103 protein-coding genes, 3 rRNA genes and 1 pseudogene (2 of these 107 only partly in view) are annotated in these 114,202 nt (G+C 71.0%); 39 read left to right on the top strand and 68 right to left on the bottom strand.

Annotation, left to right across the window (positions count from 1 at the left end; genetic code table 11):
• Positions 1-1,313, top strand: the 3' portion of a protein-coding gene (locus OG904_RS17135) for a bifunctional FO biosynthesis protein CofGH (RefSeq protein ID WP_405491836.1). It extends 1,264 nt beyond the left edge of the window; only the last 1,313 of its 2,577 coding nucleotides appear in the window; the start codon falls outside the window, past its left edge; the stop codon is at positions 1,311-1,313.
• Positions 1,314-1,375: 62 nt separating this feature from the next.
• Here OG904_RS17135 and OG904_RS17130 read toward each other — a convergent pair whose 3' ends face one another.
• On the bottom strand, positions 1,376-2,458 hold the full coding sequence (locus tag OG904_RS17130; protein ID WP_405491834.1) for a tyrosine-protein phosphatase: 1,083 nt from the start codon (positions 2,456-2,458) through the stop codon (positions 1,376-1,378).
• 870 nt (positions 2,459-3,328) lie between these two features.
• Here OG904_RS17130 and OG904_RS17125 point away from each other — a divergent pair.
• The 4 genes from OG904_RS17125 to OG904_RS17110 all read left to right on the top strand — a co-directional run bounded on the left by OG904_RS17125 (position 3,329) and on the right by OG904_RS17110 (position 6,700).
• On the top strand, positions 3,329-4,597 hold the full coding sequence (locus OG904_RS17125; RefSeq protein WP_405491832.1) for an ADP-ribosylglycohydrolase family protein: 1,269 nt from the start codon (positions 3,329-3,331) through the stop codon (positions 4,595-4,597).
• A gap of 502 nt (positions 4,598-5,099) precedes the next feature.
• Complete coding sequence (locus OG904_RS17120; protein WP_405491830.1) at positions 5,100-5,960, top strand: TIGR03619 family F420-dependent LLM class oxidoreductase; 861 nt, start codon at positions 5,100-5,102, stop codon at positions 5,958-5,960.
• 45 nt (positions 5,961-6,005) lie between these two features.
• A complete protein-coding gene (locus OG904_RS17115; protein ID WP_405491828.1) occupies positions 6,006-6,254 on the top strand; it encodes a hypothetical protein in 249 nt (82 codons plus the stop codon).
• 164 nt (positions 6,255-6,418) lie between these two features.
• Positions 6,419-6,700: a hypothetical protein gene (locus tag OG904_RS17110; protein ID WP_405491826.1), complete on the top strand. Its 282-nt coding sequence runs from the start codon at positions 6,419-6,421 to the stop codon at positions 6,698-6,700.
• Positions 6,701-6,791: 91 nt separating this feature from the next.
• Here the strand turns inward: OG904_RS17110 and OG904_RS17105 are convergent, their stop codons facing one another.
• The 4 genes from OG904_RS17105 to OG904_RS17090 all read right to left on the bottom strand — a co-directional run bounded on the left by OG904_RS17105 (position 6,792) and on the right by OG904_RS17090 (position 11,236).
• Positions 6,792-7,643, bottom strand: coding sequence for a PRD domain-containing protein (locus OG904_RS17105; protein ID WP_405491824.1), 852 nt, complete (start codon positions 7,641-7,643; stop codon positions 6,792-6,794).
• A 180-nt stretch (positions 7,644-7,823) separates the two neighbouring features.
• A complete protein-coding gene (locus OG904_RS17100) occupies positions 7,824-9,959 on the bottom strand; it encodes a glucose PTS transporter subunit IIA (protein WP_405491822.1) in 2,136 nt (711 codons plus the stop codon).
• A gap of 292 nt (positions 9,960-10,251) precedes the next feature.
• A complete protein-coding gene (locus OG904_RS17095; RefSeq protein ID WP_405491820.1) occupies positions 10,252-10,740 on the bottom strand; it encodes a hypothetical protein in 489 nt (162 codons plus the stop codon).
• A gap of 88 nt (positions 10,741-10,828) precedes the next feature.
• Positions 10,829-11,236, bottom strand: coding sequence for an ATP-binding protein (locus OG904_RS17090; protein ID WP_405498074.1), 408 nt, complete (start codon positions 11,234-11,236; stop codon positions 10,829-10,831).
• 139 nt (positions 11,237-11,375) lie between these two features.
• Here OG904_RS17090 and OG904_RS17085 point away from each other — a divergent pair, with 139 nt between their 5' ends.
• Positions 11,376-12,248 carry a Scr1 family TA system antitoxin-like transcriptional regulator gene (locus OG904_RS17085; RefSeq protein ID WP_405491818.1) on the top strand — a complete coding sequence of 291 codons (873 nt, stop codon included), beginning with the start codon at positions 11,376-11,378 and terminating at the stop codon, positions 12,246-12,248.
• Positions 12,245-12,490: a DUF397 domain-containing protein gene (locus OG904_RS17080; RefSeq protein WP_405491816.1), complete on the top strand. Its 246-nt coding sequence runs from the start codon at positions 12,245-12,247 to the stop codon at positions 12,488-12,490. Before OG904_RS17085 ends, OG904_RS17080 begins: the two co-directional genes overlap by 4 nt.
• A 53-nt stretch (positions 12,491-12,543) precedes the next feature.
• Here OG904_RS17080 and OG904_RS17075 read toward each other — a convergent pair whose 3' ends face one another.
• From OG904_RS17075 to OG904_RS17065, 3 genes are all read right to left on the bottom strand, one after another.
• Positions 12,544-12,882 (bottom strand): hypothetical protein, encoded by a 339-nt coding sequence (locus tag OG904_RS17075; protein WP_405491814.1) that lies wholly within the window; start codon positions 12,880-12,882, stop codon positions 12,544-12,546.
• On the bottom strand, positions 12,879-13,403 hold the full coding sequence (locus tag OG904_RS17070) for a DUF6232 family protein (RefSeq protein ID WP_405491812.1): 525 nt from the start codon (positions 13,401-13,403) through the stop codon (positions 12,879-12,881). Before OG904_RS17070 ends, OG904_RS17075 begins: the two co-directional genes overlap by 4 nt.
• A gap of 1,343 nt (positions 13,404-14,746) precedes the next feature.
• Positions 14,747-16,654, bottom strand: a complete 1,908-nt coding sequence (locus tag OG904_RS17065; RefSeq protein ID WP_405491810.1) for an AMP-dependent synthetase/ligase — start codon at positions 16,652-16,654, stop codon at positions 14,747-14,749.
• A 119-nt stretch (positions 16,655-16,773) separates the two neighbouring features.
• Between OG904_RS17065 and OG904_RS17060 the strand changes: the two genes are divergently transcribed.
• Both OG904_RS17060 and OG904_RS17055 read left to right on the top strand, forming a co-directional pair.
• Positions 16,774-17,790: an AraC family transcriptional regulator gene (locus OG904_RS17060; RefSeq protein ID WP_405491808.1), complete on the top strand. Its 1,017-nt coding sequence runs from the start codon at positions 16,774-16,776 to the stop codon at positions 17,788-17,790.
• A 372-nt stretch (positions 17,791-18,162) separates the two neighbouring features.
• Positions 18,163-19,323, top strand: a complete 1,161-nt coding sequence (locus tag OG904_RS17055; RefSeq protein ID WP_405491806.1) for a lipase family protein — start codon at positions 18,163-18,165, stop codon at positions 19,321-19,323.
• A gap of 40 nt (positions 19,324-19,363) precedes the next feature.
• On the opposite strand, the gene OG904_RS17050 is transcribed toward OG904_RS17055, so the two are convergent.
• The 5 genes from OG904_RS17050 to OG904_RS17030 all read right to left on the bottom strand — a co-directional run bounded on the left by OG904_RS17050 (position 19,364) and on the right by OG904_RS17030 (position 25,663).
• A complete protein-coding gene (locus OG904_RS17050; protein ID WP_405491804.1) occupies positions 19,364-19,939 on the bottom strand; it encodes a hypothetical protein in 576 nt (191 codons plus the stop codon).
• 79 nt (positions 19,940-20,018) lie between these two features.
• The gene (locus tag OG904_RS17045) at positions 20,019-21,380 is read right to left on the bottom strand and encodes an alpha/beta hydrolase (RefSeq protein WP_405491802.1); all 1,362 of its coding nucleotides are present in this window, start codon (positions 21,378-21,380) and stop codon (positions 20,019-20,021) included.
• Positions 21,381-21,797: 417 nt separating this feature from the next.
• Positions 21,798-23,651 carry an AMP-dependent synthetase/ligase gene (locus tag OG904_RS17040; protein ID WP_405498072.1) on the bottom strand — a complete coding sequence of 618 codons (1,854 nt, stop codon included), beginning with the start codon at positions 23,649-23,651 and terminating at the stop codon, positions 21,798-21,800.
• A 268-nt stretch (positions 23,652-23,919) separates the two neighbouring features.
• Positions 23,920-24,975 (bottom strand): helix-turn-helix domain-containing protein, encoded by a 1,056-nt coding sequence (locus tag OG904_RS17035; RefSeq protein ID WP_405491800.1) that lies wholly within the window; start codon positions 24,973-24,975, stop codon positions 23,920-23,922.
• Positions 24,976-25,177: 202 nt separating this feature from the next.
• Complete coding sequence (locus OG904_RS17030) at positions 25,178-25,663, bottom strand: ATP-binding protein (protein ID WP_405491798.1); 486 nt, start codon at positions 25,661-25,663, stop codon at positions 25,178-25,180.
• Between the two features lie 155 nt (positions 25,664-25,818).
• Here OG904_RS17030 and OG904_RS17025 point away from each other — a divergent pair, with 155 nt between their 5' ends.
• From OG904_RS17025 to OG904_RS17015, 3 genes are read left to right on the top strand one after another with little or no spacing between them, the layout of a single operon-like run.
• A complete protein-coding gene (locus OG904_RS17025; protein ID WP_405491796.1) occupies positions 25,819-26,676 on the top strand; it encodes a helix-turn-helix domain-containing protein in 858 nt (285 codons plus the stop codon).
• Positions 26,673-26,864 (top strand): DUF397 domain-containing protein, encoded by a 192-nt coding sequence (locus OG904_RS17020; protein ID WP_405491794.1) that lies wholly within the window; start codon positions 26,673-26,675, stop codon positions 26,862-26,864. The genes OG904_RS17025 and OG904_RS17020 overlap by 4 nt, the downstream gene beginning before the upstream one ends.
• Positions 26,865-26,911: 47 nt before the next feature.
• Complete coding sequence (locus OG904_RS17015; protein WP_405491792.1) at positions 26,912-27,133, top strand: hypothetical protein; 222 nt, start codon at positions 26,912-26,914, stop codon at positions 27,131-27,133.
• Between the two features lie 24 nt (positions 27,134-27,157).
• Here OG904_RS17015 and OG904_RS17010 read toward each other — a convergent pair whose 3' ends face one another.
• The 5 genes from OG904_RS17010 to OG904_RS16990 all read right to left on the bottom strand — a co-directional run bounded on the left by OG904_RS17010 (position 27,158) and on the right by OG904_RS16990 (position 32,492).
• Positions 27,158-28,189, bottom strand: coding sequence for a hypothetical protein (locus OG904_RS17010; protein ID WP_405491790.1), 1,032 nt, complete (start codon positions 28,187-28,189; stop codon positions 27,158-27,160).
• A 245-nt stretch (positions 28,190-28,434) separates the two neighbouring features.
• Positions 28,435-29,811 (bottom strand): dicarboxylate/amino acid:cation symporter, encoded by a 1,377-nt coding sequence (locus tag OG904_RS17005; RefSeq protein WP_405491788.1) that lies wholly within the window; start codon positions 29,809-29,811, stop codon positions 28,435-28,437.
• 395 nt (positions 29,812-30,206) lie between these two features.
• Positions 30,207-30,515: a DUF4229 domain-containing protein gene (locus OG904_RS17000; RefSeq protein WP_405491786.1), complete on the bottom strand. Its 309-nt coding sequence runs from the start codon at positions 30,513-30,515 to the stop codon at positions 30,207-30,209.
• 238 nt (positions 30,516-30,753) lie between these two features.
• Positions 30,754-31,917: an aminofutalosine synthase MqnE gene (mqnE, locus tag OG904_RS16995; protein WP_405491784.1), complete on the bottom strand. Its 1,164-nt coding sequence runs from the start codon at positions 31,915-31,917 to the stop codon at positions 30,754-30,756.
• Between the two features lie 119 nt (positions 31,918-32,036).
• Entirely contained in the window at positions 32,037-32,492 is a 456-nt protein-coding gene (locus OG904_RS16990) for an Lrp/AsnC family transcriptional regulator (RefSeq protein ID WP_328300204.1), read from the bottom strand.
• 130 nt (positions 32,493-32,622) lie between these two features.
• Here OG904_RS16990 and OG904_RS16985 point away from each other — a divergent pair, with 130 nt between their 5' ends.
• Entirely contained in the window at positions 32,623-32,757 is a 135-nt protein-coding gene (locus OG904_RS16985) for a hypothetical protein (protein ID WP_405491781.1), read from the top strand.
• On the opposite strand, the gene OG904_RS16980 is transcribed toward OG904_RS16985, so the two are convergent.
• The gene (locus OG904_RS16980) at positions 32,754-33,458 is read right to left on the bottom strand and encodes a UbiX family flavin prenyltransferase (RefSeq protein WP_405491779.1); all 705 of its coding nucleotides are present in this window, start codon (positions 33,456-33,458) and stop codon (positions 32,754-32,756) included. The genes OG904_RS16985 and OG904_RS16980 overlap by 4 nt on opposite strands.
• A 94-nt stretch (positions 33,459-33,552) precedes the next feature.
• Between OG904_RS16980 and OG904_RS16975 the strand changes: the two genes are divergently transcribed.
• A complete protein-coding gene (locus OG904_RS16975; RefSeq protein WP_405491777.1) occupies positions 33,553-34,143 on the top strand; it encodes a rhomboid family intramembrane serine protease in 591 nt (196 codons plus the stop codon).
• On the opposite strand, the gene OG904_RS16970 is transcribed toward OG904_RS16975, so the two are convergent.
• The 4 genes from OG904_RS16970 to OG904_RS16955 all read right to left on the bottom strand — a co-directional run bounded on the left by OG904_RS16970 (position 34,140) and on the right by OG904_RS16955 (position 37,648).
• Complete coding sequence (locus OG904_RS16970; RefSeq protein WP_405491775.1) at positions 34,140-34,724, bottom strand: Uma2 family endonuclease; 585 nt, start codon at positions 34,722-34,724, stop codon at positions 34,140-34,142. The two genes, OG904_RS16975 and OG904_RS16970, sit on opposite strands and share 4 nt — an antisense overlap.
• A gap of 79 nt (positions 34,725-34,803) precedes the next feature.
• Positions 34,804-35,727, bottom strand: coding sequence for a menaquinone biosynthesis prenyltransferase MqnP (gene mqnP, locus OG904_RS16965; protein ID WP_405491773.1), 924 nt, complete (start codon positions 35,725-35,727; stop codon positions 34,804-34,806).
• Positions 35,724-36,194: a hypothetical protein gene (locus OG904_RS16960; RefSeq protein ID WP_405491771.1), complete on the bottom strand. Its 471-nt coding sequence runs from the start codon at positions 36,192-36,194 to the stop codon at positions 35,724-35,726. The genes mqnP and OG904_RS16960 overlap by 4 nt, the downstream gene beginning before the upstream one ends.
• The gene (locus tag OG904_RS16955; RefSeq protein ID WP_405491769.1) at positions 36,191-37,648 is read right to left on the bottom strand and encodes a menaquinone biosynthesis decarboxylase; all 1,458 of its coding nucleotides are present in this window, start codon (positions 37,646-37,648) and stop codon (positions 36,191-36,193) included. The genes OG904_RS16960 and OG904_RS16955 overlap by 4 nt, the downstream gene beginning before the upstream one ends.
• A gap of 117 nt (positions 37,649-37,765) precedes the next feature.
• Here OG904_RS16955 and OG904_RS16950 point away from each other — a divergent pair, with 117 nt between their 5' ends.
• Positions 37,766-38,101 (top strand): PLD nuclease N-terminal domain-containing protein, encoded by a 336-nt coding sequence (locus OG904_RS16950; RefSeq protein ID WP_405491767.1) that lies wholly within the window; start codon positions 37,766-37,768, stop codon positions 38,099-38,101.
• A 48-nt stretch (positions 38,102-38,149) separates the two neighbouring features.
• On the opposite strand, the gene OG904_RS16945 is transcribed toward OG904_RS16950, so the two are convergent.
• The gene (locus OG904_RS16945) at positions 38,150-38,515 is read right to left on the bottom strand and encodes a cupin domain-containing protein (protein WP_405491765.1); all 366 of its coding nucleotides are present in this window, start codon (positions 38,513-38,515) and stop codon (positions 38,150-38,152) included.
• A 112-nt stretch (positions 38,516-38,627) separates the two neighbouring features.
• Here OG904_RS16945 and OG904_RS16940 point away from each other — a divergent pair, with 112 nt between their 5' ends.
• Positions 38,628-39,107, top strand: coding sequence for a MarR family winged helix-turn-helix transcriptional regulator (locus OG904_RS16940; protein ID WP_405491763.1), 480 nt, complete (start codon positions 38,628-38,630; stop codon positions 39,105-39,107).
• Positions 39,108-39,210: 103 nt separating this feature from the next.
• Here the strand turns inward: OG904_RS16940 and ccsB are convergent, their stop codons facing one another.
• The 7 genes from ccsB to hemL form a co-directional block, all read right to left on the bottom strand.
• Positions 39,211-40,284: a c-type cytochrome biogenesis protein CcsB gene (ccsB, locus tag OG904_RS16935; protein WP_405498070.1), complete on the bottom strand. Its 1,074-nt coding sequence runs from the start codon at positions 40,282-40,284 to the stop codon at positions 39,211-39,213.
• Positions 40,284-42,044: a cytochrome c biogenesis protein ResB gene (locus OG904_RS16930; protein ID WP_405491761.1), complete on the bottom strand. Its 1,761-nt coding sequence runs from the start codon at positions 42,042-42,044 to the stop codon at positions 40,284-40,286. Before OG904_RS16930 ends, ccsB begins: the two co-directional genes overlap by 1 nt.
• Positions 42,045-42,057: 13 nt before the next feature.
• Complete coding sequence (locus OG904_RS16925; protein WP_405491759.1) at positions 42,058-42,843, bottom strand: cytochrome c biogenesis CcdA family protein; 786 nt, start codon at positions 42,841-42,843, stop codon at positions 42,058-42,060.
• A gap of 4 nt (positions 42,844-42,847) precedes the next feature.
• A complete protein-coding gene (locus OG904_RS16920) occupies positions 42,848-43,483 on the bottom strand; it encodes a TlpA family protein disulfide reductase (RefSeq protein ID WP_405491757.1) in 636 nt (211 codons plus the stop codon).
• An 89-nt stretch (positions 43,484-43,572) separates the two neighbouring features.
• Positions 43,573-44,805 (bottom strand): hypothetical protein, encoded by a 1,233-nt coding sequence (locus OG904_RS16915; RefSeq protein ID WP_405498068.1) that lies wholly within the window; start codon positions 44,803-44,805, stop codon positions 43,573-43,575.
• Positions 44,806-44,989: 184 nt separating this feature from the next.
• On the bottom strand, positions 44,990-45,688 hold the full coding sequence (locus OG904_RS16910) for a histidine phosphatase family protein (protein WP_405491755.1): 699 nt from the start codon (positions 45,686-45,688) through the stop codon (positions 44,990-44,992).
• Complete coding sequence (gene hemL, locus OG904_RS16905; protein WP_405491753.1) at positions 45,685-47,007, bottom strand: glutamate-1-semialdehyde 2,1-aminomutase; 1,323 nt, start codon at positions 47,005-47,007, stop codon at positions 45,685-45,687. Before hemL ends, OG904_RS16910 begins: the two co-directional genes overlap by 4 nt.
• A gap of 133 nt (positions 47,008-47,140) precedes the next feature.
• On the opposite strand from hemL, the gene OG904_RS16900 reads away from it, so the two are divergent.
• Positions 47,141-47,737, top strand: coding sequence for a hypothetical protein (locus tag OG904_RS16900; protein WP_405491751.1), 597 nt, complete (start codon positions 47,141-47,143; stop codon positions 47,735-47,737).
• A 154-nt stretch (positions 47,738-47,891) separates the two neighbouring features.
• A complete protein-coding gene (locus OG904_RS16895) occupies positions 47,892-49,247 on the top strand; it encodes a calcium-binding protein (protein WP_405491749.1) in 1,356 nt (451 codons plus the stop codon).
• Between the two features lie 156 nt (positions 49,248-49,403).
• Here OG904_RS16895 and OG904_RS16890 read toward each other — a convergent pair whose 3' ends face one another.
• Positions 49,404-50,303: an NADP-dependent oxidoreductase gene (locus OG904_RS16890; protein ID WP_405498066.1), complete on the bottom strand. Its 900-nt coding sequence runs from the start codon at positions 50,301-50,303 to the stop codon at positions 49,404-49,406.
• Between the two features lie 186 nt (positions 50,304-50,489).
• Here OG904_RS16890 and OG904_RS16885 point away from each other — a divergent pair, with 186 nt between their 5' ends.
• On the top strand, positions 50,490-50,918 hold the full coding sequence (locus OG904_RS16885; protein ID WP_405491747.1) for a winged helix-turn-helix transcriptional regulator: 429 nt from the start codon (positions 50,490-50,492) through the stop codon (positions 50,916-50,918).
• A gap of 41 nt (positions 50,919-50,959) precedes the next feature.
• Entirely contained in the window at positions 50,960-51,709 is a 750-nt protein-coding gene (locus tag OG904_RS16880) for a Mut7-C RNAse domain-containing protein (RefSeq protein WP_405491745.1), read from the top strand.
• 59 nt (positions 51,710-51,768) lie between these two features.
• On the opposite strand, the gene OG904_RS16875 is transcribed toward OG904_RS16880, so the two are convergent.
• Complete coding sequence (locus OG904_RS16875; RefSeq protein WP_405491743.1) at positions 51,769-52,308, bottom strand: hypothetical protein; 540 nt, start codon at positions 52,306-52,308, stop codon at positions 51,769-51,771.
• A gap of 95 nt (positions 52,309-52,403) precedes the next feature.
• Between OG904_RS16875 and OG904_RS16870 the strand changes: the two genes are divergently transcribed.
• Positions 52,404-52,739 carry a YnfA family protein gene (locus OG904_RS16870; protein ID WP_405491741.1) on the top strand — a complete coding sequence of 112 codons (336 nt, stop codon included), beginning with the start codon at positions 52,404-52,406 and terminating at the stop codon, positions 52,737-52,739.
• A gap of 62 nt (positions 52,740-52,801) precedes the next feature.
• Entirely contained in the window at positions 52,802-53,563 is a 762-nt protein-coding gene (locus OG904_RS16865) for an SDR family NAD(P)-dependent oxidoreductase (RefSeq protein ID WP_405491739.1), read from the top strand.
• A gap of 14 nt (positions 53,564-53,577) precedes the next feature.
• Here OG904_RS16865 and OG904_RS16860 read toward each other — a convergent pair whose 3' ends face one another.
• Positions 53,578-54,312 carry a polysaccharide deacetylase family protein gene (locus OG904_RS16860; protein WP_405491737.1) on the bottom strand — a complete coding sequence of 245 codons (735 nt, stop codon included), beginning with the start codon at positions 54,310-54,312 and terminating at the stop codon, positions 53,578-53,580.
• 290 nt (positions 54,313-54,602) lie between these two features.
• Here OG904_RS16860 and OG904_RS16855 point away from each other — a divergent pair, with 290 nt between their 5' ends.
• Entirely contained in the window at positions 54,603-55,436 is an 834-nt protein-coding gene (locus OG904_RS16855) for a hypothetical protein (protein WP_405491735.1), read from the top strand.
• 52 nt (positions 55,437-55,488) lie between these two features.
• On the opposite strand, the gene OG904_RS16850 is transcribed toward OG904_RS16855, so the two are convergent.
• Positions 55,489-56,682: an RtcB family protein gene (locus OG904_RS16850; RefSeq protein ID WP_405491733.1), complete on the bottom strand. Its 1,194-nt coding sequence runs from the start codon at positions 56,680-56,682 to the stop codon at positions 55,489-55,491.
• 171 nt (positions 56,683-56,853) lie between these two features.
• Here OG904_RS16850 and OG904_RS16845 point away from each other — a divergent pair, with 171 nt between their 5' ends.
• The 3 genes from OG904_RS16845 (at position 56,854) to OG904_RS16835 (ending at position 60,456) form a co-directional block, all read left to right on the top strand.
• A complete protein-coding gene (locus OG904_RS16845) occupies positions 56,854-57,735 on the top strand; it encodes a DUF3558 domain-containing protein (RefSeq protein WP_405491731.1) in 882 nt (293 codons plus the stop codon).
• 145 nt (positions 57,736-57,880) lie between these two features.
• Entirely contained in the window at positions 57,881-58,651 is a 771-nt protein-coding gene (locus OG904_RS16840) for a DUF3558 domain-containing protein (RefSeq protein ID WP_405491729.1), read from the top strand.
• A gap of 104 nt (positions 58,652-58,755) precedes the next feature.
• The gene (locus OG904_RS16835) at positions 58,756-60,456 is read left to right on the top strand and encodes a DUF2637 domain-containing protein (RefSeq protein ID WP_405491727.1); all 1,701 of its coding nucleotides are present in this window, start codon (positions 58,756-58,758) and stop codon (positions 60,454-60,456) included.
• Positions 60,457-60,537: 81 nt separating this feature from the next.
• Here OG904_RS16835 and lysS read toward each other — a convergent pair whose 3' ends face one another.
• Positions 60,538-62,277, bottom strand: coding sequence for a lysine--tRNA ligase (gene lysS, locus OG904_RS16830; RefSeq protein WP_405491725.1), 1,740 nt, complete (start codon positions 62,275-62,277; stop codon positions 60,538-60,540).
• Between the two features lie 210 nt (positions 62,278-62,487).
• Here lysS and argS point away from each other — a divergent pair, with 210 nt between their 5' ends.
• Positions 62,488-64,272 (top strand): arginine--tRNA ligase, encoded by a 1,785-nt coding sequence (gene argS, locus OG904_RS16825; RefSeq protein WP_405491723.1) that lies wholly within the window; start codon positions 62,488-62,490, stop codon positions 64,270-64,272.
• A gap of 69 nt (positions 64,273-64,341) precedes the next feature.
• Here argS and OG904_RS16820 read toward each other — a convergent pair whose 3' ends face one another.
• Entirely contained in the window at positions 64,342-65,463 is a 1,122-nt protein-coding gene (locus tag OG904_RS16820; RefSeq protein WP_405498064.1) for an IS30 family transposase, read from the bottom strand.
• Positions 65,464-65,580: 117 nt separating this feature from the next.
• Between OG904_RS16820 and OG904_RS16815 the strand changes: the two genes are divergently transcribed.
• The 4 genes from OG904_RS16815 to OG904_RS16800 all read left to right on the top strand — a co-directional run bounded on the left by OG904_RS16815 (position 65,581) and on the right by OG904_RS16800 (position 69,272).
• Positions 65,581-66,093, top strand: a complete 513-nt coding sequence (locus OG904_RS16815) for a hypothetical protein (RefSeq protein ID WP_405491721.1) — start codon at positions 65,581-65,583, stop codon at positions 66,091-66,093.
• Positions 66,094-66,286: 193 nt separating this feature from the next.
• Positions 66,287-67,081 (top strand): VOC family protein, encoded by a 795-nt coding sequence (locus tag OG904_RS16810; RefSeq protein ID WP_405498062.1) that lies wholly within the window; start codon positions 66,287-66,289, stop codon positions 67,079-67,081.
• Positions 67,082-67,179: 98 nt separating this feature from the next.
• The gene (locus OG904_RS16805) at positions 67,180-67,671 is read left to right on the top strand and encodes a DUF3995 domain-containing protein (RefSeq protein WP_405491719.1); all 492 of its coding nucleotides are present in this window, start codon (positions 67,180-67,182) and stop codon (positions 67,669-67,671) included.
• Positions 67,672-67,742: 71 nt separating this feature from the next.
• The gene (locus OG904_RS16800; protein WP_405491717.1) at positions 67,743-69,272 is read left to right on the top strand and encodes a hypothetical protein; all 1,530 of its coding nucleotides are present in this window, start codon (positions 67,743-67,745) and stop codon (positions 69,270-69,272) included.
• Between the two features lie 111 nt (positions 69,273-69,383).
• On the opposite strand, the gene OG904_RS16795 is transcribed toward OG904_RS16800, so the two are convergent.
• From OG904_RS16795 to OG904_RS16765, 7 genes are all read right to left on the bottom strand, one after another.
• A complete protein-coding gene (locus OG904_RS16795; protein ID WP_405491715.1) occupies positions 69,384-69,656 on the bottom strand; it encodes a DUF1876 domain-containing protein in 273 nt (90 codons plus the stop codon).
• A 1,320-nt stretch (positions 69,657-70,976) separates the two neighbouring features.
• A complete protein-coding gene (gene hemB, locus OG904_RS16790) occupies positions 70,977-71,978 on the bottom strand; it encodes a porphobilinogen synthase (RefSeq protein WP_405491713.1) in 1,002 nt (333 codons plus the stop codon).
• Positions 71,979-72,082: 104 nt separating this feature from the next.
• Complete coding sequence (locus OG904_RS16785) at positions 72,083-73,750, bottom strand: uroporphyrinogen-III synthase (RefSeq protein WP_405491711.1); 1,668 nt, start codon at positions 73,748-73,750, stop codon at positions 72,083-72,085.
• The gene (gene hemC, locus OG904_RS16780; RefSeq protein WP_405491709.1) at positions 73,747-74,715 is read right to left on the bottom strand and encodes a hydroxymethylbilane synthase; all 969 of its coding nucleotides are present in this window, start codon (positions 74,713-74,715) and stop codon (positions 73,747-73,749) included. Before hemC ends, OG904_RS16785 begins: the two co-directional genes overlap by 4 nt.
• On the bottom strand, positions 74,712-76,475 hold the full coding sequence (locus OG904_RS16775) for a glutamyl-tRNA reductase (protein WP_405491707.1): 1,764 nt from the start codon (positions 76,473-76,475) through the stop codon (positions 74,712-74,714). The genes hemC and OG904_RS16775 overlap by 4 nt, the downstream gene beginning before the upstream one ends.
• Entirely contained in the window at positions 76,472-77,290 is an 819-nt protein-coding gene (locus tag OG904_RS16770) for a redox-sensing transcriptional repressor Rex (RefSeq protein ID WP_328300166.1), read from the bottom strand. The genes OG904_RS16775 and OG904_RS16770 overlap by 4 nt, the downstream gene beginning before the upstream one ends.
• Before the next feature lie 273 nt (positions 77,291-77,563).
• Positions 77,564-77,842: a glutaredoxin family protein gene (locus tag OG904_RS16765; protein WP_405491705.1), complete on the bottom strand. Its 279-nt coding sequence runs from the start codon at positions 77,840-77,842 to the stop codon at positions 77,564-77,566.
• A 248-nt stretch (positions 77,843-78,090) separates the two neighbouring features.
• Between OG904_RS16765 and OG904_RS16760 the strand changes: the two genes are divergently transcribed.
• The 3 genes from OG904_RS16760 (at position 78,091) to OG904_RS16750 (ending at position 81,704) form a co-directional block, all read left to right on the top strand.
• Positions 78,091-79,056, top strand: a complete 966-nt coding sequence (locus OG904_RS16760) for an HAD family hydrolase (RefSeq protein ID WP_405491703.1) — start codon at positions 78,091-78,093, stop codon at positions 79,054-79,056.
• Positions 79,057-79,428: 372 nt separating this feature from the next.
• Positions 79,429-80,247, top strand: coding sequence for an ECF subfamily RNA polymerase sigma factor, BldN family (locus OG904_RS16755; protein WP_405491701.1), 819 nt, complete (start codon positions 79,429-79,431; stop codon positions 80,245-80,247).
• Between the two features lie 260 nt (positions 80,248-80,507).
• On the top strand, positions 80,508-81,704 hold the full coding sequence (locus OG904_RS16750; RefSeq protein WP_405491699.1) for a DUF5667 domain-containing protein: 1,197 nt from the start codon (positions 80,508-80,510) through the stop codon (positions 81,702-81,704).
• 80 nt (positions 81,705-81,784) lie between these two features.
• Here the strand turns inward: OG904_RS16750 and OG904_RS16745 are convergent, their stop codons facing one another.
• The 12 genes and pseudogenes from OG904_RS16745 to OG904_RS16690 all read right to left on the bottom strand — a co-directional run bounded on the left by OG904_RS16745 (position 81,785) and on the right by OG904_RS16690 (position 94,805).
• Positions 81,785-82,762: a lysophospholipid acyltransferase family protein gene (locus tag OG904_RS16745; protein ID WP_405491697.1), complete on the bottom strand. Its 978-nt coding sequence runs from the start codon at positions 82,760-82,762 to the stop codon at positions 81,785-81,787.
• Positions 82,762-83,820 (bottom strand): NAD-dependent epimerase/dehydratase family protein, encoded by a 1,059-nt coding sequence (locus OG904_RS16740; protein WP_405491695.1) that lies wholly within the window; start codon positions 83,818-83,820, stop codon positions 82,762-82,764. The genes OG904_RS16745 and OG904_RS16740 overlap by 1 nt, the downstream gene beginning before the upstream one ends.
• A 95-nt stretch (positions 83,821-83,915) precedes the next feature.
• Positions 83,916-84,014 (bottom strand): 30S ribosomal protein bS22, encoded by a 99-nt coding sequence (locus OG904_RS16735; RefSeq protein ID WP_003948845.1) that lies wholly within the window; start codon positions 84,012-84,014, stop codon positions 83,916-83,918.
• 161 nt (positions 84,015-84,175) lie between these two features.
• Positions 84,176-84,385 (bottom strand): helix-turn-helix domain-containing protein, encoded by a 210-nt coding sequence (locus OG904_RS16730; RefSeq protein WP_162688852.1) that lies wholly within the window; start codon positions 84,383-84,385, stop codon positions 84,176-84,178.
• A 114-nt stretch (positions 84,386-84,499) separates the two neighbouring features.
• Entirely contained in the window at positions 84,500-85,330 is an 831-nt protein-coding gene (locus tag OG904_RS16725) for a phosphatase (protein WP_405491693.1), read from the bottom strand.
• A 241-nt stretch (positions 85,331-85,571) separates the two neighbouring features.
• Complete coding sequence (locus OG904_RS16720) at positions 85,572-86,741, bottom strand: acetoin utilization protein AcuC (RefSeq protein WP_405491691.1); 1,170 nt, start codon at positions 86,739-86,741, stop codon at positions 85,572-85,574.
• Positions 86,692-87,909: an MFS transporter gene (locus OG904_RS16715; protein WP_405491689.1), complete on the bottom strand. Its 1,218-nt coding sequence runs from the start codon at positions 87,907-87,909 to the stop codon at positions 86,692-86,694. Before OG904_RS16715 ends, OG904_RS16720 begins: the two co-directional genes overlap by 50 nt.
• Before the next feature lie 176 nt (positions 87,910-88,085).
• Positions 88,086-88,724, bottom strand: a pseudogene (locus tag OG904_RS16710) (HAD family hydrolase); the annotation flags it as partial.
• Positions 88,725-88,832: 108 nt separating this feature from the next.
• A complete protein-coding gene (locus tag OG904_RS16705; RefSeq protein WP_405491687.1) occupies positions 88,833-89,567 on the bottom strand; it encodes a nucleotidyltransferase domain-containing protein in 735 nt (244 codons plus the stop codon).
• A 113-nt stretch (positions 89,568-89,680) separates the two neighbouring features.
• Positions 89,681-89,798: ribosomal RNA gene (gene rrf, locus OG904_RS16700) — 5S ribosomal RNA — on the bottom strand.
• 73 nt (positions 89,799-89,871) lie between these two features.
• Positions 89,872-92,995, bottom strand: a 23S ribosomal RNA gene (locus tag OG904_RS16695).
• Between the two features lie 285 nt (positions 92,996-93,280).
• A 16S ribosomal RNA gene (locus OG904_RS16690) occupies positions 93,281-94,805 on the bottom strand.
• Together the 16S, 23S and 5S rRNA genes form the textbook arrangement of a ribosomal RNA operon.
• A 939-nt stretch (positions 94,806-95,744) precedes the next feature.
• Here OG904_RS16690 and trpS point away from each other — a divergent pair.
• Complete coding sequence (gene trpS / locus OG904_RS16685; protein WP_405491685.1) at positions 95,745-96,743, top strand: tryptophan--tRNA ligase; 999 nt, start codon at positions 95,745-95,747, stop codon at positions 96,741-96,743.
• Positions 96,744-96,796: 53 nt separating this feature from the next.
• Here the strand turns inward: trpS and proC are convergent, their stop codons facing one another.
• The 5 genes from proC to OG904_RS16660 all read right to left on the bottom strand — a co-directional run bounded on the left by proC (position 96,797) and on the right by OG904_RS16660 (position 100,314).
• Positions 96,797-97,606 (bottom strand): pyrroline-5-carboxylate reductase, encoded by an 810-nt coding sequence (proC, locus tag OG904_RS16680; protein ID WP_405491683.1) that lies wholly within the window; start codon positions 97,604-97,606, stop codon positions 96,797-96,799.
• 100 nt (positions 97,607-97,706) lie between these two features.
• Positions 97,707-98,444 carry an ABC transporter permease gene (locus tag OG904_RS16675; protein ID WP_405491681.1) on the bottom strand — a complete coding sequence of 246 codons (738 nt, stop codon included), beginning with the start codon at positions 98,442-98,444 and terminating at the stop codon, positions 97,707-97,709.
• Positions 98,441-99,274, bottom strand: a complete 834-nt coding sequence (locus tag OG904_RS16670) for an ABC transporter ATP-binding protein (protein WP_405491679.1) — start codon at positions 99,272-99,274, stop codon at positions 98,441-98,443. Before OG904_RS16670 ends, OG904_RS16675 begins: the two co-directional genes overlap by 4 nt.
• A gap of 81 nt (positions 99,275-99,355) precedes the next feature.
• Positions 99,356-99,898, bottom strand: a complete 543-nt coding sequence (locus OG904_RS16665; RefSeq protein ID WP_405491677.1) for a hypothetical protein — start codon at positions 99,896-99,898, stop codon at positions 99,356-99,358.
• Positions 99,899-100,011: 113 nt separating this feature from the next.
• On the bottom strand, positions 100,012-100,314 hold the full coding sequence (locus OG904_RS16660) for a peptidase (RefSeq protein WP_405491675.1): 303 nt from the start codon (positions 100,312-100,314) through the stop codon (positions 100,012-100,014).
• A 106-nt stretch (positions 100,315-100,420) separates the two neighbouring features.
• Here OG904_RS16660 and OG904_RS16655 point away from each other — a divergent pair, with 106 nt between their 5' ends.
• On the top strand, positions 100,421-102,547 hold the full coding sequence (locus OG904_RS16655; protein WP_405491673.1) for a protein kinase domain-containing protein: 2,127 nt from the start codon (positions 100,421-100,423) through the stop codon (positions 102,545-102,547).
• Between the two features lie 118 nt (positions 102,548-102,665).
• On the opposite strand, the gene ilvD is transcribed toward OG904_RS16655, so the two are convergent.
• The 4 genes from ilvD to OG904_RS16635 form a co-directional block, all read right to left on the bottom strand.
• On the bottom strand, positions 102,666-104,519 hold the full coding sequence (ilvD, locus tag OG904_RS16650; protein ID WP_405491671.1) for a dihydroxy-acid dehydratase: 1,854 nt from the start codon (positions 104,517-104,519) through the stop codon (positions 102,666-102,668).
• Between the two features lie 138 nt (positions 104,520-104,657).
• Positions 104,658-105,368, bottom strand: coding sequence for a TetR family transcriptional regulator (locus tag OG904_RS16645; protein ID WP_405491669.1), 711 nt, complete (start codon positions 105,366-105,368; stop codon positions 104,658-104,660).
• Positions 105,365-106,198, bottom strand: coding sequence for a sugar phosphate isomerase/epimerase family protein (locus OG904_RS16640; RefSeq protein WP_405491667.1), 834 nt, complete (start codon positions 106,196-106,198; stop codon positions 105,365-105,367). The genes OG904_RS16645 and OG904_RS16640 overlap by 4 nt, the downstream gene beginning before the upstream one ends.
• Before the next feature lie 162 nt (positions 106,199-106,360).
• Positions 106,361-107,290: a Ppx/GppA family phosphatase gene (locus OG904_RS16635; protein WP_405491665.1), complete on the bottom strand. Its 930-nt coding sequence runs from the start codon at positions 107,288-107,290 to the stop codon at positions 106,361-106,363.
• A gap of 63 nt (positions 107,291-107,353) precedes the next feature.
• On the opposite strand from OG904_RS16635, the gene OG904_RS16630 reads away from it, so the two are divergent.
• Positions 107,354-108,229, top strand: coding sequence for a hypothetical protein (locus OG904_RS16630; protein ID WP_405491663.1), 876 nt, complete (start codon positions 107,354-107,356; stop codon positions 108,227-108,229).
• Between the two features lie 20 nt (positions 108,230-108,249).
• On the opposite strand, the gene OG904_RS16625 is transcribed toward OG904_RS16630, so the two are convergent.
• Entirely contained in the window at positions 108,250-110,142 is a 1,893-nt protein-coding gene (locus OG904_RS16625) for a BACON domain-containing protein (protein WP_405491662.1), read from the bottom strand.
• A 182-nt stretch (positions 110,143-110,324) separates the two neighbouring features.
• Here OG904_RS16625 and radA point away from each other — a divergent pair, with 182 nt between their 5' ends.
• Positions 110,325-111,749 carry a DNA repair protein RadA gene (gene radA, locus OG904_RS16620; protein ID WP_405491660.1) on the top strand — a complete coding sequence of 475 codons (1,425 nt, stop codon included), beginning with the start codon at positions 110,325-110,327 and terminating at the stop codon, positions 111,747-111,749.
• 142 nt (positions 111,750-111,891) lie between these two features.
• Positions 111,892-113,016 carry a DNA integrity scanning diadenylate cyclase DisA gene (gene disA, locus OG904_RS16615; RefSeq protein ID WP_281209182.1) on the top strand — a complete coding sequence of 375 codons (1,125 nt, stop codon included), beginning with the start codon at positions 111,892-111,894 and terminating at the stop codon, positions 113,014-113,016.
• Between the two features lie 21 nt (positions 113,017-113,037).
• Here the strand turns inward: disA and OG904_RS16610 are convergent.
• Together OG904_RS16610 and OG904_RS16605 are read right to left on the bottom strand one after the other, a co-directional pair.
• Positions 113,038-113,912 (bottom strand): IS5 family transposase gene (locus OG904_RS16610; protein WP_405491658.1). Its coding sequence is split into 2 segments (ribosomal slippage): positions 113,038-113,565 and positions 113,568-113,912, totalling 873 coding nucleotides; the frame shifts between segments, so codons are not numbered across the junction.
• 267 nt (positions 113,913-114,179) lie between these two features.
• A protein-coding gene (locus OG904_RS16605) for a hypothetical protein (RefSeq protein ID WP_405491656.1) crosses the window boundary here: on the bottom strand, positions 114,180-114,202 show its 3' portion. It continues 805 nt past the right edge of the window; the window shows 23 of its 828 coding nt (coding positions 806-828); its start codon lies off the right edge, out of view — the gene reads right to left on this strand; its stop codon occupies positions 114,180-114,182.

The following is a 114,202-nucleotide window of genomic DNA, read 5'->3' as shown; positions in this document are numbered from 1 at the left end:
AGGGCTTCACGGCGTACGGCCGCACCGATCTGCACACCGCCATCGACACGCAGGGCCGTACCGGCGACCGTCGTGAGGACTTCGACGAGGTCTACGGCGACTGGGAGGCCCTGCGCGAGGCGGCCGCCCCCGGGATGGTGCCCGAGCGCATCGACACGGACGTACGGGCGGCGCTCGCGCAGGCCGCCGACGATCCGACGAAGCTCACCGACGACCAGGCGCTGGCGCTGCTGCACGCGGACGGCCCGGCGCTGGACGCGCTGTGCCGGATCGCGGACGACCTGCGCAAGTCGGTGGTGGGCGACGAGGTCACGTACATCGTCACCCGCAACATCAACTTCACCAACGTCTGTTACACCGGCTGCCGCTTCTGCGCCTTCGCGCAGCGCCGCACGGACGCGGACGCGTACACCCTCTCGCTCGACCAGGTCGCCGACCGGGCCGCCCAGGCCTGGGACGTGGGCGCGGTCGAGGTGTGCATGCAGGGCGGCATCCACCCGGACCTGCCCGGGACGGCCTACTTCGACATCGCGCGGGCGGTGAAGGAGCGGGTGCCGGGCATGCACGTGCACGCCTTCTCCCCGATGGAGGTCGTCAACGGCGCGACGCGCACGGGCATGTCGGTACGGGACTGGCTGACGGCGGCCAAGGAGGCCGGGCTCGACTCCATCCCGGGCACGGCGGCGGAGATCCTGGACGACGAGGTCCGCTGGGTCCTCACCAAGGGCAAGCTCCCGACGGCGGACTGGATCGACGTGGTCACGACCGCGCACGAGCTGGGCATCCGGTCCTCCTCCACGATGATGTACGGGCACGTGGACCAGCCCCGCCACTGGCTGGGCCACTTCCGCACCCTGGCCTCCATCCAGCAGCGGACGGGCGGTTTCACGGAGTTCGTGACCCTGCCCTTCATCCACACCAACGCCCCGGTGTACCTGGCGGGCATCTCCCGCCCGGGTCCGACGGTGCGCGACAACCGGGCGGTGACGGCGATGGCCCGGATCCTCCTGCACCCGCACATCCCCAACATCCAGACCAGCTGGGTCAAGCTGGGAGCGGAGGGCGCGGCCGAGATGCTGCGCTCGGGCGCCAACGACCTCGGCGGGACCCTCATGGAGGAGACCATCTCCCGGATGGCGGGCAGCAGTTACGGCTCGTACAAGTCCGTACAGGACCTGATCGCCGTGGCGGAGGCGGCCGGCCGGCCCGCGAAGGCCCGTACGACGCTGTACGGGGAGGTCCCGACGGAGCGCCAGGAGGCGGCCCGCGCCTCGGACGGTCATCTGCCGGAGCTGCTGCCGGTCCTGGACTGACGGACGTGCGCGGGCCCGGCCGGGGGACAGCCCGGCCGGGCCCGCGCGTCCGTGTCCCGGGCTCAGCCCACCAGCAGGTCCTTCTTCAGCTGCTTCAGCTCGCGGGAGTCGATGCCGAGGCCGCTCTTGAGGTAGTTGTCGAAGGTGCCGTACTTGGCGGTGACCTCGTCGTACCCGGCGTTGAGGTACTCGGGGCGCACGTCGAGCATCGGCTTGTACACGGCGGCCTGGGCGGCCGGCAGGTGCGAGAGGATCGCGTCGTTGGCGGCCTTGCGGTAGTCGTTGCTGGCCAGGTAGTCGGCCATCACCGTCTCGCCGGGGACGCCGAGGGCGGTCAGCAGGGAGGCGTTCGCCCAGCCCGTGCGGTCCTTGCCCGCGGTGCAGTGGAAGAGGACGGCGCGGTTGCGGTCGCGCTCGATCCCCTCGAAGACCTGGGTGTAGGCCTTCTTGCCGCCGTCCCCGCTGACCATGGACTTCTCGGCGTCGACCATGGCCTTGACGGCGGCGTCGGGCGAGGTCGGCATGGCCTGGAAGGAGGGGGAGCCCGCGAAGACGTCGGCGACGACGTAGCTCGCGCCGGCCGGGACCTTGTCGGCGTCCTTGGTGCGCTCGCTCTCCATGCGGAGGTCGAAGACCGTCCTGACGCGCAGGCGCTGGAGCTTGGCGAGGTCGTTGTCGGTCAGCTTGTTGAGGGCGTCGGAGCGGTAGATCTCGCCCATCTTGACCCACTGGCCGGTGGTGGTGCGGTAGCCGCCCGCGTCACGGAAGTTCGAGGTGCCCTCCAGCTTGATCAGCCGGTCGGCCAGGCGCAGTCCCTCGCCACGGGCGGGCTCGAAGTCGAACCACTGCCGGTCGGCGGCGGGCAGCCCGCTGACCACGGCCTGACCCTGGGCGCCGCCCTTGGCCACGACCTTGCCGTTCGCCCTGATCTCGACGCGCGGGGTGCCCTTGGCATTCCACTTCAGGGTGTACGACCCGTCGGCGCCGGCGGTGACGGTGGCCTCGGTGAAGGGGATCGCGGACCGGCCGTGGTGCTGGCCGGCCCAGGGGAAGTCCCAGCCGGAGGCGGTGGCGGCGGGGGCCGCGACCAGGGTGAGGGTGAGCGTGGAGGCGACGACGGTCGCAGCGAGCAGTGCCTTCTTCATGCCTCTGAGGTTGTTGGGCTCCGGATAACTCCGCGTGAACTTGGCATGGCCTGAACTGGTGGGGTGCAAGGCGACTGACAAAACGTGCCACCCGCCTGGCCGGCGCAGAACCGGACCCCCCGGGCCCCAGCCCCTCCACCGGACCTCCACCCGGCCCCGTGCTCGGGCCTCCGCCCAGCCCCGCCCACGGACCTCCGCCCCGACCGGCCCACGGACCTCCACGCAGGCCCACCCACGGACCTCCGCCCGGACTCCCACCCAGACCCGCCCACGAGACTGCGCCCGGGGTCCGCCCGGTCCCGGCTGGCTCGGCTCCGGCCCGTCAAGTCCCCGCTCCGCTCGAGGCCCCCTGGGGCTCCGCCCCAGACCCCGCTCCTCAATCGCCGGAGGGGCTGGATTTTCCAGACCGCCGACGTGCACGCGCGGGCGACGCCGGCCAAAATCCAGCCCCGCCGGCGATTTTTGCGACCTTCCCAGCCCCACCAGCCTTCAAGGCCGCCCTCCCACCCCCACCAGCCTTTGAGGCGGTCCTTCCAGCCCCGCCGGCGATTGAGGCGGCCGCCGCTCGCCGGGGTTTGAGGCGGTCGCCCTTCGCCCGCCTTTGAGGCGGCCACCTCAGCCTCGCCGGCGTTTGAGGCGGTCTTTCAGCCCCGCCGGCGATTGAGGCGCGGGGCCGGGGCGGAGTTTCGGGGACGCGGGCCTGTGCGGCGGGCGGGGGTAGAACCGTCCCCGCACCCCGCAGGGGAACGGCGGAAACAAGCCGTTCCCTGCCCCCATACGGGCCGCATGACCGACTGGTTCCGGACCCGACCGATCCTGTCCACTACAGTGCCCGCCAGAGCACGCGCGCGGGCAGTCCGGGGGGATCGTATGGACACGGCGACGGAAACGTCCGGGGAGCATCGAAGCCAGGCCAGCACGCCCGAGCCCCCGCCGACCCCGGCCCCGGCACCCGCACCCGCACCCGCACCCACACCCACCCCCCTCGGCCCCGCCACCGGCCCCACCGCAGGTGACACCATCGGCGGTCGCGCCGCCGTAACCACCGGCCTCTGGGGCCGCGCCGAGCAGCAGGACTTCCGCAGCCGCGTCAGAGGAACCCTCCTCGGCTCCGCCATCGGCGACGCACTCGGCGCCCCCGTCGCCGCCCTCGCCCTCGCCGCCGTACTCGAAGCGCACGGCCCGGCCGGCCTGACCGAACCCGTCCCCCGCGGCACGGTGACCGCCGCCACCCAGCTCACCCTCTTCACGGTGGACGGCCTGATACGGGCCCACGTGCGCCGGGACACCGGCGCCTGGCACCCGCCGACCGACGTGCACCGCGCGTACCTCCGCTGGGCCGCCACCCAGCACGACTGGGGCCCCGACGAGCGCCGCGCGGACAACGGCTGGCTGGCGCGCGAGGAGTGGCTCTACGCCCGCCGCGACCCCGCCCGCGCCTGCATGACCGGGTTCGCCGACCCCCGGCTCGGCACCCTGGACCAGCCGAAGAACCCCACCGCCCTCGACCCGGCCGCCGCCACCCGCTCGGCGCCCTTCGGGCTGCTGGTCGGCTGGGAGCCGGCCCTGGTCCTCCAACTCGCCGTCGAGTGCGCCGCGCAGAGCCACGGCCACCCCACCGCGTACCTCGCGGCCGGCGCGCACGCCGTCATCGTCCACGGCCTGACCCGCGGCGAATCCCTCGACTCCGCCGTCCAGCGCGCCCTCGGGCTGCTCGGCGCCCGCCCCGGCCACCAGCCCGTCACGGACGCCCTGCAGCGCGCGCTCTCGGCCGTCACGCTCGGCGCCCCGTCGCCGCAGGCGGTCGAGGCCCTGTCCCCGGGCGACGGCCGCGACGCCGAGGAGGTGCTGGCCATCGCCGTGTACTGCGCCCTGGTCGCCGAGAACGTCGCGCACGGCCTGCGCCTGGCCGTGAACCACGGCGGTGACTCCGCCGCCACCGGCGTACTGTGCGGCTCCCTGCTCGGCGCGCAGCACGGCGAGACCGCCCTCCCGGCGGCCTGGCTGGCCGGCCTCGAGGGCCGCGCCGCCGTCCTGGAGATCGCCGACGACTTCGCCCTGGAGATGACCCAGGGCCCGGCCCTCCACGGCCCCGCCGCCGCCTCCACCACCTGGCTGACCCGCTACCCCCAGCTCTGACGCCCCGAACCCACCGGGCCCGCCGGGGGCGGCTCCACCCGGAGCAGCCCCTGTGCCCCTATCGGCGCACGGAGGCCGACGGGTCCCGGCGATGGCGTGCGCCGCGCGTCGGGCGCCGTACTTCCTGGGTCAGGCGCCGTGCGCCATGCGCCAGGCGTCATGGGCCGAGCGTCGGGCGCCGTGCGCTGTGGGTCGGGCACCGTGGGTCGGGCGCCGTGCGCCGTGGATCGGGGGTCGGGCACCGGGCGCCGGACACCTGGCACCTGGCGCCTGGCGCCTGGCGCCGGATTCCAGCGCTCCCGCACCACCCGGGGTGTTACGGCGCGGCCGAGCACACCACCGCCTCGGGGGGCCTTCCCGACGAGCCCGCGGCCGGCCACGGCACCACCGGCGCCGCCCCAACCCCCGCCCCCACCAACCGCGGTGGCCGACGCGTGCCCCTGCCGTCCGCGCGCGCGAAGCCGTACCTTGGCCGTCCCACGTCACGGAGGTGCCAGACCGCATGCGGATCGCCACGACCATCTTCCTCACCGACCGCACCATCTCTCCCGTACGCCTCGCACGCGCCCTGGAGGAACGGGGCTTCTCCGGCCTCTACCTCCCGGAGCACACCCACATCCCGGTCACCCGCGACACCGCCGCCCCCATGGGCGGCGAACTCCCCGAGATGTACGGGCGCACCCTCGACCCCTTCGTCGCCCTCGGCCAGGCCTCCGCCGTCACCGAGCGGCTCCACCTCGGCACCGGCATCACGCTCGTCGCCCAGCACGACCCGATCGACCTCGCGAAGCAGGTCGCCACGCTGGACCACCTGTCCGGCGGCCGCGTCACCCTCGGCATCGGCTACGGCTGGAACGTCGAGGAGGCCGCCGACCACGGAGTCGAGTGGCGCACCCGCCGCGAACTGGTGCGTGACCGCATGGCCTTGATGCGGGCCCTGTGGTCCCCGCAGCCCACGGCGTACGTCGGCCAGTTCTCCTCCGTCCAGGCCAGCTCCGCGTACCCCAAGCCGGTCCAGCCCCCGCGCGAACTCTCCCCGGGCGTCCCCCTGCACGGCCCGCGCACCCTGATCGGCGGGCAGGCCGGCCCCAAGCTCTTCGCAGCCATCGCCGACCACAGCGACGGCTGGCTCCCGATCGGCGGCGGCGGCCTGACGGAGTCCCTCCCGGCCCTGCGCCAGGTCTGGGAAACCGCGGGCCGTGACCCCAAGTCCCTCCAGGTGGTCCCGTACGCCGTCCAGCCCACCCCGGGGAAGATGTCCCACTACGCCGACCTCGGCATCGAGGAGGTCGTCCTCCAACTCCCCTCGGAGGGCGAGGCGGAGGTCCTCACCGTCCTGGACGGCTTCGCGCAGTACCTCTGACCACACCTCTGAACAAACCTCTGACCACACCGCGATACTCGACGGATGCCGGGACAGCGCAAACGCAAGCGGAGCAGGGAGCGGGCCCGCCAGCGGACGGAGGACACTCCCGGCCGCTGGGAGCCGCTGTTCTCGACGCAGGACCAGGCGGAGCTGAGGGAACACCTCCACCGCCTGGTCACCGACGGCACCGCCAAGGACCCGTCGCAGCTGCGCATCGACACCTACTGCGGCCGCCTCGCCCACCCGTCGACGTACCGCATCAGCATCTTCGTACCGGACACCTCCACCTGACCGCCGAATCGTGGGAGCGCCGCCCGGGGGCGATCTGTCAAGTCCCGAAAAACAGGGGCATGACGCGATGCGCCCACCCGGGCTTAATCGAGGCAGAGGCTCACGCAGAGCTGGTGGGCCTTTTCTCTTTTTCGCTTCTACATTCCCACTGGGGGTGAATTCCCGTGAAACACGAATCCCGCACACCGCGTCTCGCCGTCCTCACGGCCTCGGCCGCTCTGGCGGCAGCAGGCGTACTGCTGCCCTCCAACGCGTTCGCCGCCCAGGCGGCGCCGCAGGCCAACACCATCACCGCGATGGCGCCCAGTCACGACGGGCACGGCGACCACGGCTACGACTGGCGCTACTGCTACGACCGCCACCACGGCTGGAGCTGGGACTGGAACTGGGAGTGGGGCTGGGGCTACTGCTACAACCAGCACCACCACCAACACCACGGACGCTGAGGTACCCGGATCAAAAGGAGTCACGACAGACAACCATGTGAATTCACGGTCCGGACTGGATGACAAATCCATCCGGCCCGGACCATCGAATTCATACGGCGGTGCCGTCGGTCTCCATGGTCATGCGGGCCACGTGCAGCGCCAGGTAGGAGACCTCGTCCTCGCTCAGCTGCTGCCCCAGACGCAGCTCGACGATCGTCGCCAGCTGCTGCGCGGTGTGGGTCGCCTCCGGGTAGTGCTGGCGGATGCCCTTGCCGATCGTGGACTCGTGGCCCTTCAGCTGCCGGTGCTGCTGGACCCGCACGAAGAGGTAGCGCACGTGCGTGATGAACCGCGCCGCACTCATGGACTCCTGGGGGACCTCCAGCCCGTACCGCTCCCGTACGACCGCGAGCATCTGCTGGATGATCCCGGTCATCGTGTACGTGAAGGACAGGTCGCCCGAGGTGAAGCCGGCGTTGACCAGGTGCAGCGTGAGCGCGGTCGCCTCGGAAGGGTCCAGCTGCGGGTCCACGCGCGCGTTGATGGCCGCCAGCAGGCGCTGCGCCTGGGCGTACTCGGCTGCGTACAGGGTCTGCGCCTCGGCGCGCAGCGGGTACTCGATGACGATGCCCCGCGCGGCCCGGTCCAGCGCCCCGGCGACGTGGTCGGCGACGGCGATGGCGAGGGTGGGGCGGGTGGACTCGCGCCCCTCGATGCCGACCTCGCTGAGGGCGATCACGACGGCCCGCAGGACCTCCTCGCCGATGAGCGCGAGGACCTCGGCCAGATGGTCGGGGTCGCGGCCGTCGGCGGGGACGAAGACGCGCACGATGAGCTCGGGGTCGATGCGCTGGCCCTGGCGGCAGTTGAAGCCGATGCCGCGCCCGGTGAGGATGACCTCCTGGCCCTGCTCGTCACGCGCGAGGACCACGTTGTTGTTGAGGACACGCAGCGCCTTCACCGCCTGCCCTCCTTCCTGTCCGGGTCCGATTTCTTCCAATGATCGCGCATTGTCCGCGGCCCGGGCCCCATGCTCTCCCGATGCTCTCCGGGTGCTCTCCCGGTGCTCTCCCGGCCCGGTCCGGCGCGCGCCCACGTCCCCGTACGGGTCGCGGGCGCGCGCCGGATCAGTGGCGGGTCGTCACCGCCGTACGGTCACCACGGGGGCGCCGATGGCGACGTCCTGCCCGGTGTGCGGCTCGACCGAGGCGAGGTCCGCGGTGTTGGTGACGGTCATGAGGGTGACGGTCGGGTGCCCGGCGGCGCGCACGGCGTCGAGGTCGACCTCGACCAGGAGGTCCCCGGCGGAGACCTGCTGTCCGGACTTGACGCGCACGTCGAAGCCCTCGCCGTTCATCCGCACCGTGTCGATGCCGATGTGGATGAGCACCTCGACGCCGTCCGCGGTGCGGATGCCGAAGGCGTGCCCGGTGCTGACGACGGTGACCAGCTCTCCGTCGACCGGGGCGACGACGTGGCCGTCGGCGGGCTCGATGCCCACGCCCTCGCCGAGCGCGCGGGAGGCGAAGACCGGGTCCCCGACCTCGTCGAGGCCGACCACCCGGCCCGCGACCGGCGCGGCGAGCGTGAGACCCGCCCCGGCGGCCGCGGGAGCACCGGCCGGGGAGGCGGGAGCACCGGCGGTGGAAGCGGAGCCGGCGGAAGCGGAGGCGGAGCCGGCGGTGGCCGTGGCGGCGGCCGCAGTGGCTCCGACGCCGACGAGCTCGCGGTCATCGGCCGCCACGACGGCCTCACCGCGGGCCGCGGCCTCGGCGGCGTCGCGCTCGGCGTTGGCCTGGACGCGCTCCTGCGGGGTGCGGAAGTCGGAGAAGTACACGAGCGCCATCGACACGAAGAAGGACGCCGTGATCGCGATGCCGTAGGTGCCCATCGGGGAGAAGACCGGGATGGTCAGCAGGGAGGTGAAGGCGAAGGCCTTGGTGTCCACGCCGCCCAGGACGCCCACGATCACGCCGCCGACGAGGCAGCCGACGAGCATGCGCGGGTAGATCCGCTTGAAGCGCAGGTGGATGCCGTACAGCGAGGGCTCGGAGATGCCGCCGAGCAGGCCCGCGGCCAGGGCTCCGACGGAGGTCTGGCGCATCTCCTTCTCCCGGTGGCGGATCGAGAGCAGCAGCACACCGGCGGTCGCGCCGAAGCAGGCGAAGTTCCAGGCGCCCATGGGGCCCTGGATGAAGTCGTAGCCGAGGGTGTTGATGTTCACCAGCATCAGCGCGTTCAGCGGCCAGTGCAGACCCAGCGGGACCAGGAACGGGTACAGCAGCGGAATCATGATCGCGAAGACGATCGGGGCGTTGCCGTTCAGCCACGACAGGCCCGAACCGAGGCCGTTGCCCGCCCAGACGCCCATCGGGCCGATGAGGAAGGCGGTGATCGGGATCATGATCAGCATGCTGAAGAACGGTACGAAGACCAGGTGCACGGTCTCCGGGAAGATGCGCTGCAGGCCCTTGTAGACCAGGGCGAGCACGGCGACCATCAGCAGCGGCACGAAGACCTGGCCGCCGTAGTCGTTCAGCTGCATCGGCAGCCCGAAGACGTGCGCGACGCACTCCTGGGTGCCCAGCGTCCCGTTGGTGGTGCAGGTGATGCCGGGGATCCCGGACTTCGGGTCGAGCATGCCCGTGAAGTTCGGGGTCATCACCGCGGCCATCACCGCGGCGCCCACCCAGGGGTCGATCTTCAGCTTCTTGGCGGCGTTGTAGGCGACCATGATCGGCAGGAAGTACAGCACCGAGCGCCACATCGCGTCGACGAACACCCAGGTGGCGGACTTGTCCGCGGCGCGGAAGTCGACCACGCCGAGGGCGTCGAGCACGGAGGCGATCGCGATGATCAGCGAGGAGCCCAGCAGCACGCCCATGAGCGGGCGGAACGAGTCGGAGAGGTACTCGAAGAAGTTGTCGACCCAGGCGTAGCGGCCGCGGCCCTTGGACCGGACCGCGGCCTTCACGTCCGCGTCGGACTGCGGGCGGGGGGTGCCGCCACCGCTCATCGACGGCAGGTTCATGATCTCGGAGTAGACGCGTGCGACGGCTCCGCCGATCACGATCTGGAGGCGGTCACCGGACTGCGGGACGGTGGCCATGACGCCGTCGAGGGCGTCGAGCGCGGCCTGGTCGACCTTCTCCCCGTCGTGGAGCTGGAAGCGCAGCCGCGTCGCGCAGTGCGTGAGGCTCTCGATGTTCCCGGGTCCGCCGACGCCTCGGAGGATCTGCTCCGCCAGCGCGCCGGGCCCTGCTGTGGGTGTGTTCATGATGCGTCCTTGCATCCCTGGGCTGTTGCCGTCCTGCATCGGTCGCGACCTCTCACACCAGGATCCGGGCAACAAAAAAGGCCCGGGTCGCGCCAACGGCGCCACCCAGGCCTTGCCTCCCCTCAAGCGGTGCACCGCCGTGGCATCGCGCGTGGCGACGACGGTGGTGACCTCGGGGAGTAACAATCCTGTGATCGAGATCGATCAGAACTCACCTTACACCGACCACACAACGACCGGCCGGTGGTCGCGGACGGCAGCGGGGAGACCTCCGTCACGGGGGCCCGTGAGGTCAGGAGGGGGCCGGCGCCCCGGGGGCGGACGCCTCCCGGCAGGCACCGCAGTAGTGGGTGGCCGCCACCCCCTTGGCGCGGGTGCGGTCCACGGCGACCCGCGCCCGCGCGGCGGTCCGGTTCGCGTCCCGGATGACCCAGATGGTGACGGCCAGGATCAGCACCCCGACGAGGACCCCGACCGCCGTGAGCCACGGCCAGCCCTTCTCCTCGGCGTAGTACTTGCCCGCGGCCCCGGCCCCGAAGGCGAACACGGCCCCCTCGGCGAAGTGCGTGCACCCGCTGGTCTCCAGCGCCCTGCCGATCAGCACGGTGGTCGGCGCCCCGCAATGGGGACACGGCACCGCCTCCACGGGCTTCCCGAGCCCGAGAGGGTCGTGCTCCGCCTGGTCACCGCCCGCTTTGCCGCTGCCCGCCCGGCCGCCGCCCGCTCTTTCGCCGACCGCCCGGTCGCCGCCCGCCCCGTCGCTGCCCGCCCCGTTCGCCATGGCCCCATGATGACCTTCACCCACGTGCACACGTCAACCGACCACTGTCCGGAGTCCGGGGGCCGGGCCCCGCCCGGAGCTCCCCGCCTCACAGGCAGGCCCACACCGTCTTCCCCGGCCCGCCCGACTCCCGCGGCCCGACGCCCCACTCCCGCGCCACGGCCGCTACGAGCACCAGCCCGCGCCCGCCCTCCGCCGACCAGGGGTCCACGGCGGCCGCCGCCTCCGGTGGCTCCCGGTCACCCCGGGCATCACTCACCTCGACCCGGACCCGCAGCCCGTCGTAGCCGAGCCGCATCTCGAAGTCCCGCCCGGGCACCCGCCCGTGCAGCACGGCGTTCGCGGCCAGCTCCCCGACCACCAGCTCCACGTCCTCGGCCAGCGCACAGCCGTACGGAATCCCCCAGGCGGCCAGCTGCACCCCGGCGAGGCGCCGGGCGAGCCGGGCCCCGCGCGGGGTGGCGGAGAGGAGCTGCCGGAACTCGACGGGTGCCATGTCACTCAATTCGGTCGTCACCTCACCGAGCGTGTCCGGTCCGCCGTACGCTTTCCAGGAACGGCGGCGCTACGGCGAAACCCCGTAGGGCCGGTGGCAGTTGCGTGTACGGCCTGTACGGGTGAGGGCGGTTCAGCGTATGAACGACCTGTCGGAGCGCGAGGAGGAGCCGGAGCGGCCCGTGGAGGTCGACGGCACCGCGTACCTCTTCAAGGCACTCGGCAAAATCATCAAGGTGCTACGGGAACGGGCGGGCCTCCAACAGAAGGAGCTCGCGGCGCTCGTGCACGTGGGAGAGGACCTGGTGTCCTCCATCGAGCGGGGCGTACGGACGCCACAGCCGGACTTCCTGGAGAACGTGGACCGAGCCCTGGGCGCGGGCGGGCTGCTGATCGCGGCGGTCCCGGAGGTGAGGGAGGCGCTTAAGCGGGCGCGGACGCGGCATCCGGATTGGTTCCGTGACTACGCGAAGGCGGAGGCCGCCTCCAATGCCGTCCACGACTACAGCTACCAGGGCGTGATGGGGCTCCTGCAGACGGAGGCGCATGCGCGGGCTGTCTTCGAGAAGCGCCGCCCGTTGTTCGACGAAGCGACGATCGAGAAGCGAGTAGCCGACCGGATGGCCCGCCAGCAGATCTTCGAGCGATGGCCGTCCCCCACCTTCAGCTTCGTCCTCGACGAGAGCCTGTTGATGCGCCCGGTGGGCGGCACCGCCGTCCACCGGGGCCAGCTGCGCCGCTTCCTGGAGATCGGGCGCCTGCGCACGGTGGAGCTGCAGGTAATGCCGTTCAGCACAGGTGAACACGCAGCGATGGAAGGCTCGTTCAGCCTCCTTCACCCCAAGGGTCGCCAGCAGGTCGCCTACACCGAGACCTACAACCACCCCAACCTGATCACCGATCCCGAGCGAGTACGGATCTACGCCGAGCGCTATGGGATCATCCGGGCACAGGCGCTCACGCCGGACGAGTCCCTGACCCTGATCGAGAAGATGCTGGGAGAAGAGCGATGAACACCATGGACCTGGCCTGGTTCAAGAGCAGCTACAGCGGCGGCGAGGGTGGCCAGTGCCTCGAAGTCGCCTTCGACTGGCGCAAGTCGAGCTACAGCAGTGGCGAGGGCGGTAACTGCGTCGAGGTGGCCAGCTGTGCCGACTCCGTCCACATCCGGGACTCCAAGGTCCCGGCCGGACCTCAGCTGGCGGTGGCTCCGACCGCCTGGGCCGCGTTCCTCGGCGGGGTCACGGAGGCATAGGACCAGGGGGCCACTGGGCGTGGCCCCCTCTCCTTCCGCTTACGCGTCAGCAGTCAGCCTCCGAGCAGCGCCTTGATGGCGCTGATCACCGGAACTCCCGCTTCTCCGATCAGCGTCGCAATTCCGGAGAACGTCCGGAGGATTTTCTTGAATCTCTCCTCGGAGGGATTCTCATGGATCTCTTCGATCGCGGCGTCGACTTCCGCCCGGTCGCTGTCGTCCAGGTGCTGCCTCATCGCCTGGACTTCTTCGAGCAGCTTTTCGACGGCCGATGCTTCCGGCGCCGTTCCGCCGACGTATTTGCCGCCGGCCACGATGTCCCCGGTGCCGGTGTGCGAGGCCTTGCCGATGGCGCCGGCGCCGTGCACGGTGTAGTGCTCGCCGCCGGTCATCGGCCGCCTCCCCTGATGTCTCCGGTGCCGCTGTGCTGGGCGATGCCGATGGCCCCGGGTCCGTACACCTTGACGACCTGGTCTCCCATCACCGCTTCCTTGATGTTGATGGTCACCGGGGCGGAGTCGGGCTTGCCGATGGCCTTGGTGATCTCGTAGACGAGGTTCTGGATCTCCGCCTGGTCCAGGGACCACACCGCATCGCGCTGGGTGCCCGAGGTGTTGAGGACCAGGCCGTACACCGGGGGCCTGCTGATGAGCTGGACGAGCTGCCAGACCAGCAGGCCGAAAACGACGACCGCGATGAACCCGGCGACGTTCCCGAAGATGGCCGCCGCGATGGCTCCTACGACGATGCAGAGCAGGGCCCGGCGGATGAACTGTTTCCAGGCCGCACCCTTGTTGACCTCCAATACGCGCTGTCCGACGTGGGAGATGTTGCGCAGCGGATAGGCCTCACCTTCGACCCACACCACACCTTCTTGCACCCGGACTTGAACTGTCGAAATTCCGTCCGCCATTTCGCGCCCCCCTGGCTCTTTTTGGCGTTGACGGCTCGAAGTGTAGGGCGGGTCAGACCGGTCACGTAGGGATTGGACCATTTCGACGTAGTCATGATCCGCTACAGATTCCGCTTGACAGCAGGGGGCTGCGGAATCTGTGCCTCCGGGTGGGGTCGGGGGTGGGCGGGTGCTGCGGGTTGGGCGGTGACTTCGACAAGGTCCGGGGGGAGCCCGGCAGTCCAGTGTCCTTTCGGTGCGGGCCGGTCCCTCAAGGGCGCTCCCTACGGTCGCGTCGCTACGCGATGGCCTTCGGCCACCCTTGACCGACCGACCCACCCCGAAACGCCACAAGACTCCCGGGATCCCCCCGAGGAACGGCCGGGAGGGACGGATACGGAGGAGCGGCCGCATCAGGGATGCCCATCCCCCCTCCGGCCAGCGCGACGATCCGCACCCGTCACCGGTCAGCACCGCCCAGCCGGACGGAATAGACGCCCGGGACAGTCAGAACATCCAGGCAGGGGCGGTCGGACACCCTTCCCGAGACTTCGCACGGCCAACCCGACCGTAAGGACGACGAGAAGCCCCATCCGGGCCGGTGGGCGCATCAGATCGCTACACAGTCCCACTCGGCTAAGCGACTACCGACCGTCCGTGGCCGAGGAATCGAAACGATCAGTTCCCGGAGCGTGAGGACGAAGGATCGAACACCGAGGACGAAGAGTCGAATGCTGAGGACGAAGGGTTCGATGCTGAGAAGCACCAGTCGCACGCTGAGGACGAAGGGATCGTCCTGAGGGCTGACGGATCGTCGCCAGACAACCACAAGCCCATCCGGGCCGTGGGCGGCTTATGTCCAGCCACAGACGGTCGTTAGTCGCTAAGCCGAGTGGGACTGTGTAGCGATCTGGTGCGCCCACCGACCCTGCGAAGGGGTGGTGGTCGTCCTTACAGTCCGGTTGGCCGTGTCGAAGTCTCGGGAAGGGTGTCCGACCGCCCGGTCCTGGATGTTCCGACCGTCCCGGGCAGCCGTACCCTCCAGCTGGCCGCTCCTGACCGCTCGACGGTCCGGATCGCACTGGCCGGAGGGGGCATGGACATCCCTGATCCGGCCGCTCCTCCCCATCCGTCCCTCCCGGCCGTTCCCCGGGGGGAACCCGGAAGTCTTGTGGCATTTCGGGGTGGGTCGGTCGGTCAAGGGTGGCCGAAGGCCATCGCGAAGCGACGCGACGACGAAGGAGGAGCGCCCTTGACGGACCGGCCCGCACCGAAAGGACACTGGACTGCCGGGCTCCCACCGGACCCTGTCAACGCCCCGCCCAACCCGCAGCACCCGCCCACCCCCGACCCCACCCCACCCCCTACCCGTACAACTCCTCGATCTCCGCCGCGTACCGCTCCGCCACTGCTCTGCGGCGGAGTTTCAGGGTGGGGGTGAGGGTGCCCGCGTCCACCGTGAACTCCTCGGACAGGATGTGGAAGGCGCGGACGCGGGCCGGGCGGGAGACCGTGGCGTTGGCCGCCGTGACCGCCTCCTCCACGAGGGCCCGTACCGCCGGGTGGGCGCCGGGGCGGGCGGGGTCCAGGTCGATCGACTCCCGCGCGGCCCAGGCCGTGATCTCCTCCGCGTCCAGGGTGATCAGGGCGACCGGGTGGGGGCGGCGGTCGCCGATCATGACCGCGCGGGAGACCCAGCGGGAGCGCTGGACGGCGAACTCCAGCTCGGTGGGGGTGATGTTCTTGCCCGCCGAGGTGATGATCAGTTCTTTCTTGCGGCCCGTGATGGAGAGGTAGCCGTCGGCGTCGAGCTCGCCCAGGTCGCCCGTGTGGAGCCAGCCCCCGGCGTCCAGGGTCTCCGCCGTCGCGGTGTCGTTGCCGTGGTACCCCGGGAAGATCATCGGGCCCCGGGCCAGGACCTCGCCGTCCTGCGCGATGCGGACCTCGCACCCCGCGATCGGGCGGCCCACCGTGCCGTAGCGGATCCCGGCCGGGTGGTTGAGGCTGATGACCCCGCCCGACTCCGTCATGCCGTAGCCCTCGAACACCGGGATCCCGCAGGCCCGTAGGAAGTCGAGCGTCGCCGGGGCGATCGGCGCACCGCCCGTCAGCGCCCACTGCAGGCGACCCCCGAAGGCGCCCCTGACCAGGGAGTACAGGGACTTCTCGGCCGCCTCGTACGCCTCGCGGGACTCCTCCGGCAGACGGCCCTCCGCGGCCAGCAGGCCCAGCCGGACCGCCTCGCCGAAGCGGGCGGCCCCGCCCTCCTGGGACTCCGCGAGGGAAAGGACCACGGAGTGGAGCTTCTCGAACAGGCGGGGTACGGAGGGCAGGTGCGTGGGCCTCGCCTCGGCGAGCTCGCCGATGACGTCCTCGATCCGGCCACCGAAGTAGCAGAGCTCCCCGCCCTCCAGGAGGGTGGTGAACTGGATCAGCTGGGCCAGGAGGTGGGCCAGCGGGAGGTAGAGGTACGTGGAGTCGCCCGGGCCGCCCTTGATCAGCGGGAGCGTCGCGTCCTGGATCGCGCCCAGGTTGCCGTGCGTGAGGCGGCAGCCCTTGGGGAGGCCCGTGGTGCCCGAGGTGTACACGATGGAGGCGTCGGCCGCCGGCTCCACCGCGGCCGCCCGGGCCAGGAGTTCGGCCTCCGGAGCGGCCCCGGGAAGGGACCGCAGCTCGTCCATGGCCACCACCGCGCGCAGCGCCGGCAGCTCCCCCTTGCCCCGCAGCGCCTCCACCCGCGCGGCCTGTGCCGCGTCGTCGCAGACGGCCACCACCGCCGCGGAGTCCGACAGCACCCAGGCGAGCTCCTCCTCCCCCGCCGTCGGGTACACGGGCACGAGGACGGCCCCCGCCGCCAGGACCCCGAAGTGGGTGTACGTCCACTCCGGGCGGGTCTCCGCGAGCAGCGCGACCCGGTCTCCGGCGGCGACCCCCAGGCCGAGCAGGGCGCACCCGGACTGCCTTACGCGGGCGCGCAGTTCCGCGTAGGAGACGGTGGACCAGGTGCCGGGGGGTGCTGGTTCCGCCGGTGGCACCGGTGCTGCCTGCGCCTCCGGTGCTGCCTGTGCCGCCTGCGCCGCCGGCCGTGCCTTGTGCCGGAGCGCGGTCTCGGCCGCGTAGCGCTCGCCCGTCCACTCGGTGAACACCGCCAGCGTGCGCGGCCGCCGCTCGGCCCCGTCCGTCGCCGCCCCGCTCACCCCGCTCACCCCGATCGCCCCGCTCGTCGCACCGCCGGTCACGTCGCTCGCCGCATCACTGGTCGCGTCGGTCATCGGGCTCGCCTCCCCCTCGGGTCGTACCGATGACGCTAGGCACCCCGGAGGCGTCCGCGGCATGACCGGAAGCGTCACCCCCGCTGACCCCAGCGCTCAATGCGGCTACCGTCAGAGCCATGGGGAGGCGGACGGTCACCGTGCACCACGTGCGCGCCGTGCTCGCGGGGGCTCGCGGCAGCGGTGTCGACACCGTGCCGCTGCTCCAGGAGGCGCAGATTCCGCCGCTGCTGCTGGGCGACGACCGGGCGCGGGTCACGCCCGCACAGTTCGCGCGGCTGTTCCGGGCGCTGTACCGGGTCACGCAGGACGAGTTCCTGGGCCTGTCCACCGCCCCCAGCCGCCCCGGGACCTTCGCGATGATGTGCTACGCCGCCCTGAGCTGCCGGGACCTCGGCGCGGCGGTGGAGCGGTCCGCGAACTTCTACGGGCTGTTCCCCGGCGGGCCGGAGCTGGCGCTCGAAGTCGAGGGCGGGCAGGCGAGGTTCACGGTGCGCAACGATTTCGCGCGGGACGAGGAACGCTTCCTCACGGAGTGCGTGCTCGCCATCTGGCACCGGCTGAGCAGCTGGCTGATCGGTCGGCGCATCCCGCTCGCGTACGCCTCCTTCGCGTATCCGGCGCCGCCGCACGAGGAGGAGTACGAGATCCTCTTCGGCTGCCCGGTCCGTTTCGGGGAGGCGCGCACGGGCGCGGCCGTCGCCTTCGACGCGCACTGGCTGACCGCGCCGCTGGTGCGCGACGAGGCCGCGCTGGACGCGATGCTGCGGCGGGCCCCCTTCGACCTGCTGTCCCGCCCGGCGTACGGGACCACGGTCGCGGAGCAGGTCCGCCGGAGCCTGACGCAGGCGCTGCGGAGTTCGCCGCGGCTGCCGGAGCTCGGGGAGGTGGCGGGGCGGCTCGCGGTGTCGCCCGCGACGCTGCGGCGGCGGTTGCAGCAGGAGGGCACGTCCTTCCAGCAGCTGAAGGACCACGTGCGGCGGGACGCGGCGATCGCGGGGCTGGCGGAGAGCCGCGAACCGATCGCGGAGCTGGCGGCCCGGCTCGGCTTCTCGGAGGACACGGCCTTCCACCGGGCCTTCCGCCGCTGGACGGGCACGACTCCGGGGGCGTACCGCATCGCGTCGGGGGGCTAGGCCGGGGCCGCTCCCGGGCCCCGCGCCCCGTGCCCCCGCGCGGCATCGGTCTGCGCAGGGGCCGGGGCAGCGGCCGGGGCCGGGGGCGGGGCCTCAGGGAGGCCGGGTCAGCCGGTGCCGCCGATCAGCGCAGGATCGCGTTCACCGCCGCGAGGGCGTCACCACCGCGGTGGGCGCACCCGAGGTCTCCGCGCCCATGACGTAGAGGTCCGGCCGGGACGCCTGCTGCACACCGCGCCTCGCCCTCGTGGCAATCGGGTGAATGAGGCGCCGGGTCAGGAAAGGTGAGCTGCGCGGTCAGCGACCTTCCTACCGGTCGGTCACTACGGTCTCCTCACCTACCCCCACCGGACCCATTGGGAGAGCCGCCCCATGCGCATCCGAAGCTCAGCCCTCGCCGCCGTGGCCGCCCTGGCGCTGTCGGTCGCCGTACCCGCCACCACCGCCCACGCGGGCGAGGAGGCCGGCCAGGCCCCCCGCCCGGGCGACATCGTCAGCAGCGAGCCGTCCGCGTTCCACCCGCTGCCCCTCCAGCCCACCAACACCAGGGCCTGGAAGATCCACTACAACTCGACGACCGCCGACGGCGCCTCGAACGTCGTCTCCGGCACCGTCATCGTCCCGCAGGACGGCCGCACCGGCCCGCGCCCCCTCGTCACCTACGCCGTCGGCACCGTCGGCATGGGCGACTCCTGCGCGCCGAGCAACAACCTCCCGTACGGCACCGCCCTGGAGGCCAACCTCATCCAGCAGCTCACCCTGCGCGGCTGGGCCGTCGTGGTCACCGACTACGAGGGCCTCGGCACCCCGGGCGTCCACACGTACACCGTCGGCCCCTCCGCCGGCCACGCCGTCCTAGACGCCGCCCGCGCCGCGACCCGCCTCCCCGGGACGGGGCTGTCCGCCAGTACGCCGGTCGGCATCATGGGGTACTCCCAGGGCGGCCAGGCCAGCAGCTGGGCGGCCGAGCTGCAGGGCTCGTACGCACCGGAGCTGAAGGTCAAGGGCACCGCGACGGGCGGTGTCCCGGCCGACCTGATGAAGGTGGCCGACTTCAACAACGGCTCCTACGGCTCCGGCCTCATCTTCATGGCCGCCGCCGGCCAGGACGCGGCCTTCCCGGAGCTGAAGCTCGACTCCTACCTCAACGCGGCCGGGAAGGTCCTGGTGGACGGCATGAAGGAGAACTGCGTGGCCATCGACTCCATCGCCGGCTCCTTCAAGCGGGTCTCCGACCTGACCACCCGCAACCCGCTCGCGCAGCCGGACTGGCAGGCCCGGCTGAACCAGAGCAGGCTCGGGGGCACCGCCCCGGCCGCGCCCGTGTACCAGTACCACGCGCTCGGCGACGAGCTCATCCCGTACGCCGTCGGGCGCCGGCTGCGCTCCGAGTGGTGCGCGAAGGGCGCGAACGTCGAGTTCGACACCATCCTGGTCGGCGAGCACGTCAGCGGCGTGATCACCCACTCCCTGGAGGCCGGGAACTGGCTCGCGGACCGCTTCGCGGACCGCTCCACCCACCCCAACTGCTGACCGCCCGGCGGCCACCGCTCCGCACCGGCCGGTCCTCCGGCTACTTGCCGGCCAGCCCGAGGTTGAGGCCGGTGCGGAGGTCCGGGAAGCCCTGGGCCAGGACGGCCGCCGAGTCCAGGCACGACTGGCGGTCGGCGGCATCCGCCGGGTTCTTCGGGCAGCCCAGCTCCTGATACCTGGCGGCGGCCTTCTGGATCTTCTGCGCCGCCGACCTCAGCGTGGCGAAGCCTTCGTGGCCGCCGATCTGGGCCAGGGAGAACGCCGCGTCGTCGTTCGTCGCCTTCGCCGCGGCGTCGCAGTCCTGCGTGAACATCTTGGCGGAGCCCGTCGAGCACGGCGATGTGACACCGGAGCCGAACCGGGCCTCGTGCGCGGTCAGCCGCGTCTCCACGGCGGACTTGACCTTCTCGGCCGTGGCCGCCTTCTCGGACACCGGGTCCGCGTACGAGGACGAGGACGAGGACGCGGACGGGTCTGCGGACGCACCCGCCGAGGGATCCGCGTCCGCGACCACTGCGCCGCCACCGCCACCACCGTCAGCAGCGTCGCCGTCGCCACCGTCAGCGCCGCCGCAGGCGGACAGCAGTGCGACTGCTGCCGTGACGCCGCAGGTCATCAACCAAAGCCGTTTCCGGTTCACGCGTTCTTCTCCCCCGCCCTCGGACATCGAGCGCGTCACCCTAACCCCGGGCCGGTCAGGACTCCTCGGCGGGGCAGGAGCGCGTGCCGGACGGCAGCCGGCCGTCGATCAGGAAGTGGTTGACGTACTGCTGCACGCAGGCCGAGGACGTGTACCCGGTGTGCCCGTCGCCCTTGTGGTCCAGGACCACGGCGTTCCCGAGCCGCTGGGCCGTCTCCTCCGTCCACTCGTACGGGGTGGCCGGGTCCCCGCGCGTACCGACGAGGAGGATGCGCGGGATGCCGGCCGGATGGTCGATCTTCCGGATGGCGTCCGTGCCGGCGGGGCGCCCGTAGCAGGACAGCACCGTCATCAGCTGGCGCGGCCCGAAGACGGGCGAGGCGGCGAGGAAGATCGGCTGGAGCTCCTCCAGCTCCCGCGCGATGGCGGCCGGGGAGGCCTTGGCGTCCCCGCGGTCCGGGTCGTCGGCACAGTTCACGGCGACGAGGGCGGCGGACGCGTTGTCGGCGGGCACGGGCTTGCCGCCGCCGCCGGAGGGCGGGGGCGGCTCGGTCGGCCCGCCGAGCTGCATCAGCCCCACCGGATCCCGGCGCTGTTCCACCAGCGCCAGCGCGCCCGCGAGTTGGGGCCACATCCTCGGCGAGTACAGGGCGGCCCCGATGGCCTCGACCGCGTCCTGCCCGGTGAAGCGCAAGCCGCCCTCGCCGTGCAGGGGGTCGGCGTCGAGGCGGGCGACGAGGGCCTGGACCTTCTCCTTGGCGGTACGCGTATTGGTTCCGTAGACGCACCCCTGGCGGCGGGCGCACCAGACGAGGAAGTCGTCCAGCGCCCGCTGCTGGCCGGCCGCCGAGACCAGCGCCTGCTCGGTGAGCGGCTCGGAGAGGGTGTCGACCCCGTCGAGGGCCATCCGGCCGGTGCTGTGCGGGAAGAGCGACGCGTAGACCGCGCCGAGGCGCGTCCCGTAGGAGAAGCCGAGGTAGTCGAGCTTCTTCTCCCCGAGGGCCTGCCGCAGCAGGTCCAGGTCCCGGGCGACGCTGACGGTACCGACGTACGGGAGGACCGGGCCGGAGTCGCGCGCGCAGCGCTCGGCGACGGCGCGCAGGGCGGCGAGCTCGGCGGCGGGCCCGTCGGCGGCCCCGGAGCCCGCCTCCTCGCCCGCCTGCGAATCCCCGCCGCAGCTGATGGGCTCGCTCCGCCCGACCCCCCGGGGGTCGAAGGCGACGAGGTCGTACCGCTTGCCCAGCTCCGCGAACCCGTTGGGATCGGCGGCGAGGGTGGATGTCCCGGGCGCCCCGGGCCCCCCGAAGTTCAGCACCAGCGACCCGAGCCGCCGCCCGGGCCCGGTGGCGGGCAGCCTGGCGAGGGCGATCTGGACGGTCCCGCCGCCGTTCCCCCCTCTGGCGTAGTCGAGCGGCACTCGCAGGCTCCCGCACTGCATCCCGGCGGGCACGGGCTTCTCGGGGCACTCCCCCCACCGGATCCGCGGTCCTCCGGTGGCGGCGGGGGCGGGAGCGCCGGGTCGCGAGCCGGCCCCGGTACCCGCGGCAGCGGCGAGCACCCCGGCCCCCAGCGCGACCCCCACCAGCCCCCCGGCTATCCGGGCCCGGGCACGCCGCCCGCGCCCGCGAACACGGACGGCCGGGCAGGGGGACGGAGACGAAGACGGGGAGGGAGACGGAGACGGGCGGGAACGGTGCACTGCACCCTCCTCAGAGGCCCCCCAAATCCGGTCAGCCCACGATAAACCGACCCCACCCACCCCGCCCGGGAAGCCGCCACCCGTTCAGCCCCTTGCCCCGCCGCCCCGCCGGTGCTTCCCGAGCGGAGGTCATGGTCACGAGGCCCCGTACAGCCCCTCGATCTCGCGTTCGTGGTCGCGGGCCACGGCGGCCCGCTTCAGTTTCATGGAGGGGGTCAAGTGGCCGCGTTCCTCCGTGAAGTCGGTCGTCAGGACCGCGAAGCGGCGGATCGATTCCGCGCGGGAGACCAGTCGGTTCGCGTCGTCCACCGCCCGTTGGAGGTCCGCCAGGAGCTCCTCGTCGCGGACCAGGTCCCAGATCGGCATCGCCGTCTTCTTGTGCATCTGCCGCCAGTGCTGGAGCCCCTCCGGTTCCAGGGTGATCAGCGCGGTGACGTAGGGCCGGTTGTCGCCGACCACCATGCACTGGCCGACCAGCGGGTGGGCGCGCAGCCAGTCCTCGAGCGGGGCGGGGGCCACGTTCTTGCCGCCGCTGGTGATGATCAGGTCCTTCTTGCGGCCGGTGATGGTGAGGTAGCCGTCGGCGTCCAGTTCGCCGATGTCCCCCGTGGCCAGCCACTGCCCGGCCGAGCCTGCCGGCGGGCCGTTCCAGTACCCCGCGAACACGTGCGGCCCGGACAGCAGGACCTCGCCGTCGTCCGCGATCCGTACCGCCGTCCCGGGGAGCGGCCAGCCCACGGTGCCCAGCCGGGGCCGCAGCGGCGGGGTGATGGTGGAGGCCGCGGTCGTCTCGGTGAGCCCGTAGCCCTCGAAGACCTCGATGCCCGCGCCCGTGTAGAAGGCGGCCAGGCGCCGCCCGAGCGGGGAGCCGCCGCTGAGGATGTACCGCACGCGCCCGCCCAGCGCCGCCCGGATCCGCCGGTAGACGAGCGGGTCGTACAGCGCCCGGCCCATCCGCAGTGCCAGCCCCGGCCGTTTGCCCTCGGCGAGCTCGCCGAAGCTCCGCGCGATCCTGGCGGCCCGGTCGAAGGAGGAGGCGCGGCCCATCTTCTCGGCGGTGGCCCGCGCGGTGTTGTAGACCTTCTCCAGGACGTACGGGATCGCCAGCAGGAACGTCGGCCGGAAGCCGGCCAGGTCGGCGAGGAGGTCCTCGCTCCTGATGCTCGGCGCGTGCCCGACCTTCACCCGTGCCCGCATGCACCCGACGGCCACCATCCGCCCGAAGACGTGGGAGAGGGGGAGGAAGAGCAGTGTGGAGGCGGGGTCCTTGCTGACCGATTTGAAGACGGGGTGCAGCAGCTCCACCGAATTGTCCACCTCGGCGAAGAAGTTGGCGTGCGTCAGCACGCACCCCTTGGGCCGGCCGGTGGTCCCGGAGGTGTAGATCAGGGTCGCCACCGACTCCGGCGAACACCCCGCCCGCCGGTCGCGCACGACCTCGTCGGGCACGTGCTCCCCCGCCTTGACCAGCCGGGCCACGGCCCCCGTGTCGAACTCCCAGAGGTGGCGCATCCAGGGCAGGTTGGCCCGCTCCGTACTGATGATCCGCGCCTGCGCGGTGTCCTCGACGGCGCAGGCGACGGCTCCCGAGTCCTGGATGATCCAGCGCGCCTGGATCGCGGAGGAGGTGGGGTAGATCGGTACGGTGACCAGCCCGGCCGCCCAGCCCGCGAAGTCCAGCAGCGTCCACTCGTACGTGGTCCTCGCCATGATGGCCATCCGGTCGCCGGGCCGCAGCCCCTCGGCGATCAGGCCCTTGGCGACGGCGAGCACTTCCGCGGCGAACTCGGCCGCCGTCACGTCCCGCCAGGTCCCGTCCCGCTCCTTGCGGGCGAGCACGGCCTCGCCCGGGGCCTCGCGGGCGTTGTCGAAGGGGATGTCCCCGAGGGAGCCGTACTGCGGAGGTGCCACCAGGGCGGGTACCCAGACCTCGCGCACCCGCCCGTCGATCAGGGTCTTGACGGGCTCGACGGGTTCGGCGACCCTCACCAGGCTCGATTCGGCTGTCACGCGTGCCCTCCTCGGTCACCGGGTTACCGGGCTAATGGGCCATTGGGTTACCGCCGGTAATCTACTTAGCGGTAACCACACCTGAACAGCCCCGCGACCGCTTTTTCACCGATGCTCCACGCCATGCCGCCCACACCCCCACCTCGCACCCACGGGCCGGTCACGGGCGCCCCGCGACCCGCCGGGGGCGGAGGGGCGGTCCCGGCGGCGGTGACCCGGCCGGGGGCACACCGCCGGGCCCCGGGCATCAAGGGGCGGACGGACAGTCCCGGCAGCGGCCCGGAGCGGGGGCGCGGAAGGCGCGGTCGCAGCCGTCGCAGTTCTGGAGCGGATCCGGCGGTCTGACGGCCCGTACGGGTGGTGGCGCCGGGAGTTCGGGCGGAGCCCAGGCCTTGAGCCGGTAGGCGATGAGACCGGCGGGGTGCCGCAGGTCACTGGGCAGCTCCGAGGACAGTACGAGGCGTACGGCTTCCGGCTCCGCCCCCCGCTCCAGCCACTCGGCGACCCCGGGCGCCAGCTGCCGCACGTCGCGCTCCGCGAGCAGCAGCCGGGGATCGTCCCCGCGCAGCCGCGCGAGCAACTCCTCGGCCTGCCGCAGCGATGCCTCCGGCGGCTGTACGGGGCCCGGCGCGGCCGCAGGCTCCGACCCCGACTCGGCAGCCACCTCGGCCCCCGGGCCCGGGTCCTGGGGCGGCGGGGGTGGGGGCGCAGCCGCCGGCTCCGGGTCGGGCCCGGACTCCGGGTCGGGCTCGGGCTCAGGCTCGGGCTCCGGGTCGGGCCCCCATGGGGGCGCCGGCTCGGGCATCGCACCCGGGTCGGGCACGGGCGGGGGCTCGGGCGCAGCCACCCGCTCCGGTTCCGCGCCCGGTCCCGGTTCCAGCTGGGCCGGGGCCACGGGCTCCGGCTCGGCGACCGGCTCCAGGGGCGGGCCGCCGCGCGCGGAGGGGCGGTTGAAGGACACCGTTCGGGTGATCACCCGTCCGTCCGGCAGCCGGACCCGGCTGCGCTCCAGGTACCCGTGTGCCTCCAACTCCCGCAGGGCGCCCGAGATCCGCGTCTCCCCCTCCCGGAACCGCTCCGTCAGCCGCTTGATGCCAATGCGCGCACCGGTGGGCAGGGATTGGATGTAGGCGGCGAGACCGATCGCAACCAGCGACAACGAGCGGTGCTGCACGAGGTGGTTGCCGATCACGGTGTAGTGGGCGGCGTGCCGGACCTTGACGTGGACGACACCGGATTGAGCGGTCCCGGCGTGAACACGGGACGAGGCGCGCGAGGGAGCGCTAAGGTTCTGGAGAGCCATAGGGAAGGGTTGGACTTCCTGATCTGGTCAGGCCCTCGATCGGGATTGCCGTCCCGGCGGGGGCCGTCTCATGTCTGGTGTTGTGTGGGGCGAGCATATGCCCGGCAACCATCCCAAAATCCAGCCCAGTTGGCGCAGTTCACCCATGCGAGTGATGGCGGACGCCTGGGGAGCCGGAGGGGTGGGGTTGGTTGGATTTACCTCACCGGATTTCAAGGGTTTGACGTCCGGCGCCACCGGATCCCGGTCCCCCGCGACCCGGTTCGCAGCCCCCAACAGGCCCTCGCGTCACGTCCAGCTCCGCCCACACCACCTTGCACGGCGGCAACCCCCGCTCCACCCCCCACCGGTCCGCGATGGCGTCGACCAGCACCAGCCCCCGCCCCGCCTCCGCGCTCCCGCCCGCGTCGCGGATACCCGGGACCCGGTCGCCCCGCGTGTCCACCACCTCGATCCGCAGCACCCCGCCGCCGAGGGCCAGCCCGATCCGGAAGTCCCGGCCGGGAACCCGGCCGTGGGTCACCGCGTTGGCGGCGAGCTCGGCCACGATGAGCGCGGGGCCCTCGCAGGACAGCCCCCAGGACGCGAGCTTCTCGACGGCGAGGCGGCGGGCCTGGCGGGCCCCGAAGGGCGTGGCCGTGAGCCGGGCGGTGAACTGCTCTGCGGAGTCGCTGATTTGCGTATTCACGTAACCGAGCGTGGTGGGGCGTGCGTACCGTGAGAAGCGGAACCTCCCTTGCGTCCGGCTTCTGTCCGGTCGTTGTCCGGTGCTGTCGTGCCTGTCCCGTCCGGGCCCCGGGAACGGAGTGCTGAGGAAATCGGTGCGTTGAAGGTGGGGCACGCATGAGCGTGGACAGTGACGGTACGGAAGACGCCGGCTGGGACGTCGATCCCGAGGACGAACAGGGCGTGGCCGTCCTGGCCGCGCTGGGCCGCCAGCTCAAGGCCTGGCGCGAGGAAGCGGGCATCCGCGCCACGGACCTCGGCACGGAGATCGGCTACGGCGAGGACCTCATCCGCAAGGTCGAAGCGGGCAAACGGATCCCGCGGCCCGAGTACCTGGACAGGGCGGACGAGGCGCTGCGGGCGGGCGGGAAGATCGCCGCGATGAAGGAGGACATGGAACAGGTCCGCTACCCGAAGAAGGTCCGGGACCTGGCGAAGCTGGAGGGTCGGGCGGTCGAGATGTCGGCCTACAGCAACCACAACATCCACGGCCTGTTGCAGACGCACGAATACGCGCGGGCCCTGTTCGAAATGTGGCAGCCGCCGCAGAGCGCGGAGGAGGTCGAACGCGGCGTGGCCGGCCGGATGGCCCGAAGGGCGATCTTCGAACGGTCCCCGGCACCAGCTCTCAGTTTCGTCCAGGAAGAGGTGACCCTTCGACGCCGCATCGGAGGGACAATGGTGCTGCGCGGGCAACTCGAACGCCTGCTGGAGGTGGCCCGGTTGCGGCATGTGACGATTCAGATCATGCCGACCGATCGCGAAGAGCACGCCGGGATGGGCGGGTTGATCCAGGTGCTGAAGTTCTCGGACGGATCGGCAGTGGGGCGCTCAGAAGGCGCCTTCAACGGTCGCCCCGTCTCCGATCCGAAGCGGCTCCGGGTCCTTGAGCAATGTCATGCCATGATCCGGTCCCAGGCTCTCACGCCACGGGAGTCGGTTGCATTCATCGAGCAAGTGCTGGGAGAGACATGATCCGCAAGCCCGAGCTGGAGTGGTTCAAGAGCAGCTACAGCGACAGCGGCGACATCAACGACTGCGTCGAGGTGGCAAACACCCCCGCCACGATCCACGTCCGCGACTCCAAGGACCTCCACCAGCCCCATCTCGCCTTCGCGCCCCGCGCCTGGGCCGGGTTCCTCGCGCACGCCGCCACCGGCTGAGCGAACCGAAGGGGGACCTTCCGCGGCTTCGTTCCTAGACTCCGCGCATGGACATGGTCACCTGTACGCACTGCTCCGCCACCGGCCTCGAGAAGGGCCTGCTGGACGACATCACCAGCGCCAGTGGCTTCACCCGGTGGGTCGAGGGCGAGCTCCGCACGGGCGCCTTCGGCCGGTTCATCAAGGGCAAGAAGCGCTACCGCGTCGAGGCCGCCCGCTGCCCCCGCTGCGGGCACCTCGAACTGTTCGCCAACCAGCCCAGCGGCTGACCCCGAGGCCGTAGCTTCCGGCAGCTACTGGATGCTCTTGAGGTGCGGATGTCCCGGGTCCGCTGGGCAGGCGAACACGTTCAGCTTGCCCCAGCGGCCCACCTGGACCTCGGTGGGCTCCCAGCTCCCGCCGCCGGCCGGGTCCCGTTCCTCCAGCGGCATCCAGCTGCCGCTCGCGCCGTCCCACTCCGAGCTGGCGATGGTCAGCAGAAGTTCCATCGGGGCGGCGCAGGACGGGCAGTCCACGGGGGCGGCGTCGGTCAGGTTCCAGGACGCGTAGCCCCCGGCGCGCCAGCCGGGCGGGATGGACAGGTCGAACTGGTAGGTCGGCCAGTCCCATTCCTCCACGCCCGCTTCCTCGGCCTCCTCTTCGAGGGCGTCTTCCCTGGCCTCGATCCGGTCGCACAGCTCTTCGGGCAGCAGCCCGGCGAAGGGGTACGTGACCACCTGCTCGGGGTGCAGCACGCACGGCTCGGGTACGTAGCCCTCGGAGCCCACGACCTCCGGCACGGGCGGCTGCGCCAGCACGCTCGCGACCTCCCACGACCGGCGCCAGCGCAGGTCCAGCAGCATGCCGGTCCGCTTCTCGCCGTGCGCGTCGAAGGGGCACCAGAACACCTGGAGCAGATCGCAGTCCTGCGGACCCGCGAGCAGGTCGGGCACGTCCCGGCGGTACAGCTGGGCCACACCGATCATCGGGAGCGGATCCGCCTCCCCGCTCTCCCCCGCCGCCCGGTGCCTGCGCCGGAGCTCCTCCAGCAGCCCCCGCTCCTCCTCCGTGGGGCCGGGGTCCGGGTTCCGGGCCCACGCGGCGGCCAGGAGCTCCCGCTCCCGGTGGATGTCCGCGGGGCGCCGGCCGCGACCGTGGGGGTGCGGATCGGTGCACACCGGCCACGGCTCGTCCGCCGGCCAGAGCATCGGCCCGCCCACGGAGCTCACCGACGCGTCGGGGCTGCCCGGCCGCGGATGCAGCCGGGTGGTCGTGCCGCGGTGAGCGGCGAGCCCGGGGAAGAGCGCCTCGGCGTCGAGCGGGCGCGGTGGCGTGGTCCTCGTCATGGTCCCGAACCCTAAGGCCACGGCCTGCCCGGCCCTCGGCCGGCCGGTCGCCGGGCCCGGGGCCCGGCCCCGACGGCCTGGAGGAAGCGCCCGCCGACGTCTCCGCGGAAGCCCTGCGCTTCGCCCCCTTCACCGAGGGCCAGTTCAAGGATGAGGCTGCGCCGCGAGCGGCGCGGGACCCTGCGGGCACGCCGCAGCCCCCGCCCGGACGGGGGCGGGGGCTGCGGGGTGCGGGTGGCCGGGGGTCAGGCCGTGACGAGGACCTTCTCGGCGGCGGCCTCGGCGGGCGCCTCGGCCGGAGCCGGGGCCGGCTCGTCCAGCGGGGAGGAAGAGGCGGTCGCGTAGGCCACCTTGTCCAGGATTCCCTCGCGGGCCGCGACGATGACCGGGACCAGCGCCTGGCCGGCCACGTTGGTGGCGGTGCGCATCATGTCCAGGATCGGGTCGATCGCCATCAGCAGGCCCACGCCCTCCAGCGGCAGGCCCAGCGTGGACAGGGTCAGGGTCAGCATGACCGTGGCGCCCGTCAGACCGGCCGTGGCGGCCGAGCCGACGACGGAGACGAAGGCGATCAGCAGGTAGTCGGTGATGCCGAGCTGCACGTCGAAGATCTGCGCGATGAAGATCGCGGCGAGCGCCGGGTAGATCGCGGCACAGCCGTCCATCTTGGTCGTCGCGCCGAACGGGACGGCGAAGGAGGCGTACTCCTTCGGGACGCCGAGGCGCTCGGTGACCTTCTGGGTGACCGGCATGGTGCCGACCGAGGAGCGGGATACGAAGGCCAGCTGGATGGCGGGCCAGGCGCCCTTGAAGAACTGCAGCGGGTTGACCTTGGCGACGGTCCACAGCAGCAGCGGGTAGACGCCGAACATCACGAGCGCGGAGCCGACGTACACGTCCGCCGTGAAGGTCGCGTACTTGCCGAGCAGGTCCCAGCCGTACGTGGCGATCGCGGTACCGATCAGGCCGACGGTGCCGAGCGGGGCGAGGCGGATGACCCACCACAGCGCCTTCTGGAGCAGCTCCAGCACGGACTCGGCGAGGTTCAGCACGGGCTGCGCCTTGCTGCCGAGCTGGAGGGCGGCGATACCGGCGACGGCGGCGAGGAAGACGATCTGAAGGACGTTCAGCTCGGTGAACGGCGTGATGATGTCCTTCGGCACGATGCCGGTCAGGAAGTCCAGCCAGGACCCGTGGCGCTTCGGCAGCTTGCCGTCCTGCGGGGTGAGGCCGGTGCCGGAGCCCGGGTTGGTGAGCAGGCCGATGCCGAGGCCGATGGCCACCGCGATCAGCGAGGTGATCATGAACCAGAGCAGCGTGCGCGAGGCGAGCCGCGCGGCGTTGTTCACCTTCCGCAGGTTGGTGATGGACACCAGGATGGCGAAGAAGACGAGCGGGGCGACGGCCAGCTTCAGCAGCTGGACGAAGATGTCGCCTATCTGCTCCAGCGTGGTGCCGAGCCAGCTGATCTCCTGGCTGCGGGAGACCCAGCCGAGCAGGACACCGAGCACGAGGCCGGTGACGATCTGCGCCCAGAAGGGGAAGCGGAACGAGGACTTCTTGGCGGGCGCCTGGGCCGGGGCCTGGGCGGCAGGGGTCTGCGGTGACGCGGACACGGACACTCTCCGGGTGGTTCTGCGGTTTCTGCGGTGGGGTGGTGGTGCGGTGCGGCAGCACCCGGAAAGACGAAGAGCCGGGCGGGCGGGACCGCTGCTGTGCCAGGGCTGGTCGCGGGACTCAGCAACAACAGCAACAGGCCGCGGACACGCGGCGGCAGAGGTCGACGTGCAGGCGCGCCACGAGCGGAACGCTCGTGATCTTCCGGTGCATGCGGTGCACCCGGTGCGCGGCTGTCGTCAACATGTTGAACACGCTAACACTTCTTCTTTGGGAATCTAAAAGGGTCCCTTTGAGATCCCTTGCCCGCGAACCCTTCCCCGAGACCCCCGGAAACGCCGAAAGCCCCGGCGCGGCGGGCGGTGGGCCCGGCGCCGGGGCAATTCGGTGTGTGATGAACCTAACTGACGCGCGAGGCGTCGTCCGCCACGTCCTCCTGGCTGCGGTTCGCGGCGAGCTTCTGCTTCGCACCCGCGACGCGTCCGGAGATGGCCACGGACATCTCGTCGCGCTGCTTGCGCAGCAGGACGAAGGAGAGCGGGGCGGAGATCACGAGGGCGAGCAGCACGATCCAGACGAAGTTGGCGTCGCCCAGGCTCCCCGGCACCCAGCCCAGCCGGACCAGGGCAGCGACGAGGACGAGGCACCCGACGAAGATCCCCAGACGCATCGCGGTGTAGCGGATCGTCGCGCTCGGCTTGAGGGACACGGTGACCCCTGCTCTCTCGTCGTGGTGGTACGTGGTCGTACGTCGGCTCGTGCCCGTCCAGTGAAGCACGCCGGGGCCCGGCTCCGGCCCGCCGGGGTCACGCCCGCCGCGGCTCCGCAGGTCAGTGCGGCGGCAGCAGGAGGGCGGACGTCGCCGCTGTCGTCGCGGTCGTCGCGGTCGTCGCGCACAGGAAAGCCCCGGCCCCCCGTGGAGGGAGCCGGGGCCTCGTCGGCCGGTGTCAGAGGCGCATGGCCTGCGGCGTCTCGCGGAGCCCCGCGTCCGGGCCGGGGTACTCGCGGATGATCTCGTAGCGCGTGTTGCGCTCGACCGGGCGGAAGCCCGCCTCGCGGATCAGCTCCAGCAGGTCCTCGCGGCCCAGCTTGTTCGGGGTGCCGTAGTTGTCCGCGTCATGCGTGATCTTGTACTCGACGACCGAGCCGTCCATGTCGTCCGCGCCGTGCTGGAGCGCCAGCTGCGCGGTCTGCACGCCGTGCATCACCCAGAAGACCTTGACGTGCGGGACGTTGTCGAAGAGGAGGCGCGAGACCGCGAAGGTCTTCAGGGCCTCCGCGCCCGTCGCCATCGTCGTGCGCGCCTGCAGCTTGTTGCGCACCTTGCCGTCCTTCATGTCCACGAAGTCGTGCTGGTAGCGCAGCGGGATGAAGACCTGGAAGCCGCCGGTCTCGTCCTGCAGTTCGCGCAGCCGCAGCACGTGGTCCACGCGGTGGCGCGACTCCTCGATGTGCCCGTAGAGCATCGTGGAAGGGGTCTTGAGGCCCTTCGCGTGCGCCAGGCGGTGGATGCGCGACCAGTCCTCCCAGTGGGTGCGGTGGTCGACGATGTGCTGGCGGACCTCCCAGTCGAAGATCTCCGCGCCGCCGCCGGTGAGGGACTCCAGACCGGCCTCGATCAGCTCGTCCAGGATGTCGGAGGCCGACATGCCGGAGATCGTCTCGAAGTGGTGGATCTCGGTCGCCGTGAACGCCTTCAGCGAGACGTTCGGCAGCGCCTCCTTCAGCGCGGAGAGCGAGCGCGGGTAGTACCGCCACGGGAGGCTGGGGTGCAGGCCGTTGACGATGTGCAGCTCGGTGAGGTTCTCGTTCTCCATGGTCTTGGCCAGGCGAACGGCTTCCTCGATGCGCATCGTGTACGCGTCCTTCTCGCCCGGCTTGCGCTGGAACGAGCAGTAGGCGCACGAAGCGGTGCACACGTTCGTCATGTTGAGGTGCCGGTTGACGTTGAAGTGGACGACGTCGCCGTTCTTGCGCGTGCGCACCTCGTGGGCGAGGCCGCCGAGCCAGGCCAGGTCGTCCGACTCGTAGAGGGCGATGCCGTCCTCCCGGGTCAGCCGCTCGCCGGAGCGAACCTTCTCCTCCAGCTCACGCTTGAGCCCAGCGTCCATGCCGCCCTCTCCTCTGTCCTCTGTCCTCGTCACTGCCCGCGACCTCGACCGCGACCTAGACCCTGTCCTTGGCCTTGGCCCTGTCCTTGACCTTGGCCGCGATCGTCCCAACCGTACTCTCAGGCCTCCTCGGGCAGTCCCCCGACCCGGTTCTCCCACTTGGTGGAGAGCACGATCGTGGTGCGGGTCCGCGAGACGCCCTTGGTTCCGGAGAGCTTGCGGATGATCTTCTCCAGACCGTCCACGTCGTTGGCACGCACCTTCAGCATGAAGGAGTCGTCACCGGCGATGAACCAGCAGTCCTCGATCTCCGAGAGGTCGCGCAGCCGGCGGGCCACGTCCTCGTGGTCCGCGGCGTCGGAGAGGGAGATGCCGATCAGCGCCGTGACGCCGAGGCCGAGCGAGGCCGCGTCGACGGTCGCGCGGTAGCCGGTGATGACTCCGGCCGTCTCCAGCCGGTTGATCCGGTCGGTGACGCTGGGGCCGGAGAGGCCCACGAGCCGGCCCAGCTCCGCGTACGAGGCACGTCCGTTCTCACGAAGTGCCTGGATGAGCTGCCTATCCACCGCGTCCATATACCTGGAGCCTTCCATTATTCGGCGTTCCCTCGAGTTTACGTATAGAATCAAAGGCACACAGGGTCGACACCCTGTGAATCTTTCAACAGATCAAAGACGATCTGACGATCTTCAGGAGTGGTTCACCGTGTACACGATCGAGATGGCCTACGCGCACATGCGACAGCTCCAGGAGCTGGCCAACCGATCCCGCACCGACCAGCCCGCCGCCGCACACCGCGTCGACAAGACCCGCAGGCCGGGGCGCGCCAAGAAGCGCTAGGCGCCACCGCCCGCCCCCCGGTCCCTCCCGGGAACGGGGGCCCGGGAGCCTCCCAGCTCCCCTTCCCACCGGCGGTACAGGCCGTGCGGCACCCCTGCCGCGTCGAGCACCCGCCCCGCGACGAAGTCCACCAGATCCTGGATGTGCGTCGCACCCGCGTAGAACGCCGGAGAGGCGGGCAGCACCACTGCGCCCGCCTCGTCCAGGCTCACCAGATGCTTCAGCGTCTGCCCGCTCAGCGGGGTCTCCCGTACCGCCACCACCAGCCGGCGCCGCTCCTTGAGCGTCACGCTCGCGACCCGCTGGAGCAGGTCCTTCGACAGCCCCAGCGCCACGCCGGCCACGCAGGCCGTGGACGCGGGCACGATCAGCATCCCCTTGACGGGGTACGAGCCGCTGCTCGGTCCGGCCGCCAGATCTCCGGCACCCCAGTGACGGACTCCGTCCAGTTCCGGCCGTGCGAAGGTCGCGGGCTTGCCGTCGGCCCCCCGCTCCAGCCACTCCGCCAGGTCGTCGCGCCAGTGCGCGTCGCGGAAGGCGATCCCGGTCTCGTCCAGCAGGGTCAGCCTGGACGCCCGGCTCACCACCAGGTCCACGCTCTCGCCCGCCGCCAGCAGCCCGCGGATCACCGCGGCCGCGTACGGCGTCCCGGACGCCCCGGAAACCCCGACCACCCACGGGGTGCGCTTGCCCTCAGTCATACCTCCGAGACTATCCGGCCACCGCTGATGGGCACTGGCTAAGGTGACCGCACGTTCAAGGGGTGGACACGGAAGCACAGGGGACGGGGTCGTCATGAGTGGGGTCAGCGTCTGGAGCCGGACCGGCCGGGTCAAGCAAGCCGCGCAGCTGATGCTGGGCTGGGTCGCCCTGCTCTGGCTGATCGAGGCCGTCGACTACGCCACGGGCCACGCCCTCGACGGCTACGGGATCACCGCCCGGGAGGCCGACGGTCTCGGCGGGATACCCCTGGCGCCGTTCCTGCACTTCGGCTTCGACCACGTGGCGTCCAACAGCGTCCCGCTGCTGGTCCTCGGCTTCGTGACCGCGCTGAGCGGGATCCGCCGCTTCCTGGCCGTCTGCGCGGCCATCGTCCTCGCCGACGGGTTCGCCGTCTGGCTGATCTCCCCGGCGCACAGCATCACGGCGGGCGCCTCGGGCCTGATCTTCGGCCTCTTCGGGTACCTGCTGATACGCGGCTTCGTGGAGCGCAGCCCGCTCGGCGTCGCGGTCGCCGTGGTCATGGCCGCCGTCTGGGGCACGACCTTCCTGGCCGGAGCCCTCCCCACGGACTCCGTGGTCAGCTGGCAGGCCCACCTCTTCGGCCTCCTCGCGGGCGCGGCCGTGGCCGTCTTCTCCCGCCCCCGGGCCGAGGTGGCGGCCTAGGCGGCGGTGCCGGGGTCCACGGGCAGTTCGGCCGTGTCCACGGTGACCTTCCCGATGCCGGTCTCCACGGTGACCGTGTCCCCGTACGGGATCACGTCGCGGCCCAGGTAGCCGTCGGGCCCGGGGTTCCACAGGGTGGTGCACTGCGCCTTGTACGGGTCGAAGATCAGGTAGTGCGGGATCCCGCGCCGGGCGTAGGCCCGGTCCTTGACCTCGTAGTCGTTGCGCACGCTGCTGGGGGAGACGACCTCGATGGCGAGCTCGATCAGGTCGGGCGGGTAGGCGCTGAGGTTCTTCCGCACCTCCGCCTTCGGGATCACCGCGAGATCGGGACAGAGCTCGTTGTCAGGGTCGAAGGGGACTGCGACATCGCTGATGAATCCCCACTCCTCCGAAAGCTGACCCTTGAGAGCCGTGCGGACCTCCCAGATCGTTTCGTTGTGGTGCGGCTTGACCGGACTCATCACGATGTTGCCCTCGACGATCTCGGTCCGGTACCCGGGGAACATGTCCTCGAACCGGCTGAGCTGCGAGTGCAGGCGGTCGCTCTCCGAGACGGTCACGTCGGCCTCCCTGTCCATGCACTCGATGGTATGCCGCACGCTGGCCCCCGGGGCAGGCCACGAACCGCCCGATCCCCGCAGGGCACACACGATCGAGCTACAGCGACAGGCCCCGGACCACCAGGTCGAGCAGGGCGCAGACGAAGAGCGCCATGCCGATGAAGCCGTTCACCGTGAAGAAGGCCCGGTTCAGGCGGGACAGGTCGTGCGGCTTGACGATGGTGTGCTCGTAGAGGAAGGCGCCGACGACGATCAGCAGGCCGAACCAGAACAGCGGGCCGGCGTCCGTGGCGACGGCGTACCAGGCCAGCAGGGCCGTGGTCACGGCGTGCGCGCCGCGGGCGCCCCACAGGGCGGCCGGGATGCCGAAGCGGGCCGGGACGGACTTGACGCCCTCCGCGCGGTCGGCGGCCACGTCCTGGCAGCCGAAGATCAGGTCGAACCCGCCGATCCACACGCCCACCGCGAGGCCGAGGATGACCGCGTCCCAGGACCACTCACCGGTGATCGCGAGCCAGGCCCCGATCGGGCCCATCGCCTGGGCGAGGCCGAGGATGGCGTGCGGGAAGTTCGTGAACCGCTTCCCGTACGGGTACACCACCATCGGCACGACGGCGATCGGCGCCAGCATCAGGCACAGCGGGTTCAGCAGCGCCGCCGCTCCGAGGAAGACGGCCAGCGCGATCCCGGCCCCGGTCCACGCGGACCGCACGGACACCGCCCCGGTGACCAGCTCCCGCCCGGCGGTACGCGGATTGCGCGAGTCGATCTCCCGGTCGATGATCCGGTTCGCGGCCATCGCGAAGGTCCGCAGCCCCACCATGCAGACGGTGACGAGCAGCAGCTCGCCCCAGTGCATCCGCTCGTCGAGCGTGAACATGGCGGTGAGCGCGGCGATGTAGGCGAAGGGCAGCGCGAAGACCGAGTGCTCGATCATCACGAGCCTCAGGAACGCCTTCACCTTCCCGCTCGCCTGCGGCGCGGGCCCGGGTCCGAGGACGCCCTCAGCGGCGGATGTCATACGAGGTCCCTCCGGAACTCTTCGAGGTCGGCCAGGAGCTCCGCCGCCGGGAGCGCCCCGAGCTCCAGGGTCCGGGGGGCGTCGTCTTCGTGGCCCTCGGGCGGAATGACGTGGGCGGTGAGCAGCCAGGCGTCGCCGGCCGGGCGGGCTTCGAGGCGCAGGAAGTTGCCGGCCTCGGCGGTGAAGGGCTCGGCCGCCGCCAGGTAGCGCTGGAGCTGCTCCGCGAAGTCGTCCGCCTCGATGTCCCGCGCGCCGGGGAGTTCGAAGCCGCCGCCCTCGCCGTCCACGTCGAGCATCAGCGCCCAGACGTCGCCGGGTCCGGCGAACTCCTCCGGAGAGACGCCCGCCTGCTCGGCGGCCTGGCGGACGCCGGGGTCCGTCGGGTCGATCTTCGGACGCGCCAGGGCCACGTAGACGGTGTCGGTGCCGATGAACAGCTCCGGTCCCTCCACCACGATCGGGCTCACAGTCCGTACTCCTTCCAGCGCCGGTCCACCAGCGCGGCGGTCGCCGGGTCGGACTCGACCATGTCGGGCCAGCCGCCGTCGCGGGTGTAGCCCTCCTCGGGCAGTTTCTTCGTGGCGTCGATGCCCGCCTTGCCGCCCCAGAACTGCTGGTACGAGGCGTGGTCGAGGTGGTCCACCGGGCCCTCCACGACGGTGAGGTCGCGGGAGTAGTCCGTATTGCCCAGCGCCCGCCAGGAGACTTCGTGGAGGTCGTGGACGTCGCAGTCCTTGTCCACCACGATGATCAGCTTGGTCAGCGACATCATGTGCGCGCCCCAGATGGCGTGCATGACCTTCTGCGCGTGCTTCGGGTACTTCTTGTCGATCGAGACGATCGCGCAGTTGTGGAAACCGCCCGACTCCGGGAGGTGGTAGTCCACGATGTCCGGGACGATGATCTTGAGGAGCGGGAGGAAGAAGCGTTCCGTCGCGCGTCCCAGCGGGCCGTCCTCCGTCGGCGGCCGGCCGACGACGATCGACTGGATCAGCGGACGCTTGCGCATCGTCACGCAGTCGATCTTCAGCGCCGGGAACGGCTCCTGCGGGGTGTAGAAACCGGTGTGGTCGCCGAAGGGGCCCTCGGGGAGCGTCTCCCCGGGCTCCAGCCAGCCCTCGATGACGACCTCGGCATTGGCCGGGACCTGGAGCGGGACCGTCTTGCAGTCCACCATCTCGATCCGCTTGCCCGCCACGAACCCGGCGAAGAGGTACTCGTCGATGTCGCCCGGCAGCGGCGCGGTCGACGCGTACGTCACGGCCGGCGGACAGCCGAAGGCGATCGCGACCGGCAGCCGCTCACCGCGGGCCGCGGCGACCGCGTAGTGGTTGCGGCTGTCCTTGTGGATCTGCCAGTGCATGCCGATGGTGCGCTTGTCGTGGCGCTGGAGGCGGTACAGGCCGAGGTTGCGCACGCCCGTCTCCGGGTGCTTGGTGTGCGTGAGGCCGAGGTTGAAGAAGGACCCGCCGTCCTTGGGCCAGGTGAAGAGGGCCGGCAGCCGGTCCAGGTCCACGTCGTCGCCGGTGAGGACGACCTCCTGGACGGGCGCGGAATCGCCCTTCACCTTCTTCGGCGGCACGTGCACCATCGAGCCGAGCTTGCCGAAGGCCTCGCGGACGCCGATGAAGCCCTGGGGCAGCTCCGGCTTCAGCAGGCCGCCGATCTTCTCGCTGATCTCGGCGTACGACTTCAGCCCGAGGGCCTTCAGCAGTCGCCGGTCGGTCCCGAAGACGTTCATGGCCAGCGGCATCGCCGAGCCCTTGACGTTCTCGAAGAGCAGCGCGGGTCCGCCCGCCTTGTTCACTCTGTCGACGATCTCCCCGACCTCTAGGTACGGGTCCACTTCGGCCTTGATGCGCTTGAGGTCGCCCTCCCGCTCCAGGGCCCGGAGCAGCGAGCGGAGATCGTCGTAAGCCATGCGGGCAATTGTGGCATCCTCGCTCCGAGCCCGAACCGCGGCGGGGCCTCTACCCTGGAAGAGTCCGCCGCGGACCTGCCCGGTCCGCACCGTTCTTCTGGGGGTCGTTCCCACACCGTGCTGCGCTATCTGCCGTTCCTGCTGATCATCGCGCTGACCATCTACGCCTTCGTCGACTGCCTGAACACGCCCGAGGAAGAGGTCAAGCACCTCCCCAAGGTCGTCTGGGTCCTGATCATCCTGCTCTTCTCGATCGTCGGTCCGGTGGTGTGGCTGTTCGCCGGAAAGAAGCGGGTGGCCGGCGTCGCGGGACCCGGCGGTGGCCGGGCGCGCCGCACGCAGTGGGTGGCGCCCGACGACAACCCCGAGTTCCTGAAGTCCCTGCGGGACGAGCAGGACGCGAAGGACGCGAAGGACGCCGGGGACGCCGAGAAGGACAAGGACAAGGACTAGGCCCGAGGCCTGCGGGCCGCGGTCAGCCTGCCGGGGCTCCGGCGGGCGTCACACCGCCCAAGGCAGGGGGCGGGCGCCCTCGGTGCCGGGGACGGAGACGAGGCCGTCGGCGCGCATGGCGACGTACACCTCGGTGTCCTCGAGGGCGTGGACACGCCGCAGGACGTCCGGGGGTAGGACGACGGCCTGGCCGGCCGCGGCCTTCCCGGTCCGCCCGCCGCAGGTGATCTCCAGGGCGCCCGCGGTGACCGTCCACACCTGCTCGCGGCTGACGGAGTGCTCGGGGCCGGTGACCCCGGCGGGGATCTCGGCGCGCCAGGTGCTCAGCTCGGCGCTCCCCCGGCTGGGGGAGGCGAAGCCGGTCATGGTGGCGTTCGGCGTGGTGATGACGTGCTCGGGGGATGTGGTGATCACGTGCAAGGCGGGTCCTTTCGGTTTGTCGGGGACAGCCGACCGCTCGGGTGAGTCAATCTGCTTTACTCAGGTTGAGTAAAGCAGATTGACTCACTTGTGTCACCATGTTTCCGTGACCACCCAACACACCGACGAGAGCGACGGCACCGAGCTGGTCTTCCTCCTCGGCCTCGGCTTCCAGCTGCTGCTCGGCGAGTTCACCCGCCGCCTCGACGAGGCCGGCCACGCCGACGGCCTGCGCCCGCTGCACGGCATGGCCTTCCAGGCCCTGGGGGGCGCGGGGGCGACCGCGACCGAGCTCGCCGAGCGGCTCGGGGTGACCAAGCAGGCCGCCGGGCAGATCGTCGACGACCTGGAGCGGCGCGGGTACGTGCGGCGCGAGCCGCACCCCGGGGGCGGCCGCCGCAAGCTGGTCGTACTGACCGACGCGGCCGGCGCCCACCTCCGCGCCGCCGGGCGGGTCCTGCACGCACTGGAGACCGAACTCGGCCGCGGCGGCGTCGAGCTCGGCGCACTGCGCGCCGAGCTCGGCCGGCTGGTCGGCGCGCTCAACGGCGACGGGCCGCTGCCCGCGCTGCGCCCCGTCTGGTGAGGGGCACCCCGGCACGGGGCGGGAACGCCGAAGGGGCCGGGCCGCCTTCCGGCCGGCCCGGCCCCTTCCGCACGTCACGAGCGCTGCGAGCGCTCCCAGCGGGTCAGACGCCCGCGTACGAGTGCTTGCCGTTCAGCAGGATGTTCACGCCGTAGTAGTTCCAGATCCAGCAGGCGAACGCGAAGAGCGCGAGGTACGCGGCCTTGCGGCCCTTCCAGCCGGCGGTGGCGCGGGCGTGCAGGTAGCAGGCGTAGGCGACCCAGGTCACGAAGGACCAGACCTCCTTGGGGTCCCAGCCCCAGTAGCGGCCCCACGCGTCGCCGGCCCAGATCGCGCCCGCGATGATCGTGAAGGTCCACAGCGGGAAGACGGCCGCGTTGATGCGGTACGAGAACTTGTCGAGCGAGGCCGCCGACGGGAAGCGCTCCATCACCGAGGTGGAGAAGCGGCCCGGCGTGCCGCCGCCCGCCAGCTTGGCCTCGTAGGAGTCGCGGAAGAGGTACATGACCGCGCCCGCCGCGCCGATGTAGAAGACCGCCCCGCAGAAGATCGCGGTGGAGACGTGGATCCACAGCCAGTACGAGTGCAGGGCCGGGACCAGCTGGTCGCTGTCGGTGTAGAGCACCGTGGTGGCGATGCCCAGGTCCAGCAGGACCGTGGTGACCAGGAACAGGCCGAGCCAGCGGACGTTCTTCTTCAGCGCGAGGAGCCCCAGGTACGCGCCGACGGCCACCGTGGAGAAGGTGATCGAGAACTCGTACATGTTGCCCCAGGGCGCCCGCTCCACCGACATCGCGCGGGCGACGACGCCGCCCGTGGCGAGGAGGAAGCCGAGGGTGGTCAGCGAGACCGCGATCCGCCCGTACAGGTCGCCCTTGACGGTGCCGCCGGCCGCGCCGGGGCCGTCCGGGACGTCCCGGGTGCCGGTGGCGCTGCGCGTGACGACCTTGGGCTTGTCGAGGACCGCCGTGCCCCCCTTGCTCCGCACCTGAACGGCGGGGGCGCCGGCCTGCGGGGCGGTGAGCGCGGCGGCCGTACGGGCCACCTTGCTGCGGCTGCCGAAGATCCACTCGGCGATGTGGGCGAGGAAGGCGAGCGTGTAGACCGCCATCGACGCGTAGATGAGGTTGTTGCTGAGGTGAGCCAGGCTCTCGTTGGTTGCGACCGCGAGCTGCATCACGCGCGCTCCCCTTCGACTTCTTCAGGTGTTTCGGCAGGTGGGGCTTCGACAGGTGGGGCGGGGGCCGGCGCCGCGGTGGGCGCCTGCTGGTGGAGCGCGCCGGCCAGCGCCGACAGCTCCTCGGGGAGCTTGGCGGACTCGCTGCGGCCGAGACCGGCCATCTCGACGACGGTCACGCCGTCCTCGCCCACCGCCGCCCGGACCCAGATCCGGCGGCGCTGGATGAACAGGGAGCCCGCGAGGCCCGCGATGGCGGCGATGGCACCGGTGAGGGCCATCGCGCTGCCGGGCTGGTGGGTGATCGAGAAGGTCGCCCAGCGCTCGATGCCCTCGAACTTCACGGTGCCCTGCCCGCCGGGCAGTTCCATGCTCTCGCCGGGCAGCATCCGCTTCGAGAGCGGCTTGCCGTCCTCGCCCTTGAACGACTCCATCTTGGAGGTGTCCAGCTGGTACACGTTCTGCGGCAGCCCCGAGTCCACGCCCAGGCTGCCGTGCCACGCGTTCAGCGCGAGCGCCGGGAAGTCCAGCTCCGGGAACTGCGAGAACATCGTGCCCTGGCCGGCGCCCGCGAAGGTCGGGACGAACATCGCGGCGAAGCCGAGCTGCGTCGCCTTGCCGTCCTTGTCCTTGTAGCCGTCGGTGACCTTGACCGCGCCCGTGGAGGTGAGGTTGGCGTCCTGCGGCAGCATCGGCACGGCGTCCTTGTAGACCACCTTGCCGGTGGAGTCGGTCACCGAGATGACCGGCGCGTAGCCGTGGCCGAGCAGGTAGACCTTGGACCCGTCCACCTCCAGCGGCTTGTTGACCTGGATCTCGCGCTTCTGCGGCTTGCCGTGCGCGCCGTCGCTGAAGGTGACGTACGCCTTGAAGTCGCGCGGGGTGCCCTTCTGCGGGCCGCTGCGCTCGTACGTCGCGTCGAACTTGTCCAGGGTGAAGGAGAACGGCGGCAGGTCGTCGGGCTCGAAGAGGGTGCCCGACTTGAAGTCGTCGTACTGGGTGAGCGTGTTCGAGAAGCCCTTGCCGCGCAGGACCAGCTTGCCGCCCTCGGACTTGAAGTACTGGCCCCAGGCGAAGGCGATCAGCATCACGATCAGCGCGACGTGGAACGCCAGGTTCCCCGCCTCGCGCAGATAGCCCTTCTCGGCGGAGACCGACCCGCGGCCCGGCTCCGTACGGAACCGGCGGCGGCCGAGCAGGCCGCTCGCGTACGAGAGCACCTCGTCCGGGGACTTGTCCGTGCGCCACGTCGTGTACGCGGGCATCCGGTCGAGCCGCCGGGGGGCGGCCGGCGGGCGGCCGGTGAGCTGGCCGACGAACTGCCAGGAACGCGGCAGGATGCAGCCGATCAGCGAGATGAACAGCAGCAGGTAGATCGCGGAGAACCACACCGAGCTGTAGACGTCGAAGAGCTGGAGCTTCTCGGCGATGCTCACCCAGGAGGCGTGCTCCGCCTTCCAGGTGGCGACCTTCATCAGGTCGACCTGGTTCTGCGGGATCAGCGAACCGGGGATCGACGCCAGGGAGAGCATGAAGAGCAGGATCAGCGCCACCCGCATGGACGTGAGCTGGCGCCAGAACCAGCGGACCCAGCCGAGCACGCCGATGCCCACCGGGCCGCCCGGGGCGTCCTCCAGGGGGGCGGTGGACAGCTGCGCGCCGGCGGCCGCCTCGGTGGTGGCTTCGGCCGTCGCGTCGGCGGAAACGGAATCCGGGGATTCGTGCGGCGCCTCGGTGGACGCCTTGTCGGTCGTACTCATGTCCGTGTAATCCTCAGATCCCCACCGTGAAGCCGTTGGTCCAGCTCTGCATGTCGCTGACGATGCTGCTCCACATTCCTGTGACGAGCAGCAGACCGGTCAGGATCAGCATGCCTCCACCGATCCGCATCACCCAGGCGTAGTGCTTCTTCACCCAGCCGAAAGCGCCGAGCGCCTTGCGGAAGGCGAGCGCGGTGGCGATGAACGGCAGCCCGAGTCCCAGGCAGAACACGACGGTCAGCAGCGCGCCGCGGGCCGCGGTCGCCTGGTCCATGGAGAGGGTCCCGACGGCGGCCAGGGTCGGGCCCATGCACGGGGTCCAGCCGAGGCCGAAGAGCACTCCGAGCACGGGCGCGCCGACCAGACCGACCGCCGGCTTCTTGTGGAAGCGGAACTCGCGCATCGTCAGGCCCGGGATCGCGCCCATGAAGAACAGGCCGAGCAGGATCACCAGCCCGCCGAGCACCTGCGAGATGACGTCCTTGTTGGATGCGAGGGTCCGCCCGAAGAAGCCGAACAGCGCGCCGGTCGAGGTGAACACGGCGGTGAAACCGAGGACGAACAGGCTCGCGCCGGCGAGCATCCGGCCGCGCCGGGCCTCGGCGAGATCGGCTCCGCCGATGCCGGTCACGTAGGAGAGGTAGCCGGGGACCAGCGGCAGCACGCAGGGCGAGAAGAACGAGATCAGCCCTGCGAGCAGGGAGATCGGCAGGGCCAGCAGCAGGGCGCCGTTGAAGACGGTCGTGTTCACGCCGGTCGCATCGGCGGCGAGGACGACCTCGGAGAGCTCGGTGACCACGAGGTCACTTCTCCGCGAGGAGCGGGTCGATCATCGAGCGCAGCTTCTCCTCGTTGAGCGCGGCCAGGGTGCGGGCGGCGATCTTGCCGTCCTTGTCGAGGACGAGCGTGGAGGGGATGGCGTTCGGGTTCAGGGTGCCCTTGGGGAAGCGCAGCATCAGCTTGCCGTCCGGGTCGAAGAGGCTCGGGTAGGTGATCCCGTAGGTCTCTTCGAAGGAGGCCGCGTTCCGCTTGGTGTTGTCGCGGGTGTTGATGCCGACGAAGGCGACGGGCTGCCCGGCCGCTTCCAGCTCCTTGGCGACCTTCGCGAAGTACGGGGCTTCGGCCCGGCACGGCGGGCACCAGGAGCCCCAGACGTTGAGCACGACGACCTTGCCCTTGAGGGTTTCGGTGTCGAGGGACTTGCCGTCCACGGTCTCGCCGTCGAGCTTGGGCGCCTCGTCGCGGTTGGCCTTGGCGACGGTGGAGATGCCGCTGCTCCCCGTCACGTAGTTGCCTCCGGCGGAACCGGAGGATTTGCTGCCGCTGTCCGAATCGCCGCAGGCCGTCAGGGTCAGGGCGCCGGCGAGGGTCACCGCGGTCAGCAGGATGGCGCGGCCGCTGGTCGAGCGGCGGCGTCGGGGGGCGCGGCTAAGGCTCATGTGAAAAGTTTCGCATGTGCCCTTTGGGGATCTTCCGCGCCCCCCGGAGCATGTGTTGAGCCGCTGGTCAGGTACGGACCGGCGGCAGGTCAGCGGCCGGTGAGATACGTGCCCCAGCCACCGGTCGGCGACTGGCCGGGACCGAGCGTGCGCAGTCTGGCCAGAACCTGCGGGTCCTGGACGTCCAGCCAGTCGGCGAACTGCCGGAAGGACACCAGCCGTACGTCCTTTTTGTCCGCCATGCCCTTGAGGGCCTCCTCGACGGCGTCCATGTAGATCCCGCCGTTCCACTCCTCGAAGTGGTTGCCGATGAAGAGGGGCGCGCGATTGGTCTCGTAGGCCCGCTTGAAGCCGCCGAGGTAGGAGGCGGTGGCCTGGGAGCGCCAGGCCGGGTAGTTGGACGGGACGCCCTTCGTGGTGTTCTTGGACTGGTTCGCGAGGATGTTGTAGTCCATCGACAGCACCTCGAAGGAGTGCCCGGGGAACGGCAGCGACTGCAGCGGCAGGTCCCACAGGCCCCCGCGCTTGACCGGCCACTGCTGGAGGCCGCCGGGCGAGCTGGAGTCGTAGCGCCAGCCCAGCTTCTGGGCGGTCGGCAGCAGGCTGTCCTGGCCGAGCAGGCAGGGGGTGCGGGCCCCGACCAGCTCCTTGCGGTAGTCGAAGGGCAGCGGTTCGAGGTCGGTGAAGCCGGTGTTGGTCCGCCAGCTGGTGACGAACGACACGGCCTGGTCGATCTCGCTCTGCCAGTCCTCCGGGCTCCACCGGCCGACCGAGCCGGCGCCGTCGCAGAAGTGCCCGTTGAAGTGGGTCCCTATTTCGTGGCCGTCCAGCCACGCCTCGCGCACGTACTTGAGGGTGTTGCGGACGTTCTCGTCCTTGAGGTAGCCGATGTCGGAGGCGCCGACGGGATTGTTCGGGGGCCTGTAGAGGTCCTTCTTCGACTCGGGGAGGAGGTAGAGGCCCGAGAGGAAGAAGGTCATCGCCGCGCCGTGGTCCTTGGCGACCTTGAGGAAGCGGGGGAAGAGGCCGTTGCCGATCTCGCCCGCGCCGTCCCAGCTGAACACCACGAACTGGGGCGGGGTCTCGCCCGGCTGGAGGGGTACGGGGGCGGCCGGCTGGTGGGGCTGCGGGCCGGTGTCGGCGGTGGAACCGTCGCCGATCGGTCTGGCCGCGGGGCCGCCGGGCCGCGTACCGCCCGTCGGGTTGACCGGGCCCGGGTTGCCCGTGCCGGAGGACCCGCCGCCGCTGCAGCCGGCGACGCCGACCGCCGCGGCGGCGCCAAGTCCCAGTCCGAGCACACCTCTCCGGCTGAAGTCGCGCATATCGCTCATGAAATGTCATACAAACGGACATTTCATCGAAGCAGAAGGCCGACACGACCGGATCAGGCAACTTGTATGAAATTAGGCTGAGTCTTGACCGGCCCGGAACCCGGCGGTTCCGGGCCGGTCCCGGGGGGCGACCCCCGGGACCGGCCCGGTAGCCGCGCCCCCGCCCGGCCGGGGCCTACGCTCCGAACGCCTTGGACTTGCCCTTCACCGGCTTCGCCCCCGCGAGGAGGTGCGCCGGGACCAGGTCCCGGGCCGGCTCGCTGTAGCCCACCGACACCAGCTTGTCGCCCTGGTACGTGAACGAGGTCAGCGAGGCCAGCGTGCACTGGCGGCGGCGCGGGTCGTGCCACAGCCGCCGCTTCTCCGCGAAGCTCCGTACGATCCAGATCGGCAGCTGGTGGCTGACCGCCACCGCCTCGTGGCCGCGGGCCGCGTCGCGGGCGGTCTCGATCGCGCTCATCATCCGGACCACCTGCTCGACGTACGGCTCGCCCCAGGACGGCCTGAACGGGTTCGTCAGATGCTTCCAGTTCTCGGGCTTGCGCAGCGCGCCGTCCCCGACCCCGAAGGTCTTGCCCTCGAAGACGTTGCCCGCCTCGATCAGGCGGCCGTCGGTCGCCAGGTCCAGCCCGTGCGCCTTCGCGATCGGCGACGCCGTCTCCTGGGCCCGCTCCAGCGGGGACGCCACGACGTACGTCACGTCCCGGCCCTCGAGGTGCTCGGCGACCCGGTCCGCCATCTTGCGGCCGAGCTCGGAGAGGTGGTAGCCGGGACGGCGGCCGTAGAGGACGCCCTCCGGGTTGTGCACCTCACCGTGGCGCACCACGTGCACGACGGTGATCTCGGCGCCTTCGCCGCGGGCTTCGGTGCTCATGCGGTGGCCTCCGCGGCGGCTCGGGCGGCGGCCGGCAGGGCGGCCGCGATGCGCTCGATCGCCTTGTCGTCGTGGGCGGTGGACACGAACCACGACTCGAAGGCCGACGGCGGCAGGTAGACGCCCTGCGCCAGCATCGAGTGGAAGAAGCCGTTGAAGCGGAAGGCCTCCTGCTTCTTCGCGTCGTCGTAGTTCCTGACCTCGTCCTCGGTGAAGAAGACGGAGAACATGTTGGAGGCGGTCTGCAGCCGGTGCGCGACGCCCTCCTTGCTGAGCGCCTCGGTCACCAGCGCCTGGACCTGCGCCGACACCGCGTCGACCTTCTCGTACGCCGCGTCGTCCAGCAGCCGCAGCTGCGCGAGGCCGGCGGCCGTCGCGATCGGGTTGCCGGAGAGCGTGCCCGCCTGGTAGACGGGACCGGCGGGAGCCAGGTGCCCCATCACGTCCGCCCGGCCGCCGAACGCCGCGGCCGGGAAACCGCCGCCCATGACCTTGCCGAAGGTCATCAGGTCGGGCTCGACCCCGTCCACGCCGTACCAGCCGGCGCGCGAGGTACGGAAACCCGTCATGACCTCGTCGGAGATGTACAGCGCGCCGTTCGCCCGGCACAGGTCGGCGAGCCCCTGGTTGAAGCCCTCCCCCGGGGTCACGACGCCCATGTTTCCGGGCGCGGCCTCGGTGATCACGCAGGCGATCTCGCCCGGGTGCGCGGCGAACGCGGCACGGACCGCTTCGAGGTCGTTGTAGGGGAGCACGATCGTGTCCCCGGCCTGCGCGCCCGTCACACCGGGGGTGTCCGGCAGCGCGAAGGTCGCCAGGCCCGAGCCGGCGGCGGCCAGCAGCGAATCCACGTGCCCGTGGTAGCAGCCGGCGAACTTCACGATCTTGGCGCGGCCGGTGAAACCGCGGGCGAGGCGGATCGCGGACATGGTCGCCTCGGTGCCGGAGGACACCAGGCGGACCTGCTCCACGGGCGCGATCCGCGCGACGATCTCCTCGGCGAGCGCGACCTCCCCCTCACCGGGGGTACCGAAGGAGGTGCCGCGGACGACGGCGGCCTGGATGGCCTCCACCACGGCCGGGTGGGCGTGGCCGAGGATCATCGGCCCCCACGAGCAGACCAGGTCGACGTACTCGCGCCCGTCGGCATCGGTCAGGTACGGACCGGTACCGGACACCATGAACCTGGGCGTTCCGCCCACGGCGCGGAAGGCGCGCACGGGAGAGTTCACGCCGCCAGGCGTCACTAGCGACGCACGGTCAAAGAGAGTCTGCGAGACTTTGGCTTCATACGGGTACGGGTAGCTCACACCAGCCATGGTCTCAGAGGCCGCGACTGTCTTGCGGACGGGCGTTTCACCGCGCCACCCCGGGGGAGGTCACTGCCATGATGATCAGGCTGCGTGGCGGGGGCCGCGGGGCCGGGGCAGGCAAGACCAGTCGGGTGGAGATATGCAACGCGGTGGTGGACCGGGCGAGGGCACGGACGACCTCGATCCGCAGCGCGCCCGCGAACGTCGCCGCGGCAGGCACCGCCGCCGCGTCACGGACGCCGCGGAACACGTCCCGGACCCCGCACAGGCCCCCGAGGGCCTGCCCAGGGGCCGCGGCATGGGCGTGACGTACAAGTACTTCGGCGCGCCCGACGGGGCCACGGCCGCGCGCGTCCCGGTGACGATGCGGCCGGAGCAGCTGGGCGGCGACGAGCTCGGCATGGGCGGCATGTTCAGCAAGATCAAGCCGGAAACGGTCGCCGCGATGGTCCTGACCGGCATCCAGGGCATACCCCTGCACAAGGTCCCCCCGCTGGAGCTGGTCGTCCTCCACCCCGACTACGCCGTCGTGAAGCTCCCGATGACGGTCGTCGACCCGCTGCGCGACATCGGCGAGGAGTCGGTCGGCGCCGCCGCCTTCATCTGGTCCACGGTCCCCGACCGCGGCGGCCCGCGCGACGCGTTCAACGTCTACCAGCTGCTCCACGAGTGGCAGGACTTCTCCCACCGACTGCACGAAGCCGGGCACCAGCCCTATTGCCTCGTGTGGCCGTGACGGTCGGCAGTCCGGTCCTACGTTCCGCCTGATGCATCGTCAGGTAATCCGTACGACGGACGGTCTGGAGCAGACGGCGGAGCAGTGGCCGGAGATCAGCGGTTCGCGGGGCAGTCCTCCCGCAAACGCTGACTCTCGCCCCGGAGGCACCCGCATGGCTCGACTGATCACGGCCGGCATCGTCACAGTGGCACTCATCACACTGGGGCAGCCGGCGGCCTCCGCCGTCGCCGCCCCGGCCACCTGCTTCGGTCTCCCCGCCACGCTGACGGGCGCCGGAACCCTCACCGGCACACCGGGCAACGACGTCATCGTCGGATCGGCCGGCCCCGACGTCATCGACGGCCGCGGCGGCAACGACGTCATCTGCGGCCTCGGCGGCGACGACCTGCTCATCGGCGCGGCCGGCAACGACCGGATCGACGGCGGCTCCGGGAACGACGTCATCCGCGGGGACGTGGCCGTCGAGACCGGCGACGCCAAGGGCGGCGGGAACGACGTCCTGCTCGGTGGCGACGGCGACGACGACATGGTCGGCGATTCGCTGACGGGCAGCGGAAACGCCGAAGGAGGCGGCAACGACCTCCTGGAAGGCGGCAGCGGCGCCGACTTCATGACCGGTGACTCCAGGAGCGAGTCCAACGGCAACGCCAAGGGCGGCGGGAACGACCGCCTCTTCGGCGGCGACGGGGACGACGAGCACATCAGCGGCGACAGCGTCGCCTTCGGCGGCAACGCCGAAGGCGGCGGGAACGACCTGCTGGACGGCGGCAACGGCGACGACGGCCTCCTCGGTGACTCGGCCACACCGTTCGGCGGCACGGCCACCGGCGCCGGGAACGACACCCTGCGCGGCGGAGCCGGTACGGGCGACACCCTGGTCGGCGACAGCGAGGGCGTGGCCGCGGCCTACGGCAACGGCGGCAACGACGTGCTGGACATGGGGGCCGACGGCGGGTTCTTCGCCCTGGGAGACCACAACATCGGCGACCCGGACGGCGGTGGCCAGGCCTTCGGCGCGGGCAACGACCGGATCACCGGCGGCTCCTCGGCCGAGATCCTCATCGGTGACAGCTCCGTCGCCAACGCCGCCACGACGGTGGCGGGCAACGACGTGATCGACGGCCGGGGCGGCGACGACGTCCTCTTCGGCGACAACGTCAACTTCGACGGCGACACGACCGTCGGCACCGCCGGCGGCCGGGACCGGCTCCAGGGTGGCACGGGCGACGACTCGATCTTCGCTGGTCCCGCCAACGACACCCTCGACGGCGGACCGGACACCGACGCCTGCGACGGCGAGGCGGGCACCGCCGACACCGCGGTGAACTGCGAGTCGACCGCCGCCATCCCCCTGCGCGCCCCGAGCGCCGTCGTCCGCAAGCCCTGGCGGCCGGCGCACGCCGCGCCTGCCGCGCCTGCCACGCGCGTGACGCCCTCCCTGCCCACCCCGCACGCCGGGCCCGCCGGGCGCGTGACCCAAGCCCCGCACGTGACGCGCGTGCCGTAGCCGGGCCGGCCGCCGGCTACGGCAGCCACCGCCGGCGGGCGGGCCCAGCGTCCGCAGCCCGAGCCGGGCCCGGGCCCGAGCCGGGGCCGGGGCCGGGGCCGGGGCCGGGGCCCAGCGTCCGTCGCCCGTGGCCCGTGGCCCGTGGCCCATGGCCCATCAGCCCACCGTCAGTACGATCCGGCCGCGGGTGCCGCCCTCCGCGAGGCGGGCGTGGGCCTTCGCGGCCTCCTCCAGGGGGTAGGTCTCCGCGACCCGGAGCGTCAGTTCGCCCGCGTCGACCAGCGACACCAGGCGGGCCAGGTGCGCGCCGTCCGCCGCGACCTCCTGCTCCGCCACGCGCACGCCCCGGCCGGCCGCCGGGGCGGCGCCCGGGCGCAGGCCCACGTAGGCCCCGCCGTCCCGGACGAAGGCCAGCGCCGGCTCCCCCAGGACCGCCGCGTCCACGACGCCGTCCACCGGGGCGGCCGGAGCCGCGCCGCGCGGGACGAAGGCGGCCGCGCCCAGCGAGCGTACGAGCGCCTCGTCGTCCGGGCCCGCCAGGGCGGTGACCGCGTACCCGGCCCGTACGGCCAGCTGTACCGCGAGGCCGCCGACCACCCCGGCCGCACCGGTGACCAGCACCGAAGCCCCCGGGGCGAGCTCCAGCAGGTCCACCGCCCGGGCGGCGGTCAGGCCGCTCAGCGGCAGTGCGGCCGCGGCCTCCGGTCCGGCCGAGGAGGGGGCCGCCGCCAGTGCCGAGGCGTCGAGGACCGCGTACTCCGCGTGCGTGCCCAGCGGCTTGACCGGCCCGTAGTGCAGGCCGACCACCCGGTCGCCGACCGCCCAGCCGCTCACCTCCGCGCCGAGCTCGTCCACCTCCCCCGCCACGTCCCACCCGAAGCCGAGCCGCCGGTCCCCGCCGCCGAAGACCCCGGCCCGTACCGCGCCGTCGACCGGGTTCAGCCCGGCCGCCCGGACCCGTACCCGGACCTGTCCGGCGGCGGGCTGCGGGACCGGCACCCGTACGGTCCGCAGCCGCTCGGGTCCGCCGGATCCGTCCGCCACCACGGCCCGCATCGTCAGCGTCGTCTGAGTCCGCGTCTGCGTCTGCGTCTGCGTCTGCGTCTGCGTCGTCCGGTCGTCGCTCATGGTCATCACTCCCGTTGTGTCGGCTTCCCGATGACCACTAACGTAAAGAGAGTTACTCTCCATCGGTAAGTACGCACTTCGGAGTGCGTACCCGACCCCGGAAGTGGGGTTCCCATGGCCACCCGCACCGCCGCCGACCGCCGCGAAGAGGCCCGTTCCGCCTACGACGCCTTCCTCAGGGAATGCCCCACCAGCCAGCTCCTGGCCCGCATCAGCGACAAGTGGGTCGGCCTCATCGTCAGCGCGCTCGCCCAGGCCGACGACCGCTCCATGCGCTACAGCGACCTCGGCCGCAAGATCCCCGGCGTCAGCCAGAAGATGCTGACCCAGACCCTGCGCTCCCTGGAACGCGACGGCCTCGTCACCCGCACCGTCACCCCCACCGTCCCCGCCCGCGTCGACTACCGGCTCACCGAACTCGGCAGCAGCCTCGGCGGCCTGCTCACCTCCGTCAAGCAGTGGGCCGAGAACCACTTCGACGAGGTCAACGCCCATCGCGAAAGCCACGACCGGGAGACGGCGACCCTCGTGGACAACGCGTAAATCCCCCGCCGACCCGCGCCCCGCAGTGGCATGCTGGCCCCGTGAACGGACCAGCCATCGCCCTCACCCTCGCCCCCGAACTGCACGTGTTCGCCGCACCCGCCCGGCGCGGCACGCGCGTGGCGACCACCACGGACGGCGTCTCCAGCCTCGGCCACGTCGTCGAATCGACCGGCATCCCGCTCACCGAAGTCGGCCGGATCCTCGTCGACGGCACCGAGACGCCCTTCGCCCACGTACCGCTGGCCGGTGAATCGGTCGAGGTCTTCGGCGTCGACCGCCCCCAGCAGGTCCCCGGCGTCCCCGGCACCGCGCCGCTGCGCTTCCTCCTCGACGTCCACCTCGGCACCCTCGCCCGCCGCCTGCGCCTGCTGGGCGTGGACGCCGCGTACGAGAACGAGGACATCGGCGACCCGGCCCTGGCCACCCGCTCCGCCGCCGAGCGGCGCGTCCTGCTCTCCCGCGACCGCGGACTGCTGCGCCGCCGCGAGCTGTTCGCCGGCGCGTACGTCTACAGCGACAACCCCGACGAGCAGGTCCGCGACATCCTGAGCCGGTTCGCCCCCGCCCTCGCGCCGTGGACCCGCTGCACCGCGTGCAACGGCACCCTGCGCGAGGCCGACAAGGACAGCGTCGGCGACAAGCTGGAGAGCGGCACGCAGCGCTCGTACGAGGTCTTCGCGCAGTGCGCGGACTGCGAGCGGGTCTACTGGCGCGGCGCCCACCACGCCCGGCTGGAGCGGATCGTCGAGGACGCCCTCACCGAATTCGGCGGCGTCGCCACCCCGTAGCCGGACCCCGGGCCGCAACGGCGGGGACAACTCTCCCGACCGGCCCGCGCCGACCCGCGTCAGAACGCGTACGTGTCCCCCGTGTCCAGCGCCAGCACCACGTGCTCGTTGTTGGTGGGGTTCCGGTCCGTCGCGCCGCCGTTCCACCACGTGTCCACCCGCACCACCACCTCCGGAGCCCGCTCCTTCAGCTCCAGCACCAGCCCGATGTGCCGCCCCCGCCCGTGCAGCGGCAGCTCACCCGTCTCGCACACCACCTCGCGCAGCCCGGCCCGCGCGCAGCCCTCCGCCAGTTCCTGCCGGTCCGCGAGCTCGGCGGACAGCCTCAGCCGTACGGTCGCGTTCACCAGCGGGGACGGACCCTCGTTCTCCGGGACCAGCAGGACCCGCAGCCGCCCGTGGGCCAGGGCGACCCGCCCGTGGTAGGCCACGTCGGCCTCCGGGCCGGCCCAGGCGCGGGCGCTACCCGGGGCGTCGACGCCCACCGCACCCACCGCACCCACCGCGCTCCCGGCACTCCCGGCGCCGCCGAGCAGCACCAGCAGCCCGGTCATCACCACACTCCGTACGGCACCTCTGCGCACCGCGACCACCTCCACGCGCGGACGCTAGCCATCGCACCCACCCGCTGGTCGGACCATCACACGAATGAGGGCGAGCCCCCACCCATTCGCTCCTGCGTAGGCTTCCGGCCATGCTGATCGCCCGCTCCGCCGCCCTGTTCGCCCTCGCCGCCGTCCTGGAGATCGGCGGCGCCTGGCTCGTCTGGCAGGGCCTCCGCGAGCACCGGGGCTGGGCCTGGATCGGCTTCGGGGTCATCGCCCTCGGCCTCTACGGATTCGTCGCCACCCTCCAGCCCCAGGGCGACTTCGCCCGCGTCCTCGCCGCCTACGGCGGGGTCTTCGTCGCCGGCTCCCTCCTCTGGGGCGTGGTCGCCGACGGCTACCGCCCCGACAGATGGGACATCGTGGGCGCCCTCGTCTGCCTCGCCGGAACGGCGGTGATCATGTACGCCCCGCGCGGCCGGTGACCTGCGGCGTGACCGGCCTATGCTGGCGAGTAATCACCCGTACGAACGCACGAGGAGCCCGCATGAGCACGGCCACCCGAACCGCCGTAGTCACCGGCGCGAGCAGCGGCATCGGCGCGGCCACCGCCCGGCAGCTCGCCGCGGCCGGCTACCACGTCGTCCTCACCGCCCGTCGCAAGGACCGCGTCGAGGCCCTGGCCGCCGAGATCCGGGCCGCCGGCCACGAAGCCACCGCCTACGCCCTCGACGTCACCGACCGCCCCGCCGTCGACGCCCTCGCCGCCTCCCTCCAGCGCTGCGACGTGGTCGTCAACAACGCCGGCGGAGCACTCGGAGCCGAGCCCGTCGCCACCGGCGACCCCGCCGACTGGCGCACGATGTACGAGGTCAATGTCATCGGCACGCTCAACGTCACCCAGGCCCTGCTCCCGGCCCTGACCGCCTCCGGCGACGGCACGGTCGTCGTGCTCTCCTCCACCGCCGGCCACTCCACCTACGAGGGCGGCGCCGGCTACGTGGTCGCCAAGAACGGCGCCCGCGTCCTCGCCGAGACCCTCCGCCTGGAGATCGTCGGCCAGCCCGTCCGCGTCATCGAGATCGCCCCGGGCATGGTCAAGACCGAGGAGTTCGCGAAGACCCGCTTCCGCGGCGACGCCGAGAAGGCGGAGAAGGTCTACGCCGGCGTGGCCGAGCCCCTCTCCGCCGACGACGTGGCCGACACCATCACCTGGGCGGTGACCCGTCCCAGCCACGTCAACATCGACCTCCTGGTGGTCCGCCCCCGCGCCCAGGCCTCGAACACGAAGGTCCACCGCGAGCTGTAGGGCGCGGGCTGCGGCTACCGCACCAGCCCGGCACTCCTCAGGTGCGGCATCAGGGCCGCCGGCTTCAGCCCGGCGGCCTTCGCCGCGTCCAGGGCCCGCTTCAGGTCCGCGCCGAGCGTCGGCGTGAAGTGCAGCAGCACGATGTCGCCCGCCTGCAGCCGCGGCGTCGCGGGCGTCTCGCTCCACGTGGTGAAGTCGTACGTCCAGGTGATCAGCGCCTTGACCCCGCACGCCTTCGCCGCCAGCCGCACGTCGTCGTTCACGGCCCCGTACGGCGGCCGCAGCAGCTTCGGCTCCTTCCCGAAGGCCGCGGTCAGCTGCTCCCCGGCCCCGCACACCTCGGCGTCCTTGCCGGCGGCGTCGAGCGCGGTCAGATCAGGATGGTTGACCGTGTGGTTCTCCACGCTCACCCGTCCCTGATCGACCAGGCCGGTGAAGTACTGGGTGTCGTACGAGGTCGCCCCCGGCAGCAGGAACAGCGACGCGGGAATCCGCTGGTCGACGAGGGTCTGCGCGACGGCGGGGTCGTGCACCCAGCCGTCGTCGATGGTGATGAACACGACCTTCTCGCCGGTCGGCACGTGCGAAACGACGGGCGGCAGCCCGACCTTCCGCGAGCCCGCCCCCTCGGCCGACGAAGCGACGGGAACACCCTCCCCACCACCCCCCACGGCACCGGCGGTACCCACGGCCCCGAGGGCGAGCGACAACGACGCGAGCGCGGCAAGAAGCGCGCGGGATCTCCACATGGCGCACACCTTGGTCTAGACCAACTCCCGCCGTCAATCCCCCGGTCGGGATCTCCTCCCCCCGAATTCACCCCACCCCCAAGGCAGTTGGCCACCACCCCACCAGCCGCACCCGGTCACCCCGTCACGAACGGGAATGTGACACCCCACCACGCGTTCGAGTGAAGCCCTCACGAAGACCCCCGCGCCGCCAGGCCCCATCCCTACGTTCGGTGGCAAACACGAACGGCCCCCGCCCGGGATGGCAGTCCCGGCCGAGGGCCTCACCGACAGGGAAGAAGGACTTCCTCATGGCTGACCAGGACCCTAGCGCCCCCACACGCTTCATGGACCTCCGCGACCCCCGCTACGCCTACATGTTCGGCTTCCTCCAGGCCGACGGGCACTGGTCCCAGGGCAGGGGACAGAAGGTCAAGCTCGCTGTCGAGATCAACGCGCGGGACATCCACCTTCTCCGGGATTTCCAGCAGCTCACGCCGTTCTACAGCTCCATCACCGAGCGCGTCCGGGCTACGAACTTCTCCGAGCGCCACCACTCCGCGACCTGGACCGTCTGCTCACTCGAAGCCCGGACCATCGTCAACGAACTCGGCATGCCCTACGGCAAGAAATCCCTGAGCATCAAGCCGCCCCGTGCGGACTTCGCGCGCCCCGACTACGTCCGCGGAATCATCGACGCAGACGGGTCACTCGGCTGGACCGCCCAGGGATTTCCCTTCCTCTCCCTCACTTCGGCCAGCACGGCGATCGCCGCCTACTTGTGCCACTACGGCAAGAAGGTCACGGGGACGGAGCGCACGATCTCACGCAACACCCGGGACGGCGTTTACAACGTCTGCTACTACAAAGAGACGGCGCAGCAGCTCGCCGCTCACCTGTACTACGACGGCTGCCCCGCCCTCGCCCACAAGAGGGCGAACGCAGAGTCCGTCCAAAGCTGGATCCGTCCTGCGGACATGAGGATCGCCCCGCCGCGACGCCGCTGGACCGTAGAGGACGACCAGGTACTGGTCCGCCTCGGCAACCCGGCCGCAGCAGCCTCCGCCCTGGACCGGACCGAACAGAGCTGTGCGATGCGCCTCTGGCGGATCCGCACCGGACGCACCGTCGCCCCACCCCAGTAGCCGAGTGAACGCGTGAGGGGCACACCGGATGTCCGGTGTGCCCCTCACGCGTTCAGCCCTTGATGCAGACGATCTGCCTGAGCTTGGCAACGACCTCCACGAGGTCCCGCTGCTGCTCCATGACATGCTCGATCGACTTGTAGGCCGCCGGGATCTCGTCCACGACGCCCGAATCCTTACGGCATTCCACGCCCCTCGTCTGCTCCTCCAGGTCCCGCGCCGTGTACCGCTTCTTCGCAGCCGTCCGGCTCATCTTCCGGCCCGCGCCGTGCGAGGCGGAGTTGAAGGCCGCCTTGTTGCCGAGGCCCTTCACGATGTAGGTACCGGTGGCCATGGAGCCCGGGATGATCCCGAAGTCGCCGCTGCCGGCGCGGATCGCACCCTTCCGCGTGACCAGCAGGTCCACGCCGTCGTACCGCTCCTCCGCCACGTAGTTGTGGTGGCAGCTGATCTCCTGCCCGAAGGAGACCTTCGCCTTGCGGAACTGCTTGCGCAGGACCTCCTTGAACAGGCTCATCATCACGGCACGGTTGTACTTGGCGTACTCCTGCGCCCAGTAGAGGTCGTGGCGGTAGGCGGCCATTTCCGGAGTCTCGGCGAGGAACACGGCGAGGTCGCGATCGACGAGTCCCTGGTTGTGCGAGAGCCCCCGCGCGATGCCGATGTGATGGTCGGCGAGCTGGTTGCCGATGCCCCGGGAGCCGGAGTGCAGGGTCAGCCACACCGCGCCCTGATTGTCTAGATTGACCTCGATGTAGTGATTTCCCTGCCCGAGACTTCCGATTTGCCGCATCGCCCGGTCCCGCCGGAACTTCACCGCGTCCGCGACGTAGTCGAACCGCTCCCACAGGTCCCCGAAGCCGCTCTCCGGGAACCCGTACAGCCGCCCCGGATCCACCGCCTCCCGGTGCATCCCCGCCCCCACCGGAATGGCCCGCTCGATCTGCGAGCGCAGTCCCGACAGGTCCCCCGGGAGGTCGTTCGCCGTCAGGGAGGTCTTCACCGCCGACATGCCGCAGCCGATGTCCACGCCCACCGCCGCCGGACAGACCGCGTCCTTCATGGCGATGACCGAGCCGACCGTGGCGCCCTTGCCGTAGTGCACGTCCGGCATGACGGCCAGGCCCTTGATCCACGGGAGTCCGGCCGTGTTCTGCAGCTGGCGCATCGCGCTGTCCTCGACCGACGCCGGGTCGGTCCACATCCGGATCGGGACCTTCGCCCCGGGCACTTCTACATACGACATATCGACCCCAACACCCCGTTAACCACAGAAAAGTCTCAATACGCAAAAAGCCTCGCTCTTGGCCTCAAATGCGACAGGAGACCGGCGCCGGCACCAGCGTGTGCGATAGACATTGTGTCCATCCGCGCCCGAGCCGCGGCAACGCATTTTCCCGAAGGGAGCCGGTGGAACGTGCAGCGCAAGACGGTACGCGGAGTCCTGCCAGCCATCGTGACGCTCGTCGCCCTCACGGCCGGCCTCACCGCGTGCACCGAAAGCGGCGGAGGCGGAACCACCAGCGACGCGAAGGCCGGCGGCAGTGCCGGGGCGGTCCCGCAGCCCGGCAAGTACCGCAGCCTGCCCATGCCCTGCAAGGCCGCGGACGCCAAGAAGGTCAAGGCGATGCTCCCGGCGTCCGACACCCTCGCCCCCGCCGCGCGCGAGGCGCTCTACGCCGGTGTCGCTGACCCCTCGTACGACGCCGACCGGCGCGTCGGCTGCCGCTGGACCGCGCAGACGGCGACCGAGACCCGGCTGCTGTCGGTGGGCTTCGAGCGCGTGGTCTCGTACGACCGGGCCGCCACGAGCGACGACGACAAGGCGCGGCAGGTCTACATCCGCCAGCTCACCAACGCCCATCTCCCCGTTCCCGGCCCGGTCACGAGCCCGACTGCCGGTGCAAGTGGGACGCCTGGGGCCGGTGCGACGCCGGGTGCGGGTGGGACACCGGCACCCGGCCCGACACCGAGTACGGGTACGAGTACGGGTGCAGGCCCAGGCGCGAGCGGGAGCGGGAGCCCCTCGCCCTCCGCTTCCTCCGCCCCGCCCGAGCTCGGCTCCCGCGTCCTCGAAGGGCTCGGCAACGAGGCCTTCCTCGACGACAAGCTCGGTCAGGCCGGAGCCACCGCCGTCCAGTCGCGCACCGTCCGCATTGTGTTCCGTACCTCGAATGTCATCGTCACCGTCGAGTACAGCGTCCAGCCCGCACTCCCCGGCACGGTCCCGCCCAGCCCGGAAACCCAGGACAGGGCGCGGCAGTTGGCGCAGGCCCTCGTGGACCGGTTCGACGAGTGACGGCGCACGTCGGAAGGGGTCCCGCCGGCCCCGGGTGACGGCGCGCACAGCGTGCGGGCGCCGGGTCGGGCTACCGTTGCTCGGGTCCCGCGCCCGTAATGGGTCCAATGAGCCCGCACGAAGACCCACAACGTCTGAAGGAATCATGCACCGATCAGCCTCGCGCCTCACCCGCGTCCTCGCCTGCGCAGCCGTTCCGGTGATCCTCACGGTCGCCGGCTGCTCGTCCGACTCGGGCAAGGACTCGGGCTCCGGCAGCGGCAGCGGCAAGAAGTCCGGAGCGACCTCGTCCGCGAAGCCGAGCGCCAAGGCCTCCACCGCGCTGGAGAAGGCCGTGTACGCCACGCTGCCGGAGCCGTGCAAGGCGGTCGCCGCGAAGACCATCGAGACGATCGTCCCGAAGGCCAAGGACGCCAACGGCACGGCGGCCAAGTCGAACGACCTCAGCAGCCGCGCCACCTGCACCTGGAACGGTCTGGACGAGGCCGGCCTGAAGGGCTCGCAGTACCGCTGGCTCTCGATCTCCCTGGTCCGCTACGACTCCCTCGCCTCGGTCGGCACCGGCAGCAAGCGCGCCGAGGACGAGTACGCCAAGCAGGTCGAGAAGGCGAAGGTCGTCGAGGGCGCGGAGAACGTGAAGCCGGAGGCGGCGGGCGGCATCGGCGATCAGGCCACCTCCGTCACCTTCACCACCAAGAAGGACGGTGACTTCGCCAACACGACGGTCATCGCCCGCACGCACAACGTAGTCATCACCCTCGACTACAACGGCACCGCCTACGAGGGCGCGGACGCTCCCGACCAGGGGAAGCTGCTCCAGGACGCCATCGCGGCGACGAAGGAGACCGTGGCCTCGGTCGAGGCGGCCAACCAGCAGAAGCAGCCGGAGCAGCAGCCTTCGCCGTCGAACTCCTAGCAGGCGGACCCACGGGTGACCGGACGTCCGGACCGCTGACGTCCGGTCACCCGTACGCGCGTACGCTGTGCCTGCCGTAGCTCGACAAGGGGAGGGGATCGCGGGTGGCCGCGATGCAGCTGACTCGTACGCACCGGATATTGATCGGTGTGGTGGTCGCCGGAGCCGTCGTCATCGCGGGGATCGGATTCGCGGGTTCGTACTCCGCCGTGCGGGCCCTCGCGTTGCAGAAGGGCTTCGGCAACTTCTCGCTCGTCTTCCCCATCGGCATCGACGCCGGCATCTGCGTCCTGCTCGCGCTGGACCTGCTGCTGACGTGGATCCGGATCCCGTTCCCGCTGCTGCGCCAGACCGCGTGGCTGCTGACGGCGGCGACGATCGCGTTCAACGGCGCGGCGGCCTGGCCGGACCCCCTCGGGGTCGGCATGCACGCCGTGATCCCGATCCTCTTCGTGGTCACCGTCGAGGCGGCCCGCCACGCGGTGGGCCGGATCGCGGACATCACCGCCGACCGGCACATGGAGGGCGTGCGCATCACGCGCTGGCTGCTCTCCCCGGTCCCCACCTTCAAGCTGTGGCGCCGGATGAAGCTGTGGGAGCTGCGCTCCTACGAACAGGCCGTCGGCATGGAGCAGGACCGCCTGATCTACCAGGCCCGCCTCCAGGCCCGATACGGCCGCTTCTGGCGCCGCAAGGCCCCGGTCGGCGCCATGATGCCGCTGCGCCTGGCCCGCATCGGCGTCCCCCTGTCCCAGACGGCCCCCGAAGGCCTCGCGGCGGCCGGCATCGACCCCCTCCTCCTCCCCCCGGCGGACCCGGCGACCCACCCGGCCCACCCGACCCACCCGGCCCACCCGACCCACCCGGCCCTCCCGCCCGGCTCCACGGACGCCCACGCCGCCTCCCCGCAGGACGCGGCCACCCCGGCCCTCTCCGGAGCGGCGGGCCCGCAGGGCCTAGCGGGGGCGGCGGGCGCGCGCGTCCTCGCGGGTACGTCCACCACGGCGGGCCTTCCCGGCGTGGACGGCCCGATTCCCGTCGGCCTCCCGGCCCAGGCCCAGGCCGAGCCCCAGGCGGGCGTCGGCCCGGCCACACCACAGGCCCAGGCCCAGGCCCAAGCCACACCGCAGGCCCAGGCCCAAGCCCAGGCCCAGCCCTTCGGCCCGGCCGGCGCAGCCCTGCAGCCAGGCACCCCCGCGCAGCAGGCGGCCTTCGCGGCCGCGGCCGCGGCCGCGGCCGGCCTGCACGCCCCCCTGCCGCAGCCCCACCAGGGCGCCGGGGAGGACCCCCAGTTCTGGGACGCGACCGAAGGGGGCGCCCCGCAGGGCCACCCCGATGCCGCCCCCTTCGTGGTGGACCCGACCGCCATGCCCGCCGCCCACAACAGCGCCTGGTTCGCGGCGCCCCGCGCGCCGCAGGCCGCGTACGAGGGCGGCTACAACCCCCAGTACGTCGAGGGCCTGGAGCCGACCCCGGTCATGGCCCCGACCGGCCCGGAGCCGCAGGACCCCGACCAGGACCAGGATGGCCGGCAGGAGCTCCCCGTACCGGCTCCCCGGCCGGACGAGGCCCCGCCGGAGGACGAGTCCAGCGCCGACGACGAGAAGTTCGCGGAGGCGGCGTACGAGGTCTTCCGCTCCCACCTGGAGGAGAACGGCGAGGTCCTGACCGCCGAGCAGCTCGACATAGTGCTGGCCGACCGGTACGGCGTGGTGCATCCGCGCAGCGCCTCGCTGATCCGCAAGATCTTCCCGCAGCTCAAGCAGCGCTACCAGACCGAGCTGGAGAACGAGCACATCGCGTAGCCCCGCCCCGGCGCCCCCGGGGAACCGGAAGGGCCCGCACCCCCCAGGGGGTGCGGGCCCTTCCCCGTGTCCGTGAGGAATCTACGCGGCGAGCAGCTTGCGCACCCGGTCCGCCCCGACCGCGAGCAGCAGCGTGGGCAGGCGCGGACCGGTCTCCCGGGTCACGAGCAGCCGGTAGAGCAGGGCGAAGAACGTCCGCTGCGCGACCTTGAGCTCCGGGGTCGGCTTGGCGTCGGGCTCGAGGCCGGCCATCACCTTCGGCACGCCGTAGACGAGCGTGGTCAGCCCGTCGAGCGACCAGTGCGAGTCGAGCCCGTCCACGAGCCGCCGCAGCGACTCGCGGCCCTCGTCGTCCAGGGAGGACAGGAGCTCCACGTCGGCCTCCTCGCGCACCAGCGTCCGTTGGTCGGCGGGGACCTGGGTGGTGATCCAGTTCTCGGCGCGGTCCAGGCGCGGGCGCACCTCGTCGAGCGAGGTCAGCGGCCGCTCGGGCTCCAGGTCGCTGAGGATGCGCAGGGTCTGCTCGTCGTGCCCGGCGGTGACGTCGACGACGGACGCGAGCGTCCGGTACGGCATCGGGCGCGGGGTGCGCGGCAGCTCGTGCGAGGCGACGCGCACGGCGCGGGCGTGCGCGGCGGCGTCGGCGGGCAGGACGGAGCCGTCGGTGACCTTGGACTCCAGCTTGTCCCACTCGTCGTAGAGCCGCTGGATCTCCTGGTCGAAGGCGATCTTGAAGGACTGGTTGGGGCGGCGGCGCGCGTACAGCCAGCGCAGCAGCTGCGGCTCCATGATCTTCAGCGCGTCGGCCGGGGTGGGGACCCCGCCCTTGCTGGAGGACATCTTGGCCATGCCGCTGATGCCGACGAAGGCGTACATCGGTCCGATGGGCTGCTCGCCGCCGAAGATGCCGACGATCTGCCCGCCGACCTGGAAGGAGGAGCCGGGCGAGGAGTGGTCGACGCCCGAGGGCTCGAAGATCACGCCCTCGTAGGCCCAGCGCATCGGCCAGTCGACCTTCCAGACCAGCTTGCCGCGGTTGAACTCGCTGAGCTTGACCGTCTCGGTGAACCCGTCCTCGGTGCAGACGTAGGTCATCTCGGTGGTCGTGTCGTCGTAGGAGGTCACCTTGGTGAAGTCCTTGCCGCACTGGCCGCAGTACGGCTTGTACGGGAAGTACCCGGCCTCGCCGACGCTGCCGTCGTCCTCGGCGGCCGCGCCCGAGCCCTCGGCGGCCTCCAGCTCGGCCTCGTCGACCTGCTTCTGCTGGGGCTTCTTGCCGCCCGGCTTCTGCTTGGTGCGGTACTGGTCGAGGATCGCGTCGATGTCGGCGCGGTGCTTCATCGCGAACAGCACCTGCTCGCGGTAGACACCGCTGGTGTACTGCTCGGTCTGGCTGATGGGGTCGTACTCGACGCCCAGCTCGGCCAGGGATTCGACCATGGCGGCCTTGAAGTGCTCGGCCCAGTTCGGGTACTCCGAGCCGGCCGGGGCGGGCACGGCGGTCAGCGGGCGCCCGATGTGCTGGGCGTGGGACTCCTCGGTGACGCCGGGGATGCCCTTGGGGACCTTCCGGTAGCGGTCGTAGTCGTCCCACGAGATCAGGTGCCGGACCTCGAAGCCGCGGCGGCGGACCTCGTCCGCGACCAGGTGCGGGGTCATGACCTCGCGGAGGTTGCCCAGGTGGATCGGGCCGGAAGGGGAGAGTCCGGACGCGACGACGACGGCTTTGCCCGGGGCTCGGCGCTCCGCCTCGGCGATGACCTCGTCCGCGAAACGGGAGACCCAGTCGGTCTCGGTGCTGCTGGGGGCGCTCTGAGCCACGGCACGTCCTTCTATCTCGAATGCTGGCTTCTCGCCATTCTCCCAGACGGAACGGCACGCTCCGGGGTTGCTCCCACCCACTGATATCCCGCGAAGCGCCGGGCCCCCGCGTGGGATACTCGGTCCTTGTCGGAACACCCAAGTGCAAGCTCGCGCAGACGCGCATGCTCGCGTGCAAGCTCACACACGACCTCACAGGAACGGCAGCTCATGGCCTCGGTCCCTTCCCTCGCTTCCTCCGTCAACCAGCGCGTCGCCGACGCACTCGCCTCCGCCCTGCCGGATGCCGGTGCGAGCGACCCGCTGCTGCGACGAAGCGACCGGGCCGACTTCCAGGCCAACGGCATCCTGGCGCTCGCGAAGAAGGCCAAGGCCAACCCGCGCGAGCTGGCGACGACCGTGGTCGAGGGCATCGAGACGGGCGGCCTGATCCAGGAGATCGAGGTCTCGGGCCCCGGCTTCCTCAACATCACCATCACCGACCGGGCGATCATCGAGACCCTGGCCGGGCGCGCCGCCGACGACCGCCTCGGCGTGCCGCTCGCCGCGCGGCCGGGTACGACGGTGATCGACTACGCGCAGCCGAACGTCGCCAAGGAGATGCACGTCGGGCACCTGCGCTCGGCGGTCATCGGCGCGGCGATGGTGGAGATCCTGGAGTTCACGGGCGAGAAGGTGGTCCGTCGCCACCACATCGGCGACTGGGGCACCCAGTTCGGCATGCTCATCCAGTACCTGCTGGAGCACCCGCACGAGCTGGACCACAAGGCGGAGGACGGCGCGGAGGTCGCGGAGGTCTCCGGCGAGGAGGCGATGTCCAACCTGAACCGCCTGTACAAGGCCTCGCGCACCCTCTTCGACTCCGACGAGGAGTTCAAGACGCGCGCCCGGGCCCGGGTGGTGGACCTCCAGGCCGGCGAGCCGCAGACGCTCGCCCTGTGGCAGCGGTTCGTGGACGAGTCGAAGATCTACTTCTACTCGGTCTTCAACAAGCTGGACATGGACATCCAGGACCCCGACGTCATCGGCGAGTCCGGCTACAACGACATGCTCACCGAGACCTGCAAGCTGCTGGAGGACTCGGGCGTCGCGGTCCGCTCCAACGGCGCGCTCTGCGTGTTCTTCGACGACGTCAAGGGCCCGGACGGCAACCCGACCCCGCTGATCGTCCAGAAGTCCGACGGCGGTTTCGGCTACGCCGCGACCGACCTCTCGGCGATCCGCGACCGCGTGGGCGTGCTGGGCGCCACGACGCTCCTGTACGTCGTGGACGCGCGGCAGTCCCTGCACTTCAAGATGGTCTTCGAGACGGCCCGCCGGGCCGGCTGGCTGAACGAGGACACCAAGGCCGTGCAGCTGGCCTTCGGCACCGTGCTGGGCAAGGACGGCAAGCCGTTCAAGACCCGTGAGGGCGAGACGGTGCGGCTGGTGGACCTGCTGGACGAGGCCGTCGAGCGGGCGACCGCCGTGGTCCGCGACAAGGCGGACAAGGTCGGCCTGACCGAGGCGGAGATCGTCGAGAACGGCCGGTACGTGGGCATCGGCGCCGTGAAGTACGCGGACCTGTCCACCTCGGCCGCGCGCGACTACAAGTTCGACCTGGACCAGATGGTCTCGCTGAACGGCGACACGTCCGTGTACCTGCAGTACGCGTACGCCCGCATCGGCTCGATCCTGCGCCGGGCGGGTGACCGCAAGCCGGTCGCGCACCCGGAGCTGGAGCTGGCCCCGGCCGAGCGCGCGCTGGGCCTGCACCTGGACCACTTCGGCGAGCTGCTCGCCGAGGCGGCCGCGGAGTACGCCCCGCACAAGGTGGCCGCGTACCTCTACCAGCTGTCCTCGCTGTTCACGACGTTCTACGACCAGTGCCCGGTCGTGCGGCCGGAGCCGGAGCTCGTCGTCGGCGAGAACCGCCTGTTCCTCTGCGACCTGACCGCCCGCACCCTCTCGAAGGGCATGTCCCTCCTGGGCATCCGGACGCCCGAGAAGCTCTGACCTGCTGCGCGAAGGCCCCTGACGCACCCGGCGGTTTCCAGGGGTCGTCGCAACACGTGGTCGTGTTGGTCAGGCCGCGAGGAGTTTATGCAGGCGCTCGGCTGGGGTTTCCCAGCCGAGCGTTTTGCGTGGTCGGCCGTTGAGCTGGGCGGCGACGGCGTCGAGGTGTTCGCGGCCGTGGACGGACAGGTCGGTGCCCTTGGGGAAGTACTGCCGCAGCAGGCCGTTGGTGTTCTCGTTCGAGCCGCGCTGCCAGGGGCTGGCCGGGTCGCAGAAGTAGACCGGGACGTCGGTGGCAACGGTGAACTCGTGATGACGGCCCATCTCTGAGCCCTGGTCCCAGGTCAGGGACCGTTTCAGGTGTGCGGGCAGCCGCTGGACGGTTTCCTGGAGGGCGTCACGGACGGCTTCGGCGCCGCGGCCGTTCGGCAGGTGCAGGAGCATCACGTATCGGGTGGCGCGTTCGACGAGCGTGCCGATGGCGGACCCGTTGTCCTTGCCGATGATCAGGTCGCCTTCCCAGTGTCCGGGCACCGCCCGGTCCTGCGCCTCGGCGGGCCGTTCGCTGATCATGACCATGGGCTCGGCGAAGCGGGGCTGACGCTGCTGGGTCTGGCGGTGGGGTTTGCGGCGGGCCCGTCCGGTCCGCAGGGCTCCGGCGAGTTCTCTGCGCAGTTCGCCGCGTCCTTGCACGTAGAGGGCCTGGTAGACGGTTTCGTGGACCACGTGCATCTCCGGCCGGTTCGGGAACTGTGCCCGCAGAGCCTGGCAGATCTGCTCCGGGCTCCACAGTTCGTCCAGGCCGGCCTGGACCGCGGCCCGCAGCTGCGGGTTCTGGCTGATCTTGCGCGGTTTGGGGCGGGGCCGGCGGCCATCGGCCCGGGCCTGGGCGGCGAAGGGCCGGTACTGCCCGTTTCCGGGATGCCTGTTGCGGCGGATCTCCCGGCTGATGGTGGAGGGGCTGCGGCCCAGCTCGGCGGCGATCGCCCTGACCGTGGCCTTCTCCCGCACGCGGTCGGCTATGTGGATCCGGTCGGCCTCGCACAGGTACCGGGATGCACCAGAAGGCGGCAGCACCGGACGAACGGGTGCTGCCGCCTTCTGCCCGCCCGACGGGCGGCGGCCGTTACGCCACCGCTTGCCCGTCCGCAGGTTGATCCCGACGCGTCTGCAAGCCTCGGAACTGCTCAGGCCCTGGTCCATGAGCCGGAAGTATTCCTCCCGCTCACGGACCAGCTTCCTCGGGCCTTGGGCCACCGCCCGCACCTTGCGGATCTCGAATTCCATCGCACCCCTTGAGCTGGGGTGTTGCGACGACTCCTAGAACCCAAGCCCGCGCCGGGGGCCTTCGCGTTTCCCGGCAGGCCCGGCAGGCCCGGCAGGCCCGGCAGGCTCCTGCACGAGGTCCTCATCGAGCGCGGCCATGCCCCGATCGTCCCCCTGCCCGTCCTGGCTCAGGCATGGCGTCCCGGTCAGTGGACGCCCTTGACCCGCGCCGTGCCCCAATGCGTCGTCTTCGGGGTGCACGCCTCCGCTCCGCCTTCGTGCGGCGCGTGCCAAGCGGGCCACACGGAGGACGACGCGAAGCGCGCCGGCCGTCTCCTGGCCTCCGCCGCGATCCCTACCGAGATGCGGCCCGACGCGGTGGGCGCATTGGCCGTGGTCATCGCCGCCCGCCACCCCCAGGCCGTCATCGCCACCTCCGACCCGCGCGACATCACGGCCTACCGGGACGCCCTCCCCGGAGCCGCGGAGGCGATCCGGGTACTGGATGTGCGGGACCTCGCCGCCTTCCTCGCCGGCAAGCGCGTGCTGGGCTGAGCCATCGGGGCGCTCGCCTCCCGCTCCCCTCGTACCCGAGGCCCGAGCACCGGGCCGGGGCCCGAGCACCCGGGCCGGGGGCCGGGGCCGGGGCCGGCGCAGTCACCCGTACGGCCCGGTTCGGGCCGCGTGGCCCGGGTAGGGGACGGCCCGTCCAATCCCTGTCCGCAACCCGGAGGCATCCGTGCCCGACATGAACGGCCCCTACAAGCCCGGCACCCCGTGCTGGATCGACCTGATGGTTCCCGACCAGCAGGCGGCGATCGACTTCTACTCCGACCTCTTCGGCTGGCACGGCGAGATCGGCCCGCCCGACCAGGGCGGGTACGCCGTCTGCACCCTCAAGGGGAAGCCCGTCGCCGGAATCATGAAGGCGTCGAACCAGGACGGCACCGTCCCCGACCCGATGCCGCCGACCGTGTGGACCACGTACCTGGCCACCGACGGCATCGAGGCCACCCTCAAGTCCGTCACCGGCAACGGCGGCAGCGTCATGACGGGCCCGATGGACGTCATGGACCTCGGCAAGATGGCCGTCGTCGCCGACCCGACCGGAGCCGTCTTCGGGCTGTGGCAGGCGGGCACCTTCGAGGGCGCGGGCATCGTCAACGAGCACGGCGCCCTCATCTGGAACGAGCTGAGCACCGGCGACATCCCCGCCGCCCGCGCCTTCTACAGCTCCATCCTGCCGGTCACCACCGCCAAGTCGGAGATGCCGGACGCCGGGGAGTACCACGAGGTCCAGGTCAACGGCCGCGCGGTGGCCGGGATCATGGACCTGGCGACCCTCCCGCCGGGCACTCCGGCGAACTGGAATCCGTACTTCAGCGTCGACGACGTGGACGAGATCCAGGCCGCCGCCGTACGCGCAGGCGCCTCCGTCGCGGCCCCGGCCTTCGACATGGCGGCCGGCCGGATGGCCGTACTGAAGGACCCGCAGGGCGGGGTCTTCTCGGTGATCAAGGCGAACCCGGGGCTCGGCGACTGACCGGACCGCCACCCCAGTGACGGGGCTCACAGGGAACATTCCCCCTGTGAGCCCCCTCCTCTCTGTGCCGAAGCGTTTCAGCACCGAGGGGACACACGATGAACGAGCTGCGCGACACGACACGGCTGCGCACCGGGCGGGCGCTGGCCGCACTGCTCGCCGCCGACGGGCTGGTCCACCTGTACTGGGCCACCGGCCTGACCTGGCCCGCCCCCGACGAGCGGACGCTGTCCCTCGCCGTACTCGGCACCGAGGTGTCCTTCGGGCCGCCCGTGGTCCTGCCGCTCGCCGCGCTCACCCTGACCGGCGCCGCGGCTGTGCTCGCGCACACGCACGGCCTCGGCGGCCCGGCCACCCGCCGGGCCGCCCGCCTGGTGACCGCCGCCGTCGCCGCGGGCCTGGCCGTACGGGGCCTCGCGGGTCTGGGCTGGTCCGCCGGCCTCCTCAACAGCCCGGCGGACGGCCCCTTCCGCACCCTCAACCTCGCCCTCTACACCCCCGCCTGCCTCGCCTTCGGGTGGGCGGCGGCCCGCCTGGCGGGTGCGCGCGCGCAGGGGGCCCGGAGCCCACGGATCTTGCCGAATCCGTGATCTGTTTGCGTATCGGAATCTCTCCCACCGCCCCTAGTCTGAGCACGTTCAAAAGGGGAGGGAACCCAGACATGCAGTTCAAGCGCATAGCCGCCGTGGCCGCCGCGGCAGTGGTCGGCCCGACGGTCCTCATGACCACGCCCGCGATGGCCGACGAGCAGCAGCAGCCGGCCGTATCCGTGCCGGACGCCGCACCGAAGGACGACGCGGCGCCCGCCGCCGACCCCACTCCGGCGACCACGCCGACGACCACGCCGCAGACCGGGCCCACGCCCGGAACGGGCCCGGTCACGCCGCCCGTCACACCGCCGGTCACCCAGCCCGTCACACCGCCGGTCACCCAGCCGGGGACCCCGGCGACCGGGCCGGCCACCACGCCGCCCGCGCCGGTCACCCCGGCCCCGGCCCCGGCGGCCGAGAAGCCCGCCGAGGCCAAGGACACCCCGGGGGACTCCATCCTCATGGGCCCGGACGTCACGATCGCCGGCATCCCGAAGGCCGGATTCAAGGCCGACGGCAGCTGGACCGCACTGACCGTCGAGGTCGACAACTCGGCCAACACGGAAGTCACCGACTACACCCCCCGGATCACTTTCACCCAGGAGCAGGGGAAGCTGAAGCCCGGCCAGATCAAGGTCGAGCGGCTCGTCACCGACGCGGCGGGCAACAAGTCCTGGAAGCCCGCCGACTTCATCGGCGGGTACAACTCCAACTACTTCACCTACGGCCTCGGGAAGAAGGCGTCCGTCGCCCGGGAGTCGGTCTACACGATCGACGTGCGGATCAGCTTCGCCGCCGATACCCCGGTGGTCCCCTTCAAGCTGGACTCCGACGGCCTGAGCATCCGCCCCGACGGCGGAAACGCCTGGTCCGGCGCCACCTGGTACGAGACCAGCATCGCCGGCGCGATCGCCTACCCGGACACCGTCGAGGGCCCGTCGCTCTCCCTGACCGGAGTCTCCACGGAAGGCTACAAAGCGGGCGGCGACTGGCGGGAGGTCGGCATCCACGTCGACAACACCGGCAAGCCGGCGCTGAAGAAGTTCGGCATGGCGCTCGCCGTGGAGCGCCTGGACTTCTCGCAGCTGCAGCCCGAGCACATCCAGGTCGAGGCTTACGGCCACAACGGCTGGCAGGCGGTGAAGCACTCCTACTCGGACACCGGGCTCGTCTTCTTCGACCTCGGTCTCGGCCCCATCTCCTCCGGGGAGACCACCGACGTCAAGCTGCGGATCCGCTTCACCAAGGACGCCCCGCTCGGCGACATCAGGCTGCGCCCGGCCGGCGGCGCCGAGGACGACCTCGGCTCGGGCGATCACCACGTGTGGGTCGTCAGCCCCGCGAAGGCCCGGCTGACCAAGGTCCTCGCGGCCGACCCGGCCACGGGCGGCACCGGCAACCAGGGCAACGACCCGGCCCCCAACGGCGGTTCCAAGCCGATCGACGGCACCGGCACCGGCAACCGCCCCGGCGGCCAGCTCGCCGAGACCGGCAGCAGCCCGGCCAGCACCTGGGCCCTCGGCACAGGCGGCGTCGCCCTGACCCTGGGCGCGGCCCTCGTCGCCGGCACCGGCCGCCACCGCCGCCGTACGACAGCCTGAGTCGGCGGAACTCCCACCAGACGACCTTGCCCGGCGCCCGGGACAGCACACCCCGGGCGCCGGCGAGGGCGTCCCCGTTGGCGAGCCCCCGCCCGGGCGGGGGCTGCTTGCTCAGTGGGTCAGCGGATAGGAGTGCCGGCCGGTCGCCGCGTCGATCTCGGTGTGGGCCTTCTGCAGCATCTGGGACGCGATGTCCATCATCGCCCGCGCGCCGGCGATCTCTTCTCCGACCTTCAGCTGGTCCGGGTCCGAGGGATGACGCATGGCATAGCCGCGCGCCCGGATCTCGGAGCCGTCCCCGAGCCTGACCAGGGCCGCCGCACTGGTGCGATGGCCCTCCTCGGTGAATTCGATCTCCACATGCCACCCAACGAGTGTGGACATGCTGCACCACCTCCAGGGGTTCACCCTGTCTCCAGAGTGCGCCTGAGCGGGACACGACGCGACTCGGGGGTGGGGTCGGGGGTGGGTGGGCAGGTGCTGCGGGCCGGTCGGTGACTTCGACAAGGTCCGGTGGGAGCCCGGCAGTCCAGTGTCCTTTCGGTGCGGGCCGGTCCCTCAAGGGCGCTCACTTCGTTCGCGTCGCTTCGCGATGGCCTTCGGCCACCCTTGACCGACCGACCCACCCCGAAACGCCACAAGACTTCCGGGATCCCCCCGGGGAACGGCCGGGAGGGACGGATACGGAGGAGCGGCCGGATCAGGGATGCCCACGCCCCCTCCGGCCGGTGCGACGATCCGCACCCGTCACTGGTCGGGACCGCCCAGCCGGACGGTATGGACGCCCGGGACGGTCAGAACGCCCAGGACCGGGCGGTCGGACACCCTTCCCGAGACTTCGCACGGCCAACCGGACCGTAAGGACGACCACCACCCCTTCGCAGGGTCGGTGGGCGCGTCGGATCGCTACACGGTCCTTCTCGGCTTAGCGACTAACGACCGTCTGTGGCCAGGGAATCGAAACGATCAGTTCTCGGAGTCTGAGGACGAAAGAGTCGCCATGAGATGGCGCAAGCCCACCGAAGAGTCCAGGAGAGTGCACAGGATCGTCGCCGGACGGCCCCAGGTCCATCCGGGCCGTGGGCGGCCTATGCCCAGCCACGGACGGGCCGCAGCCGCTAAGCCGAGAAGGACTGTGTAGCGATCTGACGCGCCCACCGATCCTGCGAAGGGGTGGTGGTCGTCCCTACGCTCATGCTGACCGTGGGAACCCTCGGGAAGGGTGTCCGACCGCCCGGTCCTGGATTCTCTGACCGTCCCGGGCAGCCATACCCTCCCCCTCTGTGGTCCTGGCCGCTCGACGGTCCGGATGACCGGCCGGAGGGGGCGTGGGCATCCCTGATCCGGCCGCTCCTCCCCATCCGTCCCTCCCGGCCGTTCCCCGGGGGGAACCCGGAAGTCTTGTGGCGTTTCGGGGTGGGTCGGTCGGTCAAGGGTGGCCGAAGGCCATCGCGAAGCGACGCGACGACGAAGGAGGAGCGCCCTTGACGGACCGGCCCGCACCGAAAGGACACTGGACTGCCGGGCTCCCACCGGACCCTGTCAACGCCCCCGCCCAACCCGCAGCCCACCCCCACCGCAGCCCCCACCCCGTCTGAGTACCCGTACTCATGTGCCCGCCGGGTGGCGCTCGCGCTCCTCGCCACGGCGGCCGTGATACTCAGCTACACCGTCTTCCACCGGATCGTGGACTGGCCCTGACGGTCAGCGCTCCGCCCGCAGCCACCCCGCCGCCTCGGTTGCCCAGTACGTCAGGATCGTGTCCGCGCCCGCCCGCTTGATGCCGAGGAGGGTCTCCAGGATGGCCCGGTCGCGCTCGATCCAGCCCTTTTCCGCCGCCGCCTCGATCATCGCGAACTCTCCGCTGATCTGGTATGCCGCCACCGGGACGTCCACCGACTGTGCGACCCGGTAGAGGATGTCGAGGTACGGCCCGGCCGGCTTGACCATCACCATGTCGGCGCCCTCCTCCAGGTCGAGGGCGAGCTCGCGCAGTGACTCCCGGGCGTTCGCCGGGTCCTGCTGGTACGTCTTGCGGTCGCCCTGGAGCGAGGAGGCGACGGCCTCGCGGAAGGGGCCGTAGAAGGCCGAGGAGTACTTGGCCGTGTACGCGAGGATCGAGACGTCCTCGTGGCCCGTCTCGTCCAGCGCGTCGCGGATGACGCCGACCTGACCGTCCATCATCCCGCTCGGGCCCACCACGTGGACGCCCGCGTCGGCCTGGACCTGCGCCATCTCGGCGTAGCGCTCCAGCGTCGCGTCGTTGTCCACGCGGCCGTGCTCGTCCAGGACCCCGCAGTGGCCGTGGTCGGTGTACTCGTCCAGGCAGAGGTCGGACATGATGACGAGGTCGTCGCCGACCTCCGCCTTCACGTCGCGGATCGCGACCTGCAGGATGCCGTCCGGCTCGGTGCCCGCCGTGCCCCGCGCGTCCTTGTTCTCGTCGGCCGGAACCCCGAACAGCATGATCCCCGAGACGCCCGCCTCGACCGCCTCCACGGCGGCCTTCCGCAGCGTGTCCCGGGTGTGCTGGACCACGCCCGGCATCGCCGAGATGGCGAGCGGCTCGCTGATGCCCTCCCGGACGAACGCCGGGAGGATCAGGTCCGAGGGGTGCAGCCGGGTCTCCGCGACCATGCGCCGCATCGCCGGGGTGGTGCGCAGCCGGCGGGGCCGCGAGCCGGGGAAGGATCCGTACGCGCTCATCTTCTAGTCGCCTCTTCGAGCATCGGTCGGTCGGTGGAAACAGTCGCAGACAAGGGTAGGGCCCGGGTGCGCTCGCACCCGGGCCCTACCCTCTAACGCCCACATCAGGTCGTACGACGCCTGCGCGCCCCCGGCCGTCGCTCACTGGGCCGGTACACGCTCTCCCCGGCCTCCTTCGCGGCTTCGCGGCGCGCGGCACCGTACTCGGCCAGGGCCTCCGCCAGCTTGCCCACGCTCGGCTCCGGCGACAGCACGTCGACCCGCAGCCCGTGCTCCTCGGCCGTCTTCGCCGTCGCCGGGCCGATGCACGCGATGACGGTGACGTTGTGCGGCTTGCCGGCGATGCCGACCAGGTTGCGCACCGTCGAGGAGGACGTGAAGAGAACGGCGTCGAAGCCGCCGCCCTTGATCGCCTCGCGCGTGTCCTGCGGCGGCGGCGACGCGCGCACGGTCCGGTAGGCGGTGACGTCGTCGACCTCCCACCCGAGCTCGATCAGCCCGGCGACCAGGGTCTCGGTGGCGATGTCGGCGCGCGGCAGGAAGACGCGGTCGATCGGGTCGAAGACCGGGTCGTAGGGCGGCCAGTCCTCCAGCAGTCCGGCGGCGGACTGCTCGCCGCTGGGCACCAGGTCGGGCTTGACGCCGAACTCCACCAGCGCGGCGGCGGTCTGCTCGCCCACGGCGGCCACCTTGATGCCCGCGAAGGCACGGGCGTCGAGCCCGTACTCCTCGAACTTCTCGCGTACGGCCTTGACCGCGTTCACCGAGGTGAAGGCGATCCACTCGTAGCGGCCGGTGACGAGCCCCTTGACCGCCCGCTCCATCTGCTGCGGGGTGCGCGGGGGCTCCACGGCGATGGTGGGCACCTCGTGGGGCACCGCGCCGTAGGAACGCAGCTGGTCGGAGAGCGAGGCCGCCTGCTCCTTGGTGCGCGGTACGAGGACCCGCCAGCCGAACAGCGGCTTCGACTCGAACCAGGACAGCTCCTCGCGGCGCGCGGCGGCGCCGTGCTCCCCGACCACGGCTATGACGGGCCGCGAACCCTCGGGCGAGGGGAGGATCTTGCCCTGCTTGAAGACCTGGGCGATGGTGCCCAGGGTCGCCGACCAGGTGCGCTGGCGCGTGGTCGTACCGGCCACGGTCACGGTGAGCGGGGTGTCGGGCTTGCGCCCGGCGCTCACCAGCTCGGCGGCGGCCGCCGACACCGTCTCCAGCGTCGCGGAGACGACGAGGATGCCGTCGCTGGCGCCCACCTCGCTCCAGCAGCGCTGGGAGGCGTTGCGCGCGTCCACGAACCGCACGTCGGCGCCCTGCTTGCCGCTGAGCGGCACACCGGCGTACGCGGGTACGCCGACGGCCGTCGCGACGCCCGGGACGACCTCGAAGGGGATCCCCTCGGTGGCGCAGGCGAGCATCTCGTCGGCCGCGTTCCCGTCGAGCCCGGGGTCACCGGTGACGGCACGGACGACCCGCCTGCCGGAGCGCGCGGCCTCCATGACAAGATTGGCGGCGTCTCGGATCACCGGGACCCCGGCGGCCGTTGACTTCTCGTCAGCGATCGTCAGCTGCGGCGTGTCCACCCCCGCGCGCGCATGCGTACGTACGACCTCGAGCACATCGGGCTCCGCGATCAGTACGTCCGCGGCGGCCAGGGCCTCCACGGCGCGGAGCGTCAGCAGTCCCGGGTCGCCCGGGCCGGCACCGAGGAAGGTGACGTGCCCGTGGACGGCGACGGCCGCGAATGCGGAGGTGGTTGGGCTTGTGGGGTTCAAAGCGACCGCTCCCCCATCAGACCGGCCGCGCCCTTGGCCAGCATCTCGTCCGCGAGTTCGCGGCCGAGCGCCATGGCCTCGTCGTACGACTGGGGCACGGGACCGGTGGTGGACAGCTGCACCAGCGTGGAACCGTCGAGGGTTCCCACGACTCCACGCAGGCGCATCTCATTGACAATCTGCCCGTCGGCCAGCAGGTCGGCGAGCGCGCCCACGGGGGCGCTGCAGCCGGCCTCCAGGGCGGCGAGCAGGGCGCGTTCGGCGGTCACGGCGGCCCGGGTGTACGGGTCGTCGAGCTCGGCGAGCGCGGAGATCAGGTCCGTGTCGGACGCGAGGCACTCCACGGCCAGGGCACCCTGGCCGGGTGCGGGCAGCACGTTGTCGACACAGATCAGGTCGGTGGCCTCGTCGCCGCGGCCGATCCGGTTGAGGCCGGCGGCGGCGAGGACGACGGCGTCGAGCTCTCCGCTGCGCACGAACCCGATCCGGGTGTCGACGTTCCCGCGGATGCCGACGGTCTCGATGACCTTGCCCAGCGAGCGGGCGTACGCGTGCAGCTGCGAGGTGCGCCGCGGCGAACCGGTACCGATCCGCGCACCGTCGGGCAGCTGCTCGAAGGTCAGGCCGTCGCGCGCGACGAGCGCGTCGCGGGCGTCCTCGCGCTGCGGCATGGCCGCGATGACGAGCTCGGCGGGCTGCGCGGTGGGCAGGTCCTTCAGCGAGTGCACGGCGAAGTCGACCTCGCCGCGTACGAGGGCCTCGCGCAGGGCGGTGACGAAGACGCCGGTGCCGCCGATCTGCGAGAGGCTCTCGCGGGACACGTCACCGTAGGTCGTGATCTCCACGAGCTCGACGGGCCGGCCGGTGATCGCCCGTACCGCCTCGGCGACATGTCCGGACTGGGACATGGCCAGCTTGCTTCGCCGCGTGCCGAGCCGGAGGGGCTGGTCGAGACGTGGATTCATGATGCCCGTCCTGAGTCGTCGTTCTTGTCTGCCGCGTCCGCCCGGCTGACGGAGGCCACCGTCTGCGGGTCGAGATCGAAGAGTTCGCGCAGCGCCTCGGCGTACCCGGCGCCGCCGGGCTCGCTCGCGAGCTGCTTGACGCGCACGGTCGGCGCGTGGAGGAGCTTGTCGACGACGCGCCGCACGGTCTGAGTCACTTCAGCCCGCTGCCGGTCGTCGAGGTCCGGCACTCGCCCGTCGAGCCGTGCCACTTCCATGGCGACGACCTCGGCGGCCATGGCGCGCAGGGCGACCACGGTGGGCGTGATGTGCGCGGCCCGCTGGGCGGCGCCGAAGGCGGCCACCTCTGCGGCCACTATCCCGCGTACGGCGTCCACGTCGGCGGCCATCGGCGCGTCGGCGGATGCCTCGGCCAGCGACTCGATGTCGACGAGCCGCACCCCGGGGATGCGGTGCACGGCGGCGTCGATGTCGCGGGGCATGGCCAGGTCGAGCAGTGCGAGGGTGACGGGCCGCTCGTCCGCCCGGGTACGGGCTTCCTTGCGCGGCTGCTGCCGCTGCGCGGCGGCCTCGCCCTGGTCGGCCCAGGTGCCGTGCAGTTCCAGCGAGCTGGCGTCCACTCCGGCGAGCGCGGCGCGCCCGTCGGCGGTCCGTCCCGGATCGGAGGCCAGCGCCTCCAGTCCGACGGGACACCCGTCGCGCTCGTCCACGGCCACCTTGCTCCGCACGGCCCCGGCATCGGCGACGCGCTGCCCCCGGGCCGTCATCACGGCAAGCCGCGCGACGAGCTCTGCGGGCACATCCAGCCCGGCCGAATCCAGCCCCGCCGGAGGTTGAGGCGCGGGGTCCGGGGCGGAACCCCAGGGGGCCCCGGCGGAGCCCGGGGAACGGTCGAAGGGCGGGTGGGGGACGGCCCCCGCGGGGCCCGCCTCCACGGCCGCGGCCACGTCGTCCCCGGTCAGCACGAGCCCGGTGGCGCCGGTACACGACACCACCACGTCGACTCGTGTCAGCTCATCGGCGACGGCGGACATCGCAATGGCCGAAGCCGCCACCCCGGTGCCCGAGGCAACCAGAATCCCGGCCAGCCGCTCCGCCCGCTCCGCGGTCCGGTTCGCCACCACGACCTCGGCGATGCCCACCCGCGCGAGCGTCGCCGCCGCCAGCGAGGACATCGAACCGGCCCCGATGACGAGCGCCCGCTTCCCGGCGGCCCACTCCTCCACCGGCACGTGCACGGCGAGCTGTTCCAGCCCGAAGGTCACCAGCGACTGCCCCGCCCCGTCGATCCCGGTCTCGGAGTGCGCCCGCTTGCCGACCCGGAGCGCCTGCTGGAAAAGATCGTTGATCAGGCGCCCGGCGGTGTGGAGCTCCTGCCCCAGCGCCAGCGCGTCCTTGATCTGCCCGAGGATCTGCCCCTCGCCGACCACCATCGAGTCCAGGCCGCACGCCACCGAGAAGAGGTGGTGCACCGCCCGGTCCTCGTAGTGCACGTAGAGGTAGGGAGTGAGCTCCTCCAGCGCGACCCCGCTGTGCTGCGCCAGCAGGGTCGACAGCTCGGCGACACCGGCGTGGAACTTGTCCACGTCCGCGTACAGCTCGATCCGGTTGCACGTGGCGAGTACGGCCGCCTCGGTCGCCGGCTCCGCGGCCAGCGTGTCGTGCAGCAGCTTGACCTTGGCATCGGCGGGCAGCGAGGCGCGCTCCAGCACGCTCACGGGCGCACTGCGATGACTCAGGCCTACGACGAGCAGACTCATGCCGGCATCACCGCCGGCACGTCACCCTCGGGTCCGCCCTTGCGCGCGACGGCCGCGGCCCGCCCGGCGGGCGGCACGACGGCGGCGGCCGGGGCCGCCCCGGTGCCGGTGCCCACGGCGCTGCCGCCGGCGGCAGCGGCGGCCGCCGCTTCCTCACCGGCCTTGCGCTGCTCGTGGAACGCCAGGATCTGGAGCTCGATCGACAGGTCGACCTTGCGCACGTCCACGCCCTCGGGCACGGACAGCACGGTCGGGGCGAAGTTCAGGATGGAGGTGACACCGGCGGCGATCAGCCGCTCGCTCACCTGCTGCGCGGCACCCGCCGGGGTCGCGATGACCCCGATCGAGACGCCGTTCTCCTCGATGATCTTCTCCAGGTCATCGGTGTGCTGCACGGGCATGCCGGCCACGGGCTTGCCGGCCATGGCCGGGTCGGCGTCGATGAGCGCGGCCACGCGGAAGCCGCGGGACGCGAAGCCGCCGTAGTTGGCCAGCGCGGCGCCGAGGTTGCCGATGCCGACGATGACGACCGGCCAGTCCTGGGTCAGCCCGAGCTCGCGGGAGATCTGGTAGACGAGGTACTCCACGTCGTAACCGACCCCGCGGGTCCCGTAGGAACCGAGGTAGGAGAAGTCCTTGCGGAGCTTCGCGGAGTTGACTCCGGCGGCCGCGGCCAGCTCCTCGGAGGACACCGTGGGCACCGATCGCTCGGAGAGCGCGGTGAGTGCGCGCAGGTACAGCGGAAGCCGGGCGACAGTGGCCTCGGGAATACCTCGGCTGCGGGTCGCCGGTCGGTGAGTTCGGCCAGTTGCCACGATGCTCCTGCGGGATGAGCGGGGCTGCAGGTGGCCACTTGTCCCAGGACCACCCCGTCGAATGCAGGCTATGTCTTTGTGAACGCGTGCACAAAGATTGTGTCCGCTTTGTCCGAGCAAAGTGACCGGGGTCACGCGCCTTGGGCATACGGGCCGGGAACGGGCGACACGCCGAACCCGTTCAATTCCCGAAGGGGGCAAAACGGAACACACTCCTCACCAATACGCCCCCGAGACCCCATAAATCGCCCACGATCGTAACCGCCCGAGGGGTCAGGCCTGCAATGCCCGTCGGAGCCGGTCAGGGTTCACCCTCCAGAAGGTGTGCTGTTCACCGTCCACCAGCACCACGGGAATCTGCTCCCAGTGCAGGCGGTAGAGCTCCTCGTCCTGCGTGATGTCCTTCTTCTCCCACTGTGCGCCCGTCTCGGCGCAGACCTTCTCGACGACCTCCTGGGCGTCATCGCAGAGATGACACCCCGGCTTCCCGACGAGCGTCACCATCCGCTCCTCGGGACGCTTCTTCCCGGCACGGCGCAGCAAAGGACTCATGCGCCCATTCTCCCTCCCCGGCAGGATCGATCACTCCGCCGAATGAGACCGAGCACACACCGCCGCCGGAGCGTCTGGATTCGCGCCGCAGAAAACCCGACGAACCGCCGGTCAGCCGGGCGGCCCGGGCCGAAAATCCCCGCACCGCCCGGGAGGGGAGGGAAACTTCACCCTCGGGGAGGGGAGCGTTCAGGCCCTCGATTCCCGTGAGTTCGGGAACTCCCGAACACAGTGGCTATGCTCGCGTCATGGCCGCTCTGGGATGGCTCACCCCCCGTAGGCGCTCCGCCACCGCGCGGAGCGTTCTGGCAGGCGAGGCCTCGGCCGAGGCCGCCCGCAAGACCGCGCTGGCCGACGAAGAGCTCGACTCTCCGGCCCTCGAAGCCGCACGGACCGAGGCCGAGGAGGCCGAAGCCCGCGAGCCCGAGTTCCCCGTCGCCGGCGACGACCTCGCGGCCGCCTTCTTCGACCTCGACAACACCGTCATGCAGGGCGCCGCGATCTTCCACTTCGGCCGCGGCCTCTACAAGCGGGAGTTCTTCCGCCGCCGCGAGCTCGCCCGCTTCGCCTGGCAGCAGGCCTGGTTCCGGCTCGCCGGGGTCGAGGACCCCGACCACATGCAGGACGCCCGCGACAGCGCGCTGTCCATCGTCAAGGGACACAAGGTCTCCGAGCTGATGTCCATCGGCGAGGAGATCTACGACGAGTACATGGCGACCCGGATCTGGCCGGGCACCCGCGCCCTGGCCCAGGCCCACCTCGACGCCGGCCAGAAGGTGTGGCTGGTGACGGCCGCCCCCGTGGAGACGGCCACCATCATCGCCCGCCGGCTCGGGCTGACCGGGGCGCTGGGCACGGTCGCCGAATCCGTGGACGGCATCTACACCGGCCGGCTGGTCGGCGAGCCGCTGCACGGCCCCGCCAAGGCCGAGGCGGTGCGCGCCCTGGCCGCCGCCGAGGGGTTCGACCTCGCGCGCTGCGCCGCGTACAGCGATTCGCACAACGACATTCCGATGCTGTCGCTGGTCGGACATCCGTACGCGATCAATCCCGACACAAAACTGCGCAAGCATGCCCGCGCCAACGACTGGCGCCTGCGCGACTATCGGACCGGTCGCAAGGCCGTGAAGGTCGGCGTCCCGGCCGCCGCGGGCGTCGGCGCGATCGCGGGCGGCGCGGCCGCCGCGATCGCCCTGCACCGCCGCCGCAAGTAACCCCCGCGGGTCCGCACCCGGGCCCTGCCCGGCCTCCCGGGCCGCCGCGCCCGCCGCGCCCCCGGGCCCGGGGCATTCGCTCACCTCTACCCGCGCCCCCGGCGCGGCACTCCGCCCTGCCCCACTCGGTCGCGAGCCACCGTGGAAGGTGCCATTCCGCGCACCCAACCGATCAAGAACCGATCACCAGGTGCGACTAAATATGCCTTCGACACGCAACAGAAGTGTCGTAACCGGTGATTTGAGCAACTGGGTGTAGCGCTGCCTGTACGAAGCGTTATTCTCCTCAAACGCATGCCACCGCCACCTGTCGCCACGACGGGTGAACGGTCCCGCACTGCACGTGATGGAAGCTCTGCCTCTGGGAGTCCCGTGTACCCACCTGTCGGGGTTGACGCCTCGGGCCTGGCTACGCTGCGCGCAACGGTCCTCGACCACCTGCGCGGCTTCGTCCCCACCGCGTACGCCGTCCCCGCCTTCGCCGCCGCGGTCCCCGCCGGACTCGGCCCGGCCGGTCCTTGCTATGCCCTGACCGACGGCGGAGCAACGGTGGGCAGACGCGGTCGTTCCGGCGGCGCGGCCTCCGGTGGCGCAGCCGCCGGAACCACCGCGCCCGCCGCCCGCCGCCCCACCGCGGACAGCGACCAGGCCCGCATGATGGACCTGGTCGAACGCGCCCAGGCCGGTGAGGCCGAAGCCTTCGGCCGCCTGTACGACCAGTACAGCGACACCGTCTACCGCTACATCTACTACCGAGTCGGCGGCAAGGCGACCGCGGAGGATCTCACCAGCGAGACCTTCCTGCGCGCGCTGCGCCGCATCTCCACCTTCACCTGGCAGGGCCGTGACTTCGGCGCCTGGCTCGTGACGATCGCCCGCAACCTGGTCGCCGACCACTTCAAGTCGAGCCGTTTCCGCCTGGAAGTCACCACGGGCGAAATGCTGGACGCCAACGAGGTGGAACGGTCCCCCGAGGACTCCGTCCTGGAGTCCCTCTCCAACGCGGCCCTGCTGGAAGCCGTACGGAAACTCAATCCGCAGCAGCAGGAGTGCGTGACCCTGCGCTTCCTGCAGGGCCTCTCGGTCGCCGAGACGGCCAGGGTGATGGGAAAGAACGAGGGTGCGATCAAGACCCTCCAGTACCGGGCGGTCCGCACGCTGGCCCGCCTCCTCCCGGACGACGCCCGCTGACGCCGCCTCCCCAATCACATTCGGTATCCCTCCCTGATGACCTTGATGACACTGCCGACAACAACGACATTGACGACGCTGTGGTCCGATCATCCTTCGTCCGTAACCCAAGTGCCGCGCCGCTCGTTGTGCGGGATGCAGGCTCCCTGTGGACAAGCCCTGCCCGAAGCCGCTCACTCGAAAGGGTGGATGTGCTCAAGGAAGGCAACCTTCCGGACACCTTGGGGAGTCGATCGTCATGACGAGAGGAGGTGCCGCCAGTGATCGCGAACGTGACTCCGCACCGGCGGGCGAACGCCTTCGCCCAGGCCCTGGAGGAGCGGACCCCGTCCGACCTTTCGGAACCGGACCCGGCGGCCGAGCAGTCCGAGGCACCTGCCGAACCTGCCGACCACGACCGGTTGTTGGCCCTGGCGAGCGCGCTCGGCGAAAGAATGCCGCGCCCGGTGCTGGACCCCGAGGTCAAAGTGGTGCAACGAGCCCAGCTCATTGCCGCCATGGAGGCCAAGGTGATGGAAGAGAGGGCCGGGGGCGGTGTGGCCGCGGACCCTCAAGTGCCCGAACAGCGGACCGGCCGCGGCGCCCACCGGGCGACCTCGCTCCGGAAGATGCGGCCCCGCTCCCGCTGGTCCAAGGGCATCGCAGCGGGCGGCCTCACCGTAGGTGTGGCCGCGGGGGCCTTCAGCGGAGTGGCCGCTGCCAGCACGGACGCCCTGCCGGGTGACCACCTGTACCCCGTGAAGCGGGGCATGGAGGACATCCGGCTCGGGATGGCCGACGACGATTCGGACCGGGGCGAGCTCTATCTCGACCAGGCCTCGAACCGTCTCTCGGAAGCGCGCCGGCTCATGGAGCGCGGCCGGCTGGGCGCCCTCGACCACGAGTCCCTCGGTGAGATCCGCCGGGCCCTCGCGGGAATGAAGCACGACGCCTCGGAGGGCCACCGGCTCCTCCAGGCCGCCTACGAACGGGACGGCTCGCTCGGCCCGATCCAGGCGCTGTCCTCGTTCTCCCGCTCGCACCGCGACGCCTGGGACAAGCTCCGGGGCAATCTCCCGGCGCAGCTCACGGACGTGGGCGGTGAGGTGGATTCGGTCTTCCAGGCCATAGACCAAGACGTGGCGCCGCTCCAGGGACTGCTCCCGAAGCCTCCGGAACAGTCCCGCGGCTCCGGCCCCTCCACGAGGCCGAGCGCCCCTGCGGGCAAGCACCAGGCGCCGTCCCCCTCGGGCACCCCGTCCGCGGCCCCCACGCCGTCGGCCTCGGGTTCCCCGAAGTCCCCGCCCCCCGGTGGTCTCCTGGGCGGCACGGGCAACCTGCTGAACCCGCCCGCGGGCCAGCCGACCCCGTCCCAGTCCGGCAGCACCCCGGACATTCCGCACCCGGACATCACCCTCCCGCCCCTCCTCCCCGGCCTCCTCCCGGGCCTGGGCATCAAGGCGGAAGACGCGGACTAGCCGAAAACGCCGGCGCGGCTGGATGGATCCAGCCGCGCCGGCGTTTGAGGCGTTGGGTGCCGGGGGCCGGCACCCAACGGTCAGAAGAACACGGACCGCCGCTGCACCAGCAGCTTGTACAGCGTGTGCTGGATCTGCTCCCGCACCTGATCCGTCAGGTTGAACATCAGCATCGGGTCCTCCGCCGCCTCCGCCGCATAACCCGCGGTGACGATCGGCTCCCCGAACTGGATCGTCCACTTCGTCGGCAGCGGCACCGCCCCGAGCGGCCCGAGCAGCGGAAACGTGGGCGTGATCGGGAAGTACGGAATCCCCAGCAGCCGAGCCAGCGTCTTCGCGTTGCCGATCATGGGGTAGATCTCCTCCGCCCCCACGATCGAGCAGGGCACGATCGGCGTCCCCGCCCTCAGCGCGGTCGACACGAACCCGCCCCGCCCGAACCGCTGGAGCTTGTACCGCTCTCCGAACGGCTTCCCTATCCCCTTGAAGCCCTCGGGCATCACACCCACCAGCTCCCCGGCCTCCAGCAGCCGCTGCGCGTCCTCCGCGCACGCCAGTGTGTGGCCGGCCTTGCGGGCGATCTCGTTCACCACGGGCAGCATGAACACCAGGTCCGCCGCCAGCAGCCGCAGGTGCCGCTGTGCCGGGTGCTGGTCGTGCACGGCGACCTGGAGCATCAGGCCGTCCAGCGGCAGCGTCCCGGAGTGGTTCGCCACGATCAGCGCGCCACCCTCCTTCGGGATGTTCTCGATGCCCTTGACCTCGACCCGGAAGTACTTGTCGTACACCGGCCGCAGCAGGGACATCAGGACCTGGTCCGTCAGCTCCTTGTCGTAGCCGAATTCGTCGACCTCGTACTCGCCGGTGAGCCGGCGCCGCAGGAACGACAGACCGCCGGCGATCCGCCGGTCCCAGCCGCCGCCCTCAGCGGTGGGCTCCGGTACGGCCTCCACGACCGGCTCGGGCACCTCCGGCGCCACCCGGACCCGCCGGGCCGCGGACGACGGCCGCCGTCGCGGCCGGTCCTCGTCGAACGGAATGACCTTGGCGTCCGCCACTATCGCTTCGCTCCCTCAGCCACAGCCCCAGCCTCCACGTTCAACAGCTCCGCCACCCGGTCCACGGCCCGCCCCACCCGCTCCGGCGGCAGCAGCCCGTTCCCCCGGCTCCGCGTGAAGTCGGCGAAGGTCTCGGCGGTCGTGTACATCGGATCGAATCCCAGCACCTCCCGCATCTGCGTGGTCTCCACGACCCGCCCGTGCGTGAGGAGCCTTATCTGTTCGGGCGAGAAGTCCGTCGCCCCGACCGCGCGCAGCGCCGAGCCCACCCACGTCACCGCGGGCAGCAGCAGCGGCACCGACGGCCGCCCCAGCCGCCGCGTGCACTGCGACAGCAGCAGCACCCCGTCACCGGCGATGTTGAAGGTCCCGCTGATCCCGCTGGTCTGCGACGCGAGCCGCAGTACGTCCAGTACGTCGTCCTCGTGCACGAACTGCAACCGCGGGTCGTAGCCCAGCACGGTCGGGATCAGGGGCATCGAGAAGTACTCGGCGAGCGAGGAGTCGGCGAAGGGCCCCAGGATGTTCGCGAACCGCAGTACGCACACCGCGACGTCCGGCCGCCTGCGCGCGAAGCCGCGTACGTATCCCTCGACCTCGACGGCGTCCTTGGCGAAGCCGGCCGCGGGCAGCGACTTCGGCTGCGTGGTCTCGGTGAAGACGGCCGGATCCCGTGAGGTGCCCCCGTACACACTGGTACTGGACTTCACCACGAGCCGCCGTACCGTCGGGGACTTCTGGCAGGCCCCGAGGAGCTGCATCGTCCCGATGACGTTGGTTTCCTTGACGGTGCTGTACGAGACGGCGCCCGCGCCCGTCGCGGCACCTCCGGTGACCGCGAGATGGACCACCGTGTCGACCGCGTTCTCGGCGAGCACCCTGGCGATCGCCGACTGTCTGATGTCCGTACGGATGAACTCGGCCGATCCCAGCCGGTGCGACGGTGTCACCGCGTCGACCGCGATCACCCGCTCGACCTCCGGGTCCCGCTGGATCCGCCGCACGAAGCGGCCTCCCAGCTGCCGGGCAGCCCCGGTAACGAGCACGACCTTCCCCACGAGCTCAGCGCCTCCCTCGAAGAAGTCCCCCGGCTGCACCGCAGCCCCTCCACCAGAATGGTGGAGGGGCTGCGGAGAACACGTACAGCTACCGTTTACTTCTTGTTACGGCGCTGGACGCGGGTGCGCTTGAGCAGCTTGCGGTGCTTCTTCTTGGCCATCCGCTTACGCCGCTTCTTGATAACAGAGCCCACGACTACCCTCGCTCACTTCTCGGAACATCCCCGCGTCGCGGGGATCTCGGTGCGGGGCGTCTGGGCCCACACGACCTACGTCGGCCTAGCCTACCCGTCCGAGCTCTGAGCTTGTAATCCGGTGCTTCCGAGGAGCGACAGCAGGCTCCCGACCCTTGCCCTCAGGCCGATTCCACCCCCACAAAAGACTCGCGGAGGTACTCGTGCACCGCATTTTCGGGGACCCGGAAGGACCGGCCCACCCGGATTGCGGGCAGATGTCCGTTGTGCACCAATCGGTACACGGTCATCTTCGACACTCGCATCACCGAGGCGACCTCCGCCACGGTCAGGAACTGAACCTCACTGAGAGGCCTCTCGCCAGCAGCCATGACACACCTTGACCTTCCGCGCATGACGGGCACCGGCTTCCCCTCCGGTTACGCCCCGTCGTCGCACGCTCACTCACCAGAGTAGGGGCGTGTGATACGAGTGGGGAAGAGGAGCTACGGCCACTCCTGCCAACCCGACAGACTCGCCCGATTGAGTACATAGCGAGTGAGCGGTCGGTAGTAGTCCGCGCGCACCGCGTCATCAAGCGGAACGGCCACCGAGACCCGCCCCTCGGCCTCCCCCACGAACAGCGCGGGATCATCCGTATCGGCCAGCCCGATCGCCTCCACACCAAGCTGACCTGCGCCGCAGACCCACCCGTGGTCCCCGATCACCAGCTCCGGCAGCGGCCCTCCGGACTCCGCCAGCGCCCCGAGCGCGATCCGAACCGGCAGCGGCGAATGGGTGTGCGCGCCGGTCGCACTCCCGGGTGGGCGCGCGCCGTCTTCACGCACCAGTGCGACCCCTCGTACGTAATCGATGCGGTGCCGGCGTACGCCGAACCGGGTCGGCATGTCGACAGCCGCCCCCCGCGCCGGGGTGAGGACATCACATCCCGCCGCCGACAACGCCTCGGCCAATGTGGCGTAGAACCCCAGGAGCCGGTGCGGATGCCCGGTCCCGAGCAGCACCGGGGCCCGTACCCCGGCAGCCGCGCCGAGCCGCTCCGCGAAGGCCTCCAACCCCGCCACCGTACGCTCCGGATCGATCACGTCCGGCCCGCTGACGTGCGCCGGATCCGCCGAGACCCCGCACTTGTCCGCCATCAGCCGCAGGAGCTCCGCCTCCCCCCAGCCCCACTCGGGATCCAGCCCCAGCAGCACGCGCGGATCCCGCGCCGCGAACAGCCGGTAGCTGCGCAGGCTCTCCTCCCGGGAAGTCGCGACGGTCCCGGCCAGACGGGCGGCCAGCAGATGCGCACGCAGCGCGCCGGTACTCAACACCCCCCCGATGCTGCCCCACCGGACCTGACACCTCACCAGTTCCGGCCATTCCCCCCACCCTTGGCGTAACGCCCCCACCAAGTCCCCTCCGGGAAAACCGGCGTTCACCCGCAGGCTGACGCCGGCCAGGATCCAGCCCCTCCGGCGTTTGAGGAGCGGGGTCTGGGGCGGAGCCCCAGGGAACGGCGGAAGGGCGGGTAGGGGACAGCCCCGCAGGGCCCGGCCCAGCGGCCCGCAGGGGCTAGGCCAGCAGCCCGCGCAGCGGGAACACCGCCCGCCGGGTGGCCAGTACGGCCTGGTCGATCCGGTCCGCCGGGTCGTACCCCGCCTCCCAGTCCCGCCACACAGGCACCCGCCCGTCAGTCATCCGCCCCGGCGCCACCTCCCGCGTCCGCGCGTACACCAACTCCCGCCAAGACCCCGGCACCGCCGTCTCCGGCGCGATCGGCCGATGCCCGGCAATCGCCACCAGGTGCGTCCACGACCGCGGTACGACGTCCACGACCGCGTACCCCCCGCCCCCCAACGCCAGCCACCGTCCCTGCGCACAGGAGTGCGCCAGCTCGTGACAGGCCTCCTGGACCGCCCGCTGCGCGTCCAGCGACACCGCCAGGTGCGCCAGCGGGTCCTCGAAGTGGGTATCGGCCCCGTGCTGGGTCACCAGCACCTGTGGCCGGAAGTCCTCCAGCAGCTCCGGCACCACCGAGTGGAAGGCCCGCAGCCACCCCTCGTCCCCGGTCCCGGCGGGCAGCGCGATGTTCACCGCCGCCCCCTCCGCGGCCGGCCCGCCCGTCTCCTCGGGCCACCCGGTCTGCGGGAACAGCGTCCTGGGGTGCTCGTGCAGGGACACCGTCAGCACCCGCGGATCGTCCCAGAAGGCCGCCTGCACCCCGTCCCCGTGGTGCACGTCCACATCCACGTACGCGACCCGCTCGGCCCCCAGCTCCAGCAGCCGCGCGATCGCCAGCGCCGCGTCGTTGTACACGCAGAAACCGGCCGCCCCGCCGGGCATCGCGTGGTGCAGCCCGCCGGCGAAGTTCACGGCGTGCTCGGCGTCCCCGCGCCAGATCGCCTCGGCGGCCGCCACCGACTGCCCGGCGATCAGCGCCGACGCCTCGTGCATGCCGTGGAAGGCCGGGTCGTCCATGGTCCCGAGCCCGTACGAACCGTCCGCGACCCCGGGGTCCGCGGACACCTCGCGCACCGCGGCGACGTAGTCCTCACGGTGGACGAGGCGCAGCGTGGACTCCCCGGCCGGCCGGCCGGCCCGTACCTCCAGCTCCCGGTCGAGCCCGAAGGCCCGTACCAGACCCATGGTCAGCGCCAGGCGCACCGGGTCCATCGGATGGCTCGGCCCGAAGTCATACTTCGTTACCGCCTCGTCCCACATCAACAACCCGCGGCCGCTCATGCGCAACACCGTATCGGGCCTCCTTCGCACCGAACGAGCGGGCGTAGAAAAGCGTCACCAGGACCAGCACCATCGGTACGAGCATGGCGCCCCGGTAGTTCCAGGCATCGCCGATGCCACCGACGAGCGGTGCGCCGATGAGGAATCCGACGTAGTTGAAGATGTTGAGCCGCGCGATGGCGGTGTCGGAGGAGTTCGGGAAGAGCCTGCCCGCCGCGGCGAAGGTCTGCGGCACGATCACGCACAGCCCGGTCCCCAGCAGGGTGAAGCCGAGCATCCCCGCCCACGCCCCGGGCGCGGCCGCGACCACCCCGAAGCCCAGCGCGGCGACGACCGTCCCGATCCGTACGACGGCCACGGCCCCGAAGCGCCGCACCCCGAGGTCCCCGACGGCCCGCCCCAGCAGGGTGGTCACCATGTAGACGTTGTAGGGGACGGTGGCGAGCTGCTCCGAACTCCCCAGCACGTCCTGGAGGTACTTGGCGCTCCAGTTCGACACCGTCGAGTCCCCGATGTACGCGCACGCCATCACCAGGCACAGCGGCAGCAGCAGCTTGAACCCGCCCGCGCCGAGCCCCTTGTCCGCGGCGGCGTCCTGCCCGGTCTCCTGGTCCACGTAGAACCGGCTGGCGAAGAGCGCGAGCGGCAGCAGGACCACCACGGCGGGCAGGTACGAGGTGAACAGCGCGAGGTGCCAGTGCGCCCCCGCCCAGGCAGCGGAGGCGCCCAGGATGCCGCCGAGGCTGTACGAGGCGTGGAAGCCGAGCATGATGCTGCGTCCGTACGCGCCCTGCAGGCTCACCCCGAGCATGTTCATGGAGGCGTCGAGCGCCCCGACGAACAGCCCGAAGGCCCCGAGGGCCAGTGCCACGTGCCACATCCGGCTGCCGGCGCCGACCCCGAGCAGCGCCAGCAGGACGAGCGGCTGCGCCCACCGCAGTACGGTGCTGGGCGCGACCCGCTTCACCAGGTGCTCGGTGACGACGCTGGACACTCCGGCGAGGATCGGCACGGCGGCCAGGAAGGCGGGCAACAGCCCGTCGGATATCCCGTACCGGTCCTGAATGGCCGGGATCCGCGTCACGAGGAGCGCGAAGGCCACGCCCTGCACGAAGAAACTGAACCCCAACGCTCCACGCCCGCGGCTCAGCCGCGCGTCTGCTGTCATGGCGGCTCAGCGTAGGCGCCGGTCCTACCGGTGGGTAGAGCGATCACATCTCGATTGGGTCAGTGCGAGAACCCACCGCTGTAGCCGGCGCCGTAACCGCCGCTGTAACCACCGGTGTACCCACCGGTGTACCCACCCGAATACCCGGCCGACCCGGCGGGTCCGACCTCCAGCCCCAGCAGCCCGGCCAGCTGGTTCATGTCCCCGAAGTACCCGGTGGCGCCGGGCAGCCGGTCGGCGGGCATCATCGCGGTGTACCCGTACACGTCCATGCCCGCGGCGATGGCGGCCTGGACGCCCAGCGGGCTGTCCTCGACGACCACGCACCGGCGGGGGTCGACGCCCATCTGGTCCGCGGCGTGCAGGAACAGGTCCGGGGCGGGCTTGCCCTGGCCCACGTCCTCCGAGCTGAAGATCCACTCCTCTTCGAACCACTCGTCGAGCCCGGCGGCCCGGTGCCCGACCCGGATCCGCTCGTGGCTCCCGGAGGACGCCAGACAGTACGCCGTCCCGGCCTCGACCAGCGCGGCCAGCACCCCTTCGACCCCGGGAACGGGCTTGAGCTCCCGCTCGAAGGCGGCGGAGGTACGGGCGTGCAGCGTGCTGTCGAAGTCGGCGGGCAGCGCCTGCCCGGTCCGCTCCCGCACGAGGTCGTGCACCCGGTGCACGGCGGCCCCCATGTAGTCGCGCAGCGACTCCTCGTACGAGGTCGGGTGCCCCAGCTCGGTCAGATACCCGGAGAGGATGCTGTTGGCGAGCGGCTCGCTGTCCACCAGCACGCCGTCGTTGTCGAAGATGACGAGGTCGTAGCCCATGCGACAACCCTACGAGCCGTCAGTACAAATCCATCCGGACCCCATGCCGGGCATCCGCAGGACATCGAAAGTTCCTGGGCCCCTGGGGACACGGCGCGGGCCGGGACCTCACCTCCGGTCGGCGGTGCTCCGCCACAACCGGCGGTAGCCCTCACGGAGCGGACCGCCGGCCAGGTCCAGGACGGCCGAGGCCGCGCCCGTCAGCGCCTGCGGATCTCCGGTCGCGCACAGCCGCAGGTGCCCGTCGAGCAGGGCCGCCCCGAGCGTCCCGTCCGCTTCCAGCAGCCGCCTCGGCAGCCACTTGCCGACACCGGTCCATGCCCGGTGGTGGTCGAAGAGGAGGTCGGCCGCGCCGGCCAGCACCACCCCGGCCACCGCCACCCGCTCGACGGGGTCGGTGGCGTCACCCAGGTCGTCCAGCGCGTCCGTGAGCCCGTACCGCTTGGTCTCCACGGTGTCCGCGTCCAGCGCAGGCGGCCCCTGCCGCAGATCCGCCTCGGCCAGCGCCCGTACGCGAGCCGCCCCGCCGTCCCTGTCTAGCAGGACGAGACCGGTGGCGTAGATCACCTGCAGGACCGGACGGCGTGCGGCCAGGTCCACGGCGAAGAGCTCCGCGAGGCCGGCCCGGGTGTGGATGAACAGCTCCACGACCCGCCCCTCGAAGCGGAGGGTCTCCCTGCAGGTCTCGCCGTCGTCCCCGACCAGCACCACGATGTCCAGATCACTGCTGGCCGTGGCCCGCCCCAAGGCCGTGGACCCGCCCAGGACCGCCACCAGCGCATCGGGAAACTGTTCCCGTACGATGCGCCGCGCCTGGTCAATGGGGTCTACATGCATGTTCATGCCGGACAGAGTTCCATGGAGCCCGGCCGGTGGCCACAGGTTTTTGCCGGTAAACGCAGAAAAGCCCCGCACCGAACCCATAAGGGCTGGTGCGGGGCTTCCCCACAATAATTGTTCGGCGGCGTCCTACTCTCCCACAGGGTCCCCCCTGCAGTACCATCGGCGCTGAAAGGCTTAGCTTCCGGGTTCGGAATGTAAACCGGGCGTTTCCCTAACGCTATGACCACCGAAACACTATGAAGTTAACCAACCGGATATGACACAGTTCGTTACTTCAGAACTAACACAGTGGACGCGAGCAACTGAGGACAAGCCCTCGGCCTATTAGTACCAGTCAGCTCCACCCGTTACCGGGCTTCCACATCTGGCCTATCAACCCAGTCGTCTACTGGGAGCCTTACCCTCTCAAGGAGGTGGGAATACTCATCTTGAAGCAGGCTTCCCGCTTAGATGCTTTCAGCGGTTATCCCTCCCGAACGTAGCCAACCAGCCATGCCCTTGGCAGGACAACTGGCACACCAGAGGTTCGTCCGTCCCGGTCCTCTCGTACTAGGGACAGCCCTTCTCAATATTCCTACGCGCACAGCGGATAGGGACCGAACTGTCTCACGACGTTCTAAACCCAGCTCGCGTACCGCTTTAATGGGCGAACAGCCCAACCCTTGGGACCGACTCCAGCCCCAGGATGCGACGAGCCGACATCGAGGTGCCAAACCATCCCGTCGATATGGACTCTTGGGGAAGATCAGCCTGTTATCCCCGGGGTACCTTTTATCCGTTGAGCGACGGCGCTTCCACAAGCCACCGCCGGATCACTAGTCCCGACTTTCGTCCCTGCTCGACCCGTCGGTCTCACAGTCAAGCTCCCTTGTGCACTTACACTCAACACCTGATTGCCAACCAGGCTGAGGGAACCTTTGGGCGCCTCCGTTACTTTTTGGGAGGCAACCGCCCCAGTTAAACTACCCATCAGACACTGTCCCTGATCCGGATCACGGACCGAGGTTAGACATCCAGCACGACCAGAGTGGTATTTCAACGACGACTCCACCCCAACTGGCGTTGGGGTTTCAAAGTCTCCCACCTATCCTACACAAGCCGAACCGAACACCAATATCAAACTATAGTAAAGGTCCCGGGGTCTTTCCGTCCTGCTGCGCGAAACGAGCATCTTTACTCGTAGTGCAATTTCACCGGGCCTATGGTTGAGACAGTCGAGAAGTCGTTACGCCATTCGTGCAGGTCGGAACTTACCCGACAAGGAATTTCGCTACCTTAGGATGGTTATAGTTACCACCGCCGTTTACTGGCGCTTAAGTTCTCAGCTTCGCCACACCGAAATGTGACTAACCGGTCCCCTTAACGTTCCAGCACCGGGCAGGCGTCAGTCCGTATACATCGCCTTACGGCTTCGCACGGACCTGTGTTTTTAGTAAACAGTCGCTTCTCGCTGGTCTCTGCGGCCACCCCCAGCTCACGGAGTAAATCCGATCACCAGTGATGGCCCCCCTTCTCCCGAAGTTACGGGGGCATTTTGCCGAGTTCCTTAACCATAGTTCACCCGAACGCCTCGGTATTCTCTACCTGACCACCTGAGTCGGTTTAGGGTACGGGCCGCCATGAAACTCGCTAGAGGCTTTTCTCGACAGCATAGGATCATCCACTTCACCACAATCGGCTCGGCATCAGGTCTCAGCCTTATATGAGGGACGGATTTGCCTACCCCTCGGCCTACACCCTTACCCCGGGACTACCACCGCCCGGGCTGGACTACCTTCCTGCGTCACCCCATCGCTTACCTACTACAAGTCTGGTCCGCCGGCTCCACCACTTTCCATTCCCCGAAGGGTCCGGAACGGCTTCACGGGCTTAGCATCGCCTGATTCGATATTGGGCGTTTCAAAGCGGGTACCGGAATATCAACCGGTTGTCCATCGACTACGCCTGTCGGCCTCGCCTTAGGTCCCGACTTACCCTGGGCAGATCAGCTTGACCCAGGAACCCTTAGTCAATCGGCGCACACGTTTCTCACGTGTGTATCGCTACTCATGCCTGCATTCTCACTCGTGAACCGTCCACAACTAGCTTCCGCTGCTGCTTCACCCGGCACACGACGCTCCCCTACCCATCACAGCGGGCGTTGGCCCTATAGCTGCAATGACACGACTTCGGCGGTACGCTTGAGCCCCGCTACATTGTCGGCGCGGAATCACTTGACCAGTGAGCTATTACGCACTCTTTCAAGGGTGGCTGCTTCTAAGCCAACCTCCTGGTTGTCTCTGCGACTCCACATCCTTTCCCACTTAGCGTACGCTTAGGGGCCTTAGTCGATGCTCTGGGCTGTTTCCCTCTCGACCATGGAGCTTATCCCCCACAGTCTCACTGCCACGCTCTCACTTACCGGCATTCGGAGTTTGGCTAAGGTCAGTAACCCGGTAGGGCCCATCGCCTATCCAGTGCTCTACCTCCGGCAAGAAACACGTGACGCTGCACCTAAATGCATTTCGGGGAGAACCAGCTATCACGGAGTTTGATTGGCCTTTCACCCCTAACCACAGGTCATCCCCCAGGTTTTCAACCCTGGTGGGTTCGGTCCTCCACGAAGTCTTACCTCCGCTTCAACCTGCCCATGGCTAGATCACTCCGCTTCGGGTCTAGAGCGTGCAACTCAATCGCCCTATTCGGACTCGCTTTCGCTACGGCTTCCCCACACGGGTTAACCTCGCTACACACCGCTAACTCGCAGGCTCATTCTTCAAAAGGCACGCAGTCACGACGCATTGAGTAAACTCAATGCGCGACGCTCCCACGGCTTGTAGGCACACGGTTTCAGGTACTATTTCACTCCGCTCCCGCGGTACTTTTCACCATTCCCTCACGGTACTATCCGCTATCGGTCACCAGGGAATATTTAGGCTTAGCGGGTGGTCCCGCCAGATTCACACGGGATTTCTCGGGCCCCGTGCTACTTGGGAGATTCTTAAGCAAGCCGCTGATGTTTCGTCTACGGGGGTCTTACCCTCTACGCCGGACCTTTCGCATGTCCTTCGACTACATCAACGGTTTCTGACTCGCCGACCGGCCGGCAGACCGATCAAAAGAATTCCCACAACCCCGCATGCGCAACCCCTGCCGGGTATCACACGCATACGGTTTGGCCTCATCCGGTTTCGCTCGCCACTACTCCCGGAATCACGGTTGTTTTCTCTTCCTGCGGGTACTGAGATGTTTCACTTCCCCGCGTTCCCTCCACACTGCCTATGTGTTCAGCAGTGGGTGACAGCCCATGACGACTGCCGGGTTTCCCCATTCGGACACCCCCGGATCAAAGCTCAGTTGGCAGCTCCCCGGGGCCTATCGCGGCCTCTCACGTCCTTCATCGGTTCCTGGTGCCAAGGCATCCACCGTGCGCCCTTAAAAACTTGGCCTACAGATGCTCGCGTCCACTGTGTAGTTCTCAAGCAACGACCAGCCACCCATCACCCCCATCCGAAGATGAAGTTCACTGGGGCCGGCATCACAGAAGGCATGACCTTACGGCCGTACCCTCAGATACCCAACAACGTGCCAAGCACGATCCCCCATCAGTGAGTCACTTTCCACGCCGAAGCAGTACTCGTGATCCATCAAGGAAACCGTGCCAACTAATCAACGTTCCACCCATGAGCTGACCGTGCAGAACATTTGTCTGCAATCGGTACTGTGCTCCTTAGAAAGGAGGTGATCCAGCCGCACCTTCCGGTACGGCTACCTTGTTACGACTTCGTCCCAATCGCCAGTCCCACCTTCGACAGCTCCCTCCCTTACGGGTTGGGCCACCGGCTTCGGGTGTTACCGACTTTCGTGACGTGACGGGCGGTGTGTACAAGGCCCGGGAACGTATTCACCGCAGCAATGCTGATCTGCGATTACTAGCAACTCCGACTTCATGGGGTCGAGTTGCAGACCCCAATCCGAACTGAGACCGGCTTTTTGAGATTCGCTCCACCTCACGGTATCGCAGCTCATTGTACCGGCCATTGTAGCACGTGTGCAGCCCAAGACATAAGGGGCATGATGACTTGACGTCGTCCCCACCTTCCTCCGAGTTGACCCCGGCGGTCTCCTGTGAGTCCCCATCACCCCGAAGGGCATGCTGGCAACACAGGACAAGGGTTGCGCTCGTTGCGGGACTTAACCCAACATCTCACGACACGAGCTGACGACAGCCATGCACCACCTGTATACCGACCACAAGGGGGGCACTATCTCTAATGCTTTCCGGTATATGTCAAGCCTTGGTAAGGTTCTTCGCGTTGCGTCGAATTAAGCCACATGCTCCGCTGCTTGTGCGGGCCCCCGTCAATTCCTTTGAGTTTTAGCCTTGCGGCCGTACTCCCCAGGCGGGGAACTTAATGCGTTAGCTGCGGCACCGACGACGTGGAATGTCGCCAACACCTAGTTCCCAACGTTTACGGCGTGGACTACCAGGGTATCTAATCCTGTTCGCTCCCCACGCTTTCGCTCCTCAGCGTCAGTAATGGCCCAGAGATCCGCCTTCGCCACCGGTGTTCCTCCTGATATCTGCGCATTTCACCGCTACACCAGGAATTCCGATCTCCCCTACCACACTCTAGCTAGCCCGTATCGAATGCAGACCCGAGGTTAAGCCTCGGGCTTTCACATCCGACGTGACAAGCCGCCTACGAGCTCTTTACGCCCAATAATTCCGGACAACGCTTGCGCCCTACGTATTACCGCGGCTGCTGGCACGTAGTTAGCCGGCGCTTCTTCTGCAGGTACCGTCACTTTCGCTTCTTCCCTGCTGAAAGAGGTTTACAACCCGAAGGCCGTCATCCCTCACGCGGCGTCGCTGCATCAGGCTTTCGCCCATTGTGCAATATTCCCCACTGCTGCCTCCCGTAGGAGTCTGGGCCGTGTCTCAGTCCCAGTGTGGCCGGTCGCCCTCTCAGGCCGGCTACCCGTCGTCGCCTTGGTGGGCCATTACCCCACCAACAAGCTGATAGGCCGCGGGCTCATCCTTCACCGCCGGAGCTTTTAACCCCCGCCCATGCAGGCAGGAGTGTTATCCGGTATTAGACCCCGTTTCCAGGGCTTGTCCCAGAGTGAAGGGCAGATTGCCCACGTGTTACTCACCCGTTCGCCACTAATCCACCCCGAAGGGCTTCATCGTTCGACTTGCATGTGTTAAGCACGCCGCCAGCGTTCGTCCTGAGCCAGGATCAAACTCTCCATGAATGTTTACCCGGCTGTGCTTAATTAAAAGCTGCCCGGTTGCACACGCACTTAGAGCGGGACAGTCATGTCGGAATAAGACCGACCGTCCACTGCGTCCTCGCTGTGTAATTGCCTGCAAGCATCACAGCCGAAGCCGCGACCTCACAGGTCTTTTTCAAAGGAACCTCATCCACCGAAATGGACGGGGTATCAACTTTTGGCGTTGATTTTTGGCACGCTGTTGAGTTCTCAAGGAACGGACGCTTCCTTTGTACTCACCCTCGCGGGTTTTCCTCCGGGCGCTTCCTTCGTTCTTGCGTTTCCGACTCTATCAGAGTCAGTCTCGCTTGTTTTCCGCCTTCCGGTTCTTCGCTTTCGCGTTTTCCCTTTCCGGCGAGTTCGACTCTATCAGATCCTTTCGGGCCTGACTCCCAGTCAACGGGATTTGCCGTTCGGGCTGTTGGGCCCTTGCGACGAGTGAGACAGTAGCGGATTCCTTGCCCCCGAACCTAATCGGCGACTGCGTCCGTGGACGCGGATTCCTCATTCGCAAATACGCATGAAAACGGGACGACAAAGCGAGTCGTTCGTTCGAATGTGTAGTGCGGGATGGCTGTCCGGGGACCGACCGGGGTCGGCGCTCACTTCGGACAACTCGAAGAACCTTACGGATCGGGCACACCTGTGTCAACCCCCGGCTCGCCGGGCACGCGGAGTGCGCAAACCTCACGCGGTCCCGACCCGCCACGGTCTAACCTCTGCTCCATGACTACGCGTGCGCTCATGCCCGACCTTCGCTGGTGGGCCGCCTGACGGCGGCCGACCATCCACGCGAGCACGCACGCGCTCGACGGCCGCCGACCACGGCGGCCGTTTTCGTTTCTCCCCTCCCGGGAGTGGCCCGGCCGCCCGACGCGGTGGCCGTCGGCACCCACACCGAGAGCAGCAGGGAGCAGGGACATGACGAGGATCTTCAGCGGGGTCAAGCCGACCGGGCATCTGACACTGGGGAACTACCTGGGGGCCGTACGGCAGTGGGTCGCCGCCGAGCAGGAGCCCGACGAGGCGCTGTTCTGTGTGGTCGATCTGCACGCCCTGACCGTCGAGCACGATCCGGCCCGGGTACGCCGGCTCAGCCGGCAGGCCGCGACGCTGCTGCTGGCCGCCGGGCTGACGGCCGAGAAGTGCACGCTGTTCGTGCAGAGCCACGTCGACGAGCACGCGCGGCTGGCGTACCTGCTGGAGTGCACGGCTTCCGACGGGGAACTGCGGCGGATGGTGCAGTACAAGGAGAAGACGGCGAAGGCGCAGGCCTCGGGGGAGGGCGTACGGCTGTCGCTGCTCACCTATCCCGTGCTGATGGCCGCGGACATCCTGGCCTACCGGACCGAGGAGGTGCCGGTGGGTGAGGACCAGCGCCAGCACGTGGAGCTGACCCGGGATCTGGCCGTCCGTTTCAACCAGCGCTACGGACACACCTTCACCGTGCCCAGGGCCACGCATCCGGTGGTGGCCGCGCGGGTCATGGACCTTCAGGACCCGACCTCGAAGATGGGGAAGTCCGGGGACGCGGGCCCGGGAGTGGTGTTCATCCTCGACGAGCCCGAGGCGGTGCGGAAGAAGCTGATGCGGGCCGTCACCGACAGCGGGGACGGCGGGGTGGTCTACGACCGGGCGGAGCGGCCGGGGGTGGCGAACCTGCTGGACATCCTCGCCGCCTGCACCGGAAGCGAACCGGAGAAGCTCGCCGACGGGTACAGCGGGTACGGGGCGCTCAAGCGGGACGTGGCCGACGCCGTGGTGGAGCTGCTCCGGCCGGTCCGCGCACGGCACGCGGAGCTGGCGGCCGATCCGGGGACGGTGGAGGCGGTGCTGCGGGCGGGGGCCGGGCGGGCGCGGGCGATGGCGCGGCCCGTCGTCGACGAGGCGTACCGGGCCATCGGGCTGCTCGAGCCCTGAAGGGCCCTGGCGCGGGTACGGGGCTGCGCGCGCGGCCCCGTACCGGCCGGGTGTCAGCTGTTGCCGGAGGCGAGTTCGCGGCTGCGGTCGCGGGCCGCTTCGAGGGCGGCGATCAGGGCCGCCCGTACGCCGTGCTTCTCCAGCTCCACGATCGCGTTGATGGTGGTGCCGGCCGGGGAGGTGACGGCCTCGCGGAGCTTGACCGGGTGCTCGCCGCTGTCGCGGAGCATGACGGCGGCGCCGATGGCGGCCTGGACGATGAGGTCGTGGGCCTGGGCGCGCGGCAGGCCGAGGAGGATGCCGGCGTCGGTCATGGCCTCGACGAGGAAGTAGAAGTAGGCCGGGCCCGAGCCGGACAGGGCGGTGGCCGCGTCCTGCTGGGACTCGGGGACGCGCAGGGTCTTTCCGACGCCGCCGAAGATCTCCTCGGTGTGCAGGAGGTGTGCGGCGGTGGCGTGGCTGCCGGCCGAGATGACGGACATGGCCTCGTCGACGAGGGCGGGGGTGTTCGTCATGACGCGGACGACGGGGGTGCCGGAGGCGAGCCGTTCCTCGAAGAAGGAGGTCGGGATGCCGGCGGCGCCGCTGATGACCAGGCGGTCGGCGGGGACGTGCGGGGCGAGCTCTTCGAGGAGCTTGCCCATGTCCTGCGGCTTCACGGTGAGGATGAGGGTGTCGGCGCGCTTGGCGGCTTCGGCGTTGGAGACGGCCTCGACGCCGTAGCGGGTGCGGAGCTCCTCGGCGCGTTCCGGGCGGCGGGCGGTGACGAGGAGCTTGGAGGCGGGCCAGCCGCCGCGGATCATCCCGCTGAGCAGGGCCTCGCCGATCTTGCCGGTACCGAGGACTGCGACTGTCTGGGTCATGCCCGATTCACCTCGCCGAACTGTTCTTGCACGTGAGCTACGTCTACGTGCTCATCCTTGCACCAGGGCGGGGCAGGGCGGCGTGGTGTCCGGACTGCGGTCAGGGCGTGCGGCGGCGGAGGGTGGCGGCGCCGAGGCCGAGGACCAGTAGGGCGCAGCCGGCCACGACGAAGGCGTCGCGGACGAAGTCGGTGGTCATGTCGGTGTGGGTGAGGACCTGGGTCATGCCGTCGACGGCGTAGGACATGGGCAGGACGTTGGAGATGCCCTCCAGGACCGGCTGCATGGTGGAGCGGGCGGCGAAGAGGCCGCACAGGAGGAGCTGCGGGAAGATCACGGCCGGCATGAACTGGACGGCCTGGAACTCGGAGGCCGCGAAGGCGGAGACGAAGAGGCCGAGCGCCGTGCCGAGGAGTGCGTCGAGCAGGGCGACGAGCAGGAGCAGCCACGGGGAGCCGATGACGTCGAGGCCGAGCACCCACAGGGCGACGCCGGTGGCGAGCAGGGATTGGATGACGGCCATGGCGCCGAAGGCGAGGGCGTAGCCCGCGATGAGGTCGCCCTTGCCGAGGGGCATGGCGAGGAGGCGTTCGAGGGTGCCGGAGGTGCGCTCGCGCAGGGTCGCGATGGAGGTGATCAGGAACATCGTGATCAGCGGGAAGATGCCGAGGAGGCTGGCGCCGATGCTGTTGAAGGTCTGCGGGCTGCCGTCGAAGACGTAGCGGAGCAGGATCAGCATCAGTACGGGGACCAGCAGCATCAGCGCGATCGAGCGCGGGTCGTGGCGGAGCTGGCGCAGGACGCGGGCGGCGGTGGCGGTGGTGCGGGCGATGCTCATCGGGTGCTCCCGTTGGCGGCTTCGGCGTTGGCGGCTTCGGGGTGTGCGGCCGGGGTGCCGGCGGCTTCGGCGACGGCCGCGTCGACGAGGCGGAGGAAGCCCTCTTCGACGGTGTCGGCGTTGGTACGGGTGCGCAGTGCGGCCGGGGTGCCCTGCGCGAGGATGCGGCCCTCGCGCATCAGGAGCAGGTCGTGGCAGCGCTCGGCTTCGTCCATGACGTGGGAGGAGACGAGGAGGGTGGCTCCGCGGGTGGCGGCGATGTCGTGGAAGAGGTTCCACAGGTCGCGTCGCAGGACGGGGTCGAGGCCCACGGTCGGCTCGTCGAGGACGAGGAGCTCGGGGCTGCCGAGGAGGGCGACCGCGAGGGAGACGCGGCTGCGCTGGCCGCCGGAGAGGTTCCCGGCGAGGGCGGTGGCGCGGCTGGTGAGGTCGACGTCGGCGATGGCCCGGGTGACGGTCTCGTGGCGGCGGTCGCCGGCGGCGCGGCCCGGGTCGAGGACGGCGGCGAAGTAGTCGAGGTTCTGCCGGACGGTGAGGTCGTCGTAGACGGAGGGCGCCTGGGTGACGTAGCCGATGCGGGAGCGGAGGGCGGGGTGGCCGGCGGGGCTGCCGAGTACCTCGAGGGTGCCGGTGACGTGGGCCTGGGTGCCGACGACGGAGCGCATCAGGGTGGACTTTCCGCAGCCGGAGGGGCCGAGGAGACCGGTGATGCGGCCGCGGGGCACGTCGAAGTCGATGCCGTCGATGACGGTGCGGGGGGTGCGGCCGGTGCCGCGGCGGACCGTGAGGCCGGCTGCGTGGACGGCGGCGCCCGCCTGGTTATTCATCATGTGATGAATAATGCTCCCGGCTGCGCCCCTGACGCAAGCCCACGGGGGCCTGGGGTCTGCCGGGAGTGGCCGGGGCCGGGGCTACTTCTTGCGCTTGGGGCGGCGGGCGGCCGGGTTGCCCGTGCGGGAGCTGCGGCGGCGGGCGAATTCGGCCGAGGCGTGCTCGTACTCGGTGCGGCGCAGCTTCTCGCCTGGGGCCTCGGCGAAGCAGCGCAGGAAGTACGCGATGAGGCTGCCGATGAAACCGATCGCCTTGAGGCCCTTGAGGGCCGCTTCGTCGGAGGACGGGGCCTGCCGGCGGCCGAAGGACTCCCAGGTCTTGACGAACGCGATGGAGCTGGCGATCGCGAAGAGGACGACGACGGAGATGCTGAGGAAGGAGCCGACGTTGCCGATCTCCAGGCCCTCGTAGGAGAAGCGGAGCAGGAAGGCTCCGATGACGGCGAGGGCCAGCGCGCCGAGGGCCACGCCCGCGCGGCGCGCGAGATAGCCGCCGTCGTGGTTCACCCACGTGGTGCCGAAGAACCGGATCGGCTCGGGCTCGGGGCCGGTGGACACCGCGGGCTGCGCCGGGGCCCCGGCGGCCGGCTCGGCGGGGGTCTGGTCTCGCTGGTCGTCGCTCACACCAGCGATTATCCCCCGCCGGCCGTGGCGGGCCCGGGGTGCCTCACGGGGCAGACCGCGAGATGGGCGAGACGGCCTACGTCGCGGGCCCGGCAAGATCCGAAAGAGGCGGCCTAGCCGCAGCGGCTGGTGACCCAGCCGTCGCTGCCCGTCTTCACGTAGGCGTCGGAGACGAACTCGCCGTTGCCGATGCAGTCCCACAGGTCGGTCGTGCCGTACGGGCCCGAGACGGTCATGCCCTCGCACTGGCAGCGGATCCCGACGGTCGCGCCGAGCGGCAGGACGCGGACGACGGAGTAGTTGGTGCCGGGACCGTTGCGGACGTTCACCCGGTAGCCCGGTGCGACCGGGAATGTCGGAAATCCGGAACCCGACGCCAGGCTCTGGACTTGGCCGGAATCGCTCTCGATGGCCATGCGGAAAATCCCCCCTACGACGTTGCACTGCGCAACTCGCGCAGGGTAGCAGGACCTTGGAGATTCGCACGGACCATCGACTAGGCTCCGGCGGGGGTGGTGAGCGGTGCGTTCAGTGCATGCGGACTACGCGGGGTTTCCGGAGTATGCCGGGCAGTACCGGCTCGAGTCCGTGCTCGGTTCCGGCGGCATGGGCGTCGTCCACCTGGCCACCTCCGAGTCGGGGCTGAAACTCGCCGTCAAGATCGTGCACCCGGAGCACGCGGTGGACCCGGAGTTCCGGGCCCGGTTCCGGCAGGAGGTCGCGGCCGCCCGGCGGGTGAGCGGAGCCTTCACCGCGCCCGTCGTGGACGCGGACCCCGATGCCGAACGGCCTTGGATGGCCACGCTGTTCATCGATGCCCCGACGCTCGCCGAGCGGGTACGGGAGCGCGTGCTGGAGCCCCGGGAACTGGCGCGGCTCGCCGCCGGACTCGCGGAGGCCCTGCGGGACATCCACCGGGCGGGGGTCGTGCACCGGGACCTGAAGCCCAGCAACGTGCTGATGGCCCCGGACGGGGTGCGGGTCATCGACTTCGGGATCTCGCGGCCGGCCGACAGCGATCTGCGGACCGAGACGGGGAAGCTGATCGGGACCCCGCCGTTCATGGCGCCCGAGCAGTTCCAGCGGCCGCGCGAGGTCGGGACCGCGGCCGATGTCTTCGCCCTCGGGGCGGTACTGGTGCACGCGGCGACCGGGCGGGGGCCGTTCGACTCCGACAGCCACTACCTCGTGGCGTACCAGGTGGTGCACAGCGAACCCGATCTGACCGGCCTGCCGGAGCGGCTCGTCCCGCTGGTCGCGCAGTGCCTGGCCAAGGACCCGGCGGAGCGGCCGAGCGCGGACCAGCTGATCGTGGCGCTGCGTACGGTGGCGTACCCGACGGACCTGGACACGCAGGCCTTCGTCCCGCGGCCGCGGAGACCCTCCGGCGGGACGGACGAGGCCACGCACCTGCGGGAGCGGATCGTTCCCCCGCCGCCCTCGGGCGGGCGGCGGACCCGGGTGGCGGTGTCGGCCGGGCTCGGGCTGCTGCTCGTGGCGGGGGCCGTCGGCGGATACCTGTGGTCCGGATCCGCCGCCGGGTCCGGGACCGGACCCGGCACGGGGCCGTCGGGGGGCGCAGCCGCGCCGGCGCCCGCGGCGCGGCCCGCTCCGTGGTCGGTACGGCTGGGCGAGCGCAGTCAGGCGTGCTCCTGGCAGGCCCCGGCCCTGTACTGCTCGGGACCGGGCCCGGCGGTGGCCCGGCTAGGCCCGGCGGACGGGGCTGCCGTGTGGAAGCTGCGGGAGACCGGGGCGGACGTCCGGCCGGCCACCGGCAGCGCTCCCCTCCACGCGGGCGGGCTCGTGCTCGTCACGGCTCCCGGCAGCGGGCTGCTCCAGGCGCGGGATCCCGCGACGGGCGCCGAGCGCTGGCACCGGAGCCTCCCGGACGGCTCGCACGTCGTACCCCTCGGCGCGACGGTGCTGGTGGCCGCGGCGGGCGGAGCGGTCACCGCCCTGGACGCGGCGGGCGGCGCCGAGCTGTGGACCAAGCCCGTCGGCGGTGTGGGTTCCCTGTGGTGGGGCGCGCCGGAGGGACCCGGCGGACCGGTGCTGTACGGGGCGACGCCCGCCCGCGACGGGAAGTCGACGCAGTTGTCGGCGGTGGACCCCGCGAACGGGTCGGTGCGGTGGCAGGCGCGCACGGCCGGACTGCTGCAGCCCGTCGGCGTGGCGGGCGGCGCGCTGTTCCTGCTGGAGACCGGCGCCCAGGAGGCCAGGGCCAACGCGGTCGTACGGGTGGACCTGGGCACGCGCGCGGTGGGGCGGGTACGGCTGGCGACTCCGCTGTACCAGGCCGAGGCGAGCGTGGGGCCGGACGGCACCGTGTACGTCTTCGGCGCCCCGGGCGCGCTGGTGGCCGTGGGACCGGCCAAGGAGGAGTGGCGGCTGGAGACGGGGCTGGCCCTGGCCTCCCGGCCGGTGTTCGCCGACGGGCGGGTCTACCTGACGGCCCCGGACGGCCGGCTCCTCGCCGTGGACGCGGGCTCGGGGCGGCTACTGGGGCAGACCAAGCCCCGGATGGGCACGGGGAAGGACACCTTCGCGGCGAGCCTGCCCGCGCCCGTGGTCGCGGACGGCCGGGTGTACGCCTCGGCTCCGGACGGGACCGTGTTCGCGGTGGCGGCGGGGGATCCCGCCGGGTGGTGAAACGGGGCCGGCCCCGTCCGAAGGTGTCGGAGGGGGCCGGAGCCGGAGTGCGGGGGCCGGGCCTCGATCGCCGGGCCTGGAGGGCCGGGCCTGGAGGGCCGGGCCTGGAGGGCCGGGGTCAGCCTTCCAGGAGGGAGACGTCGCGGACCGCGCCCTTGTCGGCGCTGGTGGCCATGGCCGCGTAGGCGCGCAGGGCCGCGGAGACCTTGCGCTCGCGGTCCTTCGGGGCGTAGACCCCGCCGAGGGCCGCGTGGCGGGCCGCCACCGTGGCCTCGTCGACCAGGAGCTCGATGGAGCGGTTCGGGATGTCGATGCGGATGAGGTCGCCGTCCTCCACGACCGCGATGGTGCCGCCCGAGGCCGCCTCCGGGGAGGCGTGGCCGATGGAGAGGCCCGAGGTGCCGCCGGAGAAACGGCCGTCCGTGACCAGGGCGCAGACCTTGCCGAGGCCCCGGCCCTTGAGGAAGGACGTCGGGTAGAGCATCTCCTGCATGCCGGGGCCGCCGCGCGGGCCCTCGTAGCGGATGACGACGACGTCGCCGGCCTTGATCTCCTTGCGGAGGATCTTGTCGACGGCCTCGTCCTGCGATTCGCAGACCACGGCCGGGCCCTCGAAGGTCCAGATCGACTCGTCGACGCCCGCGGTCTTCACGACGCAGCCGTCGACCGCGATGTTGCCGCGCAGGACGGCGAGGCCGCCGTCCTTGGAGTACGCGTGCTGGACGGAGCGGATGCAGCCGCCCTCGGCGTCTAGGTCCAGGGTCTCCCAGCGCTCGGACTGGGAGAAGGCGGTGGCGGAACGCTTGCAGCCGGGGGCGGCGTGCCACAGCTCCATGGCCTCGGCCGAGGCCGTGCCGGAGCGGGGGTCCCACTTCGCCAGCCACTCCTCCAGGTTGGCGGAGTGGACGGAGTTGACGCCCTTGTTCAGGAGGCCGCCGCGGTGCAGTTCACCGAGGATGGCGGGCATGCCGCCGGCCCGGTGGACGTCCTCCATGTAGTACGTGCCGCCGGGCGCCACGTTCGGCGCGACCTTGGACAGGCACGGGACCCGGCGCGAGACGGCGTCGATGTCCGTGAGGTCGTACTGCAGGCCCGCCTCCTGCGCCGCGGCGAGGAGGTGGAGGATCGTGTTCGTGGATCCGCCCATGGCGATGTCGAGGGCCATGGCGTTCTCGAAGGCGTCGCGGCTGGCGATGTTGCGCGGGAGGACCGACTCGTCGCCGTCCTCGTAGTACCGCTTGGTGATCTCCACGATCGTGCGGCCGGCGTCCTCGTAGAGGGCGCGGCGGGCGGTGTGCGTGGCGAGGACCGAGCCGTTGCCGGGGAGGGCCAGGCCGATGGCCTCGGCGAGGCAGTTCATCGAGTTGGCGGTGAACATGCCGGAACAGCTGCCGCAGGTGGGACAGGCGTTCTCCTCGATGCGGAGCACGTCCTCGTCGGAGACGTTCTCGTTCGAGGCGTCGACCATGGCGTCGATCAGGTCGAGCTTGCGGACGGTGCCGTCGACGAGGGTGGCCTGGCCGGCCTCCATCGGGCCGCCGGAGACGAAGACGACCGGGATGTTGAGGCGCAGGGCGGCCATCAGCATGCCGGGGGTGATCTTGTCGCAGTTGGAGATGCAGATCAGGGCGTCGGCGCAGTGGGCCTCGACCATGTACTCGACGCTGTCCGCGATGAGGTCGCGGGAGGGCAGGGAGTACAGCATGCCGGCGTGGCCCATGGCGATGCCGTCGTCGACCGCGATGGTGTTGAACTCGCGGGGGACGGCACCGGCGGCGAGGATCGCGTCGGAGACGATGCGGCCGACCGGGGCCAGGTGGGTGTGGCCGGGGACGAACTCCGTGAAGGAGTTGGCGACCGCGATGATCGGCTTCCCGATGTCCCCGCTCGCTACGCCCGACGCACGCATAAGGGCGCGTGCGCCCGCCATGTTGCGGCCGTGGGTGACGGTGCGGGACCTCAGCTCGGGCATCGGGTTCACTCCCCATGAGTGCGGTGGCGTGTGCACGCCTGCCGCGACTGTGGATATGGCTCGGTTACGAGGCTACGCCCCTCGCCCGCGATAACGGACACGGTGTCCGCATGACGGGACGGGTGGCTCACTACTCGGTCATGCGTCGGTCAGGTAGCGCTGGAGGGTGGGGGCCACCATCTCGATGATGGTCTCCGGGTCCGCCGACGCGAGGGGCTCGATCTGGACGACGTAGCGCAGGATCGCGATGCCGACCATGTGGGACGCGGCGAGCTCGGCGCGGAAGGTCGGGTCGGGGACGTTCAGGTCGGCCGCGATCCGCTCCAGGAGCCGGGTCAGGACCAGCCTGCGCAGCACCTTCGCGGCGGCCTCGTGGGTGAGGGCCGAACGGATCACGGCGAGCAGCGGGGCCCGGGTGACCGGGTTCTCCCAGACGCCGAGGAAGTAGCGGGCCAGGCGCTCGCCGATGCCGTCGGGGCCGGGGGCGAGGAGCGCCGGTACGACGAGGGCGGGCTCCATGCTGAGCTCGATCGCGGCGGCGAAGAGGTCGTCCTTGCTGCCGAAGTAGTGGTGCACCAGGGCCGGGTCCACGCCGGCCGCCTTGGCGATGCCGCGCACGGAGGTCTTGTCGTAGCCGCGCGCCGCGAACTCGGCGCGGGCGGCGAGGCGGATGCGCTCCTGGGTGCCGGGACCGTCCTCGGCCTCGTCGTGGCGGGGGCGGCCGGGGCCGCGGCGGCGGGGGGCGGGCTTGGTCGCGGGGGTCGCCGCGCCGGGCGGGGCGGGGCTCGCCGCCGCGGGGGCGGGGGCGGGGGTCGCCGCGGAGGCGGGGGTGGGGAGGGGCTCGGTCATGGGCGCGGGGTCCTGACCGCCGGGCCGGGGGCCGTCGCGAGGTGGAGCCGGGTGAAGGCCAGTGCCTCGGCGAGGTCGGCCTCCCGCTCCGCGGAGGACATCGCGCGGCGGGTGTTGACCTCGATGACCACGTGGCCGTCGAAGGAGGTGGCGGCGAGCCGCTCCAGCAGTTCGGCGCAGGGCTGGCTGCCGCGGCCGGGGACGAGGTGCTCGTCCTTCGCGGAACCGTTTCCGTCGGCCAGGTGGATGTGCGCGAGCCGGTCGCCCATCCGGTCGATCATCGCGGTCGCGTCGGTACGGGCGGTCGCGGTGTGGGAGAGGTCGACCGTGAAGTGGCGGTAGTCGTCCTTGGTGACGTCCCACTCGGGGGCGTACGCGAGCATCTCGCGGTCGCGGTAGCGCCAGGGGTACATGTTCTCGACGGCGAAGCGGACGTCGGTCTCGTCCGCCATCCGCCAGATCCCGGTGACGAAGTCGCGGGAGTACTGGCGCTGCCAGCGGAAGGGGGGATGGACGACCACGGTGCTCGCGCCGAGGCGTTCGGCCGCCACCTGCGCGCGCTGGAGTTTGGTCCAGGGGTCGGTGGACCAGACGCGCTGCGTGATGAGGAGGCAGGGGGCGTGGATCGCGAGGATCGGGACCCGGTGGTGGTCGGAGAGGCGGCGCAGGGCGTCGACGTCCTGGCTGACCGGGTCCGTCCAGACCATGACCTCGACGCCGTCGTAGCCGAGGCGCGCGGCGATCTCGAAGGCGGTCGCCGTCGACTCCGGGTAGACGGAGGCGGTGGAGAGGGCGACTTTCGCGGTCGGGATCCGGACTGGTTTTGCCACGGGGACAGGGTATCGGGGTCCCCGCACACCCGGGGTCCGGCTCTCCCCCCGGGCCTCTCGCCGCGGGCCTCTCGCCCCGGACCTCTCCGCCCCGGGCCTCTCGCCCCGGACCCCGGTCCGTGAACTCCGGACGGGTGGAAGGACGGCCCGGGGGCGCGGGGGTCAGCCCGGGAGGTGGTCCAGGCGGCGGAGGATCACGCCTTCGCGCAGGGCCCAGGGGCAGATTTCCAGGGCGTCCACGCCCAGGAGGTCCATCGCGCCCTCCGCGACCAGCGCCCCCGCGAGCAGCTGGTTGGAACGGCCCTCCGAGACTCCGGGGAGGGCGGCCCGCTGCGCGGTGGTCATCGCCGCCAGGCGCGGGACCCACTCCTCCAGGGATTTGCGGGTCAGGTCGCGCTGGACGTACAGGCCCTCGGCGGAGCGGGCCGCGCCCGCGATCCGGGCCAGCTGCTTGAAGGTCTTCGAGGTCGCCACCACCCGGTCCGGAGTCCCGAAGCGGCTGAACTCGCCGACCGTGCGCGCGATCTGCGCCCGTACGTGGCGGCGCAGCGCCCTGATGTCCGACTGGTCCGGCGGGTCGCCCGGCAGCCAGCCCGCCGTCAGCCGTCCCGCGCCGAGCGGGAGGGAGACGGCGGCGTCCGGGTCCTCGTCGATGCCGTACGCGATCTCCAGCGAGCCGCCCCCGATGTCCAGGAGCAGCAGCTTGCCCGCCGACCAGCCGAACCAGCGCCGCGCCGCGAGGAAGGTCAGGCGGGCCTCGTCGTCGCCGCTCAGCACGGGGAGGTCGATGCCCGTCTCCGACTTGACCCGGGCGAGGACCTCGTCCGCGTTCGTGGCCTCCCGTACCGCGCTCGTCGCGAAGGGGAGTACGTCCTCGCACCCCTTGTCCTCGGCCGCCTGCACCGCGTCCGCGATGACGGAAACGAGCCGCTCGACCCCCTCCGGCGTCACCGCGCCGTGCTCGTCGAGGAGCTCCGCCAGGCGCAGTTCCACCTTGTGCGAGTGCGCCGGCAGCGGGCGCGCACCGGGGTGCGCGTCCACCACCAGCAGATGGATCGTGTTCGAACCCACATCGAGGACACCGAGTCTCATGGGGGGAAACGCTACTGGGCCAAAGGCGTAGGGGTGGAGTAAGGGGCGCTTAGGCTTGGGTTTGTGCCAAATACGAAGAAGGCCAACAAGTCCAAGTCCCGGTCGGACACCTCGGACACCTCGGAGAAGACGGGGAAGGCGGGGAAGGCGGCAAAGGCGAAGTCCGCCAAGGCCGCCGCATCCGGGCCGGCTGACGAGAAGGGGCTCGACTTCCCGCGGGCCTGGGTGGAGTTCCCCGACCCCGCCGACGAGGAGCAGGTCTTCCGCTGCGACCTGACCTGGCTCACCTCCCGCTGGACCTGCATCTTCGGCAGCGGCTGCCAGGGCATTCAGGCGGGCCGCGCGGACGACGGCTGCTGCACGCTGGGCGCACACTTCTCCGACGAGGACGACGAGAAGCGGGTCGCCGAGAACGTGGCGCGGCTGACCCCGGAGCTGTGGCAGTTCCACGACGTCGGCAGCGAGACCGGCTGGACGCAGCACGACGACGACGGGGAGAAGCAGACCCGCCGCTGGGACGGCGCCTGCATCTTCCTGAACCGGCCCGGGTTCCCGGCGGGAGCCGGCTGCTCCCTGCACATCCTGGCGGTGAAGAGCGGACAGGAGCCGCTGGAGACCAAGCCGGACGTGTGCTGGCAGCTGCCGGTCCGCCGGACCTACGACTGGATCGACCGGCCCGACGACACCCGCGTGCTCCAGGTGTCGATCGGCGAGTACGACCGGCGCGGCTGGGGTCCCGGCGGCCACGACCTGCACTGGTGGTGCACGTCGGCCACCTCCGCGCACGGCGCCGGCGAGCCGGTGTACGTGTCGTACCGGCCCGAGCTGACGGAGCTGATGGGCAAGGCGGCGTACGAGGTGCTCGTGGGGCTGTGCGAGGCGCGGCTCTCCTCGCTGCTGCCGATGGCCCCGCACCCCGCGGATCCGGCCGTTCAGTAGCCCAACGGCGTGGTCGAGCCCTACGGAGTCGTCGCGGGGGGCGTCGGTGACGGTGTTCCCTCCGACGGGCTCGGAGTGGGGGTCGGCGTCGCAGTCGGCGTGGGCGTGGGCGTCGGGGTGGGCGTCGGAGTCGGGTCGTGCGGCGTGGGTGTCGGGGTCGGGGTCGGCGTCGGGTCGTGCGGCGTGGGTGTCGGGGTCGGCGCGGGGCGGCCGCGGCCCTGGACGGAGATCACCGCGCCGCCCGGGTCCACCCCGACGCGGGCGCTCCAGGCCCCGACGGGCTGGGCCTCGGAGTCCACGGTGATCCGCAGGGTGACCGATTCTCCTGGGGCCAGCCGGCCCGAGGTGTGGCTGGCGCGCAGCCACGGGGCGTCGGACCACAGCCGCCAGTCGACCGGGGCGCCGCCCGACGCGGTGAGGGTGAGCAGGGTGGTCGCGCCGTGCGAGGCGGCGCTCGCGGTCAGCCGTCCGGGAGCACCGGGTGCGCCGGGGGTGGCGGAGGGCTGGCCGCTGCTGATGACCTCGACGGAGACGTCGGGGGCGGCGCTGCCTTCGGCGAAGCCGGGGCCGTCGGTGGTGACGGCCGCGTTGCCGGCGTTCTCGTACGCCGTCAGCGGGCGTCCGTCGGTGCGCGGCAGCGGAAGCTCCGCCTCGCTCGCGGAGATGCGGGTGGAGGTGCTGCCGACGGGTTCCCCGGTGCTGGGGGCGCCCCGGTAGGCCGCCCACAGCGCCAGGACCGGCGCCGCGACGACGGTGGCGACCACGGTGGTGGTCACGGCGCGGGCGCGCAGCCGGTCGCGGCGGGCCGCCCGGTCCTTGGGGTCCATCGGGAAGCCGGTGCGGTCGAAGCGCGGTCCGGTCCCGGCGCCGCGGCGGCTGCCGGAGCGGAGCATCGCGGCGCGGACGGCGGTGCGCGGGGCCGGGACCAGCGGGAGGGCGGCGGTGTTGATGCCGCCCGAGCCGGGCCAGGGCGCGCCGGCTCCGACGCGTTCGGCCACGCGGCGGCAGCGCGGGCAGTCGTCGACGTGGCGGACCAGCTCGGCGCGCAGGGCGGAGGACAGCAGGACGTTCCCGCCGCCGTCTCCCCCGCCCTCGTCGTCCTGGCCGGTCAGCCGGGAGACGCTCGGGCAGTTTCCGGTCTCCACGACGGCGAGGGCGGCGCGGGTGCGCTCGACCTCGCAGGCGGCGCCGGAGAGCAGCTCGCGGGCGGTGGCCGGGGGCGTGCCGAGGACGGCGGCGAGTTCGGGGACGGCGAGGCGGTGGCGGACGGCGAGTTCGAGGGCCTCGCGCTGCTCGGGGCTGGTGCCGGCGGCCTCCGGCCAGGCGAGGCGGGCGAGTTCGGTGCGGCGGTGGGCCGACGCGTCGATACCGCCGGGGCCGCCTGGGCCGTAGATACCGCCGGATCCGCCGGACCGTGCGGTCCCGTACGGGGCTCCGTACGAGGCTCCGTACGAGGCTCCGTACGAGGCGGCGTTAGCGGCCGCGTTCGCATCGGCGTTCGCGGTGGCGTTCGCGTCGGCGTTCGCGGTGTCCGGCGCACGGCCGGGTGCCGCATGCTCCGGTGTACGCCGGGCGGAATGCGCTCCCCCGTACCCGTACCGCTCGCGCCGCCGCTCGGCCAGCCGCCGCAGGCAGGCCCAGCGCGCGAGGGCGTAGAGCCAGGCCCGCCGGTCCCCCTCGTCGGGGCAGCGGCCGGGGTACCGCTCGGCGACGGCGAGGACGTCGCCGAGCACGTCGGTGGCGGTGTCGTGGTCGCACAGGACCGAGAGGCAGTACGTGAACAGCCCGTCCAGGTAGGGCTCGTACCGGAACGGTGGCGGCTGCTCCACCCTGGTCCCCTCGGGGGGCGTGCGCCCGTGCGCCCGGTGTGCGCCGGTGCGCGGTGCGGGGTGTCCCTGGTTGCTGCTGTTCACCTGGCGACCGTAGGCGGCGCGCTGGTGGCGCTCCGGAAGCCTTCACCACTTTTAGCCCTTACGGGTGAACAGATCGGCATCGCGCTGACAGCGCCCCTGACGCCGCACGCCACGGCGGGCGCACGGTGCCGCCGGGCGGCTGCCCGGCGGCACTGTCGGAGGCGGCCGCTACGGTGGACCGCATGGCTGCTGCCCGTACATCCCGTTCGTCCGCCAAGGACCGGCCGTCCTACCGCTGCACCGAGTGCGGGTACTCCACCGCCAAGTGGCTCGGCCGGTGCCCCGAGTGCCAGGCCTGGGGCACCGTCGAGGAGCTGGGCGGGGCGCCCGCGATCCGGACCACCGCGGCCGGCCGGGTCACCACGGCCGCCGTGCCGATCGGGCAGGTCGACGTCAGGACCGCGACCGCGCGCAGCACCGGCGTGGACGAGCTGGACCGGGTGCTGGGCGGCGGGCTGATCCCCGGGGCGGTGGTCCTGCTCGCCGGCGAGCCGGGCGTGGGCAAGTCCACGCTGCTGCTCGACGTCGCGGCGAAGGCGGCCAGCGACGAGCACCGCACGCTGTACGTCACGGGCGAGGAGTCGGCGAGCCAGGTGCGGCTGCGGGCCGAGCGGATCAAGGCCCTCAGCGACCACCTCTACCTCGCCGCCGAGACCGACCTGTCCGCGGTCCTCGGGCACCTCGACGCGGTGAAGCCCTCGCTGCTGATCCTGGACTCCGTACAGACCGTGGCCTCCCCCGAGATCGACGGCGCGCCCGGCGGCATGGCGCAGGTCCGGGAGGTGGCCGGGGCGCTGATCCGGGCCTCCAAGGAGCGCGGGATGTCCACGCTGCTCGTCGGCCACGTCACCAAGGACGGGGCGATCGCCGGTCCCCGGCTGCTGGAACACCTCGTGGACGTGGTCCTGAGCTTCGAGGGCGACCGGCACGCGCGGCTGCGCCTGGTCCGCGGTGTGAAGAACCGGTACGGCGCGACGGACGAGGTCGGCTGCTTCGAGCTGCACGACGAGGGCATCACCGGCCTCGCCGACCCGAGCGGGCTGTTCCTGACCCGCCGCACCGAGGCCGTCCCCGGCACCTGTCTGACGGTGACCCTGGAGGGCAAGCGTCCGCTGGTCGCCGAGGTGCAGGCGCTGACGGTGGACTCGCAGATCCCCTCGCCGCGCCGGACCACTTCCGGGCTGGAGACCTCGCGGGTCTCGATGATGCTGGCGGTGCTGGAGCAGCGCGGGCGGATCACGGCGCTCGGCAAGCGGGACATCTACACCGCGACGGTGGGCGGGGTGAAGCTCACCGAGCCGGCCGCCGACCTGGCCGTCGCGCTGGCCCTGGCCTCGGCGGCCAGCGACGTGCCGCTCCCGAAGAACCTGGTCGCCATCGGGGAGGTCGGTCTCGCGGGCGAGGTCCGGCGGGTGACGGGCGTGCAGCGGCGGCTCGCGGAGGCGTACCGGCTCGGGTTCACGCACGCGCTGGTGCCGGTGGACCCGGGGAAGGTGCCGGCCGGGATGAAGGTGACGGAGGTCGCCGACATGGGCGATGCGCTACGGGTCCTGCCGCGCGGGCGGACGCGTACCCGGCAGGATCCGAAAGAGACGGCCCAGGGCTGAACCGCAGGTCAAGTGGCCCGGACGGGGTGCTCCGCGGCCCGGCCGGGGCAAGGCACGGCGTGGTCGGGGGCCGCGCCGGTAGACTTCGGCATGGTCCGCCCGGCCGTACGCAGGCGGTACAACCCGCGACCGGAGGAGTGCAGTGGCAGCCAAGGACGGGGCAGCAGCATCCGGGAAGTCGGGCGCCAGCTCCAAGCAGGAGGCCATGATGCGCGCCTCGCTGAGCGCGGTCGCGCCTGGTCAGCCGCTGCGTGACGGGCTGGAACGGATCGTCCGCGGCAACACCGGAGGGCTGATCGTCCTCGGCATGGACAAGTCCGTCGAGGCGATGTGCACCGGCGGATTCGTCCTGGACGTGGAGTTCACGGCGACCCGGTTGCGCGAGCTGTGCAAGCTCGACGGCGCGCTGATCCTGGACAAGGACATCACCAAGATCCTGCGGGCGGGCGTCCAGCTGGTGCCGGACGCGTCCATCCACACGGAGGAGACGGGCACCCGGCACCGCACCGCGGACCGGGTCTCGAAGCAGTGCGGTTTCCCGGTGGTGTCGGTCTCGCAGTCGATGCGGCTGATCGCGCTGTACGTGGACGGCGAGCGGCGCGTGCTGGAGGAGTCCGGGGCGATCCTGTCGCGGGCGAACCAGGCGCTGGCCACGCTGGAGCGGTACAAGCTCCGCCTGGACGAGGTCGCCGGGACGCTGTCCGCGCTGGAGATCGAGGACCTGGTGACGGTCCGCGACGTCACGGCGGTGGCGCAGCGGCTGGAAATGGTGCGGCGCATCGCGACGGAGATCGCGGAGTACGTGGTGGAACTCGGCACGGACGGCCGTCTGCTGTCGCTCCAGCTGGACGAGCTGACGGTCGGGATCGAGCAGGAGCGGGAGCTGGTCATCCGGGACTACGTGCCGGAGCCGACGGCGAAGCGTTCCCGCACGGTGGAGGAGGCGCTGCCGGCCCTGGACGCGCTGACGCATCCGGAGCTGCTGGAGCTGGCGATCGTGGCGCGGGCCCTGGGCTACACCGGCTCGCCGGAGACCCTGGACTCGGCGGTGTCCCCGCGCGGGTACCGGCTGCTGGCGAAGGTTCCGCGGCTGCCGGGGGCGATCATCGAGCGGCTGGTGGAGCACTTCGGCGGGCTGCAGAAGCTGCTCGCGGCGTCGGTGGACGACCTGCAGACGGTGGACGGCGTCGGCGAGGCGCGTGCGCGCAGCGTCCGCGAGGGTCTGTCCCGGCTGGCGGAGTCCTCGATCCTGGAGCGGTACGTCTAGGGTCTGTTGTGAAAGTGCTGGTCACAGCCATTCGTTGATGGCTGCGATCAGCACTGTCGCTTCGTAGCGGACGGCGAGCTTGTCGTATCTCGTGGCGACCGCGCGGTGACGCTTGAGCCGGTTGATGCCGCACTCGACCGCGTGCCGCTGTTTGTAGTCGTCCTTGTCGAACTTCGGCGGCCGGCCGCCGCGGGAGCCAGCCTTGTTCCGGTTGCGGACGCGGTCCGCAGGAACCGGAATCGTGACCTTGATTCCGCGTCTGCGCAGGTAGGAGCGGTTGCTGCGGGAGTCGTACGCCTTGTCCGCACGTACTCGGTCCGGGCGCTTGCGCGGCCGCCCGAGTCCGAGCCGGGGAACCCGGATCGCTTCCAGGACAGGCTCGAACTGCGGGGAATCGCCCCGCTGCCCGGCCGTGATCACGATCGCCAGGGGCTTCTGGCCCTGCTCGACCGCAAGGTGGATTTTGGTGCTCAGCCCGCCCCGGGAGCGTCCGAGTCCGTGATCGGCCGGCTCGGCGAACACGCCACCGGGCGGTTCCTTCTGGAGATCCCCCTTTTCGCCGCTCCGGCGGCGTGCTGGTGGGCCCGGCAGACGGTCGAGTCAACGTTCACGTCCCAGGTGATCAGACCCTTCGCATCGGCCTGGGCCTGGAGCTGGGTGACGATGCGGGCCCAAGTACCGTCTCGCTGCCAGCGTCGGAACAGGTCGTAGACCCGGTCCCACGGCCCGTACCGTTCCGGCACATCCCGCCACGGGGCGCCGGTTCGCGTCCGCCACCGTATGCCGTCTATCAGCTGCCGCCGCGTCCACACCTGAGGCCGGCCCGGCTTGATGCCCTGCGGCAGCAACGGCTCAAGCCGGACCCACTGGCCATTCGTCAGATCTCCACGTCCCACAGAACGTGATCATCAACGATCAAGATCCACTTTCGCAACAGACCCTAGGTCGCAGCTGCGGGGTGTGCGGCCGCGCCGCTCCCGGGGCTCCGCCCCGGACCCCGCTCCTCAAACGCCGGAGGGGCTGGAATTGCCCTGCGGGCAATCCAGCCCCGGCGCGGGATGCGCTGCGCGCACGTGAGGCTGACGTCAGCCGAAATCCAGCCCCGCCGGCGATTGAGGCGCGGGGGTCCGGGGGCAGAGCCCCCGGCAGCGGCGCCGCGCCCGTTACTCCTGCTTCAGGACGAACG

The sequence above is a fragment of the Streptomyces sp. NBC_00096 genome (genome assembly GCF_045041305.1).
In the GTDB taxonomy this organism is placed as follows: domain Bacteria; phylum Actinomycetota; class Actinomycetes; order Streptomycetales; family Streptomycetaceae; genus Streptomyces.
This window is presented reverse-complemented; position numbering and strand designations above follow the sequence as displayed.

Excerpts from the sequence above, each read along its gene's own strand:
- OG904_RS17130 (WP_405491834.1), bottom strand. The coding sequence starts at position 2,458 with ATGAAGAAGGCACTGCTCGCTGCGACCGTCGTCGCCTCCACGCTCACC.
- OG904_RS17125 (WP_405491832.1), top strand. The coding sequence starts at position 3,329 with ATGGACACGGCGACGGAAACGTCCGGGGAGCATCGAAGCCAGGCCAGC.
- OG904_RS17120 (WP_405491830.1), top strand. The coding sequence starts at position 5,100 with ATGCGGATCGCCACGACCATCTTCCTCACCGACCGCACCATCTCTCCC.
- OG904_RS17115 (WP_405491828.1), top strand. The coding sequence starts at position 6,006 with ATGCCGGGACAGCGCAAACGCAAGCGGAGCAGGGAGCGGGCCCGCCAG.
- OG904_RS17100 (WP_405491822.1), bottom strand. The coding sequence starts at position 9,959 with ATGAACACACCCACAGCAGGGCCCGGCGCGCTGGCGGAGCAGATCCTC.
- OG904_RS17095 (WP_405491820.1), bottom strand. The coding sequence starts at position 10,740 with ATGGCGAACGGGGCGGGCAGCGACGGGGCGGGCGGCGACCGGGCGGTC.
- OG904_RS17090 (WP_405498074.1), bottom strand. The coding sequence starts at position 11,236 with ATGGCACCCGTCGAGTTCCGGCAGCTCCTCTCCGCCACCCCGCGCGGG.
- OG904_RS17085 (WP_405491818.1), top strand. The coding sequence starts at position 11,376 with ATGAACGACCTGTCGGAGCGCGAGGAGGAGCCGGAGCGGCCCGTGGAG.
- OG904_RS17080 (WP_405491816.1), top strand. The coding sequence starts at position 12,245 with ATGAACACCATGGACCTGGCCTGGTTCAAGAGCAGCTACAGCGGCGGC.
- OG904_RS17075 (WP_405491814.1), bottom strand. The coding sequence starts at position 12,882 with ATGACCGGCGGCGAGCACTACACCGTGCACGGCGCCGGCGCCATCGGC.
- OG904_RS17070 (WP_405491812.1), bottom strand. The coding sequence starts at position 13,403 with ATGGCGGACGGAATTTCGACAGTTCAAGTCCGGGTGCAAGAAGGTGTG.
- OG904_RS17065 (WP_405491810.1), bottom strand. The coding sequence starts at position 16,654 with ATGACCGACGCGACCAGTGATGCGGCGAGCGACGTGACCGGCGGTGCG.
- OG904_RS17060 (WP_405491808.1), top strand. The coding sequence starts at position 16,774 with ATGGGGAGGCGGACGGTCACCGTGCACCACGTGCGCGCCGTGCTCGCG.
- OG904_RS17055 (WP_405491806.1), top strand. The coding sequence starts at position 18,163 with ATGCGCATCCGAAGCTCAGCCCTCGCCGCCGTGGCCGCCCTGGCGCTG.
- OG904_RS17050 (WP_405491804.1), bottom strand. The coding sequence starts at position 19,939 with ATGACCTGCGGCGTCACGGCAGCAGTCGCACTGCTGTCCGCCTGCGGC.
- OG904_RS17035 (WP_405491800.1), bottom strand. The coding sequence starts at position 24,975 with ATGGCTCTCCAGAACCTTAGCGCTCCCTCGCGCGCCTCGTCCCGTGTT.
- OG904_RS17025 (WP_405491796.1), top strand. The coding sequence starts at position 25,819 with ATGAGCGTGGACAGTGACGGTACGGAAGACGCCGGCTGGGACGTCGAT.
- OG904_RS17020 (WP_405491794.1), top strand. The coding sequence starts at position 26,673 with ATGATCCGCAAGCCCGAGCTGGAGTGGTTCAAGAGCAGCTACAGCGAC.
- OG904_RS17015 (WP_405491792.1), top strand. The coding sequence starts at position 26,912 with ATGGACATGGTCACCTGTACGCACTGCTCCGCCACCGGCCTCGAGAAG.
- OG904_RS17010 (WP_405491790.1), bottom strand. The coding sequence starts at position 28,189 with ATGACGAGGACCACGCCACCGCGCCCGCTCGACGCCGAGGCGCTCTTC.
- mqnE (WP_405491784.1), bottom strand. The coding sequence starts at position 31,917 with ATGGACGCTGGGCTCAAGCGTGAGCTGGAGGAGAAGGTTCGCTCCGGC.
- OG904_RS16990 (WP_328300204.1), bottom strand. The coding sequence starts at position 32,492 with ATGGACGCGGTGGATAGGCAGCTCATCCAGGCACTTCGTGAGAACGGA.
- OG904_RS16980 (WP_405491779.1), bottom strand. The coding sequence starts at position 33,458 with ATGACTGAGGGCAAGCGCACCCCGTGGGTGGTCGGGGTTTCCGGGGCG.
- OG904_RS16975 (WP_405491777.1), top strand. The coding sequence starts at position 33,553 with ATGAGTGGGGTCAGCGTCTGGAGCCGGACCGGCCGGGTCAAGCAAGCC.
- OG904_RS16970 (WP_405491775.1), bottom strand. The coding sequence starts at position 34,724 with ATGGACAGGGAGGCCGACGTGACCGTCTCGGAGAGCGACCGCCTGCAC.
- mqnP (WP_405491773.1), bottom strand. The coding sequence starts at position 35,727 with ATGACATCCGCCGCTGAGGGCGTCCTCGGACCCGGGCCCGCGCCGCAG.
- OG904_RS16955 (WP_405491769.1), bottom strand. The coding sequence starts at position 37,648 with ATGGCTTACGACGATCTCCGCTCGCTGCTCCGGGCCCTGGAGCGGGAG.
- ccsB (WP_405498070.1), bottom strand. The coding sequence starts at position 40,284 with ATGCAGCTCGCGGTCGCAACCAACGAGAGCCTGGCTCACCTCAGCAAC.
- OG904_RS16930 (WP_405491761.1), bottom strand. The coding sequence starts at position 42,044 with ATGAGTACGACCGACAAGGCGTCCACCGAGGCGCCGCACGAATCCCCG.
- OG904_RS16920 (WP_405491757.1), bottom strand. The coding sequence starts at position 43,483 with ATGAGCCTTAGCCGCGCCCCCCGACGCCGCCGCTCGACCAGCGGCCGC.
- OG904_RS16915 (WP_405498068.1), bottom strand. The coding sequence starts at position 44,805 with ATGCGCGACTTCAGCCGGAGAGGTGTGCTCGGACTGGGACTTGGCGCC.
- OG904_RS16910 (WP_405491755.1), bottom strand. The coding sequence starts at position 45,688 with ATGAGCACCGAAGCCCGCGGCGAAGGCGCCGAGATCACCGTCGTGCAC.
- hemL (WP_405491753.1), bottom strand. The coding sequence starts at position 47,007 with ATGGCTGGTGTGAGCTACCCGTACCCGTATGAAGCCAAAGTCTCGCAG.
- OG904_RS16900 (WP_405491751.1), top strand. The coding sequence starts at position 47,141 with ATGCAACGCGGTGGTGGACCGGGCGAGGGCACGGACGACCTCGATCCG.
- OG904_RS16895 (WP_405491749.1), top strand. The coding sequence starts at position 47,892 with ATGGCTCGACTGATCACGGCCGGCATCGTCACAGTGGCACTCATCACA.
- OG904_RS16890 (WP_405498066.1), bottom strand. The coding sequence starts at position 50,303 with ATGCGGGCCGTGGTGGCGGACGGATCCGGCGGACCCGAGCGGCTGCGG.
- OG904_RS16885 (WP_405491747.1), top strand. The coding sequence starts at position 50,490 with ATGGCCACCCGCACCGCCGCCGACCGCCGCGAAGAGGCCCGTTCCGCC.
- OG904_RS16870 (WP_405491741.1), top strand. The coding sequence starts at position 52,404 with ATGCTGATCGCCCGCTCCGCCGCCCTGTTCGCCCTCGCCGCCGTCCTG.
- OG904_RS16865 (WP_405491739.1), top strand. The coding sequence starts at position 52,802 with ATGAGCACGGCCACCCGAACCGCCGTAGTCACCGGCGCGAGCAGCGGC.
- OG904_RS16860 (WP_405491737.1), bottom strand. The coding sequence starts at position 54,312 with ATGTGGAGATCCCGCGCGCTTCTTGCCGCGCTCGCGTCGTTGTCGCTC.
- OG904_RS16855 (WP_405491735.1), top strand. The coding sequence starts at position 54,603 with ATGGCTGACCAGGACCCTAGCGCCCCCACACGCTTCATGGACCTCCGC.
- OG904_RS16850 (WP_405491733.1), bottom strand. The coding sequence starts at position 56,682 with ATGTCGTATGTAGAAGTGCCCGGGGCGAAGGTCCCGATCCGGATGTGG.
- OG904_RS16840 (WP_405491729.1), top strand. The coding sequence starts at position 57,881 with ATGCACCGATCAGCCTCGCGCCTCACCCGCGTCCTCGCCTGCGCAGCC.
- argS (WP_405491723.1), top strand. The coding sequence starts at position 62,488 with ATGGCCTCGGTCCCTTCCCTCGCTTCCTCCGTCAACCAGCGCGTCGCC.
- OG904_RS16810 (WP_405498062.1), top strand. The coding sequence starts at position 66,287 with ATGAACGGCCCCTACAAGCCCGGCACCCCGTGCTGGATCGACCTGATG.
- OG904_RS16805 (WP_405491719.1), top strand. The coding sequence starts at position 67,180 with ATGAACGAGCTGCGCGACACGACACGGCTGCGCACCGGGCGGGCGCTG.
- OG904_RS16800 (WP_405491717.1), top strand. The coding sequence starts at position 67,743 with ATGCAGTTCAAGCGCATAGCCGCCGTGGCCGCCGCGGCAGTGGTCGGC.
- OG904_RS16795 (WP_405491715.1), bottom strand. The coding sequence starts at position 69,656 with ATGTCCACACTCGTTGGGTGGCATGTGGAGATCGAATTCACCGAGGAG.
- hemB (WP_405491713.1), bottom strand. The coding sequence starts at position 71,978 with ATGAGCGCGTACGGATCCTTCCCCGGCTCGCGGCCCCGCCGGCTGCGC.
- hemC (WP_405491709.1), bottom strand. The coding sequence starts at position 74,715 with ATGAATCCACGTCTCGACCAGCCCCTCCGGCTCGGCACGCGGCGAAGC.
- OG904_RS16775 (WP_405491707.1), bottom strand. The coding sequence starts at position 76,475 with ATGAGTCTGCTCGTCGTAGGCCTGAGTCATCGCAGTGCGCCCGTGAGC.
- OG904_RS16765 (WP_405491705.1), bottom strand. The coding sequence starts at position 77,842 with ATGAGTCCTTTGCTGCGCCGTGCCGGGAAGAAGCGTCCCGAGGAGCGG.
- OG904_RS16760 (WP_405491703.1), top strand. The coding sequence starts at position 78,091 with ATGGCCGCTCTGGGATGGCTCACCCCCCGTAGGCGCTCCGCCACCGCG.
- OG904_RS16730 (WP_162688852.1), bottom strand. The coding sequence starts at position 84,385 with ATGGCTGCTGGCGAGAGGCCTCTCAGTGAGGTTCAGTTCCTGACCGTG.
- OG904_RS16720 (WP_405491691.1), bottom strand. The coding sequence starts at position 86,741 with ATGAGCGGCCGCGGGTTGTTGATGTGGGACGAGGCGGTAACGAAGTAT.
- OG904_RS16715 (WP_405491689.1), bottom strand. The coding sequence starts at position 87,909 with ATGACAGCAGACGCGCGGCTGAGCCGCGGGCGTGGAGCGTTGGGGTTC.
- OG904_RS16705 (WP_405491687.1), bottom strand. The coding sequence starts at position 89,567 with ATGAACATGCATGTAGACCCCATTGACCAGGCGCGGCGCATCGTACGG.
- trpS (WP_405491685.1), top strand. The coding sequence starts at position 95,745 with ATGACGAGGATCTTCAGCGGGGTCAAGCCGACCGGGCATCTGACACTG.
- proC (WP_405491683.1), bottom strand. The coding sequence starts at position 97,606 with ATGACCCAGACAGTCGCAGTCCTCGGTACCGGCAAGATCGGCGAGGCC.
- OG904_RS16675 (WP_405491681.1), bottom strand. The coding sequence starts at position 98,444 with ATGAGCATCGCCCGCACCACCGCCACCGCCGCCCGCGTCCTGCGCCAG.
- OG904_RS16670 (WP_405491679.1), bottom strand. The coding sequence starts at position 99,274 with ATGATGAATAACCAGGCGGGCGCCGCCGTCCACGCAGCCGGCCTCACG.
- OG904_RS16660 (WP_405491675.1), bottom strand. The coding sequence starts at position 100,314 with ATGGCCATCGAGAGCGATTCCGGCCAAGTCCAGAGCCTGGCGTCGGGT.
- ilvD (WP_405491671.1), bottom strand. The coding sequence starts at position 104,519 with ATGCCCGAGCTGAGGTCCCGCACCGTCACCCACGGCCGCAACATGGCG.
- OG904_RS16645 (WP_405491669.1), bottom strand. The coding sequence starts at position 105,368 with ATGACCGAGCCCCTCCCCACCCCCGCCTCCGCGGCGACCCCCGCCCCC.
- OG904_RS16635 (WP_405491665.1), bottom strand. The coding sequence starts at position 107,290 with ATGAGACTCGGTGTCCTCGATGTGGGTTCGAACACGATCCATCTGCTG.
- radA (WP_405491660.1), top strand. The coding sequence starts at position 110,325 with ATGGCTGCTGCCCGTACATCCCGTTCGTCCGCCAAGGACCGGCCGTCC.